The sequence below is a fragment of the Parapedobacter sp. 2B3 genome (assembly GCF_041925275.1).
Taxonomy (GTDB): domain Bacteria; phylum Bacteroidota; class Bacteroidia; order Sphingobacteriales; family Sphingobacteriaceae; genus Parapedobacter; species Parapedobacter pyrenivorans_A.
In genome coordinates, this window is the sequence record NZ_JBHEUZ010000004.1 from 172,337 (window position 1) to 287,679 (window position 115,343).

Consider the following 115,343-nt stretch of genomic DNA (forward strand, 5'->3'; position numbering starts at 1 on the left):
GACAATGGCATCTTCCACAGAAATCCTGATGCGTTGAAAATTGCCCGTAGGGTAATCGCTGAATGCACAACTATCGCTCATGCAAAAGGAATAGCAATTCAGCCTGATGACGTAGAGAGTGGTTTGGTTCAAATAAGCCGGTTTTCCGATGGGCAAGCGATATCGACCTTACAAGATATACGGCGTAATAAAAGAACCGAAATAGAAACATTAAACGCTGAAATAGTGAGGATAGCGGAACAGATAGATCAGCAGGATGCCGTTAGGGAGACAAGGTTATTAGGTGAACTCACGAAAATAAAATCTGAGCTATCGCTTAATTTGTTGTTAGAGCATAAAATACTGATATAGAATTTAAGAACAATAAAGTACTTATAATGAAAACAATGATAATAACAGGCGCCAGCCGGGGAATAGGTGCGGCAACAGCACTCCTTGCCGCGAAAAACGATTATGCAGTAGCAGTAAATTATAAAAAGAACAAAGCCGCGGCCGACGATGTAGTTAATCGGATTGTATCACAAGGAGGAAAAGCCGTCGCTATTCAAGCAGATGTTTCCAGGCAAGATGAGATTGTTCGTTTATTTTCCGAAGTGGATAGGCATTTTGGAAAGCTCCATTGCCTCATCAACAATGCCGGAATACTTGAGCATCAGAAGAAATTCGTTGATCTTGATTATGAAAGATTGCAACGGATGTTTAACGCCAATGTAATGGGACCATTTCTGTGCTGCCAAGAAGCCATTAAACGCATGTCGTCAACATATGGTGGTGAAGGCGGAACCATTGTCAATGTTTCCTCCATTGCTTCCAGGACCGGGGCACCTTTTGAATACACCGATTATGCTGCCACAAAAGGAGCGTTAGATACCTTAACGATCGGATTATCGAAAGAATTGGCGGACGAGTATATCCGGGTAAATGCTGTTCGTCCCGCATTCATCCATACCGACATCCATGCCGATGGCGGTGAGCCTGACAGGATTGATCGGATAAAAAGTACTATTCCGCTTAAACGCGGTGGTTTGGCGGATGAGGTTGCAGAAGCTATTTTGTGGCTCGCATCGGATAAATCATCCTATTCGACGGGAATTTTCATTGATGTGACAGGTGGACGTTAACTTTTCCGAATCAAGAAGTAAATAAAAAATTGCATGAAAAATAGAGTCGTAAATATTCCAAAACCGTTATGGAAGTTACATGGAAAGCAAACTTATAAACAGGATTTAGTAATGACTTACCTCATTGCCGTAATAGTAATGCTGGTGAACTTAAAAGCAAGCAATGAATTGGTATTATGGAAAGTGATCGTTGTGGCTATTCTGTCAATAGATATTGGTGGCGGAGTAGTCAGTAATTTTACGAGAGGTACGATAAATTACTATCGGGAATCGAAACTTTCTCCTTATCTTTTTGTATGGTTTCATTTATTACAAGCATTTGCTTTAGCTTGTATTTATCAGGTTTCTTTTTTTCCAATTTCATTAACCATGATAATAGCTATGATTGGCGCAAGTGTCGCGATAGCATTCCATAAAACAGCTATGCAACGGCAAATCAGTGTGTTTTTCTTTGCTTTAGTTGTGTTAATGTTAAGCCTCTTTACCGAAGTCCCTATCCCGGCTAAAACTTTGACTGTGTTGATGTCATTCAAATTGCTGGCGGGATTTTCAGCCCACTATGGTAAACCAATTGAGTAATAATTATATAGATAATATCAAATAAATGAACTGGTTATACAATGAATTTCAACAAATAGGCAAAGACTATTCTCTGGAAGAAGAGGTAAAAGTGTACGACGAAACACACTCCCGCTTTAGAGATATTCATCAGGAAAGCAATGAGCTACTTAAATTATTGAATGTGACAGATCGCGATGTTTTAGTAGACTTTGGCTCTGGTTCAGGTGTATTCGCTATCGAAGCGGCTAAAGTTTGTAAAAAGGTGTATGCGGTAGATATATCTCAGAATATGCTAAGCTTAGCCCGAAACAAAGCAATATGTTCCAATGTCGAAAATATTGAATTTGTTCATTCGGGATTTTTGAACTTTGCCCTTACACCCAAATCTGTGGATTATATCACGTCTACTTTTTCTTTCCATCATTTGCCGGATTTCTGGAAGAAAGTGGCTTTGGAAAAAATGAATTTTTTACTAAAAGACGATGGTATATTGTTCATTAAGGATGTTATTATTGAAGATAGTACGCCTTTTGAAAACATAAACCGTTTTATAGCAGAACAAGAAAAATTGGGCGGAGTCTTTTTGAAAGAAGATGCAGAGCAACATTTTCGTGAAGAATATTCCACATTCGATTGGGTCATTGATTCGCTTTTGGAGAGGTCTGGGTTTTCCATCCAATCAAAATCTATAGAAAAGGGTCTAATTGCTTCTTATCTGTGCGTCAAATCCAATGAGCATAATAAAACACGAGCGTTAAATGATTAATAATCAAAAATGTAAATGGAAGCAAGTTATATAAACAGTGTCATCAAGCAATTCGGATATTACAAGATGCTTGGGGAAAAGGCCATGCAACAGCTGGACGATGAAAGTCTGTTTTGGCAATATAATGGAGAAAGCAACAGTATCGCTATTATCGTAAATCACCTTTCGGGAAATATGCAATCCCGCTTTACCGACTTTCTGACATCAGACGGAGAAAAAACGTGGAGAAACAGAGATGCCGAATTTGATAACCAATTTCATGACAGGCCATCACTTATCGCACATTGGGAAAAGGGATGGGAATGCCTATTCAATGCCTTAAGCAGTTTGCGCACAGCTGATCTGGAAAGCATTGTCTATATCCGAAACGATGGACATACCGTTATGGAGGCTATAAACAGGCAGTTGGCCCATTATCCCTACCACATAGGACAAATCGTGTATATGGCGAAAATGATAAAAAACGAGGATTGGCAAACGCTCTCCATCGCCCGGAACAAGTCTGCACAATACAATGAACGAAAGTTTGAACAAGATAAAGAAAGAAGGCATTTCACCGACGATCTTTAGAATATAAACAATGAGATATGATTAAGATTCAGGAAAAACAAGCAATCGAAAAGTTGGGACAATCGGGGAAAGAATTTATCTCCTTGCTTGACGTAAACAATCTTTCAGTCGAAATTTACAAACCTCACCTTGTGGATAAGCAAAAGCCACACGATCGGGATGAATTTTATGTCATCATCTCCGGCTCAGGCATTTTTGAATTGGATGGCGAAACTACTCCTTTTCAACAAGGAGACTTCTTGTTTGTCCCGGCATTTGTAGCACATCGATTTGTCGAGTTTTCAGCAGACTTTATAACCTGGGTCTTTTTTATAAAGTAGTTATGCTTTGATTAAATGGCAATAAATTTAAAAACTTATTATATTGATTATCATCTCCAGTAACACTGATGAATCAGACGTTTACTCCCTAAAACTACCAGCTTAATAAACAGTGCATAGCACTTTGTTAAATTGTGGCTTATGAAGATTGAAACATCTGTCAAGTGGCTTTATGCATTAGAAGACAATTTACATCCGAGCGTTTTAGCCAATACTATTACTCAAAAATCCGATTTCGCGGATTTACTGCGCAAGCTAAAAAAGAATATACAGGAATTTCGTCCATATCTCCTAAACGCGGTCAGCCGATCTAAACTGGAAGCGAAAGCAGTTCTTCTGCAATTAATTGTCGTCAGCGATGCCATCCATAATTATAAGGTGGGGATGGCAGCTGCTTGGAAAGACAACGTGTTTTCTGATGATATGGATATGTTTTACCGTCAAGCATTAAGCCGACTGGAAAGGTTGTTTGAACTTTATAACAAACTCGATGAAGAATTGCTATCCGATGTGCCAATCACGGCGTTTGCCGTTTCTAATGTCCGTATGGAATTAAGAAAAGGCTTGAATTCTTTGAATACTACACTTTCGAAATCGCATGTTGACCCGGCCCTAAGAGAGCTTATATTGATTGGACTAAAACAAATAATCGAAAGGCAAGGAATCAGTCGAGCAAATGCAAAATATGCATCCATGATTATTTTGGAGCTCGAGAAGCTAAGCCCTCTTAATACCGTTGAAGTCGAAAACCTGTTGTATCAATATGATTTTAATGCACCCAGTTATTTCAACTATTGTGCAAAATGCAGTCATCGTTTACTCGAAGAAACCCCAAGCTTACATGCTCAATTAGAAATATTGTTCGGACTGGAAGACAGAATAAATGGTCTTCCGGCAAAAAGTTCATTGAGATGGATGCCGGTTAGTCTGTTCGTGACCAATTAAGAGATTTTTTCAGAGAAAAGAAACAGTACATACAACAACGCATCGAATTACGAAGATTGGAAATACAAGACATACGTGGAATCGTTCCGCTTTACCCAGCTTTCCAAGGTTTGTTTTCCTGCTTCCTCATTGGTGCGCGTCCATTCGCCGACGAGAAAGTCGAAAGTAGCTGCCTGTTGGCAGGAGGCAAATAGTACCATGGATAGGAGGGCGAGTTGTTTCATGCCAATCTTGTACCGCGTTGGTGTAAATATACGATTCCGCCGCGGGTTTGAATGGGCGGTGTGGAATTTAGTAAGTTTGTAAAGAAAGAATAGCTAGAACCAGCTATCTTTGATGATCGCTTATGGAAATAGGTGCCAACTGGAAGAAGATATGCTTACCATAAATCAAGACCATGTTTTTCCCTTCGATGGGGTCCTGTTCACTTTTGCATTGGCTTCTGAAGCTGCGGAGGTGTTTAAGGAATATAACCACCTAATCTGCGGCATCGGGAAGGTAAATGCAACCTACCATTTACTGAAGGCGATACAGCGCGAGAAACCGGCATTGATAGTTAATCTGGGCTCTGCGGGGAGCAATCATTTCCAACGGGGGGAAGTGGTTTGCTGTACGAAATTTATACAGCGGGATATGAACGTCATGGCGTTGGGGTTTGAGCAGTATGAAACCCCTTTATCGGGATTGCCTCCTATTCTTGGATACGGTTTATCCATGGATGGCCTGCAAGAAGGTATCTGCGGAACGGGCGATAACTTTGAAATGGCACATGCGGCAACATGCTACAATGTGGTGGATATGGAAGCTTACGCGTTGGCGATGGTGGCTATGAAAGAGGAGGTCCCTTTCCTTTGCCTCAAGTACATTTCTGATGGCGCAGACGGCAATGCAGCAGAAGAATGGATGGTCCAAGTACATAAAGCTGCCGTTGCATTCGGCGACGTATTGGGGTTTGATAGCAGCGATATCCCTGTGTGAATAAATAGAATCATATGTTGGAGTTTTTGAAACAACCTTGGCCTTGGTATGTCGCGGGGCCGCTTATCGGACTTACCGTGCCCGCACTATTGATATTGGGCAACAAATCGTTTGGCATTAGTTCTTCACTGCGGCATATTTGTGCGTTGTGTATACCCGCCGATATCCCTTTTTTCAAATACAATTGGAGAAAAGAAGTGTGGAACCTGTTCTTCGTTGCTGGTATCGTATTGGGAGGTTTGGTGGCGGCACGTTGGTTAACGGGTTTTGCGGCAGTGGAAGTGGACCCTGCGCTGGCAACCGAATTGGCGGGATACGGTATCACCGATTATAGTAACCTGGTGCCTATAGATATCATGAATTGGCAGAACCTGTTTACCCCGGAAGGATTTCTTTTGATGGTTGTAGGCGGCTTTCTGGTGGGATTTGGTACCCGGTATGCGGGCGGCTGCACCAGCGGACATGCCATCACCGGCCTGTCCAACCTGCAATGGCCATCATTGGTGGCTACCGTATGTTTTATGGCCGGCGGTTTTATCATGGCCAATTTGGTTTTGCCACACATCTTATCACGTTAACAGACATGCTACAGACGACGGATAATTCGGAAATGGGATTACAAGATGCCACATGCGCCAATGCAAGCCAGCTAGAACACCGGTGGTACCATAACCTTAAGTATTTGGCGGCGGGCTTGCTCTTCGGTATCGTGCTGGTGAAAGCTGAGGTGATCAGTTGGTTCCGCATACAGGAAATGTTCCGCTTGCAGTCTTTCCACATGTATGGCGTCATCGGAAGCGCTGTGGTGGTGGGCGCGATTTCCGTTTGGCTCATCAAGAAATTCCATATAAAAACCATCTATGGTGAACCGATAGCCATTGTACCTAGAAAATTCAGCAAGGGTCAAATCTATGGTGGACTGATATTCGGGTTCGGGTGGGCGATTACAGGTGCCTGCCCAGGCCCATTGTTCGCGCAAATCGGTACCGGTGCAACGGTAGTTGTGGTAACCCTGCTGAGCGCTGTGGCGGGCACTTGGGTGTACGGATATTTCAGGGAGAAGCTGCCCCATTAAAGTGTTGGCAAATAAGAATCTTTAATAATCCTTTTGAAACAACACAAAACTTTAATACCTTTGCAGTCCGAAATTTTCGTACGAAAGGAGGTATAAAAGGATATGATCATTGTAAATGTGAAAGAAGGCGAATCGTTGGACCGCGCGCTGAAACGCTTCAAGAAAAAGTTTGAGAAAACAGGTGTGTTGCGCGAGCTCCGTTCCCGCCAGGCTTATGAGAAAAAATCCGTTACCCGTCGTACACAACGTAAAAAGGCGATTTATAAACAGAGCCTCAACCAGGATATTGTCTAGCAGATTTTATCCCTTTTAATAAGGCGGTTTATTTGTAATACTGGAAAACTATCCGTATATTCAACCATTAGAATATAAGGGTAGTTTTTCTATGTTTATAGATAGCTTTATACGTTTCATCACCTACGAAAAGCGCTTTTCGAAGCATACGATTACTGCCTATGGCCACGAGTTGGCGGAGTATGTCCATTACCTGAAAACATTGGATACGGACGCCGTTCAAATGACCCACCGGCAAGCGCGGGCTTATTTGGCCGTGCGGCTGGAATCGGGCCTTAGCCCGGTATCGGTGAACCGGAGTTTGGCTGCCCTTCGTACCTATTACCGATTCCTGATGCGCGAAGGTGCGATTGCGCACAATCCCTTTACTTTGGTCAAAGCATTGAAAACACCGAAAAGACTGCCTGTTACCGTGGATAAGGAAAAGCTGTCGGAAATGCTGGATTCGGCGGGTTCGTTTCCCGATACGTTTGAGGGGATTCGAGACAAGGCCGTGCTGGAGCTGTTGTTCGGTACGGGAATCCGCCGTGCCGAATTACTGCAAATCCGTGAAGAGCATATCGATTTCTACAACGGCAACATCCGTATTTTCGGTAAACGCAACAAAGAGAGGCTTGTGCCGATGAACAAATCGCTCCATACGCTGCTTCGATATTACATCGATGAAAAAAATAAACAGTATGCCCACAACAATTCGACTAACCTTATCGTTACCAATAAAGGGAAGGATGCCCATCCCCGTTTGATCTATGACATCGTAACACGTTACCTAAGTACCATATCGTCTCAGCGGAAAAAAAGCCCCCATGTGCTCCGGCACACGTTTGCGACTGCACTGCTGGACAATGGTGCAGATTTGAATGCCATTAAGGAATTACTTGGGCATGCCGGGCTGGCTGCCACGCAAGTTTATACGCATAACTCGGTAGAACGACTTAAATCGATTTATAAACAAGCACATCCAAAAGCTTAAAAAAAGGAGGAATCATGAACATTATTGTGCAATCAATTCGTTTCGACGCAGACAAGAAGTTGATCCAGTTCATTCAGAAGCGGGTGAACAAACTAGACCAATTCTTTGACCAGATCATTGATGGAGAGTGTTATCTCAAGTTGGAAAATGTAGAAGACGAAGCCAACAAGGTTACCGAGTTTAAGCTGAATATTCCAGGAAGTCAGCTGTTTGCCAAGGCGCAGGCAAAATCTTTCGAGGAAGCCACAGACATAGCCGTGGAATCGTTGCGTAGGCAGATCAACAAACATAAAACCAAAACCAGAACCAAAGCAAGTAATCATAAGGAACTACTATCGATGACCGATGAGATGAGCGCATAGCGCGTAGATGAATCGTTGTTGATACCATCCAAGCCCGGCAAGAGATCCCAAGTGCTTGCCGGGCTTGATATTAAGTGGTTTTGACCAACAAACCGTAGACCAACCGTGCGAAAATGGCTTGCAATGTACTTCGGCTTTAGCCGCCGCGAACTCAATGGTGTTTGTGTACTGGCGGTTGTATTGCTGTTGTTAGGGGGCGTTCCGCATATCTTTCCTTTCCGTGGCGATGTGACTGAAAGTGACCTTTCCGTAAAGGTTGCCGAAATAGACAGCTTTCTCGCGGCCGTCAGCAAACGGCAACCGACACGCAGCAAGGGTTACCACGCCGCTGGCGAACCAGTCGTGCATGCCTCCGGAGCGACCTATTTTACGTTTGACCCCAATGGATTGCCCGTAGTGGACTGGAAGCGATTGGGGCTTTCTGAACGGCAGGTGCGGATGATAAAGAACTACGAGGCTAAAGGTGGGCGTTTCCGGAAAAAGGAAGATCTGCGTAAAATCTATGCCATCAATGATGCGGACTACGAGCGGCTTGAACCGTATATAGAAATAGAACGGGTTGAATCGGTTAAGCACGCAGCGGCTAGCTATGCTGATAGCGGCATGACGGTAGCAAGCGCGATTGTAACACCGCCGCCACAGGCGCTGCATATCGATTTAAACGGGGCGGATTCGCTCGAATTGCAATACCTCCCGGGTATCGGGCCGGTGTTCGCCTCGCGTATTGTCCGATTCAGGGAGCTACTAGGTGGCTTCCATCACGTATCGCAGTTGATGGACGTGTATGGGTTCGATTCGGTACGGTTTGCAGCGCTAAGAGCGCATGTATATGCGGATACGACCAAAGTACAGAAAATTGCGCTCAATACCGCTGATTACGAGCGTTTCCGTGACCATCCGTTTATCAACCATAAGCTGGCCAACGCAATTGTGCAATACCGCAAACAACACGGCCCGTACAGATCGATGAGCGATTTATTGCGTATCGCGATTATGGATGAGCAAATTTTTCTTAAAATTGCACCTTATTTGACGCTAGCTGATGATTGACCAACGATTGAGATCTGCCATCCGGGATGTGCCCGACTTCCCCAAGCCGGGTATCGTTTTCAAAGATATCACCCCCATCCTTAAAGATCCGCAGCTCTGCGAGGCGGTGGTCGACTGCATGGCCCAGCAGATTGATAGCGATACGATCGATGTTGTAGCGGGTATTGAAAGCCGGGGCTTTCTTTTCGGTCTTATGCTTGCCCTCCGGTTGGGAAAGCCGTTTATCCCTGTAAGGAAAGCAGGGAAGTTGCCCCATGATACCGTACAGCAGGAGTATGCGCTTGAGTATGGCAATGCAACCATCGAGATACATGCCGATGCTTTTGCGGAGGGGAGCCGAGTGCTTATACACGACGACCTGTTGGCAACCGGCGGAACGGTTGCGGCAACGAGCCAACTTATCCGGCGGTTGGGTGGCCATGTGGCCGGCTACACCTTTATCATCAGCCTGGACTTCCTCCACGGGAAGGATCGGCTAGCAAATTTCAGCCGGAATATCCATACGCTGGTAGGCTATGACTAACCATTGCGGGTTATAACTTTTTGCCAGTTGTGGTAATGTTAGACACGATGGACATCGGGATTTCCATGCCTTGAATGTTCATGCTCCCCCGGATGTCTTGTGTAAGTTTGGAGACGATCGGCAGGCCCGATTTGACGTCTACCTCAATGGTGCCACGTTGGGCTCCACTCATCTCGAATTCAGCTGCTTGTAGCATCGGATTGCCTCCTTCGCCGGTAAACTTCGAAAAAATCAATTGTGCGTCTACGTCGATCACGGCAATGTCGCCCTCCAACCCGGAAAGCGTAAAGTCGGAGTTGGCTTCTGAGTGCAACAGATTGGCGATGGAACCAGAAAATGTCTTTACCCAAGTGTCGCCAACTTCCACGGCTTTGCCCGGATAGATATTGCTAATCTGGTTCATGCTCTGGACTAGCGAAGAATCACCGAAGGATTGCTTTAATATTTCGGCTTCGGGACCATCCATGGTTCCGAAAATCTCGGCAAATCCTACCACTTTTTGTACGCTGCCATCTTCATTGATGTAAAGTTGGAACGACTTTCCGACAACGTTTGACATGACCTTCAGCTCGCTGGTACTTGCTTCCGGATTGTTCGAATCGAACGTAATCCGTTGCATGCCGCCCACGTCCGTGTCCATTTTTATGGCGTTCATTAATACGTCGATTTCCGTTACGCCGTTTTCTTTGTCTTTGATGGTGTAGATATATTCTGTAGAAATGTCTTGTGTGGTAGTGATTTGCTGTCCCATCGCTTCCTGCACAATCTCCTGCTTAACTACGGAAGAGAACAGGTACTTATCGCCCGGCTTAAGGTTGAATTTCAGTTGGACGGCTGCCTTCCCAGGTTGTGCCTCGCGGATCTCGCCACCGGGTTCGTGGGCAGCTACGGACGCGGCTAGAAGCAAACAGAAAGCCCAAAGCGTGGAAATGATTGTGCGATTCATCTAGTTCGTTTTTTGATTTAACTCCAAAGATACGCTTTGCGCCGATTACGCCGCTTTTTTTTAAATATATTTTGCGGTTACCGGATATGGGTGGCCCGGGCTAAACCGAATCGGCAAATCGGATTTCATACCCAAAACCGTTTTATTCTATATTATGCCGTATTTTCTTTGGTTTGCTTTCTTCGCGGTAATGTTTATTATTGCAGCAAACCAGTTAGTTATCGTTATGGAATCAATAGTAATGGGCGACGAAAATAGGGAGATGGTTCGGCAGATGGTGCGCGAATTTGCACATAAAAACATCCGCCCGCATGTGATGGAATGGGACGAGGAGCAACGATTTCCCATCGAGACGTTCAAAGCCATGGGGCAACTCGGCATTATGGGCGTATTGGTGCCCGAAGCATACGGCGGTGCCGGATTGGGGTATGACGAATATGTGGATATCATTGTTGAAGTGGCCAAGGTATGCGGCTCAGTAGGACTTTCATTGGCTGCACACAATTCACTGTGTACAGGGCACATGTTGGCATTCGGGAACGATAGCCAAAGGCAACGGTGGCTACCCAAACTTGCTACGGCCGAATGGATCGGGGCCTGGGCGCTTACAGAGGCGAATACCGGTTCGGACGCCTTACGCATGAGTACCACGGCCGAACTGGATGGCGATGAGTATGTGGTGAATGGTGCAAAAAACTGGATTACCCATGGCAAAAGCGGAGACATCGCCGTGGTGATGGTTCGTACGGGCGAGAAGAGCCGGTCGGCCGGCGTGTCGGCCTTGGTCATTGAGAAAGGCACACCCGGGTTTACACATGGAAAGAAGGAAAACAAGTTGGGCATGCGCGCATCGGAAACTACGGAGCTTATATTTGATAATTGCCGGGTGCCGCGTGAGAACTTGCTCGGTAAGGAAGGGGAGGGCTTCAAACAGGCGATGAAGGTACTGGACGGCGGCCGTATTTCCATTGCCGCATTGGCTTTGGGTATTGCAAAGGGCGCACTGGAGGCTGCCCTCAACTATGCTAAGGAGCGCCATCAGTTCGGGCAGCCAATTGCCAATTTCCAAGGGATTTCCTTTAAGCTTGCCGATATGGCTACGGAAATCGAGGCGGCAGAGCTGTTAATCAGGCAGGCGTGTGCACTGAAAAACAGCGGTGGTGACGTGACCAAAAATTCGGCCATGGCCAAGTACTATGCTTCTGAGATGGCCGTGCGGTGCGCCACGGAGGCTGTCCAAATTTTCGGTGGCTATGGCTACACCAAGGATTTCCCGGTGGAGAAATACTACCGGGATGCCAAACTCTGCACCATCGGTGAGGGTACATCCGAAATCCAGAAACTGGTTATCGCGCGGGAAGTATTGAAATAGGAGCGGCCTTTTGTTTTTTAGCAACGATTTTTGTCTTACGTTTGCGGTGACGAAAATCAAAGATAGCTATGACCCGGAGTGAACTCATCCACCAGATCAAAACCAAACGCTCGTTTCTATGTGTGGGACTCGATACCGACATTGACAAGATACCTCGTCATTTGCTCGACTACGAAGATCCGGTTTTTGAATTCAATAGGCAGATTATCGAGGCCACAGCCGACCTATGTGTAGCCTATAAACCCAATATCGCCTTTTATGAAAGTAGGGGCGTGGCCGGGTGGCAGAGCTTACAGAAAACATGGGCTGCATTGCCCCAGGATTGCCTGAGTATAGCCGATGCCAAGCGGGGCGATATCGGCAATACCTCTAAAATGTATGCGAAAGCCTTTTTTGAGCGCGAAGTATCGGGGCTTGGCTTCGATGCCATCACCATTGCGCCATACATGGGACATGATTCCGTGATGCCTTTTCTTGATTTTGACGATAAGTGGTCTATTGTGCTAGCACTTACTTCCAACGCCGGTGGTTTGGATTTCCAAACGCACCGCGATGCGGATGGGGTGCAGTTGTTTGAGCGTGTAATTGAAAAAACCAACGGTTGGGGAACGCCCGACAACTTGATGTATGTGGTGGGTGCTACGCGTGGCGACGCATTTGCCGTGATCCGGAAGTGTGCACCGGATCATTTTCTATTGGTGCCCGGAGTCGGCGCGCAGGGGGGAAGCCTGCAAGACGTTTGCCGATATGGCATGAATGCCGACTGTGGATTGCTCGTCAATGCCACCCGATCCATCATCTATGCATCCAACGGTAAAGATTTTGCCGAGCGCGCTAGGGAAGAGGCACTGGCATTGCAACAGCAGATGGAGAGAGAATTGGCAGCCCGCTCCCTATGAGTGTCCCCCTAGGTAGGTAACCAGCACTTTGTCTATCCGGTTGCCATCCATATCCACTACTTCAAATGCGTAATCTTTCCATTGTACCCGCTCACCGGCGGTAGGCATGTGACCCAACTTAAGCAATACCAGTCCGGCAATGGTACTGATGCTTCCCATACTGTCGTCTTCCTCTTCCGAGGGGTCAATATTTAGCGCTACAAACAGTTCATCCAATTGGTACTGCCCGTCTATCAGCAGACTACCGTCTTCACGGGCCACAATTTCAGGTTTCTCGATCGTATCCCCATCGGAGATATCACCCACAAGGCCGCTAAGGATATCGTTGATGGTTACAATGCCCTGCAGCGATCCATATTCATCGAGTACGACCGCTTGGTGTATCTTGGAAGCCTTAAATTTGTTCAATATACTATATGCCGAACTGTTTTCGTGTACATAGTTAAGTGGCTGTGTCAAACGGTCCAATTGGATGGGCTGGTCAATGAGGTATTGGTTGAGCAGTGATTTGATGTGGACAACGCCGGTGATATTGTCTAATCCACCCTGGCAAACCGGGTACACGGTATGGCCACTTTTCAGTATGGTCTCTCGGTGCACCTCGTACCCGTCATCGATATCCAACCATATAATATTGCTCCGGTGCGTCATCAAATTGATGGCCCGCTTATCGCCCAAGCTAAAAACCCGGTCGACGATTTCGTGTTCGATATGCTCAATGGCGCCGCTATCGGCCCCCTCATCAACAAGTGCTTTGATTTCTTCTTCGGTGACCGCATTGCGCGAAGTTTTGATGTTTAACATTTTGACAATGCCTTCGGTGGTAGCACTGAGCAACCATACGAAGGGAGCTACCACTTTGCTAAGTACCTGCATGGGGAAAGCAACCAGCATCGCATACCGCTCAGGGATAGCCAGCCCGATGCGCTTTGGTACCAGTTCGCCCAATACCAGGGTAAGGAACGTGATTGCTACCACGACGATAAGCACCGACAGCTGCGCACTATATTCTGCCAGCCAAGTGATTTCCGACAGGTAAATGCCTAGGCGCTGTGCAATGGTAGCCCCACCGAAAATACCCGTGAGGATACCGATGAGCGTGATGCCTATTTGGACGGTGGAGAGGAACTGATTGGGCGTGCTTTTGAGCTTGAGTACCTGCTTAGCAGCGGCATTCTTCTTATCGGAAAGTACCTGCAACCGCGCCTTCCTACTGGATACGATAGCAATCTCGGAAGCTGATAAAACGCCATTTAGGAGGATTAACGCTAAAATAATCAGCGATTCGGTAAGCATGTAGCTAAGGTAATAATTAATTTATACAAACAAAAGCTGCAAAAAAGCACAGTATTATAGCTCGTCCGTTAAAAGCCTTTTAGGGTTCTTTACCTGTTGTTTCAACAACGCAATATTCACCACCTCATGCATTTCCGCAACATAATGGAAAGTGAGGTCTTTGATATAATCTTCCTTGATCTCCAGAATGTCTTTTCGATTTGCTTTCGATAGGATTACCTGATTGATGTTTGCGCGTTTGGCGGCCAATATTTTCTCCTTGATTCCGCCAACCGGAAGCACTTTGCCCCGCAGCGTGATTTCGCCCGTCATGGCCAGTTTTTCTTTCACTTTGCGTTGCGTAAAGCTCGAAGCAAGGGCGGTAAGCATGGTGATGCCCGCCGAAGGACCGTCTTTGGGGGTGGCACCTGCAGGTACGTGAATGTGTACATCCCACTTGTCAAAGATGCGGTAGTCGATACCGAAGGCACTGGCATTTGCCCGGAGGTACGCCATGGCGATGGTTGCCGATTCTTTCATCACATCGCCCAGGTTGCCCGTTAGTGTCAATTTACCCTTGCCAGGGCTTAGGCTCGATTCGATATAGAGGATATCGCCGCCAACTTGGGTCCACGCCAAGCCGGTAACCACACCCGCCACATCGTTGTTTTCGTAATATTCCTTATCAAATATCGGAGCGCCGAGGGTTTTTTCCACCATATCGTTGCCGATAGGTGTCGGCAGCGGGTCTTCCATAACGATATGGGTGGCTACGCCACGGACGAGCGAACCGATTTTCTTTTCCAAGCCACGCACACCCGACTCGCGCGTGTACTCATCGATGATTTTTTCAATGACACTGGCACGGAGCGAAAAATCCTTTGCATTGAGACCGTGTAACTCCCGCTGCTTGGGGATTAGGTGCTTCTTGGCGATTTCGATTTTCTCTTCGATGGTATAGCCGTTGACCTCGATGACCTCCATACGGTCTAATAAGGCCGGTTGGATATTGCTCAGCGAGTTGGCAGTGGCGATGAACATGACATTAGACAGGTCATAGTCGAGCTCGACATAGTGATCGTAAAATGCATTGTTTTGCTCAGGGTCCAGCACTTCCAATAGGGCAGAAGAAGGGTCGCCGCGGAAGTCGCTTCCTACCTTATCGATTTCGTCGAGTACGAATACCGGATTGGATGTGCCGGCTTTTTTGAGCGATTGGATAATCCGCCCCGGCATGGCGCCGATGTAGGTTTTCCGGTGGCCCCTAACCTCGGCTTCATCGCGGATGCCACCCAATGCCATACGGGTATACTTGCGGCCTATGGCTTTGGCAATTGATTTGCCCAATGAGGTCTTGCCGACGCCCGGAGGGCCAACCAAGCACAGTATAGGTGCTTTCATATTGTGTTTAAGCTTCAATACCGCAAGGTATTCGATAATCCGGCGCTTCACCTTTTCCAATCCATAATGGTCGCGATCCAGTACCCGCTTTGCGCGTTTAAGGTCGAAATTGTCTTTGGAAAAGTCGTTCCATGGTAACTCAAGTAGCAGTTCCAGGTAGTTGAGCTGCACAGAATAGTCTGCCGCAGCGGGGTTGATGCGCGCGAGCTTGTCGAGCTCTTTATGGAAGTGCTCTGCAACTTCTTTGGACCATTTTTTTACCTTCGCACGTTTGCGTAGGTCTTCCATTTCCAAATCGGGCGTATTGCCGCCGAGTTCTTCTTGGATGGTCTTCAATTGCTGATTGAGGAAATAATCACGTTGCTGTTTGTCCAGATCGCCCTTTACCTTGTTCTGTATCTGGTTTTTCAGTTCCAATAGTTGAAGCTCCACATTGAGCTGTTCCAACACTCTGGAGGCCCGCTTTTCCAAGTTGGCAATTTCCAGCAGTTCCTGTTTGAAAGGCAGGTCGGCATTGAGATTTGATGAAATGAAGTTGATCAGGAACCCCGGGCTTTCGATGTTCTTGATGGCAATGCCCGCCTCACTGGGAATATGCGGGGAAAGCTGGATGATTTGCAGCGCCATCTCTTTGATGGACGAAATCAGTGCGTTGAACTCTTTGCCGGCTTTGTGTTTCTTTTCTTCGAAACGTTCAATGTGGGCTTTGATGTATGGCTCGCTTTGGATGAGGCCACGCAATTTAAAGCGTTGCTTGCCTTGGATGATCACGGTGGTGTTGCCATCAGGCATTTGCAATATTTTGATAATCATGGCTACCGTACCCACCGGGTGCAATTGCTCAAATGTGGGGTCTTCGATAGCCATGTTCTGCTGCGAGACCACTCCGATGATGCGGTCGCCTTTATAGGCTTCCTTTACCAGTTTGATGGATTTGTCGCGCCCTACCGTGATAGGGATGACCACGCCCGGAAACAGTACCGTATTGCGCAGGGGCAGGATGGAAAGCGACTCCGGTAGGTCGGCGTTGCTCATCTCATCTTCATCTTGCTGGCTTAACAAAGGGAAGAATTCCGTATCTTCATTTATAATGGGGATGGCTTGATTAAAATCAAATGGATCAAAATTGCTCATGAATAACTTTTCGTCTATGATGTGGCGCCATTTTGGCAGCTATGCACACGTATCGTATTAACTATATATCTTATGGACTTAGTTGCAATGCCTATGCCAAGAGTGCGCCTGCTTGATATTTCCATGTGATATGGCATCATTGAGGCGCAGTTGCTGAAAAAAAGTCAGCTACGGAGCAGGTGGCGGGGTTGCTTAGTATGCATCGGTTAAGATAATATAACATATGGATTAAGTTACTAATATAGGTATTTACATGATAAAATTGGATCGGTGCATAATAAAATTAAGCCGTTTGGAGTTTTAATTGGAAATTCGTCGAAGACAGGGGTTGTACGTAGCGAAGCTTATGGTTATGTTTGTAGCACGGAAATTGCAGTAAGGTTAAGTGGAAGGTGCGTTCTTTTAATAAGAATAGACACTGAGTAGATTTGTATAATATTTATAACGTGATGAAAATAAACGATTTGAACATTCTTTTGAGGCGACTGAACACAGGTGTAGTAATAGGGATGCTGTGCTTTACGGTACTGGTTGCACAAGGCCAAACCACGGAGACGGCACCCAGCAACCCGCACGTGCGTCTGGGGCAGAAAGCATTGATAGACGGTGATTTTAAAGCCGCGGCCGAACATTTGCAAAAAGCATTGCCCGCGGAAGCCAATGATCCGAATGTGATGTATATGTTGGCTTATTCGCAATACCAAGTCGGCGAGTACCGGAAAGCACTGGATGCGTTCAGTAAAGTGATCGAGTTGCGCCCGGATCATGAGTCGGCTTACTACTACCGGGGAAAAGCCAATAACATCCTGGCCGTGCAAACTGACACGCGGATCAGCTCGAGCAACCGGGAGAAGATGCTGAACCAGGCAATCGTAAATTATACCAAGGCCATTGAGCTGAATGGCGAAGATGTGAAGTATTACCAAAACAGGGGTATTGCCTACCGCGATCTGGGGATTTTACGGGGTACGGCCGGAACTGCCAACTATGACAAGACCGTCGCCACCGATGCATATAATAACAGTGTGATCGACTTTGAGCAGGTACTGGCTATGACGCCTGGAAAAAAAGACATTCAGACGGAACTCAAGAAGGCCAAGATCTATCGCGACAACTTGAAGTAAAATCCTAACTAAAAGATTACTTTTCTATTGCCACTCGCCGGTAACGGTGTAGTGGCTTTTTCCGATAATACGTACGTGCTGTTGTTTGGTAATCCGATATAGGGAATCGACGTAGTACTCCAGTAGTTCGTCGGTTTGATACAGCATGTTGTGTACGGCGTTGGTTACGCGGACATGTGTAATGGTACCCGCATCTGATTTCTCCACGCGGATTTCCTTTGTACGTAGGTTGGGGTCGGTGCTGGTGTAAGTTAGGGAAAAATCTGTGCTATCCACCCGGTAGCTACCTTGCCAAGCCGGCTTGTTGATGTCTGCATCGATAAACAAGCCAAATTCCGTGCGCCAATCGGTCACCCGTACCTTTTTCTGCTCCCCGTCGCCGTTTTTAGATACGGTCTTGATGATTTCCGGATCTGCTCGCTGTAACCGCGCTGCTTCCTCGGTGAAATAGTCTGCCAAGCTGAAGTAGGCGGACGCTACGTGCCGTGCAGTGGATGTACCTTCGGGGTTGCTGCATGACGGGATGGCCAGCAGTGCTGCCAAAGCTACGTGGGCAAAGAGCCCATGCCGCCGCATACGCATACCTACATCGTTACACCAATACATTGCCTGTCATCTCTGGGGGGATAGGTACACCCAAAATGGTCAGAATTGTCGGCGCGATATCGCCCAATTTGCCGTCTGCTATGTTGCTGTGGTCGTTGTCAATGAGTATGCATGGTACCAGGTTAGTGGTATGTGCCGTATTGACGGAGCCATCATCGTTGATCATAAATTCGGCATTTCCGTGGTCAGCAATGATGATGAAACTATAACCTTCCCGTCGCCCGCATTCAACCACTTGCCGGGTGCAACGGTCTACCGTTTCTACGGCGGTTATCACCGCGTCAAATACCCCGGTATGTCCTACCATATCTGGATTTGCGAAATTGAGGCAGATGAAATCGGGTTTGTTGGAGATCATGTCGTCGCAAATCGCATCGGCTATCCCTTGCGCGCTCATCGCTGGTTGCAGGTCGTACGTGGCCACCTTAGGAGAGGGGATCAGGATGCGGTTTTCTCCGCGGAATGCCTGTTCGCGCCCACCCGAGAAAAAGAAGGTAACATGGGGGTATTTTTCCGTTTCAGCGATGCGGGTCTGCGTTTTGTTGTTTGCCTCCAGCACCTGGCCAAGCGTGTTGGTGAGGTTATCTTTGAGAAATAGCACCTGCACATCTTTGAACGTCTCGTCATAGGTGGTCATGGTGAGGTAACGGAGGTGGAGCGGATACATGCCAAACTCCGGAAACGCTTGTTGCGTGAGGGCCATGGTGATTTCGCGCCCGCGGTCCGTACGGAAATTAAAGCATACAACGACGTCGCCCGCGGCAATCCTCGCCAGTGGATTGCCGTCGTCACCTGTTTTGACGATCGGTTTAACGAACTCGTCGGTAATGCCTTCGTTATACGATTGCTGGATAGCCTCACCTAGGTTTGCAGTAGGGACCCCGACGCCGTTTACCAGCAGATCGTAGGCTAGTTTCACACGTTCCCAACGGTTGTCGCGGTCCATCGCGTAGTACCGGCCGATCGCTGAAGCCAGCTGGCCCACGCTTGTGGTTAGGAATTGCTCTATATCCCTTACGTAGCCGATGCCCGAATTGGGGTCGGTATCGCGCCCATCAAGAAATGCGTGTATAAAAACCGCTTCATCCGTTAACCCGGCGTGCTTCGCCGCTTCACATAACCCTTTTAGGTGGCGGGTATGGGCGTGTACGCCACCATCGGATAGCAGACCGATGAAGTGTACGCGCTTGCCGTTTGCTTTCGCATAGCTGAATGCTTCCTGAAGGGTGGTATTCCGGTCAAATTCACCATCGGCAACCGCCTTATGTATCCGTCCCAGTTCCTGGTATACGATCCGGCCGGCACCCAGGTTCATATGGCCTACCTCAGAATTGCCCATCTGCCCGGCGGGCAGGCCGACCGCCTCGCCCGACGCCTCAAGCGTGGCGTTGGGATGATGGGCCAGGAGTTCATCTAAAAAAGGCGTGTTTGCCGCAAGAACAGCATTGGATGGGTCTTCTTTGCCATAACCTAAACCGTCTAAGATTATGAGCGCTACTTTTCTGTCGTTATTCACGGAGCAAACTTAGATAAACTTGCTTTCAGATGCAAGTTTATTCGCGGCTACAGGACAGACGGCACACAATCGGAAAAGATGGCATGTTTTTGGCTACACGTTATTCATCGGACGATAATCAGGGTAAATGCCTGCTTTTTGTAGAATTTAATCTACACTCAAGTTCGTGCCGTGGAGACAATAAAAAGGTTGAATGCCAAAAGTTATTGATATTTGAATAAACGATTACTGTGGACGTGATGGGAATCAGATTGATCAGAAAGATGGGGTTGACAGGGGTGATGTGCTTCGTGATGGCGGTAGGATTTGCTAATATCAACGATGTAATAGATGACATCGCTTCTTGCATAAGGGGAGGTAATACGAAAGAACTCTCCAAGTATTTTTCATCGACGGTGAGCATGACGTTGTTGAACGACGAAGGGATATATTCAAGGGTACAAGCAGAGATTATTTTACGCGATTTCTTCAGCAAGAACGCCCCCACCGGTGTTAAGATTGCCCATCGGCTGGATTCGAATCCTAATTTCAGGTATGTGGTGCTTAATCTTGAAACCTCCAAGGATACTTTTCGGGTTTCTTACAAGCTGACAAACAACGACAATGCGTTTCAGGTAACGGAATTTCGCATCGAACCCATTTATTGACAGACCTACCCGATTTTTACTTTTATTCTTTTTCTTTTGTTTTAAATAGCCATCTTAGCGCCGTTTAAACGAAGTTATTTTGTGCCTGTTCAAGCCGATGTGATATGCTTGGCGTGCACGGTATGCACACGAAACAATAACCAATGACGCAGCTAGAAAACGAACAGTTGCAGTGGTTTATCACTGCGGCACTTGCAGAGGATGTAGGCGATGGTGACCATACATCGTTGTCTACCATCCCGCCGGGTGCGGCGGGCGAGGCGCAATTGATTATCAAGGAGGCAGGAATATTAGCCGGTGTGGACGAGGCGTTGGCGGTATTCCGCCGGGTAACGGATGCCCTGTCGATAACCGTTTTCAAATCGGATGGGGATGCCGTTGAAGTAGGCGAAGTGGTACTCGCTGTAAGGGGGAGTATACATGGTATTTTGGTTGCAGAGCGATTGGTACTCAATATCATGCAGCGGATGAGTGGTATTGCCACTGCCACGCGTCGTATCGTTACGGCCATAGCAGGAACGGCAACGAAGGTGCTCGATACGCGCAAGACCACACCATTGCTTCGGTTTCTTGAAAAAAAAGCGGTGGTGATTGGGGGCGGGGTAAACCATCGGTTCGGGTTGTATGATATGATACTGATAAAAGATAACCACGTAGACTATGCCGGCGGGATAACGAATGCGATCAAGCGTGCCAACGAATACCGCGGCAACATGGATAGGCCCATCGCGATTGAAGTGGAAGTGCGTAACCTGGAAGAGATAGAGCAGGTGCTTGCCGTGGGCGGTGTGGAGCGGATTATGCTCGATAATTTCAGCCCGGAAGAACTACGGAAGGCCGTGGCGCTGATTAACGGGCGGATGGTTACCGAAGCATCGGGCGGCATTACTTTAGACAATATCCGCGCGTATGCGGCTGCTGGGGTAGATTTCATTTCCATTGGTGCGCTGACTCATTCGGTAAAAAGCTTGGATATGAGCCTGAAAGCAAAAGTGATCGATTAAACAAAGCAGGTGTTGGTTTTTGCTTCTTTTTCGTTAATTTGCAATTCATGATATCGATTTATCTCATCGGGGCTGTTACCCTAGCCTACCTGTTCGGATCCATCCCCACGGCCGTGTGGTTGGGGCAATCGTTCTACCGGGTGGATGTAAGGGAATATGGCAGCGGCAATGCGGGGGCTACCAACACATTCCGGGTACTGGGTACCAGGGCAGGCGTTGCCGTGATGTTGATTGATATTTTGAAGGGGTGGACAGCGACTAACCTGGCCTATTTCATCGGGCCCTCCGTAACCGGCCCACAGGCTGCCGCCCAATTCGTGAATTATCAGTTGGCACTGGGCGTCATCGCCGTGGTAGGGCACCTATTTCCGGTATTCGCCGGATTCCGGGGCGGAAAAGGTGTCGCAACCTTGTTTGGGATGATTCTGGCGGTTCATTTCCAAGCGGCACTGGTGTGCGTGTCTGTGTTTCTCATCATGCTGTTACTTACACATTACGTTTCGTTAAGCTCTATTAGCGCCGGGTTCGCTTTTCCGTTTAGTATCGTTTTCCTGTTTCACACGTCGGTCAAATCGGTGTTGTTGTATGGCATATGCATTTGTGTGTTGATTTTGATTACCCACCAGAAAAATATAGAACGTCTACTAAAAGGCAAAGAGTCAAAGGTGTATCTATTTAGGAAACGGTCAAAGGTGTAAAATCATAAATTCGGCATATATATTGCTTTCTTTGGAAAAAGCGTGGTTGTTGGCCATCTAAAAAGATCAGATCATGAGGCCATCATGATTTTTCAGACCACACAGGGGAATGAATAAATCTGATAGCTTCATCGCCATAAAAAAAGCAAATTATACACAGATGAAAAATATCGTAAAACCTACCTGCGTGCTATTGACCGCTATCATGATCGCTTCATGTGCCACCGTTCCACTGACGGGGAGGAGGCAATTGAGCCTGGTCAATGAAGCTGAAATCCAACAACAAGCCGCATTGGTCTACAAAGATTTTCTGGGTGATTCCAAAACCAAGGTGATCAAGAGTTCGAGCCAAGCCCAGCTAGTGCAGCGGGTGGGTAAGAATATTGCCAATGCGGTAAATCGTTTCCTGCAAGAAAATGGGTATGGCGACCAATACGATTTCCATTGGGAATTTAACCTGATTGAAGAAAACCAGATCAATGCTTGGTGTATGCCAGGTGGCAAGGTAGCCGTGTACAGCGGTATTTTGCCGGTAACCAAGAACGAGGCCGGGCTGGCAACCGTGATGGGACATGAGATTGCGCACGCCATTGCCAAACATTCGGCCGAACGGATGTCGCAGACCATATTGGCTCAAGCCGGTGGTGTCGCCGTAGATGTGGCTACGGCAGAAAAATCGAGCACCACGCGGGCTGTGCTCAATACAGCATACGGACTGGGGGGGCAATTGGCGTTGTTGAATTACTCGCGTAACCAAGAAAGTGAAGCAGACCGGCTGGGATTGGTGTTCATGGCCATGGCCGGTTACGATCCCAACGAGGCGATTGGCTTCTGGGAACGTATGGCCCAAGCAAAGGGTGCTCAGGGTGGAGCAGCGCCACCAGAGTTCCTGAGTACGCACCCAAGTGATGCCCGCCGCATCAATAACATCAAGAAGCTGATGCCCGAAGCATTAACCTATTATAACAAATAAGGGGTTTTCAGGTCTTTTTTTCGTATGTTTGTTTCCTCACATTAACATACGATGACGTTGAAGCAAACCGATATTGGGGCTATCCGGACGGCTTATAGGATGGGCGAATTGAGCGAAAGAGAGGCCGCCCCTGATGCTATCGTACAGTTCAGGAAGTGGTTCGAAGAAGCCCTTGAAAGGGGTATCATGGAGCCTAATGCCATGACACTGGCCACCGTTTCAGCCGATGGGCGGCCTTCGGCTCGGATCGTACTTCTTAAAGACCTTGACGATTCCGGTTTCGGTTTTTTTACCAACTATGATAGCCAGAAAGGGGAGGAGTTGGATGTGAATCCGGTTGCTGCCCTGCTGTTTTTCTGGCCTGAGCTACAGCGACAGGTACGGATAGTCGGTAGGGTAGCCAAAATGCCTGCAGCTAAGTCTGATGCTTATTTCCACTCCAGGCCAATCGGCAGCCAATTGGGTGCCGTAGTCTCCCCGCAGAGCCGGGAGATTGCAGACAGGGCCGTGCTTGAATCGCGATTGGCCGAGCTGGAGGAGCGTTATCATGATGGGGTGCCTGTTCCAAGACCACCGCATTGGGGTGGCTATTACCTGCAGCCCGATACCATTGAATTTTGGCAGGGCGGCGATAACAGGCTCCACGACCGCCTTCGCTATGCGCACGAGGGTGCAGGATGGAAAGTCGTGCGGTTGGCTCCTTAAAATACAACGACCTAGATGGAAATTATAACGCGCGTTCAGCAACTGTTGTCAGTTGAATTTGGTAACCAGGCAATCGCTGTGGTTGAGGAATCGGGCCTGCAACCGGCGCTGGTGATACACCGTGGAAAACTCGCCGAGGTCTGTCTGTTTCTCCGCGATCACGAAGAAACTTATTTCGATTTCCTTTCCTGCATCAGTGCGGTCGATAACGGAGTGGCGGACGGTTCGTTTTCGGTGGTGTACCATTTGGCGTCCATACCGCACCAACATCAGCTCACCATAAAGGTAACCGTAGACAACGATAGGCGATTGGATAACCTTCCCGTCGTACCTACGGTGACCGGTGTTTGGCGTACCGCCGATTGGCATGAACGGGAGGCGTTTGATCTCATGGGTGTTTATTTTGAAGGTCATCCGGACCTACGGCGGATATTGCTGCCGGAAGATTGGGAAGGGTATCCCCTGCGTAAAGATTACCAAGAAGCGGAAACATATCATGGTATTGCGATTAAATGAGCGTTGAAGTGAACAAACCCTATCAGGAAGCACAAGAGGCATACGAAGCACGGCTCGCTGCGATAGGTGCGGAAGAAATGGTTATCAACATGGGGCCGCAACACCCATCCACCCACGGTGTGTTACGGCTGCAGTTGGTTACCGATGGCGAAATCGTCAAGGAGGTCATCCCACACGTAGGTTACCTGCACCGCTGTTTCGAAAAGCATGCGGAATCCATGAACTACGGTAAAACCATTCCGTTTACCGACCGGATGGACTACCTCGCATCGATGAACAATAGCCACGCCTTTGTGATGGGGGTAGAGCGTATGCTCGGCATAGATCAGCGAATCCCCAAGCGGATAGAATACATCCGGGTGCTGGTCTGCGAGCTCAACCGCATCGCGTCGCATCTCATCGCTATTGGTACGTATGGTATCGACATCGGGGCCTTCACGCCGTTCATGTGGTGTTTTCGCGATCGGGAGCACATCATGAATATGCTCGAATGGGCATCCGGATCGCGGATGCTTTATAATTACATCTGGGTGGGTGGATTGTTCTATGACCTGCCCGTTGGCTTCGAAGCCCGATGCGGTGAATTTGTGCGGTATTTTAAGCCCAAGTTGCCCGAGCTCGATGAGCTGCTGACGGGAAACCAGATTTTTATATCGAGAACGGCAAACATCGGCGCGCTGCCGGCGGACGTAGCGATCAATTATGGTTGTTCCGGACCCATGCTGCGTGCTTCGGGCGTTAAATGGGATTTGCGGCGGGTAGATGAATACTCGGTATATCCGGAACTGGTATTTGACATTCCGGTAGGGAAAGGGGAGATGGGTAGTATCGGCGATTGCTGGGATCGGTTTAAGGTGCGGGTAGATGAAATCAAAGAATCCGTTCGGATTATCGAACAGTGCCTGGGGCGGTTGGAGGGACCGCTGAAACGTACGGCCGATTTTGATCCGCGGGCATTGGTGCCCAAAAAGGTGAATCTCAAATCACAGGATTACTATGTGCGGGCTGAGAACCCCAAAGGTGAACTGGGCTTCTACTTCGTAACACAGGAAAAGACCGATATTCCAAAGCGGGTAAAAGCCCGCGGACCAAGCTTCCACAATCTCTCTGTGCTCCCTGAATTGGCTAAAGGTGTATTAATCGCAGACCTGGTAGCGATTTTGGGCTCCATCGATATCGTGTTGGGCGAAGTGGATCGTTAATCGTAAGGTATTGTTTTCGTGTGTGTTGCAGTATTCTGAAAAATGTTTGTGACAGCTTGTTAAATAAAATTAGATAAAATTTGGAAAACTGAAAATAATGACTACCTTTGCAGCTTCATAATTTAGGTTTATAATTGGTTAGTAAAGGTTTCCATTCTCCCCGTTTGGAAACCTTTCTTGTTTTAGGCCTGTCATTATTTCCTTTGCTTTCTCGCTTGTCTCCATATTGGCGTTAGTTTGGGTTCGGACCATAAAAAAACGCCCCGGCGAATAGCCAGGGCGCTCTTTTTGTATAAGTGCCTATTTTTTAGAAATAGAACTGAAGTCCGATGCGTGGAGCAAATGAGCTAGCATCCAGGCCAAAAGAATTGCTGGTAACATCGCCGCCGCCTTCTGGCTTCCATGTGGCATTTTGGTAGTATAATCCCCTTACCGAAAACTCGATACCGATTTTTTCAGTCGGGAAGAAAGCGAAGCCAGGTGCTACTTCAACACCGTAGCGTGCGGAGCTTCCTGTTTTATCGCCGTCTGCTTTTGTAGTTCCCCAACCCATGGGTACAGAAACCTGACCGAAGAATTTGAAGTTACCGTCGCCTTTGTAAAGCCGGGCAAAAGGAGCGGCCGAAAATTCACCTGCTTGGGTTTTGGTTGTACCGTTGTCATCCTGTCCCCAGGCATAACCAATACCGAGGCCTACTGCCACATTGTCGTTTACAAATACGCCAACGCTAGGGATAATGGAAAAACTTTGGTCGTTGCCATCAACGTCTTTTACGTTTGAGTAATCGTATGACACGGTTCCACCCAAAATGGTCTTTCCTTTTTCGGTTTGTGCATTAGCTGCAAAAGTTAATGCTACGGCTGCTGATAAAGTTAAAAATAGTTTTTTCATTTTGTATTGAATTTTTAGTTAAACTTCAAGGTACTTTCATATAAACTTTACGATTATACTATTTGACCTTTGAAGTCAGTATTGCAATACCGATGCCAAACTTTGTCATGGGATGGTTTGGTTTGTCATGCGTTTGTCGCTTTTGGTCAAAAGCTGAAAATGGCTTTGTAACCCATTTATATGTAATTTTGGAAGCTTCGTGTGGCTTTGAACAACTAGGGATGGAAGAAAGGATTGACAGCCAAGAATTGGCAAATTATTAATTGACTTTTTGCCAAATATTGTCAATGTCGAATTGACAAGCGTGGGACAACCACCAAAACCGTATACTCACTCCCACGGATTGTGTGCTTGCTTTACAGGTTTTGTAGTCAAGGAAGACGGGTTATAGCACCGATGGTCTTATTCGAAGTATTCCTTTATCCGTTCGAAAAATGTTTTCTCGTTTCTGCCCGGTTGGGGCTTGAAGTTTGGTGAACTCCGTAAACGTTCGAGGAGTTCTTTCTCTTCCGATGACAGCGCTTTGGGAGTCCATACGTTCACGTAGACCAGTTGGTCGCCTTTGTGATAGGAGTTTACCTCGGGGACACCCTTTCCTTTCAGGCGCAATATCTTTCCACCCTGTGTGCCAGATTCAATTTTGATTTTCGCTTTGCCGTCGATGGTTGGGATTTCCACACTCGTGCCCATCGCAGCATCCACGAAATTGATGTACAAATCATAGATCACGTTGGTCCCGTCACGCTTCAGCGTTTCGTGCGGCACCTCTTCGATGAGGATGATCAGATCGCCAGGTATGCCTCCGCGTGGGGCCGCATTGCCTTTTCCACTCATGGATAATTGCATGCCTTCGCTTACACCGGCGGGGATATTGATGCTGATGGTCTCTTCGCCGCGCATCAGTCCTTCACCATGGCATGTGGTACATTTGGCAGATATCTCCACGCCTTCGCCATTACATGTGGGGCAGGTGCTGGTGGTCTGCATTTGGCCAAGGATGGTGTTGGTAACCCGCCTTACAGAACCAGTGCCACCACAAGTACGGCAAGTATTGAATGACGATTTGTCCTTGGCCCCGGTCCCGTCGCAAGTGGAACAAACCACTTTTTTATTGACCTTGATTTTCTTTTCTGCACCTTTCGCGATCTCGCTGAGCGTCAGCTTTACCTTAATGCGCAGGTTTGATCCTTTGGCAACGCGGCGGCCGCCACGCTGCCCGCCACCACCGAAAAAGCTTTCAAACGGACTGCCACCGCCACCGAAGATGTCGCCGAATTGGCTGAATATGTCTTCCATATTCATGCCGCCACCGCCAAACCCTCCGGATGCACCGCCGGCATGACCAAACTGATCGTAGCGCTGGCGTTTTTCGGCGTTGCTCAACACCTCGTACGCTTCGGCGGCTTCTTTAAACTTTTCCTCCGCCTCCTTATTATCCGGATTCTTGTCGGGGTGGTATTTGATGGCGAGTTTGCGATAAGCTGACTTTATTTCAGCTTGATCAGCATTCCGTGAAATACCTAATATATCGTAATAGTCTCGTTTTGCCATGCTTATTATCCGTTAACTTCCAACGACCACCTTGGCGTGGCGTAGCACCTTGTCGTGCAAAAAATAACCTTTTTCGATCTCGTCAATCACCTTCCCTTTGAGATCGTCCGTTGGAGCGGGCACGTTGGTAATCGCCTCCTGCAAGTCAGCATCGAAGGGTTTTCCAATAGACTCCATTTCTTTTAGCCCCTGGTTGGTCAAAATGGTCTTCAGTTTTTGGGCCACTAGCGATACGCCTTCCCGTACCGGAGCCACTTCTGTGGCGGTTTCAAATGCTTTCAGGGCACGGTCCAGATCGTCTATTACAGGGAGCAGGTTGGAAATAACCTCTTTTCCCGCAGTTTGCATAAGTTCAATACGTTCTTTTGCCACCCGGCGCTTGTAATTGTCAAATTCGGCATACAGGCGCAGGTACTTGTCATTGGCGGCATCGCGCTCGGTACGCAATTGCTCCATCGCTGCGGGTTCATCAGAAACCTGTGTTTTTTCGGTTGAGGCAGCATCCGTTTCCGTCACGGACGCTTCTGGATTTTCCATGGTGTTGTTATTGTCGTGGTGGTGTTTCTTCTTGTTTCTTGCCATAGCTGTCATCAAACATAGTTGTCAACTGCCGCTCGTAACCGCAATTTCGCTGCCAGCAGTGAAATCCGGTCACCCTGTCAGTATTTCGCGTATGTACATGCCCAAAATGGCGTGTTCAGATGGGTAGCTGTCGTAAGTGCAGGATTATATTGACACATTGTCCTGCAGCATGCCGTCGGTAGTTTTGATGATGCGTGACGGCATATTGCGGATGATTTGATAGTCGTGCGTAGCCATAAGGATCGAGGTGCCCCCTCGGCTGATTTCTTTCAATAGCAGGACAATCTCTTCGGAAGTTTCCGGGTCCAGGTTGCCCGTGGGCTCATCGGCCAGGATGATTTCCGGATTGTTCAGCAATGCCCGGGCAATGACTACGCGTTGCTGTTCGCCTCCGGATAGCTCATGTGGCATCTTCTTTAACTTGGAACGCAACCCCACCTTTTCGAGCACATCCAGCATCCGGTTATTGATGAGGTTTTTGTCTTTCCAGCCCGTAGCCCGTAGGGCAAAGGCGAGGTTCTTTTCCACCGTCCGGTCGGTAAGCAAGTGGAAATCCTGGAAAACAATCCCGAGCTTACGGCGTAGGAACGGTACCTCGCGTTCGCTGAGTTTTTTTAGGTCGAACCCGGCAACCATCCCTTCACCGCTGGCGATATGTAAATCGCCATAAATGATTTTGAGCAGACTGCTTTTGCCGCTTCCCGTTTGTCCGATAAGGAAGACAAATTCGCCTTTATCGATCGTCAGGTTTACGTTAGCAAGAACCAGGTGCTTGGGTTGGTAGATATCAACATTTTTGAGGGTGATTACCGTATCGCCGATCATATAGTTACAGTTCTAATTTCTTAATTTGTCCGAAGGGCATTTCGTTGACAATTTCCATGATGTCTGCTGTTTTCTCACCTAATCCCAGTTTTTCAAGGGATTTGTCTGGCCGGTCTACCCGGAAATAAGCAAGCAATGTAAATGCATCATCGCGTAGTTGGACATAGTCCGGTATTTTAGCCACGCCTTTGACTTTGATCACATACATAGTCCACAAAGTTAGCATTATTACGTGAAAGATAAAGGCTTCATCGGTGCGCCGCCAAAAAATCCAATGTATTGATGCCGTCTGCATAGTCGTGGAGGGCGGGTTGCTGGCTTCGTCCAAATGGAATCACCGGGGTGGCAATGGGCAATTGCGCGTTGCTCACCACGCACTGCAGCTGCGGGGCCAGTTCGTTCAATCTGTCGACAAGTTTTTCTTCGGACGGGTATTCTTCAAGATATACCACCCCCAGTGGCGATGCGGTCCGTGTATCGGGCTTCAGTAACAGAAAACCGTTGTCAGCGTGTCGATCGCCGTTGATGAGGTAAATGGACTTGTTGTAGTCGTAGTTGTTGGCATATTTATGGTGGTTGATGACGTCGGCGAATGGTGCAATGCCTTGAAAGAAATGCGAAGGGTCGTACCCCTCGGGTACAAACAATTTGGATACACTGCGGCAGCCGAGGCCGAAGTAGTCAAATACGTCGTTGCCGAGCAGGCTGAGCTCATCCATGCTTTCTGTGCCTGTCAATACAGCTATGCTATGGCGGTTTTTGCGTATGATATGGGGCTTGCCCCCAAAATAGTAGGTGAAATACCGCGAACTATTGTCGCTACCGGTGGCAATGACCAGGTCAAAATCGGCTAGTCGGTCGGTCACCTTAATTCTCGAAGTAAATACAGGTTCTATATCCTGTAGCTTTGCCAGCAGGTGGGCGGTTAGCACCGGATCCGCCGTTGCCGCCTTCACCTGTACATTAAAGCCTGCGACCAGTACACAAAGGATATCGTGGAAACCGACCAATGGGATGTTGCCCGCCAGCACCAGCCCAACGGTTTCGTCCATATCGCCGTCAAAAGGGTAAGGGGCTAGCCAGTCCTGGAGCGCCCTGCTTGTTAAATTGTGCGCAATTGCCGTGAGGGCCCGGCGCGTGTTTGCCGGCGTGAACCAAGGGTTGTTGCGATGGGCAGATTCAACCACCTGCTGCAACTGCGGGTGGTCCGACAGCAGGTAATCCCCTAGTTTAGTGAAAGCGTCTATGCGTTGTTTCTTTGTCAAAATCTGAATCTTAAGGCCGTTAATACACAAGATTTGTTATATATTTGCTGCTAAATTTGTTTGACAGCAAAAAGACGACTAATTTTGTAGTGAACTTTTTTCAATCAAGTTGCAAAAATAGTTTTTTTATTTTATCATATTCGTAAGCGTAAGAGTTAGATGGCAATTAAGATAACAGATGAATGCATAAATTGTGGGGCCTGTGAGCCCGAATGCCCAAACAACGCAATATACGACGCAGGGGTGAGCTGGCGGTTTTCTGAGGGGACCAGTCTGAGCGGCGTTATTGATTTTGGCGACGGTACCACTTTAGATGCTGATGAAGAACAAACAGCCATATCGGACGAGGTTTATTACATCGTTTCGGACAAGTGCACGGAGTGTGTAGGCTTTCACGATGAGCCGCAGTGTGCCGCGGTATGCCCGGTAGATTGCTGTGTGGACGATGAGGACATCCGCGAGACGGAAGAGGAGCTACTGGCCAAGAAGGCTTGGCTGCACGCTGAGTAATTCCGGCTCGGTTTAATTTCAACCCTAAGAGACCAGGCCCCCCATCAAGCGATGGGGGGCCTGGTTATTTTACAGTCGTTGGCTTTAGCATTTGCCGGGAACCACCAGCACGGGGCAGGGGGCTCTCCGCGTTACGCTTTCGGATACACTGCCCGATATGAAATGGTCAAAGCCGGTGCGGCCATGCGTGCCCATGATGATAAGGTCTGCGGCCCATTCGCTGGCCACCGAAAGTATTTCCTGTTTCGGGTTGCCTATCCGGCTGAAAGTAAACACTTCTTTGAGGTCTTCAAAACCCTTGCTTATTTCTTCCAGCATGGATTTGGAGTTTTCCTCCTGTATTTCGGTGGTTTCCGGAATGATGATGGGCTGCTGCCCCATTAAGGGGTCTGCGCCATAGTTGGTTGGTGCCGCAGGTTCGATAACGTGGATAAGCGCAACGGATGCCCCCATGGTCTTGGCAAGGCTATATCCGTGTTGCAATGCTTTCTTTGAACATTCGCTGTCATCCGTGGCGATGAGTATGCGATTATAAACCACTGGTTTCGTTTCCATAACTACTTGGGTTATTATTCCATTGCTTCCGTAAATATAACAACAATTTATGGGTTTTGGTTTTCCACCCGTAAGCCACCTACAGCATACGGCTATGACAGCTCCTGCATGAGTTTATCAAACTCCGCGCGCAAAGCGGCCAGTTCGGACTCTACCTTGGCCAGGCGGGCTGCTACGCCTTCCGCGTATCCGGTGTCTTCGCCCGTAGCATCATCTTCCTCGGGAATGGCTGTGCCACCCAGCAACTGCATGTAGCGGGCTTCTTTTTGCCCCGGACGCTTCGGCAATGACCTTACAAACGGCTGGTCAGCATGGGCCAGGTTGTCTAGGAACGACTGCACTTCTTCGAGCGACTCGAACTCATATAACCTTCCGGAATTGGTGTTGAGCTCTCCGGGCGTTTGGGGGCCGCGCAACAGCAATAGGCAGATGATAGCGACTTCAGCGGGAATGACAGGGTACACCACCGCAAAATTGTGCTTGTATTTGGTGACCCGGCTAGAGCCTCCCACCACAGTGGATACGAGCCCTTTTTTACGAAGGGAATCGAGCGTAGTAATTACCGTGTTATCGTCGTACTGGACAACGGGCTTCCGCGATGTTTTCTGGTTGCACGCCGCAACCAACGCGTTGAGGGTAAGCGGGTAGTATTCGGGGGTAGCTCTCGCTTTTTCCATTAAAGCACCCAAAACGCGCTGCTCTTCGGCAGATAGGGTGGGCAGTGGCGGTGTAGTATCCATGGTTCGGTTTCATTAATTTGTTACCTCCCAAAAATGGAACAATTATCCCAATTAAACAACTTTGTGTGAAAAAGCGCTCCAATTGTTATCTTCGTCGGGTTAAATCGTTACGCTGTTGTTGCGCATTGCATACCATCCTTGTTTTTCGCACCCGCTGCCCACCGGGCATCGTTTTCCAATGGAGAAGTATGAACTGATCCCGGCCCAATTGCTCCATAATGGAACGGTGCAGCCAGCTCAGTTTTTTGAACCTGCGTTGGCTGAGTTATCTATGATTGTGCAAGCCCACGCGCCCGATTATTGCCGCCAGTTGCTCGATGTGGCACTTCCATCGGCAATGGTGCGCCGTATCGGTTTTCCGCTGTCTGCGCAGTTGGTGCAGCGTGAGCTACGTATTGTGCAGGGCACGGTAGACGGTTGCCACTTTGCCATGGAACATGGCGTGGCTTTCAATGTGGCCGGCGGCACCCACCATGCTGGTTTTGACTGGGGAGAAGGGTTTTGCCTACTCAATGACCAGGGGGTGGCCGCTGCCTGGTTGATTGGCCAGGAGATTTGTCGGCAAGTGCTCATCATCGATCTGGACGTGCACCAGGGAAACGGTACTGCGCAACTGTTTGATGGCAACCCCGGCGTGTTTACGTTTTCGATGCATGGCGAACGTAATTTCCCCTTCCGGAAAGAACGGTCCGATGTAGATGTTGGCTTGCCGGATGGAACCGACGACGACACATACCTCGGATTGTTGCAACACCACCTCGAATTGATTTTCGATCGGGTGCGGCCCGATTTTGTGTTTTACCAGGCGGGCGTAGATGTATTGGATACAGACAAGCTGGGAAAACTGGCGCTAAGCAGGTCGGGGTGCCGGAAACGGGATGCACTGGTGTTCCAATACTGTAAATCGGCAGCGGTGCCCGTACAGGTGAGCATGGGTGGGGGGTATTCAACGCATATCCGTGATATTGTAGACGCGCACTGCCAAACGTTTGCGGAGGCCATCCGCGTGTATGAATGAATGTAACCACTTATCTTATAAGCAGATGTTTTATTATACCGATGCAACGATCGATCAATTAGCCATCCACCGCGTAGGCAATAAACTGCGCGATGAGTTTTATGCGCTCAGCGAAGCGCCCATCGTTTTGGAAGACGAACAGCTTACCACCTTGCTGATGCACTATTTCCTAAGTCCGTTTGCCAAGGTTCAAGAGGTATATCGATTGTGGCATTCCAGCGGCACGCTCGAACTGAATGAGGTATACCATTTTTCGAAGTCGTTTTTCGAGGGCAACCTCGATTTCCAGACATTGGGTGAGCAAATATGCAAACACCTCTTTGAAGCATCGGACCACCCCCATATAAAGGGCGGGGAGCTCTATGTGGTGTATCTCCGCAACGTACAGCTGGAAGGGCAGGAACACGATGCGATTGGGATATTCAAATCCGAAAACAAGGAGCCTTTTCTCAAAGTATCACCGCTACAAAGCTCCTTTGAACTGGGGTATGAGCAGGAGGCCATCAATATCAATAAACTGGATAAAGGCTGCATCATTTTGAATGCGGAGCATGAGGAGGGCTATAAAGTGCTGGCCGTCGACCAAACGAATCGGCAGCAGGAAGCCGTCTACTGGAAAGATAGCTTCCTAGGGGTACGCGTACGTAACGATTCATTTCATAAAACGGGCAATTTCCTCAAGGTGTATAAAGCGTTTGTTAACGAAGGGTTGGACGAGACCTTCGAGTTGGAGCGTGCCGATAAGATCGATTTGCTGAATCGTTCGATGGACTACTTTAAGGAGAAAGATACATTCAAAACGAAAGAATTTGAAGAGGAGGTGTTGGGCAATCCTCAAGCTGCCGCCCTCTTTAACGACTATCGCCAGCAATTTGAAAATGAATACGAGTCGCCTTTCGGTGAACAGTTTGATATTGCCCCCGGTGCGGTGAAGAAAGCAAATGCTACCTATAAAAGCGTATTGAAATTGGACAAGAATTTCCATATCTATGTGCACGGAAAAAGGGAATACATCGAGAAGGGATTTGACGAAGAAAAGGGTATGAACTATTACAAAGTGTACTTTAAGGAAGAGCATTAGTGGTGTTTCTCTGTCAATTATTTCCAGATTCTTTCCAGATTTCGCGGCTACTTTGGTCGCCATTCAAATGATATAGCCTAATAAACTGTATGACGAAAAAAAAGGACGAGGTATTTAACGAGGTGATCAAGAAGCCCTCGGATTTTAAGTTTGGCGCCACGGTTGCCAATGCGTTTGACGACATGGTGGAGCGCTCTGTTCCTTACTACAACGAAATCCAGCGGATGATTATCGAGCAGGTATGCGAGTTTGCCGTACCCAACACGAACGTGTACGATCTAGGCTGTTCAACAGGGACCACCTTCCTCCATTTGGACCCACTGGTCGATGATCGCATCCGTTTTGTGGGGGTTGACGATTCAAAGGACATGCTAGAAAAGTGCACCCAAAAATTAAAGGAGGCTAAGCTCAAACGCCCTTATGAATTGAAAAACGCTGATCTTCATCAGGATTTTACGATCGAAAACGCATCCGCCGTTGTCCTCTGCCTTACCTTGCAGTTTGTACGACCCATATACAGGGAGAAACTGCTCAGACGCATATATGAAGGGCTCAATCCCGGGGGCGTATTGGTTATCTCCGAGAAGATCTTGGCCGAAGACAGTCTGTTCAACCGCAACTTTATCAAATATTATTATGATTATAAGCGCCGCAATCAATATAGCGAGCTGGAAATCTCGCAGAAAAGGGAGGCGCTTGAAAATGTATTGATCCCCTACAAGTTAAGCGAAAATATAAAGATGTTGATGGAAGCGGGTTTCAGCCATACCGAAGTATTCTTCAAGTGGTATAATTTTTCTGGGTTTATTGCGATAAAAAATTAGTGGGATGGTACAGATTGGCAATTTCTTCTTTAAATACCGGAATTTTCTCTTCATTTTTCTTTACCTGGCATTATTTATTCCATCTACCCCTGTATTCAGCGAAGCGACCTTCGGTCCGCACTATTACCGCTATCCCCTCATTATCGGGTTGGCCATCACCATATTGGGGCAGCTCATCCGCGGAGCCACGATTGCGTTGGCCTATATCGTAAGAGGGGGCAAAGACAAGAAAGTATATGCCAATACGCTAGTGACCAATGGTATTTTTGCCCATTGCCGCAATCCGCTGTATGTTGGCAATATCCTGATGCTTGTTGGTGCGGGCATACTTGTTAATTCACTGCTTTACATGCTGGTCTTCATACCGCTTTTCCTGTTCATTTACCAGGCCATCGTTTTGGCTGAGGAACATTTTCTACGTAATAAATTCGGCACTCAATTCGATGCCTATACCAAACGCGTACACCGTTGGTTAATAAACCCCGTTGGGTTGAGGAAGACCGTTTCGGGCATGCATTTCTCCTGGAAACGTTGGTTGAAACGCGAGTACAACACGCAAGTGATATGGCTGCTCTTTATCGTTGTGATATTGGTGTTCAAGTACAGCAACAACTGGGCATGGGATGAAACCACACGGAACACTTGGTTTATCGTTGCCGTGTTGGTATTGGCTTGTTATTACTATACCATCCGCTACCTGAAGAAATCCGGCAAATGGGAAGAAGTGTAGCACCCCGGAGGGCGCTACACCACGTTAACTAAGATTCAGTTCCTGTTTGGTGCCCGTTGCACACGCACGGTAAATGGCATCAATGATTTTGAGATCTTTCAACCCCTCGTGGCCATCCACCGGTACCGGGGGCGTATTACCATCCAAGATGATACCCGCCATTGCATCCATTTGCAGCGTTTGGTGGGTTACATGCGGTTGTGTCAATTCGCCTTTGTTGGTGCGCCCTTTGATGGGGCCATAGCCGGTGGAGGGCTGCATCTCCGCAAAACCCTTTTCGCCGTTCAGGAAAAAGCGGTCTAGGTAACCCATGCTATAGGTGGATAGGCAGGATGCCACCGCTCCGCTTGGAAAGCCCAGCTGGAAAAGGATGGTTTCATCCACCCCCTCCTTAAATTTTACCGGATCTGTTTTGGTTTCCTGTGCCGTAACCCACACCGGTTCCTCGCCGATCATATAGCGTGAACCGTTAATCGCATAGACGCCGATATCCATCAGTGCACCACCGCCGGCGAGGTCTTTATCCAGCCGCCATTGGGTAGGGTCACCGATCCGGAAACCGCATTGCCCTTGGAAGAACTTGATGGCTCCAAATTCGCCCGCAGCGCGCATGCGCACCACTTCAACGGTCTTCGGTTCGAAGTGCATCCGGTAGCCCACCAACAATTTGACGCCTGCCTTGGTACAAGCATCCACCATTTCTTGTCCTTCAATGGCATTAAGCGCCATCGGCTTCTCACAAATGGCATGTTTTCCCGCTTTGGCTACCCGGATTACCTGGTCGTGGTGTAGCGCGTTGGGCGTAATCACATACACAGCATCGATGTTGGGATTATCCTTAATTCGATCGAAATTCTCGTAATTGTACCGGCTTGTTTCGGGAACGCCGAACCGGGTTCCCCAATCGGCTAATTTGGCGGGCGTTCCGCTGATCAGCCCGGTTATCTTAGTGCGCTTACAAGATTGTATGGCCTCCGCAACCCGCGACGCGTACCCTCCAAGCCCCATTAATGCTACACGGAGTGTAGGGTCCTGTGCTGTAGCGTGGGGGAGCTCGGTGTTGCCAAACGCGTGGTGTGCCGACAGGAAAGGTAGGGCGGCGGCTGAGGCAGCCAGCTTTTGTAGGAAATCGCGACGTGAATTCATTTTCATTGTGTTGTAATGGTCTATTTTTTTTATACGGTTAACAACTACTCCCATCGGATTGTTTATCAGCAGTTCGCTGGCCCGCAGCGGGAGTGGGCTAGTCAAAAATAGAAAAAAATAGCTGATAAGCACCCTCTGTCTTGCAAAATAAGCAAGCATATCAGTCCCACAAGCGATCACTTTCCTTCTGCAAATAAGCGCTGTCATAGGGCGTTTTTAACCACTTTATTGCTAACTCATATGCTTTTTCTGAGCTACATTCCACATCTGGATTCAAACCGCTGTTAATAATCTCTTTATCACGATTACATAAATACATGGTGGCCAAGAATAATTTAGCATTACTATTGAATTCCATCAATTCCAATGAAGAAGTCAATCCTTTAGTGGGGGTACTAAATGTCATTGTGTTCTTTTGAAATTTGAAAGAAGAAGCTAACATTTCTCCTGCACTGGCGGTTCTATCACTGATCAATACGGCTATTGGTTTATCTTTATTTAAAAGATTGAAATTTAGAGCTGAGTTTTTTTCTACCATCATATCTTCAATACGGTAGTATTCATTGGTGCAATATTCTGAAAAATATTCTCCTTTGTTATTCACATGATATCCGATTAGCGAGTCTCGAAACATAGGGGCCAGGCCTAATGGCATCATTGAAGCCATCCCGCCGTTATTTTCCCTCACGTCAATAATCCAGCCCGTAATAATTGATGACCGGTCCAGCTCATATAATGATTCCCTAATTCGCCTCGAATAAATTCTTGAGTTGTCAACATTTGCAATAAATCCGGTAAGTTTTATATAGCCAATATCGTCATCAATAATTTCCGTGACGATATCAGGAATTGGCAATGTGTCAGCTGTAAAAACATTCGGGGTTTGAGGGCTAAGAAAAATGCTATGTCCATCATTGATTAAGCTGACGGTGTAACCTATGGCACGGTAAACATCTTCGTTGTTTTGAAAATGGTTAATTGAATCCGTTACCGTGCGTTTCAAGACTTCCCAATCTATTTCATTTTTTTTGATAGAACGTTCTTCAATTAGGCTAAAAGCCTGTTCGAAGAAATCATTGTAAGTCCATTGCTTTTTATTTTGGCATGAAAGTACGAATAGGATTGAGATTGTTAATATAAGATATTTGCCCATTATTTATGTTTTGTTTTGATGCCCCGTAGCATTTTGTCTAAAAGACACAAGGCGTGTTTTCTCTGTAGCTTGTTTCGAGTACGATATCAAAACCATGCGCTCCTTTACGATGTACCTTCAGCTCGGTTTCGGATTTTCTGGTGAATTTATAATCGTATTGCTGTAATACGGTAATAATGGTATCAATCAGTTCCTTCGGTTCAACCATATTGGTAATTTCCCTTGCCTGTTGCAACGTACAAACAAGCCCTGCTGTAAAGCTAGTCAAAATTCCCATATGCCATTGTCAATTCTTGCGACGGTGTCGCAAGAATTTGACGGCCATGGTGACTCTTCACGCGATAGCCTCCTGAAATGATGACGTCGAGGTTGTAGAAGGTTGTAAGGTATTCCTTGCCATCCGAATCAGTATGTCGGAATTTCCGACATACTGATTTCTCTTTCAATTCACCCACTTCAAAAATATGTTGAAGGTGTTCGGTAATCGTTGTTCGCCCTTTTTGAAATAACTCCGCCATTTGTGCCTATGTAAGCCGAACCGTTTCATTCTCCAATCGCGTCTCAATGCGAGTTACGCAGTCGTTTGTAATGCAGCTGCGTCAATCCCGTTTCAAATGTTTTTGCGGTTAAGAATTCAAGGGTTTGTTCAGGTCTACCGTCTTTGAAAAGTCTTGTCCCATTCCCCAATAAAACTGGTATAACCGAAATTATAGACTCGTCTATTAGGTCTTCTTTCAATAGTTCATTGATTACTTCAGCACCACCGTCGCAATAAATATTCTTTCCTTTTGCGGATTTTAACCGTTTGACTAATTCGGTTATGTCCCCGGTATAGAAAGTCGTTCGGCCCACTTTAGGCCTTTCAGTTCTTGTTATGACATAAACATCCCGGTGTCCGTTGTCGTAATGAGCTGGGCCGATTTCTTTAATTACATAATCGTAGGTTCTTCTGCCAATAATTATGGTGTCAATTTCGGACGTAAATTCCGCATAACCATAGTCTTCGCCTTCTTTTTCAACTATTTTTAAGAAACTAAGGTCGTCGTTAGGTTTTGCAATGTAGCCGTCTAAACTGATTGCAATGAAAAGTGATATTTTTCGCATTTGTTTGAAATTTTAAAGTTTCTGCAAAATTACTTTTGGACCGCCACTCGCACTTTGTAAAAATGCGACAAATTAAAGTAGCGATGGTGAGCGTCCAGTATTTCGCTTAATTTCGTTGGTGAGATGCGAATGGTCATAATAGCCACACTCAAATGCAATATCTGATAAGCTCCTGCAAGTACCTGAATTTTTAATTATACTCAACGCATTTTGAAACCGGATAATATTTGAATACTCTTTTGGTGATAATCCAATGTACTTTTTAAAGTTTCGCTCCAGCTGTCTTACGGTTGTGAAATTTGCTTTTGCTAGTTCGTAAATGCTGATTTGCCCATTTGCTGCGTGGATATCATTGATAATTGATTGCAATTGGTTGTTTTTGCTTTTTAATCTTTCTGAAAAAAAATGATCAAAGTAATTGAATGGGTTTTCAAGTATTTCATCAACATTAAATGAATAGGATTTTTCAAGTTCAACAGTGTCGTTAGTCAACTCATTTTGTGAAGCATAATTGTAAAAATTAGCAAAAGTCGCCGGTTTTAGGCACACACCTAATAAATGTGTATCGCTGTCAATCAAGCTGTCTTTGAATGAAGTCATCGCGCCAACTACATAGGTTTTTCCAAATTCCATTGAAACCGAGCCGTTGTCTGTCAAACAAGTATCTCCCAAATTCATTAAAATACCGGCACAGCCATCTGGAAAAACCCGTTCCCATTGTCTTTCAAGTTCGTTTCCTTTCAATTCCCAATAGAAATGAATAAGAGGCTGTAATTCTTTGTAAGGTTTTATTTTTTTGTACTCCATAGATTTTGTGGTGTCGTTCGCTACCATGACCGCGAACGGTGCGGGTACTGCCAAAGTGGGGGTATTTAAAAACCGTCAGTACAAATATAGCACAAAGGCTGATAGAAGGCAATGCCTTGTTAGCGGTTCGTTGTTTGAGTGTACCCGTGTATAACCGCAATGGGCTTATCGTTCGGGCCCAGTAATCAAATATCTAGTTCCTATTTGGATTTCCGCCTCAACTCCACCTCATAATACCCCTGCAATTTTTTATGAAATTCCTCCGCGCGCTCCAGTGCGCGGTGCAAGTAGGCCAATGATTCCGCAATACCCGCCTCGGGAGAGCGAGCCATGTACCATGTGACATTACCCCACAAATGTGATGTTAAAAATATTGGTTTGTCAACATAATTAGGAAATTTTTCCCATAGCAACAATTTCGAAACTTATACGACTTTTTCCGCCCATTATTTGGAGGGTAGGGTAGAGGTGCCTATATTGCCGGCAGGTTTAGGTTGATAGCCCCTAACCCCATTGGGGCGGTCCCTGTTTCGATAAGAAACAGGGATTTTTTGTTTATACAACCTCAATCTCTGGATTCAGTTTTGTCAGTTCCGCAATAAGCCCGGCTTTATCCTCCGGCGATAGGCTGCGCCATTGGTTTCTGCTGCATATGAAGAGGATATTCATAGAATTCTGGAATCATTTATTTTATAAGCCATCAAGGAATTCCTTTGCTTTTCCCATAGGTCCACATTCATGATATTGCTCAATATCTTCCAGCGCCGTTCTGAGCTTATCTCCCAACAGGTCCTTTAGTTCCGATTTTCCCGAAAAATCCACCTACACTCTTACCAATCGCATAAGTGGTTCAAACGAATAGAGTGCGGGCCGCCTTCCAGCAGCGGCTTCCTTTTGTGCCAAATACCCTCTTTCCGTTAGTTTTTTGATGACACCCGCGGCTGTAGCCGCTGGAATTTGTGTTGTGTTTACAAATTTGTTGTTCCTGAAAACAGGATTAGTGAAAATAAAATCAAGGATGTTCAAGCTCCATTTTGAAGAAAGTAAATCCGTGAATTCTATTTTCAGGTCCTCGTCGCTCCGGAAATCTTATCATGGGTCACAGCCCAATCAAGGGCCTCCTGCTGGACTTCTTTCCGGTATCCCGGTTGCATCAAGGCTGTCAAGGATTTTCGGGATTTCTTATGAAACCGGAAAACATCCTGGAAATTGAGTTATATTACGCACAGTAAACTATTAAATTACACCAGCGTGATGATCGAGGTCATTTCTTCTTTTATAGCCGCTGCATTCGGCGGTTTCTTGTATTGGTACATTCGCAAAACAGCAAATGATGTGTCGTTCACTACAGACGGATTGGCCAAACTTGTCATGCACCCGTCCTACAAATACTTGTCTTTCATATGCCTATTGATTTGCTTGGTGTGTATTGCTGGGGCTATTTATGACCATGAACGTATGGATACGACCGGTTTTGCGTTTCTTTTATTAATTCTGTTTCTGTTTGGTTTTTTCGGAGTGTATGGGCTACTTGTGTATTACAACCATACCGTGCTATTCGACGAGCAGGTTATAATCTGTCGTGGTCCGCTTGGCCGTGTCAAACGTATCGCATGGGCTGATATAACAGATGTGGTTCATGATACAAATTTAGCTGTTGTCTACCTATACGCGGGTTCCCGAGAGCGGTTATCGATTCAGCAACATGTAAAAGGGTTTGATGAATTCCGAAGGACTTTAGTTCGACAAAGACCCGGGTTTGCATCGCGAATTAAAACCTAGCGTCTTCTAGTTGTCACTTGTGAAACGTATCCCTCCGACCACCGCGAGTTATCCCTGTTTTGTGAGCGAGGATATCGAGATTGTAACGCTCCAACGAAAAAAGCCCTGCCTGTCTGAATTGGAAGTCACAAATTGCGGCCTCAAAACTTTTTGTTTTATTCCTCCACTCCATATACAATACCAGTGCAGCCTATTTCACCGGCTCCCGCAGAATGGTCTTTAGCTTTTCCGGTGCGGTCCTTCGGAAGTCGGACAGGTAGATTTCATGGTGCACGCCGTTCCGCTTAAGCCCGTTCGATTCCGAGAATTCAGCAATTCGCGCCAGCGTTCCCGGCTCCGTGGAATAGGGCCCTACATGCAACACTTGGATACATTTGCCCTCCGCCATCCGGTAAAATTCAATGGCCCCAGCAAGGTCAGATTTTTTTTTCCGCAATACAATGTCAATCCCTTGCTGCACGTCCTTTTCGGTGATGTGCTCGGGTATCCGTATCAACAGCCGGTATTCCCATTCGCTTCGGGGTATTTTCGTTGGTGCATCGGCCATGGATGGGTTGCCGAAACGCTTTTCGTCATACCACCACAGCGCCTCGAGTTTAGCGACGGTAAAATCCCTTCCCGCCTGCTTGCTCCTGAATTTGATAGCGTAAGCCGTGGCATAAAGTGCCTGCAGCTTATTGGCAAAAGGAACACCCGACGGGTCGCCCTTACCAGTCAGCGAAAGGAAGTATGCAGGTTCGATGTCCACCAGCTCCGGCGTCGTCTTGGCGGTGTAATACGATTTGTATCGATTCATCAGGTCAAATTTTTTCATAGCGATTGTCCTATCTTTTTCGCAAAATACGATGGAATGGATGACAACCCTATGGCAGTTAAGCCCCGCGACTTCCAAATACCTTGTCTTGGTTTGATATCGAAATTTGCAACACAAGCTCAACGCCTATTAGGTATAACCCGAACTACTTTTCTGTTTTTCTGAAAAAAGATTCCGTGTTTTTAAGGACTTTTCGGAAAACAGGTGTCCTTACCATAGTATTGGCCCTGTATAGGGCCGTAAAGCAGATGCATTCAGCACGTATCAAGATTGAACATATGATTTCGGATAGAATATTGCAGCTATTGGCAAAGAAAATGGGGCAAGAAGCGTCTCCCGAAGAGGAAGCTGAGTTGCAGGACCTTCTGCAAAAACACCCTGATCATCAGGTGCTGATGGAAATTCTGCAATCCTTTGAAGGAGAAAGACTTCATAAAGAGCCACCGTTGGGAGAAGATCACCTGGTTCGTGAGGGTTGGCTCATGCTTCAGCAGGAATTGGGTGACTTCCAAACCACGGAGAGGATTGCGGAGAATAAGGAAGAGAAGCCAGCGAGGCGGTTCTTCTCGGCATGGATGAGCGGTATAGCCGTTGGTATCGGCCTTATTTTTCTTGGCTGTGGTTTTTATTTCATCATGAACTACGGCGAACCATCTTCAAGGACAGCTGGTACAAGTCAGGTAAACGTACCCAACGGAATGAAGGTCAAAAAAATACTTCCAGACAGTACGATAGTATGGTTGAACGCGGGAAGCCACATCCGTTATGACAGTAATTTTGTGCAGAAAACGCGTCATGTGTATCTCGAAGGCGAGGCTTATTTCAATGTGGCTCATGATAAAGACCATCCGTTTATCGTTCATGCAGGCAATATATCCGTTGAGGCGCTCGGAACCGAATTTAACGTGCAAGCTTATCAAAATACGAATAAAATAGAGGCCACGTTAATCAGCGGGAAAGTAGTGGTCAAGATCGACGGAAAACCCGATCATGACATTGTTCTATCGCCTAACGAGAAATTAACCGTCAACAACAAAGCGTTCCGTTTGCCCGATGCCCGAAACACCAAGGTCGTTACGGAAAACCCCACAGCGGTTAACTTCGAGGTGGAAGCGGTGTCTGAAATTCCTGCCATCGCCATGGTTCCCGAAGTTGCGTGGATACAGGACAAACTTGCTTTTGAAAATGAATCGTTTGATGAATTGGCGAAGCGAATGGAAAGACGGTACGATGTTCATATCATTTTCGAAGACGACCTATTGCGTAATGAGCGACTGTCCGGCGTTTTTGAAAATGAAAACATTCACAAAGCATTAAAACTACTACAAATGACCACCGGTTTTCAGTATCGCATAGAGGATGATACTGTTTACGTAAGACGCTAATTATAATCACTAAAAAATGACGATGTATTATATAAGAAACGGTTAATTAATTAAAAAAAGGAAGAGCAGCAACTCTTCCTTCGATCAGATCATCTGGAGCGACGAAAATCAGACCCATCGACTCCTAGTTATTAATCTTTCAAAACAAAAGTATGAAAAAAATACTCTTGTCAGTTCTTTTTAATGGCGATACGTTATTACCGAGACTGGTACGTTATATGAAGCTCATCTTTATTTTAACATTTGTTTGCAGTATCCAGGTTTCTGCAAATGTATTTTCGCAGACACGTTTTACGCTCGATATGAGGAATGTCAGCGTAGACAGGGTGCTCAGCCAAATACAGAAGGAAAGCGATTACCGCTTTTTCTATAACTACGGCCATCTGAAACACCTCGATAAGGTCAATATCCAGGTGAAGGACATGCCAGTTACCGAAATCCTGGACAGGTTGCTCGACAACAGCCTTTCCTACCGTCTGTTGCCGGATGAATTGGTCGTCATCGCTCCAAAAGGAGTCCAATCGGACGACTATAAGCTGGATGGCGTCGTAACGGACGATCAAGGCCGGCCATTGTCTGGCGTTTCCATACAGGTTAAAGGTTCGGCTACCGGTGCCACTACCGATGAATCCGGCAAGTTCTGGATCGTTGTTCCGCGCAGCGCCGTACTGGTATTTTCATATATCGGATTCCAAACCCAGGAAATTCCGGTAGATGGCAGGGCAAGCCTGCGCGTTCAACTTCAGGTTGCCGTATCGGGGCTCAACGAAGTTGTGGTGACAGCCCTGGGAATCACCCGCGAAAAGCGGGCAATCGGCTATGCAGTGCAATCCATAAAGGGCGAAGAAATTTCGACGTCTGCCAGCCCCAACCTGGTGCAGGCACTATCGGGCAAGGCCGCCGGATTGTTCATCACGGGTGGCACTACGGGGCTGGGCGGCTCTTCCAATATCATCGTCAGAGGGAATACGAACCTGAGCGGGAATAATCTGCCTTTATTTGTCATCGACGGTATTCCGTTCTTCAACGATGAAGTGGATAAGCAATCGTTCTGGGATAGTTTTGTCCTTTTTACTGCTCTTGAGAAAATAGAGCAGACTGAAACTTTGTTCCATGATTGTCCTATGTTTTTGGTTACAAAAATTAGGTCCAGACGCATTGTAAACAAGATGTAAATTAACTGAACAGGTTGATAGTCAAAAGTTTGTATGGTATTTCGTGGCAATTTTTAAAGGCGTGTCTATTGCCACGATTTTGCCACGAAAGTTTTGACTGTTTTTGCGAAATTTGTGCATAAATGTAAAATGCAAAGCCCCGCAAATACAGTATTTGCAGGGCTTTGCATTTTTTGTAATCCTCTTTAGCGGTGAGGGCGGGATTTGAACTGTTGCGTTTCCGTGTTGTTTTGCAATGATTTACATACTTGATTCCATCATTGCCACGATTTTGCCACAGACTTTCAAACTACCCACACATCATCTCTTGCGGTGAGGGAGGGATTCGAACCCTCGGTACCGTTTCCAGTACGACAGTTTAGCAAACTGTTCCTTTCGGCCACTCAGGCACCTCACCGTTTTGCGCCTGCAAACGTAACATAAAAAAACGAATTTCGGAAAAGTTGTGTGCCAAAAAATCAATTTCTTGACGGGCTAATCCGCAGCGTCTGTAGCTGGAGAATCCGTTTTGGAAACCGGCGTGTTTTTTTTGCTTGCATCGTAGTCGATACGCACGTGATAGATGCTTTTTAACATCTCCTTGAATATCTCGCTGACCGTGGTGATGTCTTTCAACGTGATGTTGCTATTGATAAACTGCTTCTGGTTCATCTTGGATTCGATGATTTTATCGACCACGTCATGGAGACCCTGCGCGGTAGGTTCTTTTAAGCTCCGTGATGCGGCTTCAACAGAGTCGGCCATCATCAAGACGGCAGTTTCCCGCGAAAAGGGGATAGGCCCCGGGTAGTGGAACATGTCTTCGTCCACCAGTTTTTCGGGGAAGGATTTGATGTACGATTGGTAGAAATAGTCTACCCGGGTGGTGCCGTGGTGGGTGCGGATGAAATCGATGATGACCTCGGGAAGTTGGTGCTTTTTAGCCAGCTCAACCCCTTTGGCCACGTGGGAGATGATGATCTGGGCACTTTGTTCAAACGAAAGGCTGTCGTGGGGATTGTACCCTTTCGTTTGGTTTTCGATGAAATACTGTGGATTCGACATCTTGCCGATATCATGGTATAGTGCACCCGCCCTTACCAACAACGTGTTGCCTCCGATTTGGTAAATGGCTGCCTCGGCGAGGTTGGCCACCTGCATGGAATGCTGGAATGTGCCGGGAGCCTTGTACGAAAGCTCGCGTAGCAGCTTGGAGTTGCTGTTGGTCAATTCCATCAAGGTAACGTCGGAAATGATGCCGAATACACGCTCGAATGCATAGATCAACGGATAGGCGAGCAGCGTAAGCAGCACACTGAAAATAAACGGGGTGAGGTCAGACCAATAGAGGTTGCTGAACGATCCGTTCCGCATCAACCCCATGCCGATATAGCCAACCAGGTAGGTGGCCAGGATGATGGCCGACGAAATCAGGAACTGTTCCCGCTTTATCAGCGTTTTGATACTGTATATAGCCACCATGCCCGTGGAAAACTGCAAGAAAACAAATTCGAAACTATTCGGAACAAAAAATGCAGCCAATAACACCATGAGCAGGTGGATGTTGAGCGCCAGCCGCGTATCGAAAAGCACGCGTACAATCACCGGGACAATGCAATAAGGGATGTAGTAAAGGCTTGGTATTTTGATGGTAATCGCCCATGATAAAACCGCCAACATGCCAGTAATGACAATCAGTATAAGGAAGATAAGCCGGTTGTTGTGGTAGATGTCCTTCCGGAAGAGGTACACGAATACGAAAAGGAGAGTTACCATCAAGGCAACCACGAGAAATTGACCTAATAGTAACAACGATCGGTTGCCGCCGATGCGGGCTTCTTCTTCGTAGGCCTTCCGCAATGATTCTATTTTTTGAAATATTTCGTTGTTTACGGTAGTCCCACCGGCCACAATGAGTTCGCCGCGCTGTACCATGCCTTTCGTAGTTGAAATGGTTGCCAACGCATCTTCTTCCAATTTCGTGGTGAGCGACTCGTTAAACAGGTAATTCACATTGATATAGTCGCCCAATACATCGACGAACCAGTCTTTTTGTTTTATGGCCGACCGGTTGCCGATCGTTCTCTTCAGGTACTCCAATGCAGTCTCAGTGGTCAATACACTGGCGGTATTCATCTGCTTGGCTACATTGTCGGTAAGTAGCGTGAAATTATAGTTCGTACGGTCTACCTGGAACTTGTTGTTGAGCGCGATGATTCCCCGCCTATATATCTCAGTAAGCAATTGCTCGCCTACCTGCTCATAAACGGCTTGGTTTTCGTTGAGCGTATCCAACCCCCCGGCTTGCCATTTCTCTGGCAGGTCTGTTTCGAACCTAGCGAGTTGCTGTTCGGCTACCTGCACGTGGTGATCGTAGACGGGATACACCGACTTGAGCACATTTTCGCGGTCTTTCTCAAGCTCTGCCTGTGTTTTCAATACAGCGAAGTTGTAAGGCGAAACCAAATCTTCGTGCATCCAAACCTTTCCCTTTTCGTATTCGTACCTGAATCGGGGTTGCTTTGGCAAAAGCATGGAAATCAGTATGATACTTAGTAGTATCATCCCATACTTCAGTAGATAGGAATAACTTCCCTTGGTGTCTGTCGACTTATATCTGATCTTTAATCTTGCCACATCCAGCGCATTAGGTAACAAACATACAGGTCCAACAACAGGGGATGGTACGTGGCAAAGGTAACAAAACGGCTCCAAAAGCCGCCAACGCCAAGTAGATAGTTTTTTTAATGATATGTTAAACCGACGGTAACGGTAAGTTATTGGTCGGGAGGTACCTTTCCAGTCGGAACACAAAAATTGTATCATGACAACATCGAACATTGAGATTACCGACAGTGCGTACCTGATTACCTTGGCCAAATCTGAGTTTGACTACCGGCAAGTAAGGCAATTGCTGAATATCCTATTCGCCGGGCGGCTGCCAGACAGCCAGTCGCCCCCCCGGGAGGAGGCAGCTGGTATACGCTCCCATGAGTTGGCTGAACGTTTTGACTCCCTTGCCGATAAGTAAATTTACGTTGCCTAAAAGTGCATTGTTTTGAATTTCAAAAATCAATCGGTATACTTGTGATGCGGTTATTCCGATTTATGCGCTTCCAATTAGAACGAAAATAGCATCACCCATATGGGTAAGGGCAAACCTGAAAATTCCAACCGAGCCGTACAGCACCTCCGAATAGGCAGTAAACTATTGGAACTGGCTATCATGTTGCTGTTGATTGCGGCTGCCGGATTTTCTCTCAGGGCACAGCAACCGGATATGTTACCCGTTTTACAGGAGCAGCTGGCGAACCATCAAGCAGCCCATCCAAACAGCAATCTCTACCTGCACTTAGACAAGACAACATACACACCCGAAGAGACGGTTTGGTTCAAGGCTTATTTACTGGGAGATACTTCGCTAAAAGCAGAGGTGCTGTATGTGCGAATCGTTGATGGCGAGCGGAATGAGGTTTCTAGTGCCCAATTTCCGATTTATGATATCCGGGCGCACGGGAACATTGCATTGTCCAAACCCGGAAAGGCCACGCGTTATGTGAACGGCAAGTATATTGTTGAGCCTACGCTTATAGATGGCCATTATATGCTATACGCTTACACGGATCGTATGGTAGCGGTGGGAGATACCAACGTATTCGCTCAACCCCTCCGGATCGGTCGTGTTACCGGCAGGCGGCTGGAAGCAACGGCGTCAGTAATCGATACCGCCATGCTGTATGGGGGAGGACAGGTGCAAGTGAAGGTAAACCTCACCGAGAATAGCAGCTTCGCCGAAGCTGTCAAAGGCGAATACCAGTTGCTGGCCGGCGGTGAAGAACTGAAGTACGGCAGACTGACCACCAATATATTCGGCGAAGCGTTCGTGAACTTTACCTATCCCAATCTGGCCGACCATGAATCGCTGAACGTGAAGCTGCTCTTCACGAAGGGCAATGATTACGCGGAGCTGGCGTTGAACCTGCCGCACCGGGGTAATCCTGTGACGGTGAATTGCCTTCCCGAAGGCGGCAGACCTGTGCCGGGCGGGCGTGTCGCCATCGAGGTGCTGGATATCGTCGGTAACCCGGTCCAGACCTCCGTGCGGGTGATGGATGGAGACAGCACCGTTGCCTGCGTTGCTACCGGTGCACAGGGCATGGCCACGGTTCAACTCCCGCATGTGGCAGGTGTACGGTATACGGTAAAGACATTGGATGGCCGCGGACAGACAACGCTTGACGTCCCACCAGCCGCTCGGCTTGAAGGCTTCAGCCTGAAGCTGAGCCAGGACAGCACGGGCAGCAGGGCCATGGTACGGAATTATGGACGGGACAGCACCGCCTTGTTGGTATTGCGCACCAACAGCGGAATCCTGTGGAGCACCCAACAGGAAATCCTTCCGGGCGATTCGGTGATGGTCATCGTTCCCGTGAGCAAATACCCAAAGGACGTGCTGAATTTGGCGGTGTTCGACAGGGATGGGACACCACAGGCCGAGCGGCTTTTTCTGAATAGGGCCGACGAACCCTATAGGGTTACGATGACGACCGATCGACAGGAATATGGAACGCACCAGAAAGTAACGGTCAGCATTCGTGCAACGGATGCATCAGGGAATCCGGTTGTTGCCAACTTTTCCGTGGCGGCAACCGACAGGAACCGAAATGATAGCCTCGTTTTTCGCAACATTTTGCAGCAGCGTTATCATAATGACTTTGTCCCGCAAGTTCAATATCGGTTGTTTTCAATGGAAAAAAAAATTGACTACGATCAGGTGCTGTTGGGGCGTAGCTGGTACGGGAAGCGTTGGGAAAGCATGCCTACGTATTCTCCAACCAGTATATCCAACCACTTTCCTGTAGCCGGAACCACGGGGATCATTGCCTCGCGCAATAAGAAAAAAATCCAGGAAATTAACATCCGCTCCTTAAAGCCCGCCAATGAAGTTCTTTTGTCGCTCGTCGGAAAGAATAAGAGAAACGACGCGAGAGAGGATAAATATAAGTATGTATCGGTAAACGTTGACGCTGACGGCACTTTCTTTATCCCGGCGTCGCAACTGCACGCTTTTCGGGATGCGCCTTGGGTTCTTGATATTTATAAGGGAGACTCGAAAGAAAATAACTACTTAGTCAGGTGGATAGATGATGATATTGGCTACGACAGTCTGGTCGCCTCCAAACCGTGGTTGTCACCGGAAGTCCATGTTGATGTAAGGGGCGAAAGTCCGAAAATCGCATCTGCTTTTAGTTTTAATGAGATCAATCTTCTGGAAGAAGTAGTTATCGGTGCACGGGAAGTTACCCCCAGACGACTGAAAGCAGATTGCAAGGATATGATCTGCGAACTTTGCAACTACCTCAATTGTCCGGCACGTCCTGCATATAGACCTACAAAAGGCAGGATTTATGATTATAGCCTGAATAAAGTTTCGGGTATTGATTTAGCGTCTGAGAATAAAGTCATCTACCTCGGCTGCGGCCGTTACCGAGACATCAACTATATCAAAAATATCACCATCCCGGAGGAATTCCCGTTGCCGGATTATGGAACCTATCCCACCACCGAGCTGGATATGCGCTCCACTGTTTACTGGAACCCGAATGTGTATACGGATGCTGACGGCACGGCCACGTTCAGCTTCTTCACATCGGATGTGACGGGCGAGTTCGAGATCGTTGTGCAGGGGCTGGTGGAATCGACGTTGAGACCACTGATGGGAACCGGAGGATTTAACGTGGTCAATCGATGAGTCGCGCGATAACTAATAGGACTCCGATGAGATTGGTCTTCATGATAGTTGCCGGTTTGCTTTCTTGGGCCAATCTGCTTTCGCAACCAGCGAAAAATAGGATTCAAGATGAGCCGCATGGCCGGCTATTACTTTACATCTCCACAGATAAGGTGCAGTACGTGCCAACAGAAACGATTTGGTTTGTAGGTTATGTTCTGGAAACCCAGTCCAACGACGATGGTTTAAAAGCAGATATCCTCTCCGTGGCGTTGGTCCGCGAAGATGATGGGTATGTGCAACTTCATAAAGACTATCTGATCGATAATGATATCTGTTCAGGGAGTCTCACATTGCCCGACACATTGGCTGACGGCGCCTACGTACTAATGGCCTATACCAATATTGTAGACAGCGATGAAAGACCTGTACATTTTTATCGTACACCGATAACGGTGTTGCGGAATGAGCCTACTGTCATCCACACCGATTTGCATCTGCTTGCTGATCGGTCTGATAAGGATACGCTTTATGTGCATGCCAAGGTTTTTTTCCCGGGGACGATTACTTTCAATGACCGGCATAAAGCGGTGATCGGTTACCACGTTCAGGGTAGTCAGCAGCGCAAGGTAGGCGTTGACGTCATCGGCGAAGCGGTACTTCCCGTCCCCGTACAGGATGTGCGTGGGTCAGACCACGTGTTGCAAAGGATGTGCTGAGCTTGGCGGTATTCGACAGGGACGGAGCTCCACTGGCTGAGCGGCTATTCCTGAATAGGACCGACGAAACCTATCAGGTTAAGATAACAACCGATCGACAGCAATACGGGACGCACCAGAGAGTGACCGTTAGCCTTAGTGCAACGGATGCATCGGGGAATCCCGTGGTGGCCAACTTTTCCGTGGCGGCGAGCGAGAAGAACCGAAAAGACAGCCTCGTTTTCCGTAACATCTTGCAGCAACGGTATTATGGACCATTTGCAAAGTCCGTTAGCGATTGGCTGATTTCTGCCAGGTCGGCAACTATTTTAGACCGTTTGTTGTTAAGTAATGAATGGCCGCGGAGCCGACGGAGAAGTGGCATGGTTTATCCACCTAGCGGATTATCCGCGCACTTATCGAACGCGGACGGGGTTGTTGGGATTGTGCCGTCAACAGTTAGAAAAATAGAGCTACGGTCTTTTCAAGGATTCAAGGTTGAAAAGAACAGCGTACGTCGAATAGTTAAGACGATGACTATCGAAGTGGATCGTAAGAGCCAAAGTTTCTTTGTGCCGGACAGTTTGTTGTTGTCACGAAGAGGACAGGAATGGGAACTCAAAATTCCAACGTCATCAGGTTGGAAATATGAGTATTTGGTTGACTGGGAGAATCCTGACATCGGCTTTGATCGTACGGTGGTAAGAGGTAAGCAGCTTTACATACCTGAGATTTTACATAGTTTCGCAATCGCAACGCTCCCAGTGGCTCCAGGATTTGATTTCAATGCAATGAATTTATTAGACGAAGTAGTGGTAGGCCGGAAGGAAAAAGCGATATCAAGAACATTGAGAAACACCAAGTGCGCACAATACGAGGATCGCATTCATGCGGAATATTTAAAAATGAGAGATCTATCTTACATGGCAGAATCGATGATAGTAAAGGGGAAAACATATACATGGGGTTATAATCCTTACGACGAACCTAAAACCATCATCTGCCTCGGCTGCGGCCGTTACCGCGATATCAACTACATCAAGAACATCACCATCCCGGAAGAGTTCCCGTTGCCGGATTATGAAACCTATCCCACCGCCGAGCTTGACATGCGCTCCACTGTTTACTGGAACCCCAATGTGTATACGGACGCGGATGGTACGGCCATGTTCAGCTTTTTCACATCGGATGTGACCGGCGAGTTCGAGATCGTGGCGCAGGGATTGGTGGAGTCTGATTTACGACCGCTGATAGGAACCGGTAGTTTTAACGTGACCAATCGATGAGGGGCAATAAAAAGGGATTGTTTTTTGGATGCCAGAAATCTATTTCGTTTCTTTGATTGATTCGGTTATTAATCAGGTCATTAACGGACGGCGAGGATGAATTCCAAGATCAGAATCTTTGTAAAACTCGAAAAGGACGGTACCGTTACCATCGAAACACCACGAAAGCTAAGAACATTCTCGGGAAGTTAGTTAACTAAAAACTGAGTTCGCTTATTATTTGTTGCTCAGAATGCCTTGAAAGGGGCATATTCAACTGAGAACGACGACGGAATAGCGGGCTATTTCGAGGAGTTTTCAGGAAGAAGATAGCGGTTTCAAAGTGAAAGACCGACAAAGCTAACCCAATAAACATGCTATGCGGCTTTGCCTTCGCTTGACTTATCCCGATAAGCCTGCACAAAGACGCCCCTTGCCTATCGCTGTTTATTGGATTTCTGAGCCGACAAAGAATAATCGAACTCAGGTTAAAAGCAAGCAACTCACTATAAAATCGTGGCCAACATTCGCTATCTTTGTCAAAAAAAGCGCAATGCCCAAACGTAAACACCTCGTAGCACCTTCCGTATTATCCGCAGACTTCGCCCATCTCTATGATGACATCGCGATGGTTAACCAAAGTGAGGCGGATTGGTTTCACATAGATATCATGGATGGAGTGTTCGTGCCCAATATTTCGTTTGGGTTCCCCGTACTCGCTTCCATTGCGCATTACGCCAAAAAGCCGCTCGATGTGCACCTCATGATCGTGGATCCCGATCGGTACATCGAACAATTCCATGCGATGGGGGCCGATAACATCACGGTACATGCCGAAGCATGCACCCACCTGAACCGCACGGTACAATCTATCCAGGAGCTGGGGTGTACCGCGGGCGTTGCCATCAATCCCGCCACGCCGGTATCGCAACTGCATGAAATCGTGGAAGATGTGGATATGATCTTGCTTATGTCGGTCAACCCCGGCTTCGGTGGCCAGAATTTCATCGAATCAACTTACCGGAAAATACGGGAATTGCGGGCGATGGCGGCAGGTCGGAATGATAGCTTGCTCATTGAGATAGATGGTGGCATAAGCAATCATAACGCATTGGCCCTACTCAAGGCAGGTGCCGATGTGCTGGTGGCAGGAAATTCCATTTTTTCCGATAAGAACCCTGCACATGCCATTTCCGAGCTGAAACGGATCACGCCGGATTTGATTTCGGCATGACGGCATGCCATCGTGACGTCCTGCAGTTTAGAACATTTCCAAATTAATTGGCCGTACTGCCAACCCTCCCAAAGCGATCTTTTTTTCGTAAATTCGCAGCAATTAAGGAATTAGGGTGCCTGATCATCCGTTATTGATTTCTTGCGTTTCTTTAATAACTGTTTTTTATACGATAGATGGCATTTGATATTGACATGATTAAAAAGGTCTACGCCCAGTACGGGGAGCGGATTGCCGCCGCCCGTAAGGTGGTAGATAGGCCTTTGACATTGACCGAGAAGATTTTATACACCCACCTATGGGATGGGAACGCTGTACAAGCGTATGAGCGCGGCGCTTCGTATGTGGATTTTGCGCCCGATCGGGTGGCCATGCAGGATGCTACAGCCCAGATGGCCTTGTTGCAGTTCATGCAGGCTGGTCGTCCACGGGTAGCCGTACCGTCTACAGTGCATTGCGATCACTTGATCCGTGCCAAAGAAGGCGCTGAGAAAGATTTGGCGGTAGCTACTACGGAAAGCAGGGAGGTGTTTGATTTCCTTGCATCGGTATCCAACAAATACGGCATCGGCTTCTGGAAGCCCGGTGCGGGCATCATCCACCAAGTGGTGCTTGAAAACTACGCATTCCCCGGTGGCATGATGATCGGTACCGATTCGCACACCGTTAATGCGGGCGGCTTGGGTATGCTCGCCATCGGCGTGGGCGGTGCGGATGCCTGCGACGTAATGGCGGGATTGCCGTGGGAGCTCAAGTTCCCCAAACTCATTGGCGTAAAGTTGACCGGTAAGCTCAACGGTTGGACCGCACCTAAGGACGTTATCCTAAAGGTAGCCGGTATCCTTACCGTGAAGGGCGGTACGGGGTGCATCGTGGAGTACTTCGGCGAAGGTGCCCAGTCGATGTCGTGTACTGGTAAAGGGACTATCTGCAATATGGGCGCGGAAATCGGTGCCACTACATCAACCTTCGGTTACGACGAGTCGATGGAACGTTACTTGCGGGCAACCAACCGCGCAGACGTGGCGGATGCCGCTAATGCCGTGAAGGAGCACCTTACCGCAGATCCCGAAGTATATGCCGATCCGGAACGCTATTTCGATCAGGTGATCGAGATCAACCTGTCTGATTTGGAACCCCACCTGAATGGCCCATTTACACCGGACCTGGCAACGCCGGTATCGAAGATGAAAGAAGAGGCCGCAAAAAATGGCTGGCCATTGAAAGTGGAGTGGGGGCTCATCGGGTCTTGCACCAACTCCTCATACGAGGACCTTTCGCGTGCAGCTTCCATTGCCAAACAGGCAGTAGACAAAGGATTGGCCACAAAAGCCGAATTTGGTATCAACCCGGGTTCGGAACAGGTACGGTATACCGCCGAGCGGGACGGCCTGCTAGATACATTTACCGACCTGGATGCCACGATATTCACCAATGCCTGCGGGCCGTGTATCGGTATGTGGGCCCGCGTGGGTGCGGAAAAGGCCGAGAAAAATACCATCGTGCACTCATTCAACCGTAATTTTGCGAAACGGGCCGATGGAAATCCCAATACGTATGCATTCGTGGCGTCACCCGAATTGGTGGCCGCCATTGCGATTTCGGGCGACCTGTCGTTCAACCCGATTACCGACACCCTGGTCAATAATCGGGGAGAGGCCGTGAAGTTGGATCCGCCGGTAGGTGATGAGCTCCCGCAGAAAGGATTTGATGTGGAGGATGCGGGCTACCAGGCCCCTGCAGCGGATGGAAGCGATGTGGTCGTGGCGGTTTCGCCAACTTCCGACCGTTTGCAATTGCTCGATCCGTTTGCGGCATGGGAAGGGACCGATCTTACGGGCTTGAAACTACTCATCAAAGCGAAAGGTAAGTGTACCACCGACCACATATCCATGGCGGGCCCCTGGCTTAAATACCGTGGCCACCTCGACAACATATCCAATAACCTGCTTATCGGTGCGGTTAACTTTTTCAATGAGCAGACGGATTCGGTAAAGAACCAGTTGACCGGCGAATACGGTGCCGTGCCAGCGACCCAACGAAGCTATAAAGCTGCGGGAATAGGCACGATTGTGGTTGGCGATGAAAATTACGGTGAAGGTTCATCGCGCGAGCATGCTGCCATGGAACCCCGCCACCTCGGCGTCCGTGCGGTGCTGGTCAAATCGTTTGCGCGTATCCACGAGACCAACCTGAAGAAGCAGGGGATGCTGGCCTTGACATTTGCCGACAAAGCAGATTACGACAAGATCCAAGAGGATGATACGTTTGATGTCGTCGGATTGACGGCCTTTGCACCGGATATGCCACTGACGCTAGTGGCGCGCCATGCAGACGGTACCGTTGACCACATCCAGGTGAACCACAGTTATAACGCCCAGCAGATTGGCTGGTTTAAGGCGGGCGGTGCACTGAACATCATTCGCCAGGGTCAGGCCACGGCGTAAGCAAGAGCTAACTAAACTAAGCAAAAGCCGTTTCCGGAATGACCCGGAACGGCTTTTTTAATGCCATCATGTGGGTTTTATTGCGAATGAGGGCAACTTTTGTTAAGTTTGTTGTTTGGCATGCCGATGTTGAATTTAAACAAAACACAACGGCGCAAACTGAGCATTTTTGCGAAGTGCGTTATCTTTTCCTTTTTGGCCTGGGCGCTTTTTGCCTTATCCAGCAATTACGTATATACCGTCAAAGCGGGTATGCAGTACGTAAATGCACCGGATAACCGGGCCTTCCACCCGCTGCAATCGGATACGGTAAGTGTACGGTTGGAAGCCAATGGCTGGCAGCTGCTGTTTTCGACCTTCCAATCGGCAACCGAAACAATACAGGTGGATCTGAGCGGCCTCCGCAGCCGCAATTGGGTGGTGTTTGCCAACCAATTGGGGTTCATTAACCGGCAGTTCCCGGCCAATAAGCAGGTGATTTCCGTATCGCCGGATACACTGTATTTTGATTTTTCGAAACAGACGGAGCGTAAAGTGCCGGTAAGGGCGTTACATCGCCTTCAATTCCAGAAGCAATATGATATTATTGATAAACTGCGTATATCGCCCGAATATGTGACGATAACCGGTCCGCTTGACGATGTTGTGCAAATTGAACAATGGGAAACCGATACCATCCGCGCAGCCAGCGTCAACGGCGACCTCCATACGGTTGTCCAGCTGAAACATAACCAGCGTGCCAATATCAGCGTATACCCTACATCCGTGACGGTGGACATCCCAGTGGGGGAAGTCACCGAGAAGACGCTGGATGTACCGCTGAAAGTCGAAAATGGCAGGCAGTTCAGTTCGGTGAAGCTGCTTCCCGGCAAGGTACGGCTTACCGTGATGGTTTCCTTGAAAGATTTCGCCAAGGTGACTGCGGGTACGTTCGAGGCGGTGGTAAACATGGATGATTGGGTAGAGAATGGCGTCAAGAACCTGCCGGTCATCGTTACACAGCTTCCGGATTATTGCAAGTTGGTGAAGGTGGAACCACAGAATGTCGATTTTTTTGTTCGCAAATAACGGTTTTAATGGGAGTACGGATGCCAGTAAAAGTAGGAGTTACCGGCGGGATCGGTAGCGGAAAGTCCATCGTTTGCAGGATATTCCAAACGTTGGGGATACCTGTTTTTGATGCGGATAGCGAAGCAAAGCGGCTCATGGCTACCGATGCGGGCCTTGTTGCCGCGATACGTGCCGAATTTGGCGATGGGGCCTATCACAACGACGGCACGGTAAACCGCGGATACCTGGCCGATCAGGTGTTCAACGATGCACCGCGCCTGCAAATATTGAATGGGTTGGTACACCCCGTAGCCATACGGGCCGGTGAAGAGTGGGCCGATAGCCAAGATGCTCCCTATACCATTAAGGAAGCAGCCTTGCTGTTCGAAAGCGGCTCGTTTAAGTTGAACGACTATACCGTTTTGGTGACCGCCCCCGAGGCGATACGGTTGGCACGGGTGGTGAAGCGGGATGGGATCAGCCCCGAGCAGGTACGGGCGCGTATGCAACGGCAATGGCCGGACGAGGAAAAGGCACGGCGCGCCGATTTCACCATCGTGAACGATGGCGTGCAGGCGATACTGCCGCAGGTGCTGGAACTTGACCGCCTTTTTCGCTCAAAGCAACTATAATGGGCGTTATCTTACCGGATTTCCTTGTTCAGCGTGCAGAGGGGTACTATTGCAAGTATGGCGATTTCTTCATCGATCCGATGCTACCCGTGCACCGCGCGGTGGTAACCCATGCCCACGCCGACCATGCAAGCCGCGATCAGGACACTGTATATTGTACGGCGCCCACGGCACGTTTCATGCAGTATCGGTATCGCCGGCAGGCTGCCCGCAATTTTGTCGAGCTGCTTTTTCATCAGCCTTTTTCCATTGGTGGCGTTACCCTCCGTTTCATCCCTGCCGGCCACATGTTGGGGTCGGCCCAAGTGGTGATGGTGCACCAGGGGGTTACTTATTTGTTTACGGGCGATTATAAACGGCAGGTGGATGATACCTGCGAACCGTTGGAGACCGTGGAAGCCGATGTGTTGATTACGGAAAGCACATTTGCCAATCCGCAGGTATCGCATCCCGACCCCGTAGCGGAGATATCGAAGATAAAGGATATACCCCACCACGTAATGATTGGCACCTACGCGTTGGGGAAGGCACAGCGGCTTACCGCGTTGCTGAATGCGTATTGCCCGGATAGGCGCGTGTGGGTACACCATGGGATATTGCCGTTTCACCGGCTATATGACGAAATGGGCGTGCCGAATTTGCGCTACGAACCCTATGATCGGCGGGTACTGAAGAATAGCGCCGGCCACCATGTATACCTGGTGCCACCCATCGCGTTCAACAGCTATTACCGCGCAATCCCCTTTGTCCGGATGTTTGCATCGGGATGGGAACGCCTACAACGGCGGAATGACCTATCGCTGTACATTTCCGACCATGTGGACTGGAACGATATTTTGCAGTACATCGCTGCCGTAAGGCCCCGCGAAATCTGGACCGTGCACGGCGATGGCAGGTACTTGGCCAGCCATTTTGCCGGTTCGATAGCTGTCAAGGCAATTGGCTGATATAAAAAAGGACGGGCGGCTTCCAAAGTTTAGAAGCCGCCCGTCCGCCCGGTTCAATCGCTTGCGTTTGCTATTTCTCCCACCATACCTTGGTCATCACGTCGTCGCCACCGATCCTTTCGGCCGCCGTCTGGTAATTTTGGGGGTTGAAACGCCGCACGTCATTATGGTACATAAAGCGGGTTGGCATCACGCCATCGTGTAGCATATATTCCGTGGTCGGTAAAACGGGGAACCCCGTCCGTCGGTACTCGAACCACTGTTGGTAATCGTTGAAGAAGAGCCCGAGGTATTTTTGTGTCATGATTTGCTCCAACGTGCCGTCGAATGCGGCAGCTTCGTTTTCAAAATAGTTTGCGGGCACTGCACCGCCGTTCCACTGCGTAATCGCTGCCGTAACCGCCCGTTCATAAGCCGACTTTGCAGCTTCCAAATCACCGAAATGCAACGCTACCTCGGCTTTGATAAATTCCACTTCTGCATAACCCATGATAACTTCCTTTATCGGCGTGCCGATATTATCGTAAATCATCACATTGCCGTTGGGTGTGCTGGGATTGTAATTGAATTGGGAGGCATCGCCGGAGTGGGCGCTCGGGATACCGACATAGCCGACCTGTTGTATCGTCCCATCTACCAACCGGGTGGCCTGCGTCATGAACAACGGGCGCCGGGGGTCGTTGAGGTCGTTCAATAAATCAACGAAGAACGAGGACATCGCTTCAAAATTGACGTAATCCTGCCGGCGTGCCCACGCATAATTGTAAGGCGGGTTGCCGGTGATTGTCACCAATGCTGCCTCTGCGTTGCTTGTGAATATGGGATAGCCGTCCGGATTATCGATGATCTGCTTGATCCGGTTATAGCTGTCGAACTCAGAGCGCTTGGAAAGCCTTAGCAGCAAGCGCATCAGCAACGAATTGTTGAACTTTCTCCATTTCGCTTTATCATTTGCATACAGCAGGTCTTCGCCTTCCATGATGCCCGTACCCGAGTAGATCGTGTTCGCCGCTTCGAGATTGGCTATCAGCTGGGTATAGATTTCCTCCTGAGTGTCAAATTTCGGCTGGTTAACGCCCTCTTCGGCGAGGAGGGCCTCACTGAATGGAACATCGCCGAAGCTGTCGGTGAGAATCCCCATGATGTAGGCCTGCAAGGTGAAAGCGACGGCCTGGTACATCGGTTGGTCATACGTCACCGCGGCTTCCTGCATTTCCCGGATGTTCCGTAGCCATCGGTAGCAGGTATTCCAGGTGCCATTTCCGGCTGTTTCGGTCACGTCGTACCGATGGGTGCCCAGCGCTACGCTCGGATTGGGCAAGCCTACCTGCATGATCTGCCAAGTGAAATCGTAGCTGCGCACGGTAAAATATGTGCTCATGCCATAGATGGTGGGCGTAAGCAAACTGCCCGGGGTGACTTTGTCAATCCGGTTGGGGTCGATATTCAGTTCTTCGAAGTTCTTGGTACATGAGAGGGTACTTAACATGATAAGCGCTCCAAGTACCTGATATAGTTTCTTTTTCATCGTATTCGATTTTACAGCTGTTCGATGGATTATAGGGTTAATCGGAGGTTCAACCCCCAGGTCCGGGTGGAGGGCATCTGTCCCATTTCCACACCGGGCATGATAGATGCGCCGTTGAGCGCTGCGGTTTCGGGGTCAAACATGGGGAAATCCGAAATCATGGCGAGATCCCTGCCGTAAACGGCCACGCTCGCTCCAGCTAACCTTATCTTTGTCGTTAGGCTTCGTGGCAACGTGTACTCCAGCCGGACCTCCCTTAGTTTTAGGAACGACGCGTCAAAGCTATTGGTCTCTACATTCGCCCTCCGATAATAATCGGCATACCAGGTTTGGATGGGTACTTCCTTCGTGTTTGGCGAATAACTGCCATCGGCATGCTGCACTACGCCGTCGCCCACGACGGTCATTGTTTCGCGTCCATGGAGAGTGTGGCTCAACTTGCCCTGTTCGGTCATTTTATGGTGGGTCTGGGAATATACCAGTCCACCGTACTGCCCGTCGATCAGTACGCTCATCCGCCAATTCCGATAGCGGAATTCATTTTGGAAGCCACCGCGCCAATCGGCATACGCATTGCCGATTTTCTGTATATCCGACGGTCGAACGGCCAAGCCTGTTCCTTCGTTAAACACCACTTGTCCATCGTCGTTGCGCACAAGGCCAAACCCATAGAGGTCGCCGGTGGTTCCACCCTTACGGGCGATGATAGAGACCGCTCCGGCCCCGCTCTGCGCCAGGATCTGCTCCTCATTTTCAATGTCGGCACTCAATTCGAGGATGCGATTATCATTTTTGGCCCACGTCACGGTGCTTGTCCACGTGAAATTGTCATTGGCAATGGGTTTCCCGCTTAGCATGACCTCGATACCTCGATTCCGTACTTTGCCGCCATTGATATAGGCATAGCTATAGCCCGTTGTGATATCCAAAGGTACGCGCAACACCTGGTTGACCGTAATATTGTTGTACAGGTTTACATCCGCATTGATGCGGTTTTTGAAGAGCGAAAAGTCCACTCCACCTTCCCAGGAGGTAGAGATCTCCGGTTTTAATTCGGCATTATGCAGGGTCGTCGGCGCGTTGGCCGATCCGGGGAAGTCGATGGATTCATAATATTTCTGCAGTCGATAAGGTTCGGTGTCGTTACCCACCATCGCCCACGAAAGGCGCGCTTTGGCAAACGATATGGCGGCAGGTAACTGGAAGATGTCGCTTAGCACAAAGCTGGAACTGACAGAAGGGTAGAAGTACGACCAGTTTTCGCGGGGCAGGGTAGAGGACCAGTCATTCCTTCCGGTAATATCTACGAAGACCTTATCCTGCCAGGAAAGGTTTACTAGCCCGTAGATACTATGGATCTGCTTTTGATAGATGTTGTTGTTTGCAATCGCAACGTCCAACGCGTTGCTCAACTTGTATATGCCGGGTAGGTTGAGTCCGCGGGCAACGGCGTTGTTGTTCTTTTCCTCTCTATTCATGATGTTCCCGCCGAGCGAGGCGTTGATGTTGAATTGCTGGCCCAATGCATCTTTATACGTCAGCAACAAGTCGCTGTTGGACTCGAAAAAATAAACGTCTTGTTGCTTGTAGTATCCCTTGGGGAAGTTGGCCGTGTCCCAGGGGCGACGGTTTTCGCGTTGGTCCTGACGCAGATTGAGGCCGGAACGGACCATGAGCTCCCATTTCGGGCTAAATGTATAGATACCCTGTAAATTGCCATCTATGTTCGTGTTTTTCAGGCTATTTGTCATCTCATGGGCAATCAGGAACGGATTTTCGATATAGGAGCTGAATGGATGTATTTGGGTAATCTGCTCCTGTCCCTTACGCCAACGCGGTTCATATACAGCCAAGTCGATATTGGGGTTCTGGAAAATCATGAAATACGAGATAGACTGGTTGTTGTAGCCCGTGCCGGGCAAGTTGTCACTGCGTTTGTTTGTATAGGCAAACTTTGCATTGACTTGCAGTTTGTCAGACAGCCGTGCGCTCGTATTGAGCGACGCTACCAGTCGCTCAAAGCCGGTGTTGGGCATGATCCATTCATTTTTGGTATGGGTGAACGAAGCCCTGGCCGAAAAATTATCGGTAGCCCCATCAAAAGCCACGCTGTTCGTAAGCGTCATGCCGTTCCGGAAAAACCCTTTGACATTGTCCTTATAGGGGCGCCATGGCAATCGTTCGGTCGATTGCCCTTCAATCGTCGGGTCATATTGGTAATAGTCCTGGCCATCGAACTTGGGGCCAAATGCACTGGAGGTAGAACCCGTGTTCGGTCCGTCTTCCGATAGTTGGTAAGAATAGTATAGCTCGCCGGCTGCATTCCGGTTGTTGTTTCCTTGCCCGTATTCATATTGCATGTCTGGCCAGCGAAGGATATCGTTGATACTACTGTTCGAATTGATGGTGATACCAACGCCGCCCGTGCGTTTGCTGCCTTTTTTCGTGGTGATGATCAATGCGCCATTTCCAGCACGGCTTCCGTACAGGGCAGTGGCGGCAGCGCCCTTCAGCACCGTTACGGATTCGATGTCGTCCGGATTGATATCTCCCAGCCCGTTGCCAAAATCGATGGGAATATCTTTGTCCCCTCCAACGACCCCCGCGCCGTAGGCGTCGTTCACACCCGAACTGGCTTTGCCATTGATCATCGGGATGCCATCAACCACGATCAGTGCTTCGTTGCCGCCGGCGTCGAACGAGCGATCCCCGCGCAGGTTTATGCGTGTCGTATTCAACGGACCCGACCCCGCCTGTATTAAATTCAAGCCCGCTACTTTGCCCTTCATGGCATCAGACCAGCTGCTCGGCATGGCTTCCGTGAGGTCGTCGCCCTTGACGGTGCTCACTGCATATCCCAACCCTTTGGCCTCCCTTTCGATACCCAATGCCGTGACGACCACTTCGGAGATTTCCGTACTGGATAATTGAAGCGCAACGACCAAATTACGTTCCGATGCTGTAATGGTGACGGTTTGCGTCTCATAGCCGATGAGTGAAAACGTTAAGGTTGTTCCCGATGCGGCGGTAAGTTCAAAACGACCTGCTGCATCGGTGGCGACCAGCGACCGACCGTTGGATCCGATGGATACACCACTGAGTGGCTGGTTGTCTTCCGCATCCTGTACAATGCCCCGCACGGTCAATTGTTGTAAAGCACGGTCGTGCGGAGTTTCATTGGCTTTCGTTTTTTCAATCCCAAGCAATGTGGTCAATGGGAAAATAAGCAGGCACAGTTTGATGCACCAATGCCCAGACAATAAATTGTAGTGTTTTTTCATTTCATTAGCGGGTTTTTATGCTATGTTATTTCACGGTGCAATGATGCCCTTCTATTGTTTAGTCATTGTTAATGGTGGATTACCATAGCATAAAGTTTATAAGCGATTTGTGTATGTTGTCGGATTTGTCTTTACCTCAATTGCCCAACCATAAGAATAGGACAGCTGCCAGTGCCGCCCCCAAAAGAGGACCAATGATAGGTACCCAGGCGTACGTGCCGTCGAATGGCGCTTTGTTTTTCAAGGGCAGCAAAGCATGTACGATACGCGGACCGAGGTCCCTTGCCGGATTGATGGCATAACCGGTAGTACCGCCTAGGGCCAAGCCGATGACCCAGACAACAAACGCCACGGGAAGAGCACCCAATGAACCCAAGCCGATTGGGATGGCTGCATCGGAATCACTGCTGAGCGCCGCATCGGTGAAATAGAAGATGGTGAAAAGAAGAACAAAGGTGCCCACCACCTCGCTGAGGAGGTTTACGGGAAGGTTACGGATGGCCGGTGCCGTACAGAACACGGCCTGCTTTGCTGCGGCATCAGCTGTCGCCCTGAAATGGTCTTGGTATAGCAGCCAGACCATAAATGCGCCTCCCATCGCTCCAATCAATTGGGCGAGTACATAAGATAATGCATCCGCACTGTCGATGTTTCCGGCGATGTACATGGCCAATGTGACCGCGGGGTTGAGGTGGGCACCGCTGTAGGGTCCGGCAATGACCACCCCCACGAATACGCCGAGGGCCCAAGCCGTGGTGATGACAATCCAGCCACTATTGTGGCCCTTCGTGCCTTGGAGTACAACGTTGGCCACTACCCCGCCCCCAAGTAGGATGAGGAAGGCTGTGCCGATGAGTTCTGCGATAAAAGGTGTCATAAGTTAGTCGTTAGTCATTAGTCATTGGTCGTTACACAACTATTTAAATGTTTTTGCGGTTTCCACGGCGCGGTGCCAGCGGCCTACGGCCGAATCGGCGTCATATGTCGGGTCCGGATCGAAAGTCTTATCAATCTGCCATTGGCTTTGGATTTCATCGGGATGCTTCCATAAGCCCACGGCCAAGCCGGCTAAATAGGCGGCACCGATGGCGGTGGTTTCTGTAATCCGCGGCCTCACAACGTTCGCTTGTAGGATGTCCGACTGGAACTGGAGCAGCAGGTTGTTGGCCGTGGCGCCACCGTCTACACGGAGTTCTTTGATGGCGGTTCCGGCATCGGCCTCCATGGCACGCAAGATATCGACGGTCTGGAAGGCAATCCCTTCAAGCGCCGCCCGGGCGATGTGCGCGGCGGTGCTGCCCCGGGTGAGCCCCACGATCGTACCCCGTGCGTAAGGATCCCAGTGGGGGGCTCCCAATCCCGCAAACGCGGGAACCAGATAAACTCCGTCGGTATCGGGCACTTTAGACGCCAGCTCCTCTACGTCGGCCGATTGGCGGATAATTCCCAATCCATCGCGCAACCACTGCACGATAGCCCCACCGATGAAGATGCTTCCTTCCAGGGCATAACTTACCTTGTCGCCAAGTTTCCAGGCGATGGTTGTCACGAGGTTATTGCTCGAAAGCACGGGCTTATCGCCGATATTCATCAGCATGAAGCAGCCGGTGCCGTAGGTGTTTTTGACCATGCCGGGCTTGGTACACAGCTGGCCGAAGAGGGCTGCTTGCTGGTCGCCCGCTATGCCGGCAATCGGGATACGGGCAGCGAGGATATTGGCAGCCGTTTCACCGTACACCTCAGACGAGCTCCGCACGTCGGGAAGTAAGCTGCGGGGTATGTCGAACAGGTCGAGCAGCTCTTCGTCCCAAGTGAGGGTATGGATATTGAACAGCATGGTACGTGAGGCATTGGTCGCGTCGGTAAGGTGCTTATCGCCACCGGTAAGGTTCCATACCAGCCAGGTGTCTATGGTGCCGAAAGCAAGTTCACCGCGTTCCGCTTTCTCACGGGCACCGGGAACATGGTCGAGCAACCAATTGATTTTACTGGCCGAGAAGTAAGCATCGACCAATAACCCTGTTTTATGCTGGATGGTCGCACCATGTCCCTGTTCTTTCAGCGCGTCGCAGTATGCCGCCGTGCGCCGGTCCTGCCATACGATGGCCGGGTGGATCGGCCGGCCGGTCGCCCGTTCCCAGATCACGGTGGTTTCCCGTTGGTTGGTGATGCCGATGGCTGCAATGGACGACGCTTTCAGGCCGGCTTGGGCCACCGCTTCGGTAGCTACCGATAACTGGCTCGACCATATTTCCTGGGCGTCGTGTTCCACCCACCCCGATTGGGGATAATATTGTTTGAACTCCTTTTGTGCAATCGCGACTGGCTGCCCTTCTTTGTTGAAGATAATGGCGCGCGAACTGGTTGTCCCTTGGTCTAATGCTAAGATATATTGGCTCATCATATTGGTTTTTTACAAATCTGCTAATTCGTTATGTTGGTTTTCCGTTTTCAGGGGTGATTTCAAGAGTTGGGAGGTATCCACTGGCAAGCTCCTTATATTGTGCTGTTTGTACGGCCACCCACCCTTCATCCTTTGTGAGCTGCACTGCCATGATGGCGGCGACCTTCGATGCCATTTCCATGGATTTGGCTGCATCTAAAAAGAGTGTCCGGAATCGCCTGGCCAGTACATCTTCCACCGTTCGCGCCATTTCATGCCGTACCGCCCAAACTACCTCTGCGGCTACATGATCGAAATCGGCATGCAGTTTCTCTGCCAGCCGCGGGTCTTCGTCGCAGAGCGCTTGGATAAGCGGTGCATCGCTGCCGTAGACGGCCCAATGGCCGTGTTGCTGCCAGGTCGCGTATCCATGTATCTTTACGGTCTTCGTACGGCATGGACGTGGTTCGAGCCCCGCAACGGTGATGGCTTTATCAACCGTCTCTTCGGCCATTTTGCGATAGGTGGTCCATTTGCCTCCGGTAATAGTGATTAGCCGCGACGTGCCAACGATCAATTTATGGTCGCGTGAGATTTCTTTCGTCGGGCCATCGGATTCCTTGGGTGCCGCAAGTGGTCTTAGTCCGGCGAAGACGCTGAGTACATCCTTGCGTTGAGGCGGGGTGGTGAGGTAATCGGCGGTGGTCTTCAAAATGAAGTCGATTTCTGTGTCCAGTGGCCGTGGTTCCAGGCTATGTGCATCGATCGGTGTATCGGTGGTGCCCAGTAAGACGTGGTTGTGCCACGGCACGCCAAAAAGGACCCGCCCATCGCTCGTTTTCGGAATCATCAGCGCTTCCTCGTTGCTGAGGAATGACCGGTCAACCACGATATGGGTGCCTTGGCTGGGTTTCACCAGCGGTTGATGTTGGGCCACATCTAATTGGAGGATGTCGTCTACGAAAACTCCCGTGGCGTTGATGACCGCCTTGGCGGCGACGTTGAAAAGCATGTTGGTTTCTGCATCGGTGAATGCAAGCCCGTCTACGTTGCCAACATTGTCTTTATGCAAAGCCGTTACTTTGCAATAATTAAGTACGGCGGCCCCGTTTGCCGCTGCGGTTTGTGCCAGGTTGATGGCCAACCGCGCATCATCGAATTGGCCGTCGAGGTAACGTACGCCGCCCTTGAGACCGGAGGTTCTTATCCCCGGGAAATGCCCGCTTATTTCTTTCTTCGATACGAAGGAAGATTTCCCGATACGGAATTTCCCGGCCAGCCAATCGTAGAGTTTCAGTCCGATGAGGTATTTCCATTTGCTGAAATAGGAATAACATGGGATAATGAATGATTGCGCCCGCGCAAGATGGGGGGCATTGCGGAAAATCAGCCCGCGTTCATGCAGGGCGCTATACACCAACTTCACGTCGCCCATGGCGAGGTAACGAACACCCCCGTGCACCAATTTGGTGCTTCGACTAGAGGTGCCTTTTGCGAAATCGTGTTGTTCAAGCAATAACGTTTTATACCCCCTTGAGGCGGCATCCACAGCGATTCCGAGTCCGGTCGCGCCACCACCGATGATGACGAGGTCCCACAAAGGCGTTATGCCGACTTGATGTAGCGCAGATGTGCGGTCTAATGGGAGGGTATGCATTTACAGGGTTAAAAAGAAATATATGGTAAGTATATGAAGTTAATTATTTCGATTACAAACCTAAATAAACCTTTATATAAAACAAAGTGAAATAATAAAATATTATTCGAAAGTAAATGAAATGGTTTAATCCTAATTAATTCTAGAAATATATGCCGCTAAATATGTATATTCGCCACCATACAACCGGGAATATGAATTACGTCGAGCGCCATCAATTTATTATGAGCAAGTTGCAACAGAATGGCTCGGTCAGTGTGTTGGATTTATGCAAGTTGTTGGACGTTTCGTCTGTTACAATACGAAAGGATTTGAAGCTCCTGGAGGATCGCCAATTGCTTTTCCGTACCCACGGAGGGGCCACGTTGATTAATCCATACACTGCCGATCGGACAGTGTTTGAAAAGGAGCGGATACAGGCCACCGAGAAGGTCATGATCGCGAAGGAAGCCGCTTCGATGATTGCCGATAACGATTCGATCATCATCGCCTCGGGAACGACCGTGCAAGCGATGGCCAAGGAAATCCAGCCGACAGGTAACCTGACCGTGGTAACATCTGCATTGAATGTGGCTGTGCAGCTAATCAAGCATCCCAATATTGAGATATTACAGTTAGGGGGGATTCTTCGGAAAAGTTCTACCTCGGTAGCTGGACTTTATGCAGAACAGATACTTTCAGATTTCTTCTGCAGCAAGCTTTTCTTGGGTGTAGACGGCATCGATCTTGAGTTTGGCCTTACAACCACCAATGCACAGGAAGCCCACCTCAACCGTAAGATGATGGAGGTCTCTCAGAAAGTGATTGTACTCGCCGATTCGACGAAATTCGGAAAGCGGGGGTTCGGCAAGATCTGCGGTATTGAGGAAGTTGATCGCATCATCACCGATCGAGGCATATCGCCGCACACGGTAAAGGCACTGGAGCGCATGGGGGTAAAGGTTACCGTGGTTTAGCGTACAGCCTGCCGATGTTGTATTGCAACGTGAATTGTTGTTGATTGTCTATCGCCCCCGGGGTAAAGTGGAGGCTGAGTGTGAGTTTGCTTTCCAACCCCTTGTATTGCAGTGGTTTCCATCCTAATTCGAGCCTGTCGTAGCGGTCGGCCGTATAGAACCGATCGCCGAATACGATGGCCATCGGTTCGCCGGAATAAAATGTATTGGCAATGAATATTTTCCGGTACTCCGCGTATACGTCACTGATGAAACCTTTGGGTATACGCCAGTCGTAGACACCCCGTAGCCGATCAAATGCGACCAAACCACCGGCACTGATATCCAGTGAATCAAGGAAAGAAACGGCCGAAAGGTCGATTCCCAGCTTGGCCATGGCTGCACCATTATCTCGTATCGGCATCGCATCTTCGGCGGTGCCATTCCTTGTCCCGGCGTTATGCCATAGCGTGGCGCCGTGCGAAAAGTAGGCCAGTCCCATACCCGCCCGGCCCGAAATACCGGCGATAAATTGCTCCCGATCCTTTTCCGTCTGCCTGCTGGTCCAGTCGATCCATATCTGCTGGTGGAATGTGTTGCCTCCGAAGCGGTACAGCAGGCCCTCTATATTGGGGTGGTAATAGGCAAGCGTATCATTCAATAGGGCACGGTGGTACCCCGAAAGCAATTCGTTGCGTGGAAACATGCCGATGTAGAAATCGTGGCCCGACCGTTTGTAATTGTAATAGACCGTGGGTAATAACTGCCTCGCATTCGCTTCTGTTGAGCCGAACTCGTGCAATAGATTGATGCCCCCATGCAGAAAATGGGTGCTATCCAAAATCAAGCGTACTTCTGGTGCGATACGTACGCCAAGGATGGTCTGCGAATACCCTCCGGATTTCGCATATTCGCGGTTATCAGCAAACCCGTGGAAGCGGACATTCCACCCAATATCCTGCGCAAGCGCGGACACAAAGGCCAGCAGCGCAAGGAATAGGGTAGGCAGGCAGCGGGCAGCAGTCATGATCAACGCTCAGGTGCCGCACCTTAGACTTCCAGCAGTAACCGGGCAGGGTCCTCAAGCAACTGTTTCACACGTACAAGGAAACTTACCGACTCGCGGCCATCGATGATGCGGTGATCGTATGATAGGGCGATATACATCATGGGGCGTATGACCACCTGTCCGTTTTCGGCAACCGGACGCTCAAGGATGTTGTGCATGCCGAGGATGGCCGATTGGGGTGCATTGATGATGGGTGTAGACATCATCGAACCGAATACGCCACCATTGGTGATGGTAAACGTGCCCCCGGTCATTTCTTCGATGGTCAGCTTGCTCTCGCGCGCTTTGGTGGCCAGTTCGATAACCGCTTTTTCGATCTCGTGGAGCGACAATGACTCGGCATTGCGGATGACGGGCACCACAAGTCCTTTGGGCGCCGATACGGCGATGGAAACATCCACGAAATCGCTGTATACGATTTCATCGTTCTCAATACGGGCATTTACGGCGGGCCATTCTTTCAAAGCGGTGCATACCGCTTTGGTGAAGAACGACATGAACCCTAACCCTACGCCGTGTTTCTCTTTGAAGGTTTCTTTATACTTGGCGCGGAGATCCATGATGGGTTTCATGTTCACTTCGTTGAAGGTAGTGAGCATGGCGGTTTCATTTTTTACCGTTACCAGTCGTTTAGCGATGGTTTTCCGCAGCGACGACATCTTTTCCCGACGCTCGTCGCGCGCACCGCGCACCGTGGTGATGGCCGCCGCAGGTGCCGCTGGCTTCACTTTTTCAACAGCGGGTTCCGCTTGTCGGACCTCCGCTTTCTCGGCATCCTCTTTCGTGATCCGTCCGTCTTTGCCGGTTCCGGTTACAGAGGAGGGGTCGAGGCCCTTTTCCCGAAGGATCTTGGCTGCGGCCGGTGAAGCCGTTCCACTGGCGTAGGTCGTTGCACCGCCCGCTTCCTGGGCCGCGGCCGGCTTGGCGCTGGCTGGGGGCGCAGCTGCGGCCTTATCAGCGTTGGTATCCTTGGTTTCGCCTCCGTTTGCGGGTGCTGTCCCTTCTTCAATGGTTGCCACCACGGCGCCGATTTCCAAGGTATCGCCTTCTTGGGCCACGGTGCGCAGAATCCCCGCCTTTTCGGCAGGTAATTCAAAGGTTGCCTTATCCGATTCCAGTTCGGCGATGGTCTCATCCATCTCCACGTAATCACCGTCTTGTTTAATCCATTGTGATAAAGTGACTTCCGAAATGGACTCACCTACGGTCGGTACTTTTATTTCTAAACTCATATACGACTGTTTTATTTCTCGGTTAATCTACTTTGGCCGCGGTTTTTACACTTCTTTTTACCTTTTCTTTCACTTCGGTACCTGCCTTGTCTTCAAATGCACGGCCCACCACGGCGAGTTGCTGGGCGATGTGCTGTTTGGCATATCCGGTAGCCGTACTGCTGCTTTCCTTGCGGGATACAACATCCAGCGTAATATTCCGGTTCCTGAACTTGCGGCAGATATAGGGCCAGGCACCCATGTTTTCCGGTTCTTCCTGCACCCACAGGAACTCATCGGCATTTTTGTATTTATTGCGTATGGTGCGAAGTTTGTCCATGGGGGTAGGGTAGAGCTGCTCTACCCGGACCACCGCCACCTCTTTTCGCTGGTCGACCTGTTGTTTTTCGAGCAGATCATAATAGATTTTGCCCGAGCAGAACAGCACGCGTTTCACGTCGGCAGATTTGACATAGCTATCGTCGATTACTTCCTGGAACTGCGATTTGCCGATAAACTCACTGAGGTTACTCACCACTTTGGGGTGGCGGAGCAGGCTCTTGGGTGTGAAGACAACCAACGGTTTGCGGTAGTCGCGTTTGAGCTGGCGGCGCAGTACATGGAAGAAATTGGCCGGCGTTGTGCAGTTGACGATTTGCATGTTGTTTTCGGCACATAGCTCCAGAAAACGCTCTATCCGTGCCGAAGAGTGCTCGGGTCCCTGACCTTCCAGGCCATGGGGGAGTAACATGACCAGGTTGTTGGAACGCCGCCACTTGGTTTCTGCACTCGAAATATATTGGTCTACGATAATCTGCGCACCGTTGTAAAAATCGCCGAACTGGGCTTCCCATATCGTCAACGATTGGGGATTCGCCAAGGCGTACCCGTATTCGAAGCCCAGTACGCCGTATTCGGACAGGTGTGAATTGTAGATGTTGAAACGTTCGCCACCCGGGATCTGCTGTAACGGGATATACTCTTCTTCGGAATCTTCCAAGGTAAGCACCGCATGGCGGTGTGAAAATGTGCCGCGCTCTACATCCTGGCCACTTACGCGCACCCGCGAACCCTCGTTGAGAAGGGTAGCATAGGCCATCAGTTCGCCCATTGCCCAGTCGAACGACTTGGTATCGATCATTTTGAGCCGCTCGTCAAAGAGGCGCGAAATCTTCCGGAAAAATTTCTTGTCCGTTGGTAACGTACTGATCTCTTTGGCAAGCGATAAGAAGACCTTTTCGGTGACACTGGTCTTGGCCGGTACGAAGATGTCTTCATACTTCGCTTTGCGCAGCCCTTTCCAGGCCCCGGAATACATGGGGTTGTCTTGCGTGAGGTTCTCGTCTTCCTTTGAATCGTCCAACCGCTCCTGGAGCAATTTGCGGAAGTCCTTTTCCATTTCTTTTGCCAGATTGGCGTCTACGCTGCCCTGCTCCAGGAGTTTCTTGTTGTAGATTTCGCGGGGATTGGCGTGTTTTTCAATGGCTTTGTAAAGGACAGGCTGGGTAAACTTCGGCTCGTCGGCCTCGTTGTGCCCGTACCGGCGGTAGCAGAGCAGGTCTATGAATACGTCCGTATGGTATTTTTGGCGGTATTCCACAGCGAGGTTGATGGCATAGACCAATGCTTCCACATCGTCGCCATTCACGTGGAATACCGGCGACAAGGTAACTTTCGCAATGTCTGTGCAATAGGTCGACGACCGACCGTCTTTGAAATTGGTCGTGAAGCCCACCTGGTTGTTTACGACGATGTGGATGGTGCCTCCCGTGCGGAAGCCTTCCAGCTTGGACATCTGGATGACTTCATACACGATGCCCTGCCCGGCCACGGCCGCGTCGCCATGTATCAGTATCGGGGCAATCTTTGTGGCATCGCCATCGTATTTCATGTCGATTTTCGAGCGCACCAAGCCTTCTACTACGGGGTCCACCGTTTCCAGGTGCGACGGATTCGGTACAAGGCTCAAGTGTACGTTTGCCTTGTTGTCCGTAACGATGTCGGTAGAATAGCCGAGGTGGTATTTAACATCACCGCCAAAATCCTGCTCGGCCTCTTCGGCGTATGTCTTGCCTTCAAATTCCGAGAAAATGCTTTCATAGGATTTTCCCAGGATGTTGGTCAACACATTGAGGCGGCCCCGATGTGCCATGCCGATCACAAACTCCTGGATACCGAGATCGGCACCTTTTTCGATGACCGAGTCGAGTGCAGGAATCAAACTTTCGGCCCCTTCGAGCGAGAAGCGCTTTTGGCCGAGGAATTTGGTGCCCAGGAAATTTTCGAAGACAACCGCTTCGTTGAGTTTCTGGAGGATTCTCTTTTTACGCTCCAACGGGAAATTGGGGGTATTGCGTTCACCTTCCATCCGATCCTGCAGCCACTTGATCTTTTCCGGGCTGCGGATATACTTGAACTCTGCGCCGATGGAGCGGCAATACGTATCTTCTATCAACTGGCGGATATCCCTTAGCTTGGCGGGGCCTAACCCCACTTCTACGCCGGCATTGAATACCGTATCCATATCGGCATCACTGAGGCCAAAGGTCTCCAGCTCCTTGCCGGGATAGTATTTCCTGCGCTGACGCACCGGGTTGGTTTCCGTGAATAGGTGTCCACGATCCCGGTAGCCGTTGATCATGTTCAAGACATTGATTTCTTTCAGTACATGGTCCGGGGTGGTCGCTGTGCCAGTGGCGGCCCCGTTTTGGCCGAAATCAAAACCTTCAAAAAATTTTTGCCATCCGAAGTCAACGGAGTCGGGGTCCTCTTTATAGGCTTCGTATAACGAGTCGATGTAGGCCGAATCTGCGTTACTTAGGTAAGAAAGCTTGTCCATTTAGTTGTTTATGCAATACTGCGTCAAAGTTATAATTATTAAATTGTTTGCCATAGCAATATACCACAATTTTATAGCCAAATTTTAGCGCCAGCGAGATTTTGGCATTTATTGCCGATGCCGCTCAACTACCCGATACCAAGGATTCCTTCGGGTAGAATCGGACCCCTAATTTCTTTATGTCGGTGGGCTTGTTGTCTTTGGTGCTGCTTCCTACGCCGGCGGCGTGGGCCCAACTGCCGTAATTGCTGGCCGGTCCGTAATCCAATAATTTTTCTTCGAACCACGCCGCGCCTTTGAGCCAGTTCACTTTCAATTGGTAAATCAAATAGGCTGCAACGATAAGGCGCTGGTGATGGGCAATGTATCCGGTTTCGTTGAGTTCTTTCATGCTGCTATCTACAATCGGGTGGCCGGTTCTTCCAGCCTTCCATTTGTCGAACGGTTGTTGGTCGTCCGCCAACGTCTCCGGAGGGTTTCCGGTCATGCCGCCTAGTTGGAAGAACTGGTTACCATGCTTCTTGAACATGAACCGGTAGTAATCGCGCCATAGCAATTTGAGTATGATTTGTTCGGTGCATTTTTTATCGAGCATGGCGTGGTCCGCCTCTTTGATGGCGTGATAGAACGTGTTGGGCGATAGGGCACCTATGGCGATGTAAGGCGAGATATGCGAATACCCGAAGGTGTCTTGGTTATCGTAAAGGAAGGCATTCATGTGCGCCAACGCTATTTGCTCACCGCCCCTGAAGCGGAGGCTGCCGGCCTGTTCGGCTGCAGCGTTACTGAAACCAAGTGCAGGAAGATCGGGCAGCTCACCGGTATCCATTCCTTCGGGTATCCGGATGGCCGTAGGACGGCCTAATTCGGGGCGGATGCTACTTTCGCGTTCGGTCTTTTTCCTGAATGTGGCAAAAGCATCGGGTATATCCTTGATCGGAAAGGGGAGGTCTTCTTTGTGGTATAGCGTATGGCCGATAAAATGGCGGAGATTGATCTGCATTTTCCACAACGCAGCTTCGACAAGCGCCGATATCTTTGTTTCTTCATAAGCTACCTCGCGGTGGTGGTATACCTCATCCACGTTGTATTTTTCGGCAATCTGGGGAAGTACTTCTTCGGGATATCCCCGCGTGATGAGCAGATCACCGCCCAATGCCCGTAGATCCCGTTGCAAAGCGGCCACGTTTTCGCGCAGGAATGCCGCCCGCAAGGCACCGGTTTTCAGCGTCCCAAAGGGCGTTTCAGCAAAATACCGGGGGTCGAAACAATAAACAGGGACAATCGTTTGGCTGCGTTCAGCGGCACGAAGCAATATCTCATTATCGTGGATACGCAAATCATTCCTGAACCAAACCAAAATCGTCTTCTTGTCCATACCTGAGCTGAGGGATTAAATTTTGCAAATATAACCTTTATTATTGATGAAATGTGCCCCCGCAGGCCGGGATGCGAATATTGACAATAAAACCACAAATGCGGCGGTATAGCTTTTTTTGCATATTTCATCAATTTGCCTAAGTTTGCAGCAAAAATTCCGTTCACCAGAAACATATTCTGTTTTCAATTGTAATAGCTTGTACGAAATAATTTACCAAGCCGCCCCATTAAGTGTGGCAGCAGTTGCATATGAGCCCGATATGATTAAAATGATTATTAAGCATACGGGGCGATGGTTGTTTTAATCATCAGAGGCTCCATCCCGCCATGGCAGGACAGGTACTGACAACTGAAAAGTAGAAAATAAGACACGGATGAAAGTTCAGATTACCGGCCTTAATAATTACTTAGCGAGAAATATAGCAGTCTGCTTGTCTGAGGAGGGGCATGAGGTGAGTTGCCTGATACGGAACAGGAAATTTTTCTATAAGCATGTGCCCGAAAAATTCGGCATAACAATCCTTGAAGGCGACTTGTTCCGGGGCGCGTTGCCTACCGGTTTTGATAAGGATACCCAGGTGGCGTTTTATTTTAACCAGTCGCCCGTAAATGAGATCGATATCCGTATGGAAATGGACCTGATTGCGTTGCAGCGATACGTGCGGGCACTTAAATTCACCGCGTGTGAGCACCTGATCTACGTGACCAAATTGGCAGACGATAATGTGGATACGGTAAGGGAATACCTTGGCCGCAGTGGTTTGGATTATACGGTGGTGCGCATCAGCAACATCATCGGGAAGGGGTCGGTGCTGATGAACATCCTATCGAGTTTGGCGAAATCGAAGCTGGTCGTTCTTCCGAAAGAGTTTGCCGTGAGCCGCTGCCAACCCATACACCTGCTCGATGTTTGCGCCTACCTCAACAAGATTCTATGCGATAGCGGCACATACGGGAAGGTCTTTGATGTGGGCGGCCCGGAGGTAATGACCTATAAGGAGGCCTTTGAGCGGTATATGGATATCGCGAAATTGAAGAAGAAAGTGCTGGCACTGCCGGGTCTGAGTAAACCGATGTCTTTTCTATTGGGGCGGTATATTTATAAGTTTGAGCAAGATGTAGCCGATGCATTCAACGTCTATATGCGGAAAGATCTGGTGACGGTAAATAAGGGGCTAAATACACTTTATCCTGCCGTTAGCCTGGCTTCTTACGGTACTTCCGTGAGCGATGCGTTGGCTGCGACCTAATCTATGCTGTACCTATTCCTTCGCTTTTACCGTGCTTTCCCCATCTTTACCCGGCGAACCGGAATACACCATTCCCTGAGACAGATTGCCCAAGGGCCTTCCTACAACGCCCCGGTTAATCATGCTGTAGATGTTGTGCAGATCGGTCTGTGGGTTCACCCGGTATCCGCCTGCGCGGGTATCAACGTGCAAGTAATGGGTAGCCTTTTTATCATCGGTCTGTGGGGCGATGCCATGCGTGTCGTACGCAAAGACCACATCCCCTCCATCACCATTGGGGTGGGTACGGGAGCCGTTGTTTTTTGCATCTTGGCCACCAGCCAACACGTATAATGTCCCCAGTTTTTCGAACCGCATGTCGATGTTGAAGTCGGTTCCGTTATTTTTGCCGTCGGTTCCGTAAATGTAGCCGCGCTTTTCGATGGTGGCGTGGCGAACATGAAGTTGCACATCCTTTTTGCCGAAAAATACCAGTTGGCTTTTATCTTTCATCACCAGCGTGTCTATATAGACTACCAGTGATGAATCTCTACCTCCCACGATCTCTTTTTTGTTTCGCTCGATTTCGAGCTTCGGGATATGGATAGTGCTGGTTTCCTGTGCAAAGGCGGCGCCGGCCGCCAGCATTGATATACAGGTGATGATCGTTTTCATGGAATGAAATCTCCTTTCTCTGTTGGCTTTTGCATAACCCAACTAGGTTTAGACCAGTTGCAACCCATAAAGTTTAATCCCAGCGGTAACGAGCGTGCAATTTGCGGATGGATTAGTGCCGTACGGGTATAATCAGTAAATTCGCCGGGCGATATACTTATTCATGAAACGTATTTTAACCTATATGCTTGCGTTGGTGCCATTGGGTGCATTTCCCAATATACAGCGCGATACCACGAATTACCTGGAAGAGGTGATGGTGAGTGCTTACTTCACCGAACAGCCCCTGTTGCGCCTTACGGTCTCGGCAGGCGTTGTCGGTCAGTCGGCATTGGCCAACCAGCCCGGCGCTACGTTGCTGCCGGCACTCAATGCGGTGCCGGGCGTACGCATGGAAGAACGATCGCCCGGGAGCTACCGGTTATCGCTCCGTGGCAGCTTGCTCCGGTCCCCTTTCGGCGTGCGCAACGTAAAGGTATACCTGGATGAAATACCGCTCACTGATGCGGGTGGAAACACCTACTTCAACCTGTTGGACGCGGGAAGCCTAGTTAGTATCGAAGTGTTGAAAGGGCCCGATGGCAGCCTCTTCGGTGCCAATTCGGGCGGTGTGGTGCTGCTTAGGCCACATGGCGGTTTGGCTGCGGATACTTCGCCTGCGGCGGCACTGCGATTGAGTGGCGGCACGTACGGACTGTTCCACCAGCAGGTGTCTGCATCGTTGCGCCCTGCCAGCAACTACGGATTCAGCATTAACCAGGCTTACCAACGTGCAGACGGCTATCGGCAGCACTCGGCGATGAATCGGAAATCCGTCCAAACCACACAGCGATGGAATTATCACGCAGACAACGAATTGCGGCTAATCGCGTTGTATTCCGACTTATATTACCTCACGCCGGGCGGTCTTACCGCTGCCCAATTTGCTGACGATCCGCGGCTGGCCCGCCCGGCCACTGCTACCATTCCCGGTGCGGTAGACCAACAGGCAAGCATCCGTAATGAGACATTGGTGGGCGGGTTGGTCCACGACGCGCGGCTAACTTCCAAGCTTCGGCACGTGGCCAGTGTATTCGGTATGCATACCGACTTCCGTAATCCGTTTATCACCAACTACGAGGTGCGCGATGAGGGCAACCTGGGATTCCGTACGTATGTAGACTACACAGACGGTGAGGCCGATGCGGTGCTGTGGAACATCAATGCGGGCATGGAATGGCAGTTCGGCCAGAATGATATCGCCAACTACGACAATAACGGTGGTATACGCGGTGATGAACAGGCCGTTGATGCTTTACGTAGCCGGCAACATTTTTATTTTGCGCGGCTACGTGCGGATATCCGGAGTCGGCTCGTTCTGGAAGCATCCGCAAGCCTGAATTATTACGGGTATGCGTTTAAATCCAGTTATCCCGAACCCGACCAAGCCTACACGAAAAAACGCTTCGACGCCGAGTGGATGCCACGTGTGGCGCTATCGTACCTGTTTACACCTACATTGGCTTTGCGCGCATCTGTATCACGGGGCTATTCGCCCCCGACCATCGCGGAAGTGCGCCCGTCAGACAATATCGTCAATACATCGTTGGCGGCCGAGACCGGATGGAACTACGAAGCCGGGATGCGCTGGCGGAGCGCCGACCGCCGATTCTGGATGGATGGATCGGTGTTTTACTACCGGATGGATGATGCCATTATCCGTCAACTGCGTGACAGTGGTGCGGAGTATTTCGGCAACGCCGGCGTGGTTGAGCAACAGGGTGCCGAGCTGTCCATGGTGGCCTGGCTGGTCGAGCCGCGTCAAATGGGATGGCTGCGTAGCATGCAGGTGGGTTCGAACCTGACAGTAAGTAAATTCCGCTTTGGCGATTACCGGGTGGGAGACGACGATTTCACGGGGAATAAACTGACCGGCGTGCCGGGTAGTGTGGTCGTGAGCAACGTGCTGATTCGGCTGCCGCTGAATATCGAGGCATATGCGATGCATAACTATACGGCATCCATCCCGCTAAACGATGCAAATACAGCCTTTGCCAATGCGTACCACTTACTGCAAGCGAAAATTAGCTGGGAGAAGCCGGCGGGTAATCGGCTATCCTTTCAGTTTTTCGTGGGGGGTGATAACTTATTGAACGAAGAATATAGCCTCGGTAATGATATCAACGCGTTCGGCGGGCGTTTCTTCAATGCGGCTGCGCCGCGAAATTTTTATGGAGGAATGGCGATTAGGTACTGAGGGAGCCCTATCACCCGCTTTTACATCCGGTGGCGGAAAAAGGCGAAGGAAAAGGCAAAGATAAAGGTGCCAAAGTGGAAGATGACCGCCGTATCGTTGGAATAAAATTAATTGCCAGAATATATACAAACCTGTATTTTTGGATAGGCATTGCGCACCTTAGCCAGGCAGGTATGGACCGGACAACGAATTTCCCGACAAATGGCGACGCGTTTGATAGCAACTACTACAAGCGCGAACGAGAGATTATCTTGCAGCTCAGTGAGGACATCACCCAGATCCGTGAGAAGTCGGACTTGATGACACTGCTGTCCATGCGGATAAAGCGCTTTTTTTATTACATCCACTCCATTGTAACGCTGATAGATGACGAAAACGGAGTGTTTACCCCTTTTATACTGGATCCGACCTCGTCGCCGTTGAAAGACCATGCCGATTATCCGCAACTGATCAAAACCGGATTCGACCTCGGTGGCCCTTTCATACAGGCCATACAGGCTGCCGACGGCCCGGTTTCGTTTATCATGGAAGATGTCATCTCGCATCCCGGCAACCCCTCGTTCCTTCGGGTGAACTACGAATGCGGCATCCGCGAAATCCTGATGATCCCACTTAAGCGCAATGACCGGATGATTGGTTTCTGGCACGTTTATTCCGACCGGACGGATAGCTTTACGCCCGCCTTCCGGAGCGTGCTGAACGGGATCGCGCCACAGATTTCGAACGCTGTTTCCAATATCCTCCGCAATGAGGTCATCGCCCAAAAGGAAGAAACCAACAGGACGCTGCTTGATTGCAGTTATGACCTGTCGGGTGTACGGAACCACGCCGACCTGGCCCGTGCCGTAAAGGATTGCCTGGGGAGGTTGAAAACGGTGCATGGTTACGCTATCCACCGGATCGATGGCGACCGGCAGACCACCAGCCTGTACCTCCACGATGGCGGCGGCACCCTGGGCGAAAACCGGTTTGCGATTGCCGATGGTTTGCAGGATCGCGTCCTCGCAGGGGTAGTGCCGCTGTTCATCAATGTGCACTCGGAGATGGATCATGGGGTCAGCGCCGATTACCTGGCACACTGGAAACAGCGGGGTTTCCGGAAATTGATAGGTGTGTCGCTGCGCACGGGCGATTTGGAGCTGGGTATTCTGTGGCTCGCCATCGACGATGTCAACCTGGCATTGCTCAAAGGTATCTGTGCGCAATTGTCCATCGCCATGGCGCACGTCATGGCAAACGAAGCCTTGGTGCAGAAACAGGATCAGCAGCAATTCCTCCTCGATTTCTGCGACGATATCGCCGGTGTCCGTACAAAGGCCGACCTGGAAGTGGCTATTTCGAGCGTACTCCAGAAGCTGCTGAATACGAAGCTGGCCATGCTCAACCTGCTGGAAGATGACGGCGTGACACTCAGGCACTACCTATGGGACGAGTCGCTTTTCGAACGGGCCATGACGCGTTTCGAGGAACGGCGGGACGCTGTGCTGGATATCCACGAAGCCTATACCGTGCGGGTGTTGAATAGCGACGATGTCGTGGTGTTTGATGTGGACGAAGAACTGCAACGCGACCCGGAGAACCTGTATGCGCAGCTGTGGAAAGAGGTGGGGTTCCCGTATGCGTATGCCACCGCATTGCGGGTGGGCAATGCCGATGTGGGCACGTTGTGGCTGCTTGGCGATTACGTGAACCCCGAGTTGGTAAAGGGTATCTGTGCACAGGTGTCGGTGGCGTGTGCCAACATCAGGGCAAACGAGCGTATCCTCGCCTACAAGCGGATACTGGAGACGGAAAACGAACTGCTTAAGGAGCAGATGCGTACCATCTATAATTTCGATGAGATCATCGGTACAGGCGAAGCGATGCAGCGCGTGTATGAGCTGATGCGGATGGTGGCCGACGCAGACTCGACGGTGCTGTTGACCGGCGAGACAGGAACGGGAAAGGAGCTGATCGCCCGGGCCATCCATCACGCCTCACCGCGCAAAAGTAAGGTGATGGTGAAAGTTAATTGCGCAGCCCTGCCGGCCAACCTGATTGAGAGCGAGCTTTTCGGCCACGAAAAAGGGGCGTTCACGGGCGCGCTGGAAAGGCGTATCGGCAAGTTCGAGCTGGCCCACCAGGGAACGCTGTTTCTCGATGAGATTGGCGAAATGCCGATAGAGGCCCAGGTGAAGCTGCTGCGCGTGCTCCAGGAGAAAGAGCTTGAGCGGATCGGGGGGACAGTCAGCATCAAGGTGAACGTGCGCATCATTGCGGCAACAAACCGGAACCTGGCTGCCGAAGTGGCCGAAGGCCGTTTCCGGTCGGACCTTTTCTATCGGCTGAACGTTTTCCCCATCCATTTGCCACCGCTGCGTGACCGGCGGGCGGATATCGAACAGCTGGCGCACTTTTTCGTGGATCGCTACCGTAAGAATACGGGGAAAAATATAAAAACACTTTCGGCGCGTGTGGTTAAGGAATTGAATGGCTATTCATGGCCGGGAAATGTACGTGAGCTCGAACACGTGATTGAACGCAGTGTACTGATGGCCACCGGTACGGTGATTGCCACGGTACACCTGCCCGATAAAGGTGGGCACGACGGCGCCGTGACCGGTATGCGGAGCGGCAGCCTGAAGGAAATGGAACGGGCATACATCATCGATACGCTCAAACGGTTTGGCGGCAAGCTCGCCGGCCCCGGCGGTGCCGCGGAATACCTCGGCATACCGCCCACCACACTCCACTCCAAACTCAAAAAGCTGCACATCGAAAAGAAAGACTACTTCACGAAGGCTTGAACCCGTCACGATATTTCGTGCCCGGTGCCGTGGAATGGCGATATATCGTGCTTTTTCCGGAGCTATTTTTTTGTAAATTTCTCATTTTGAATTTGTTATTGGTGTGGCATGGCACTTGTCTTTATACAGCCATTGTTCACTCAAAAATAACAAGTTTATGAAAATTGTAGTCATCGGAGGCTCCGGCCTCATTGGAAGCAAGGTAGTACATAACCTGCGGATGCTCGGCCACGAAGTGTTTGCGGCATCGCCGGCAACCGGCGTCAACACCATCACGGGCGAAGGGCTGGCACGTGCCCTGGAAAACGCCCAAATCGTGGTCGATGTGGCCAACTCCCCTTCATTTGAAGATGCGGCAGTACTGGAGTTTTTCGAAACCTCGGGGCGCAACCTGCTGGCCGCGGAACGGGCTACCGGTGTGGGCCATCATGTGGCGCTATCCGTTGTGGGAACCGAGTTGCTCGCGGAGAGCGGTTATTTCCGTGGTAAAATCGCACAGGAAAAACTTATCCGCGAATCGGGTATGCCCTACACCATTGTCCATTCAACCCAATTTTTCGAGTTTCTGGGCGGTATTGCCAAATCGGCCACCGACGGTGGCGCCGTGCGGTTGCCTACGGCTTTTATACAGCCCATCTCGTCGGACGACGTGGCTGCCGCACTGACCGAGGTAACGCTCGACAACCCGGTTAACGGTATCGTGGAAATCGCCGGCCCCGATCGCTTCCGCCTGTCGGAATTGATGGAGCAGTATTTTACTGCTACGGGCGACACCCGGGAAGTGCTGGGTGATCCGTGGGCCCGTTATTTCGGGGCCCTGCTTACCGAGGGGATGTTGCTTCCCGCAGGAGGGGCGCATATCGGTAGCCAGCGGATTGCGGACTGGCTGGAAGCGCAGGAGAAATTGGAAAAAGCGTCGTAAACGCAATGGCTTGACTTCGTAACGGAGATGACGGGTGTCAGCTCCCGGAGGAGGCTGTAAGGGACGTGCACTTTCCACCCGTTCGTGCACGGGACAGACCCACGTCGGCATGGTGTCCCCATGAAATACCGACCAGCTACACCGGGAAACGAAGACAGGGCATTTGGCACAATAACGTTAATGAATAAATGCGATGGAACGAACGAAGACAATACTACCCAAACCCCAGCTTACGGTGCTCTTTTACCGGGTGCTTGAAAGCACTACGAGGATGGGTAAAGACCATTCAGCCGACGAATGTGCCGCATACGGCGGTGAATTCCTCGACGACGGCCTCCGGATGGTGGAGCAGCCGATGAAGCAGAACCAATTCAAATTTTATGCACACACTCAAGGTTTCTAAGGTAATAAGCGCGCCCACGATGGGCAATATGGATTATTCGGTGGTAACCGTACGAGCCTCTTCATTTGAGGGCCTGATGGATCCGTTGCTCGGGTTCGAGCTGTTCCGTATGCGGGCAAGGACCTTCCGGCCGCGGCCATTTGCCGGTATCTCCATTCTCACCTACTTGTTTGACGGCTCGGCGGCGTGCCACCTCCTGGATACCACCGGGACGGATTGCCTGCTGCAGCCGGGCGGGTTTGTATGGGCCATAGCGGGGAAGGGATTGGTGCGGGCCGCATTTCCCGAAGAAACGGGGGCGGTTTCCGCCGGTGTCCAACTGTTGTTGAATGTGCATGCCGAAGGTAAGCAGTCGGAACCGCAGGTAGCGGTTAATAGCGCCGTTCCCCGCAATGCTGATGGCCGTGTGTATACCCGGACCGTGATGGATACAACAGCTGCTGCCTTTAGGCATATCCACATCGCCCGGAGTGACACAGCCACGTACCAGCTACCGGCGGGGTGGAATGCGACCATCCACCTGCTGGAAGGGGCCGTGCGGGTACAAACCAGCAGCGGCGGGACCGAGCTGCGCAGCGGCACGACGGTGGCCATGGGGCAGTCGTCCGTTGCCGAGCGGCTCCTGGTCGAAGCACACGAGCAAAGTGAGGTGCTGTTCTTCAGCGGCGCACCGATAGGGGAGCCGGCCTTTGGCTCCGAAACGATGTCCATGTCGTCAACCGAGGAACTGGGGAAAGTGCTGGCGGACTATGAAGAAGGTAAAATGGGGTTCATCACACTCACCGCCGGTAAATGGCAAATTATTCCACCGACAAAATAATCAGGTAAATGGCTATGAATTGGTTTATCTCCACACTGACAAGTTCCATCGGCAAGAAAATGACGATGGCGCTGACCGGCTTGTTTCTCATCAGCTTCCTCGTGGTGCACGCGGGGGTAAATGCGCTTATTTTTTACAACGACGGCGGCGATACGTTTACGAAAGGAGCCCACTTTATGGCCACAAATCCAATCATCCGCACCATCGAAGTGGTTTTGGTGGTGGGTATCCTGTGGCACATCGTGCAGGGGCTGCTGCTGTGGCGCGCCAACCGTGCGGCCAGGCCGATACGGTACGCCGTGGTGTCGCACCCACCGCAAAGCACATGGTACAGCCGCAGCATGACCTTGCTCGGCACCTTGATCCTGCTGTTTCTGGTGGTGCATACCTCCAATTTCTGGATACCCAACCGCACACACCAGTTCCTGTATGGGGAGGAACTGCCGCTTTATGAGATGATGCTCGAAAAATTCAGCAATCCCATCGAAGTGGCCATCTATTTGCTGGGTGCGTTTTCCCTGTACTGGCACTTGCTGCATGGTTTTTCCAGCGCCTTTACGAGCCTGGGCCTCACCCATAAGAAATATACGGGCCTGGTGCGGTTTGCCGGACGGATTTTTTCCCTGGTTATATTTTTAACATTTGCGATGATGCCGCTGTCGATCTTCCTGGGGTGGATTCGCTAGGCTGACGGAGCGGCTTCAAAAAATAACAAATAATTAACAATGAGCCTCATTAAACAGGCTCCATCACTAACACAACAAAAAAATGGAAACTAAAATCAATGTATTTGAAAAAGGCAAGAAAGCGCTAACGCCGTTGTTCGGCATCAGTGGCTACCTCAAGAAATCGAGTATCGAAAAGGAATTGCTGGAGCTGGTCGATTTCCGGGTGTCGCAGATCAACGGCTGCGCCTACTGCTTAGACATGCACGCGAAAGAGTTGCGGGCAATGGGCGAAACGGAGCAACGGCTTTATGGGCTGAGTGCGTGGCGGGAGGCACCCTATTATACCGCGCGAGAGCGGGCAGCACTGCAATGGGCCGAAGCCGTCACGAACGTAGAGGTTACCGACGATGTGCATCGCATCGCGAGGGCCGAGTTTTCCGACGAAGAACTGATCGACCTGACCCTCGGTGTCACCGCCATCAACACGTGGAACCGTTTCAACCTGGTATTTGAAAATACGCCGGGCACCTACCAGGTGGGGATGTTCGGGTAGTGGTTCTGCGGTAACCCCACGCATCATGGAAACAAAGTACATCGCAAAAAAGCACCTCGTCCTCGTGGGCGGGGGCTTTGCCGGTCTTAATTTTGCACGGCGCCTGTCGGGCAACAGGTTTTATAACGTAACCCTGGTCGACAGCAACAATTACAACTATTTCACCCCGTTGCTTTATCAGGTGGCCACCGGGTTTCTTGAGCCCGCTGCGATTAGTTACCCATTCCGGAAGCTGCTAAAAGATACGGGAATGGCGTTTCGCATGGCCACGGTGATAGGGGTAGATGCCGATAAACAAGCGGTCTACCTGAGCGACGGCGGTCAACTGGATTATGACGTATTGGTATTGGCTGCCGGTTCGAAGACCAACTTTTTCGGGAATGCCCAGATTGAACGGAATGCGTTTTACATTAAAACCATCGACGACGCCTTGTCGATGCGCAATGGATTGATTCAAACCATGGAAAAGGCTGCCGTTGAAAACAATCCGGAGGTCCGCCGTAAATTACTGACCATGGTGGTGGCAGGTGGTGGCCCCACCGGTGTGGAACTGGCCGGTATGCTGGCCGAATTCAAACAATGCTTACTGGGCATGGATTATCCCGAACTGAAAAACGAGACGCTGCGCGTGTTTTTGGTCGAAGGTTCGCCACACCTGCTTGCGCCCATGAGCACGGCCACACATAAGGAGGCCTACCGGGTGCTCAACCGGCTCGGCATCGCGATTAGGCTCAACACGCGGGTGACCCACTACGAGGACGACCGCGTGCACCTATCCAATGGTGAAGTCATCGAAGCCAAGACCCTGATCTGGGCCATCGGGGTAACCGCAAACACGGTTGCAGGCGTCGATGGTAAAAGCGTGGGGCGGGGCGGAAGGATGATGACCGACCCCTACGGCCGGGTAATGGGTTACGATAACATCTACGCTATCGGCGACATCAGCATCCAGCAGCACGACAAGGCTTACCCCGACGGGCACCCGCAGCTCGCGCAACCGGCCATTCAGCAGGGAAAAAGGCTGGCCAGCAACCTGTTGCTGCTCGCCGGCAACAAACCCATGAAGCCATTCAGTTATGCCGATAGAGGCGATATGGCCATCATCGGCCGCCGCTGGGCAGTGGCCGATCTTTTCAAGCACCGCCTGCACCTCGGGGGCGTCCTCGGCCTGCTCGGCTGGTTGTTTATACACCTTATCTCGCTCGTGAACTACAACAACAAAATCAAAACATTTTACAACTGGCTGGTTGCTTACCTGACACATGACCAGGTATTGCGAATGATTTTCCGTGGCGGAAACGGCGACACCGGCCGGGCTAGCGGACCGGTTGCCACCGTGCCGACGGAAACAGTGGCCGTTAACAAATAGCATCAGATTTTTATTTACCGTCAACAAGCAATTATAATTATTATCTTTAAACCCAGTTATATGGTATAGCCTTTCAAGCATCCGTTGGATTACCCTTCATCAATCAGTGCGCAACGACATCTTACTTTCCCTTTCCAAACGCTATGCTTCCAAACAAGGCCCGTACCTAACCGCCTTACGGTTTAGCAAATAATGGAGATGGAAATTACCCCGAATGAAACGGCCAGGCAAAGGGAGTCGGACAAATCGTTCCTGCTCGACTTCAGTAATGGCATCGCCGCTGTGCGGACCAAAGACGACCTCGCCGATGTGGTCTACCGTTCGCTGAAGAAACTGACCCAGGTAAGGGCTTATTTTATCCGGACGATAAACGAAGACGGCGAGACATTAAGCCCCTTTCTGCACGATAAAGATGCGTTCTATATGGCAAGTCCGCTATTCAAGGAGCTGCTCGGTAAAAAGATAAGTGTTACGGAGGGCATTACCGGCCGCGTGATGAGCGGGAATATGCCTGTGGTAATCGACTTTGCCGCGGAGGTGGGCCATGGAACCGTCGACCCGTATGTTGAATTCTGGGAACAGGTAGGGCATAAGAGAAAAGGCTTTGAGCAGATGGTCGGTACGCCGCTCCGCGTGGGTGAGAAAGAACTGGGCGTACTGTGGGTGATTACCGAGAAGATAAACGCTGCGCTCCTGGAAGGGATATGTGCACAGGTGTCGATTGCCATCTCCAATATCCTGGCCAATGAGGAAATCGTAAGGCGGCAAGAAGAAAAATCCAAGTTGCTGGAACTGAGCGATGGGATTGCCGCGATGCGCAACCGTGATGACCTGCTGCGCCTGGTCAGTGCGAAGCTGAAGGTACTGTTTTCCATAGACGAGTTCGGGATTTCACAGGTCAACGAAGACGGTACAACCTATGGGGCGTTTGTGATGGATCTCGGCGAAGCCATCGAAGGCCACGCGCAGTTTAGCGAAGTAACCGGGGCCAATTATGCGGTGAGCGATCCGGTCTTCAGTCGGCTGGCAGCGGCTGAAGACCCTGTTTTTCTCGACGTGGCGGAACTCGCCACCGAACCCGGCGTGCCGGCATACGTCGATTTCTGGAAACGCGTAGGGCTCCGGCATGTATTGGGTATGGCATTGCGCGTGGGTGGCACCACGGTCGGGTCGGCTTTCTTCCACATCGACCCAAACGAGCAGCTCAGCGGCAAGCTTAACCTCATCCGGGCCATCTGCGCCCAGCTGGCGGTGGCGGTTTCGAATATTCTGGCCAACGAGCAGCTGCTGCATTACAAGCAGCTGCTTGAAATCGAAAACGACCATCTCCGCGAGCAGCTAGATACCATCTACAATTTTTCGGAAATCATCGGCAGCGGCGACGAAATGCAACAGGTATACCGTTTGATGTCCATGGTGGCACCGACCAACTCCACAGTGTTGCTGCTGGGCGAAACCGGTACGGGAAAGGAACTGATAGCACGGGCCATCCATAATGCCTCGCCGCGGAAAGATAAACTCATGGTCAAAATCAATTGCGCGGCATTGCCGGCAAACCTGATTGAGAGTGAGTTGTTTGGCCATGAGCGCGGTGCCTTTACCGGTGCCCTTGACCGCCGGCTTGGGAAATTTGAACTGGCGGACAATGGCACCCTGTTCCTCGACGAGATTGGCGAGATGCCGTTGGAAACGCAGGTGAAATTGCTACGCGTCATCCAGGAGCGGGAGTTTGAGCGCATAGGCGGAAAGGCCACGATAAAGGTAAACCTGCGGATTATCGCGGCGACCAACCGGAAGCTGGATGAAGAGGTCAGTGCCGGCCGTTTCCGCCCCGACCTTTACTACCGGTTAAACGTGTTTCCCATTGTATTGCCCCCCTTGCGCGACCGTTTACAGGATATCGAACCCTTGGCCCAGTTTTTTACCGACCGCTACAGCCGGACTTCCGGAAGGAAAATCGCCGCCATATCGCCGCAGGTCATCGATGCATTGAAGCGCTATCCGTGGCCCGGCAATGTGCGTGAGTTGGAGCATCTGATTGAACGGAGTGTGCTGCTGGCAAGGGGAAATACCTTGACGGATGTGCAGCTTCCCATCGTTGCGGGAGCCGAGGCCGATCAGCCGGAGGGTTTCCCGCAGGCGCTACAGGAAATGGAATCCGCCTATATCATCAAGGTGCTGAAAAGATGCAACGGCAGGATATCCGGGGCCGGGGGTGCCGCCGACATATTGGGAATTCCCGCTACGACCCTTCATTCCAAAATGAAAAAACTGGGCGTTTCGAAAGCGAACTACTTTTGATGCATAAAAAATGGCGGCCCCGATACCGGAGCCGCCAGGCTGTTGGCCATTGCATGCCACTTTTTCAATGGGTAGCCAGCTGCAGCGTAGCTTTTACGATGAAGTCGGCTACCTTTTCGGGCTGCGATACCATGGGCACATGGCTTGATTCCAGCTCGATGGTCGTGGCGTTGATCATCTTTGCCGTGGCCCGTTCCTGTCCGGGGTCTATCATCCGGTCTTCCGTAGCCACAATGGCCCAGGAAGGTTTGTTCTTCCAGGCTACGTTATACACCTTTTGCGTGGTAGCCGAAGCCGCCCACGGTGTCTGTGTTGCCACCAGCTCATTCCGCTTTGCCGCGGGTAGGTCCTGGGCAAAAGCCTCATGGATACCTTTCGGGGTTAACGACAGGTAGCCCTTGGCATCGGGGCGGAACTCGGCGGCACCCGGTCCGGCGGGGTAGGGCGCATTCACATCGACCACCGATTGCCCCTCATCGGGAATGAGCGCGGCCACGTAAAGGAGACCGGCCACCTTCGGGTCGTTGCCGGCGGCGCTGATGACCATCCCTGCCCACGAGTGGCCAACCAATAGCACCGGGCCGTCCATTAAGGCGATGGCCCGTTTGGTGGCTGCCACGTCATCTTCCAGGGAGGTTAACGGGTTTTGGACGGCCGTGACCTGGTAGCCCCGGGCTTGCAACAGGGAAATGACGCTGGCCCAACTCGACCCGTCGGCAAAAGCACCGTGTACCAGAACCACATTTTTTATCCCCGCGGTGGCCGGCTTGTGCTGGGGATAAACGGACGATGAAAACATCGTGATTGGCGCGAGAATCGCGCATAGCGTAAATTGCTGAAACGTAAACATAAAGTTGAATGTTAAGTGAAAAAATAATTGAATTATCGTTAGCTCAGGTGGTCTTTCAGGGCTGCGGCAGCCTGGATGAATAACGACCGTACGGCGGGAAGTTCCGCTAATCCGTTCAGTAGCCCAAAATCATGGATCATGCCGTTGTAGCGGATGGTTGTGGCCGGTACACCTGCTTCGTTGAGCTTCCTGCCGAAGGCTTCGCCCTCGTCGCGGAGGATATCGTTTTCGGCGACAACGATTAAGGTGGACGGGAGCCCCTTCAGCTGGTCTACCGTGGCCTGCAACGGTGAGGCGTAAATTTCTTTGCGCTGGGCCGGATCGGTCGTGTATTGGTCATACATCCATTTCATCATCGTCGTGGTCAGGAAGCGGTCTTCTCCGAATTGGCGGTACGAACCGGTTTCGAAACCGGCATCCATGATAGGCCATAGCATAAACAGCAGGTTGATTTTCGGGCCGCCTTTTTCGAGTGCCTTCAGGCCGGTGACAGCCGTCATGTTGCCACCCACGCTGTTTCCCACCACGGCAAGTTTGCTTCCATCTACGCCAATCTCGTCACCATTAGCGGCCACCCATTTCGTTACGGCGTAGATTTCGTTTATGGCCTGCGGGTATTGGGCTTCGGGCGAGGGGGTATAGTTTACGAATACCGCGGCAAAGCCCGAATGGACAACAAGGTCGCGGACCATACGCTTATGGGTGGAGAAATCGCCCAATATCCATCCACCGCCGTGGATGAACAGGAATACCGGCAGTTTGCCCGCCACCCCTGCGGGCCTGACCACGTGGATTTTTACCTTATACCCATCACTGATAATGACTTTTTCTGTTACGTCAATACCGGAAATATCGACCTTCACCGCAGCCTGCGCTTCGGCGAGCACTCGGCGGGCATCTTCTTTGGAAAGGGATTCAATGGGGTCACCTCCGGCGGTATTCAGGGCCGTTAGGAAATCCCTGACTTCCGGACTTAACCGTGCATCGGTCGCATAGTCGGCAATGGCCGGACCAGCTGAAATTGAAGTGTTCATTTTTTGTTTTTTTTAAATTTTCGATTCGCTTTGAAACGTTCACCGCGCATGCCGAAGTTGCCGGATTGCGCAGTGAACGCCTGTGCCTTCTTGACGGTTATTGGGCAGGTGGGATAGCCATGCGGACTTCCACAACGGCGCCATATTGGATAATTGGGCATGCTTTTGCAAGCTCGACGGCCTCCTCGTAGTTATCGGCCCTTACCAGAAAGAGTCCGCCGATGGAAAGGTCACCTGTGGCCAGGGGGCCTTCGCTGATGGTCTGTCCGGCACCATTTGCCCGGACAACCCGGCCCCCGACATCCCACCGTTTGGGTGGGGCCACCAGTTTGTCCTGGTCGGCGATAGTGGCCACCCAATGTTGGTAAGGTTTCAAGGCGGCCTGTAATTGCTCCGCTGTTGGTTGCGGGTTCGTGCTGGTGAGATCCCTGTGGATCACGAATAGATACTCGTTCATTGTTATGTTATTTAATGTTAAAAAATTAGTGAATTCGTTTCCTGAGCTTGATGAACTTTTCGTTTGTTATGTCAATGCCGTTAGCTATTGACAAGGGATGTGCCAATAGATTAAGTGTTTGATAAACAGAATTTTGTATTTATTCTATCGATTAGAATTCCACGATATATCGCTTTTTAACGTAGCGAACTACTAAATATCGTAAGTCAGGCCGTGAAAATCAGATACATCGGTAAGTGACAAAAAAATTCAACATTTTCTTGCATTTTAAAATCGAACCATTACTTTTGTAGTGTACTATTTAACTAATACACTAGATTATGATTCAATTGACGGATTTGTCATTTGGTTACCGAAAGCAGCCGCCGCTGTTCAATGGCCTCAACCTATCGCTAGGGGCGGGGCATATCTACGGTTTGCTCGGCAAGAATGGTTCGGGCAAGACCACGTTATTGAAGAACATGGTAGGGTTGCGCTATCCAACGGCCGGTCGGGCCATGATGGGTGGGTTAGACACGGCCAAACGGTACCCCGATGTACTGAGCCAGGTGTTTTTCCTACCTGAGGAACCTTACATTCCGGATCACACAGCAAAGACGTTTTTGGAAACAACAAGCCCATTTTATCCGGCGTTCGACCGGGAACTGTTCAATGGTTACCTAGCCGCTTTTGAAGTGCCGGAGCAGCAGGTGCTCACCAAACTTTCGCTGGGGCAGCAAAAGAAGTTTATGATTGCGTTCGCATTGGCTTGCCGCACCAAGTTGCTGGTGATGGATGAGCCGACCAACGGGCTGGATATTCCTTCCAAGGCGCAGTTCCGCAAGGTGCTAGCATCGGCTGTCGATGAAGATTGCTGCATCGTGTTATCTACGCATCAGGTGCGAGATCTCGATCACCTGATTGATTCGGTCATTATATTGCATGACGGCACGATAAAGCTCCAAGTCCAACTGGATCAACTGACGGAGCGCATCCGTTTTGGCCGCGTGTCGGGGGGCGCAACCTCGATCTTGTACGGTGAGGAAACGTTTGACGGTACACATGCCATCTTGCCCAATCCGGAAGGCATATCGAGCAAGCCCGATCTAGAGCTGTTATTCAATGCCACGGTCAACGATTCGGGCATGTTGTTAAACTACCTAGCGGAGGAGGGAAAGTTATGAAACAAGCGTTTAATTGGAGCCGTTTTATGCGGTTAGCCGGCGGTCATTTCAGAAAAGACGCCAAGGGCTATTTGATCAGTTGTCTGGTGTTCGCCGGTATTAGCGTTGGTCTGTTTGTGCTGGTCGCATCATCATCAAATGACGAATCGGTTAGCATCGGTAACCAGTTCTTCGTGTACCTTGTCGTCATTTATGGTGCCCTATTTATCTTCACGGCCGGTGTTTTTCAAGCGTACCAGCGACCGCGGGAAGGGATGTTCCAGCTGTTGCTACCCGCCTCACGATTCGAGAAATTCCTTTGGGGTTGGTTGGTGTCTTTCGCCGGCTACGCGGTTGTTGCGAATGCCGTGTTTTTTGTGGTGCGTTACCTGTTGATGCAGTATTATTCGGCCCGGGGCTATGCTATTGCAGGCCTGTCGAATTATGCACAGCTATTGGAAGACCAGAAGGATACTATTCCCGTGATGTTGGTGCTGGTGTTGGTTTACCTGTTTTTGCATGCGTTTGCCCTGTACGGTTCATTGGCGTTCCGTAAAATGGCGGTATTGAAGACGGCGTTGGCGCTGCTTTTAGTTGTGGTGTCTTATTTGATGGTTAACAGAATGCTATATGCTGCATTGTTCCAATCGGAAATCCAACAAGCCCCCCTGTTGCCGTTCATGCCGTTGTTTCTTAAGGACGGCGGCATTACCTATCAGGTAGATATCCCAAATTGGCACTATTGGTTAGTAACGCTTTCGATCGTCGTCACGGTTTTGCTTTGGGTGGTATCCTATCATAAATTACGCGAAAAGGAAGGTTGATATGGAGTTTAAAAGCAAAGATGCCATTTACCTACAGATCGCGGACTACGTGAATGAGCACATCTTGTTGGGACGGTGGGCCGTCAATGAAAAGATTCCTTCCGTGCGGGAGCTAGCCGCGGATCTCCAGGTAAACCCCAATACGGTAATGCGCACGTATGAACACCTCCAGCAGTCGGGTATCATTTTCAACAAACGGGGCATTGGGTTTTTCGTCTCCGAGCAAGCGAAGCGACATATTAAGAAACAGCAACGTGAACGCTTTTTGGAGCGAGACCTACCCTCATTTTTCAGAAATATGTACCTATTAGGCATTTCGCCGGATGAAATTACAGAAAGATACCAAGTATACCTAAAAGAGAGTCATGAAGACGAGTAACAAATTATTAGTCGCGGCGGTACTGTTATTGGTTACGGTAGCCATCGTTAATGCGCTAACGCTGAAAAGCCGGTTTACGGTCGTCCTTGCCCACGACCGCCCCGAGGTGCGTTCTTTTCCTGCAGAGCGTTTCAATATCATTGAAATTACCGGCACGGCACCACGAGGTAACACTGGTTATCAACCGTTGTTGGTGACGGTGAAACGCGCCGACAGTATGTACGTTACGTATAGTAAAATGGATTTCATCCGTGTGGAACAGGTGGACGATACGCTTAAAGTCACGGTTGAGCATCCAAAGGGGTATGACGGAAATGTCCTGGTTCGCCCGCTAATCGTAATCGAATGTCCGGAACTGATAGCAATAAACGCGATAGGCACCCCCTTAGATAGTTTGAATTTACCAGAAGATACACACGTGCTTACGCGTCTCCACTACCAGAAAAGTGAAGTAACGGTTGCTGGTTTCGATGGTATGGCAATGGATGTCTTTGCTGCAGAAGGAATGGAGATAACCCTGGACAGCCTGGCCGTCGATTCGTTGTCAGCGCGAGCGGAACGTGCCGGCACGGTGCAGATTCGGCGCAATACGTTAGGACACGCCGACTTGACCGTGGGCGATGGGGCTACGATCACACTCCTCCATACGCAAATCGGTACGGTGGCTACGGCGGTGGCCGAAAAAGGCCAGTTCATTGTAAAAGGCACCCAACTCAAGGCGCTTGGTGCGCGTTCCGTCCATTAGCTCATTTTAAACAAAACACATGGTCATGAAACACGTGATTCTTCTTTTCACCGGACTTATCGCAGTCCTGTTCGCTTTTGGCCAACAAGGCGATCCGAAACCAGCTTTTAACTTCGATTTCGAGCGGGTGGCGGACACGATGCCGGTAGGCTGGAGCAATTTCGGGGCGGGTGACTACATCCTTGCTGTCGACAGCGCTGTCGTGAAAAGTGGCCGGTATGCCGCATCCATCGCTTCTCAAGGGGATGGACCGGGCTACCGGGCATGGGCATTTGCTATCCCCGGCAGCTATCCGGGCAAAGAAATCAAACTCTCGGGTTACATCAAAACCGAAAATGTGGATGGCTTTGCCGGCCTTTGGATGCGCATCGATCCGCAGGTCGCCTTCAACAACATGCAGCAGGCGGGACTGAAAGGCACCACGGAATGGACCCACTATGAATTTACGTTGCCGATGGACCCCGACAAAACCGAACAGACGGTAGTCGGCGGCTTGTTGGTGGGTAAAGGCAAGGTGTGGTTCGACAGTTTGTCGGTAACGATAGATGGCCGCGACATCGCTACGCTGAAGCCTGTGGAGCGAAAAAAACTAGCCGCCCAACTAGATACTGCATTCGATGCGGGTTCGGCCGTCGAAATACCTGCGCTGGACGATTCCTCGTCGGAAAGCCTGCACGTGCTAGGCCTCGTTTGGGGTTTCGTTAAATATTACCATCCGGCCGTAGCCGCCGGCGAGGTGAATTGGGATTATGAATTGTTCCGGGTGCTGCCTGCAATATTGGAAGCTGGCGGGAGACGCCAACGGGATTCGGTGCTAAGGGAATGGGTAGCCAAGCTGGGCCCGGTAACAAGGGCTGAAGGGGCTACGCCACTTGAGGGAACGGTGAAGCTTGAGCCGGATCTGGAATGGATCAATACGTCCGGTTTCTCGACAGAATTGGCAGAATTGCTGTTGGAGATCAGGCAGGCCACGCGGACCGGCAAGCATTTTTATGTGGGCGTATATCCCGGTGTAGGCAACCCCGATTTCAGCAGTGAACATCCTTACCCGCAGATGAAGGCTGGTGATGACGGGTTCCGGTTGCTAGCCTTATATCGGTATTGGAATATGATCCAATATTTCTTTCCTTACCGACACCTCATCGGCGAAGACTGGAAAGCGATATTGCGCGAATTCATACCGAAGTTCATGGAAGCTGCGGATACACAGGCTTACGTGTTGGCCACGTTGGAACTCATTGGCCGGATACACGACTCCCACGCCAACGTATGGGGCAATAACTCAGTGTTAAACAACTTTTTCGGTACGAGATATGCACCCGTGGAAGTAAGATTCTTCGGGGAACAACTGGTCATCACCGGATACCGGCACGCTGGATGGGGCCCGTCAACAGGCCTGGAAGTAGGCGATGTGATTACGGCAGTGAACGGGGAGGGTGTAATGGATATCGTTGACCGGATGCTGAGGTACACACCGGCGTCCAATTACCCCACACAGTTGCGCGACATGGGCCCCAAGTTGTTACGGACCAATGATCCGACCCTGCGGATCGCGGTTGTCCGCGATGGTGAACCCCACACAGTCGCAATCGATACCTATGAACCGGGGGCATTGAAAATGCGCAATCTTTTCGTGAGTACCGACACCAGCTTCCGGATGCTGGCCGATGATATCGCCTACTTGAACAACGGCACGCTGGATGCGGATAACCTTGGCGCGTACTGGGATCAAATCCAAGGCACGAAGGGCCTGATCATCGATAACCGCAATTACCCTCGTAAGCCGGGGGCCAACCGGGTAGGGGAGTTTCTCCTATCGGATGAGACGCCTTTTGCACAATTCACGTTTTGCAGCATACAAGAACCGGGTCGGGTCTTTTTCGGAGGCACACCGATGAACACGGGCAAGAAGAACGCGGCGTATTATCGGGGCAAGGTGGTGATCCTGGTGAATGAGGTAACCCAAAGTTCCGCCGAGTTCCATGCGATGGCCTACCGTGTGCATCCCAACGCCACGGTAATGGGCTCCACCACGGCCGGCGCCGATGGCAACGTGTCGCCAATCGTGTTGCCGGGCGGCATCTCGACCGCCATCAGTGGGATTGGTGTGTACTACCCCGATGGCAGGGAAACCCAGCGTGTGGGGATCGTGCCTGATGTGGTGGTGGTGCCAACGGTGGCCGGTGTGAAAACGGGGCGCGACGACGTGCTCGAACGGGCGGTGCAGTTTATTAACGATAGCGCTAGATGAGGGGGCAACAGTTTGTTTTTGGGTTGTTTTGCTATACCCCAATACCGCTTTGCCATATCTACTTGGCGCTACGCCATATGACAAAGGCGTGGCACCACATGCGGATGCCCTGGAAGCGTATAGCAACAACGTGTTGTGGTAATACCATACGCTAGAAGCATATAACAATAAGCTGATGCCATATGCAGGTGGCGGGAAATCATATAGCAACGCCGCGTTGCCATATAGCAATGGGCTCTTGCTATGTGGTATCGGCCGCTTGCCATATAGCAACCGGGTAGATGCATACCTCAACGGGATGAAGGGGTACACTGGCGGGGCGTTACGGTACGGCAGTGGCCAGTTGCGATATACCAGTAGCTTCCCACCATACGGCAATACCTTTTCGGCATATACATGAGCACTTTCCGTATACCGCAACAACCGCTTGCTATATATCGGCGGGCTATCGACACATAACAACGCATTTTTGCCATATGCATATGCGCTGTCAGCGTATGTTTTGAGCACGTTGCTTTATGGCGAACGCGTAATAAATATATACTTGAGGCCGTTGCCGTATGGCAAGCGTGTATTGTATTACTACAATAGGCTGAAAGCATATAGCAATAGGCTAAGTATATATAGCAAACGTGCAGGTATATATCACAAAACCGTTAAAATAGGGATAGAAACCGTTGATTGAGAGCCTTTAAGCCGATGGCTTATTAGAATTATCCCCGAGTTTAGAAATATTTGACAGAAACCGCTATATTAGCCAATATTTGTCAAGTCAAATTTCAAACAAACAACGATGATTGGTGAGAAGATCCGGGAGTTGCGAGAAGCGAACAATATCCTGATCCGGCAGCTTGCTGCTCAATTGGATATCGATACGGCTCTATTAAGCAAAATGGAGCGCGGTGACCGCTTTTTTCGGAAAGAAGACCTAACGAAAATAGCCACCATTTTCCAGATTTCGGAAGATGAGTTGTTGACGCTATGGCTGGCGGATAAAGTCATCAAAACCATTGAACCGGAATCTTTCCAAAAGGAAGCATTGGAGTTAGCATTGAAGACCATTAAATAACCTATACAACAAAAAAGCATGAGCGTAGAAAAACTGGATATGCAGTCGCCGGATTTGGTAAACCAAAATATAGAAATGTTGGCGGAGTTGTTTCCGAATTGTGTAACGGAGAGTGAAAATGGCAAGGCAATTGATTTTGATCTGTTGCGGCAGGAGCTTAACGGCGCGGTGGTGGAAGGTACCAAGGAAAGGTACCGACTGGAATGGCCGGGAAAGAAAGAGGCTATCGTAACGGCCAATCTGCCTACCACCAAAACACTGCGTCCGGTGCGTGATGATTCCGTAGACTTCGACAACACCGAAAATCTTTATATCGAGGGCGATAATCTCGAAGTGCTCAAACTTTTGCAGGAAAGTTACCTGGGCAAGGTCAAGATGATTTATATCGATCCGCCTTACAATACCGGAAAAGACTTTGTGTATAAAGACAATTTTTCGAAAAACACGCAGGACGAACTTTTTGAAAGTGGTCAAAAGGATGAATACAACCAACGTTTGGTCGTCAATCCCGAAACCGCTGGTCGGTATCATTCTGATTGGTTAAGTATGATGTATCCGAGATTGAAGTTGGCGAGGAATCTTTTAAAAGACGATGGGGTGATTTTTATTTCTATCGGGGAACAAGAAGTCCACAATCTAAAAAAAATAGCCGATGAGGTTTTTGGAGAAGTAAATTTTATTGGTGCTGCTGGCAGAATATCTAAAAAAGCAAATAATCAAGGTGATTATTGGGCACCAAATTTTGATAACGTATTAACATATTCTAAAAGTAGAGAATTTGCTGTTCCGTTTTTCGGAGGAATCAATTACGATAATTATACAGAGGTAGAAGCCGAGGGACCTCGAAAAGGAGAAAAATATCAATTGGTCAGGCTGTATATGACGAGTTTGGACCCAATGCGAGGCTGTAACAACCAACGTTATTATATAGAATGCCCTGATGGGTCCTTCGTTATCCCTCCAGGCGAAGTTTTCCCAAATGAAATTAAAGATGGGGCGAATGTATCACCTAAAAGTGGAAAAGATAAAGTATGGAGATGGTCATATAATTCATATTTAGAAAAAAAAGATCAAATAGTTGTCAAACAAGTTCGTTCTTCAAATCTTGTTAATGAGCGAGGTGAAAAAACATTTTGGAATGTTTACACCAAAACATATTTACAAGATGTAATCGATAAATCTACAGCAACCCCAAATAATTTTATAGAAGATCATATTAATCAAAAAGCTTCCCATGAGTTAAAGGCTCTTGATATACCATTTGACTTTGCAAAGCCAAGTTCGTTAGTGGAATTTTTAGCGCAAACGTGTCGAGTTGAAAAAGATGATATTGTTTTAGATTTCTTTTCGGGTTCTGCTTCCTCGGCCCATGCTGTTATCAACTTAAATTCAAAAGATTTGGGTAGTAGAAGGTTTATCATGGTTCAATTACCAGAAGATACAGATAAAAACAGTGATGAATTTAAAGCCGGCTACAAAAATATCTGCGAAATCGGCAAAGAACGTATCCGTCGAGCTGCCAAGAAAATCAAGGAAGAAACCGGAGCGGATATCGATTATGGGTTCCGCGTATACCGTTTGGACGAAAGTAATATGCAGGATGTGTATTACAAACCGCAGGATTACCTGCAAACCAATCTCGATTTATTTGCGGATAATGTGAGACCCGATCGCACGGCCGATGATTTACTGGCCCAGGTCATGCTGGATTGGGGGCTGCCGTTGAGTTTGAAGATTGAGCGATTGGAAATAGCCGGTAAAGATGTTTTCCGTGTCGCCGAAAATTCCTTATATGCTTGTTTTGACAAAGGCATTGACGAGGCTTTTGCCAAGGAAATTGCTGAAGACCAGCCTTTACGTGTCGTTTTCCGGGATAGCGGTTTTAAGGATGATACGGCTAAGGTAAATGTTAAGCAATTACTGAAACAATTGAGTCCGGAAACCGAAATGAAAGTGATCTAATGAAAGGTGCTAGAGAGTTAATACAACAGCTCAATCATACGGACGAGTGCAATTGGATAGAGGCCAAACGAGGGAGTGCCGTCGACCGATCCATATTGGAGACGGTGTGTGCGTTTTCAAATGAGCCTGGATTGGGTGGAGGGTATATTTTATTAGGTGTAGAGCAGGAAAGTATTTCGCTGTTCCCCTCTTACGAGATTACCGGGGTAGAACAGACCGACAAGGTTCAACTGGATTTGGGTACCCAAAGTGCTTCCATGTTCAATCAACCGATTCGCCCGAGTATCCAGGTGGAAAAAATCGGTGATAGAAATGTGATTGTCATACATGTCCCCGAATTGCCCGATGGACAGAAGCCGGTTTACTTCAAAAATGAAGGGTTGCCGCAGGGCGCTTTTCGTCGTATCGGTTCTTCTGATCAGCGCTGTACGGATGATGACCTATTTGTCTTTTTCAACAAAGAAGACTCTTTGGATAGCAGTGTGGTCAATGATTCGTCGTTGGATGATATCAGCGAAGAAGCGATTGAAATCTATCGAAGTCTGCGGTCTAAGGTCAACCCCTATGCAGAAGAATTGCAATATGATGATTTGGATTTGCTTCATTCCTTAGGTTGTGTAAAGAAGGAAAAAGACAATATGCGTTTGACCTACGCCGGGTTATTGCTATTCGGTAAACGTATTGCTCATCGTAGACTGCTTCCGATGGTCCGTGTTGATTATATTCGGGTGCCAGGTAATGAATGGATCGAAGATCCTGAGAATCGATTTACAACGATTGACATGCGAGGTGCATTGATTGAAATGGTACAACGTGTTTTTAGCCAGATTACGGACGACCTCCCGAAAGGATTTTTGCTGCCGGAGGGTGAGTTGCAGGCGGAAAGTATTGGCTTGCCAAGCCGGGTGCTTCGTGAAGCCATCGTAAATGCGCTGATTCATAGGACTTATCGGGTGAATCAACCGATTCAGATTATTCGTTACGGCAATCGGATTGAAATAAAAAATCCCGGCTTTTCGCTTAAACCAGAAGATCATTTGGGTGAGCCTGGCTCCCAAAATAGGAATCCATATATCGCTGCTGTATTCCATGAAACAAACCTCGCGGAGACGAAAGGTTCTGGCATACGGACCATGCGTTCCTTAATGGAAAAGGCAAATATGCTGCCTCCAACGTTTGAAAGTGATCATGGTCGAAATCAATTTACCGTACGTTTGCTTCTGCACCATTTCCTTGGTGTGGACGACGTAAAATGGCTGTCTACTTTTGATGGGTATGGTCTGAATGAAGACCAAAAACGGGCATTAATCTTCACCCGGGAAGTTGGTGCTGTGGATAATTCATCCTATCGTCAATTGAATGGTGTGGATATATTGAAAGCGAGTGCCGACCTCCGGGATATGCGTAATAAAGAGATATTGGTACAGAAAGGGAAGAGTCGCGCTACCTATTATGTGGGCGGTAAGAATTTTGTTGTAGAAAATGGTGTTGCTTCAGCTGATGGCCTTAAAACACCACCTCAAGCTACTAACACACCAGCCGATGGTCTTAAAACACCACTTCAAGACGTTAGTGCACCAGTTCAAGTGCTTAGTACGCCACCTCAAGGCGTTAGTGCACCAGTTCGTGAAGACCATACAGCTACACTCGATAAAATTGGTACCCAAATTCTTGATAAGATAGCAAAACTGCCGGCCAGGACAGCTGATGCCCGTATTATAGAAGATATTATAGCAGAGGTATGTTTACATGGTTATTTTAAAGCATCTGAAATAGCATGGCTTCTAAAGCGTAGTGAGGATTATGTAAAACGTAAGTTTTTAACTCCTATGATAAATCAAAAGAAACTCATGTACAGATTTCCGGATATGATTAATCATCCTGAACAAGCCTATATAACTGCTAAGACCGATAAACAATGAAATTACAATTCAAGGAACAAGATTTTCAGGTCCAAGCGGTAAAGGCGATAATCGATTGTTTTGAAGGGCAACCGTTGAAAACCAATCGTTTTACGCTGGAACGGAGCAAAGAGCTGATCCGGAAAGCCAAGCAGGCTGCTAGCGGCGGTATACAAGCTTCAGTCTTTGACAATGACGTATTAGAAGATATCGGTTATCGCAATAGCCCCTTGCAGCTTACAGACACCCAGGTGCTGAAGAATATCCAAACGGTGCAGCAGCAAAATGGATTGAACGAGAGTGCCGGCATCGAACGCCCTAAAGGAATCAAACTGGGGTATAACCTGACCGTCGAAATGGAGACCGGTACCGGCAAGACCTACACCTACATCCGCACCATGTATGAATTGCATAAGCACTACGGGTGGAGCAAGTTTATTGTTATCGTTCCCAGCATCGCAATCCGTGAGGGTGTGTACAAGTCTTTTCAGGTCACACAGGATCACTTCCAGGAGTTATATGGTCATAAGATCAATCCGTTTATTTATAACTCGGGCAGGCCGCAGGATATTGAGAATTTTGCCACGGACAGCCGTATAAGCGTGATGATTATCAATACGCAGGCATTCAATGCCAGCGGTGCGGATGCGAGGCGGATTTACATGGAGTTGGATCAGTTCGGAACCCGGAAACCAATCGATATTATCGCGCAGACCAATCCCATATTAATCATTGATGAGCCGCAGTCGGTGGATGGTGAAAAGACGTTGAAAAGCATGCAGGACTTCAAACCGCTCTTTACCCTTCGGTATTCGGCGACGCACAAGGTAGAATACAATAAAGTGTATCGACTGGATGCATTGGATGCTTATAACAGAAAATTGGTCAAGAAAATACAAGTCAAGGGGATTAACCTCAAGGGGTCAACGGGTACGACAGGGTATCTGTACCTTGAGCAGATTAGCCTTAGTACCACAAAGCCGCCCTTCGCTATTGTGGAGTACGAGGAGCGATCCGGCGAAGGCGTAAAAAAGACTCGAAAAAAGCTTGCCGAGGGAGCTAATCTTTATGAGTTGTCCGGCAACTTGCCTGTTTACAAGAACCATGTGATTACGGAAGTCAATGGATACCTGAATAAAATCGTGGTTAACGGTGAGGATATTTATCCAGGCGACATCGTCAATGACAAGGATGAACATGCATTTCGGAGGGTTCAAATCCGTGAGACGATCCTATCGCACCTCCAAAAAGAAAAGCAATTATTTGGTAAGGGGATTAAGGTATTGAGCCTGTTCTTTATTGATTCGGTAGACAAGTACCGCGTATATGATGAAACGGGAGAAAAGGTGCTCGGCGAATATGCCAAGATCTTCGAGGAAGAATATAATAAAGTACGCAACGACTTTTTGGACTTATTCCAGCAGGATTATAATGATTATCTGAAAGATACCGATCCAAGTCAAGTGCATAAGGGCTATATGCCTACTAGCTATGTTGATTACCTGCAGCGGGATGGCGCGGACAAGATCCATGAAGGTTATTTTTCGATTGACAAAAAGGGTAAAAGTGTGGACCCATCGGTGAAGCGGGGCAAGGAAGATTCTGACGATATATCGGCGTATGACCTGATCATGAAAGACAAAGAGCGCTTATTGAGTTTTGACGAACCGACACGCTTTATTTTTTCCCATTCGGCATTGAAAGAAGGCTGGGACAATCCGAATGTCTTTCAAATCTGTGCATTGAAAAGTGCGGAATCAGGCAGCCAGACAAGAAGAAGACAGGAGGTGGGCCGTGGCATGCGCCTTTGTGTGGACAGTCGGGGTGTCCGCCAGGATTTTGAACTCATTGGGGAGCAGGTACATGAAGTAAATAAATTGACGGTCATTGCCTCGGAAAGCTATGAAGCTTTCGCGAAAGGGTTACAAGCTGAGATTGCAGCGACTTTGGCTGACCGGCCTCAAAAAGCCGAGATTGCTTACTTTGTTGGGAAAGTCGTGTCTGACGCACCGGATAAGCGTTATCGCCTTACGGAGGATGATGCCCGGAAAATCCAGTTCCAACTCATTATCGGCCAAATCATTGACCAAGATTACCGGATTACGCCAGCTGGTCGTGAAATCATCGAAAAGGGTGCCACACCATTGCCGGAACACCTCGAACCATATCGGGAATCGATAAATCAGCTGTTGGTCTCCATCTATTCCGGCAAGGCGATCAAACCGGAGGATGAACGGCAGACGGTTGTATTGAATACAAATGCGAACTTCAAAAAGAAGGAATTCCAGGCACTTTGGGATAGAATCAGCTTGAAAACCATCTATGAGGTACAATTTGATACGGAGAAGCTGATCGGTGAAAGCAAGCGCCAGATCAATGCGAAGCTACATATCAGCGACCGCGTCTATGAAGTGAAATCCGGAGAGCTTGAAGACGGCACGAAAGAGCAAATGCAACAGGGTGCGTTACTGCGCGAATCCAAGAGGGAATACTTGAAACTCAATAACGATTTGTATTCGGATACACTATATGACATTGTCGGTGAGATCGAGGAGAAAACGAACCTTACCAGGCGTACCATCGTCGAAATATTGAAAGCTATCCGGGAGGAAAAGTTTGCCATGATCCGGAAGAACCCGGAAGAGTTTATTGCCAGGTGTTGTAAGCTGATCAATGAGGCGAAAGCCAGCTTGATCATCAATAATATCGTTTATCACAAAACCGATGAGCGGTATGATGCCAAAACCATTTTCACGAACGATAAATCGGCATTGCGTCATTCGGATCTGCTGAAGAAGCACGTCTATGACTATTTGACTTCCGATTCCAAAATTGAGGCGGATTTCGCACACGCCCTGGAAAACAGTGTCGAAGTGGTTGTGTATGCTAAGTTGCCGCGGAGTTTTTACATTTCGACTCCGGTGGCAAAATATAGTCCCGACTGGGCCATTGTTTTCGACAAGGACAAAGTCCGCCATATTTATTTTGTCGCTGAAACCAAGGGCTCCGACTCCGATATGGAGTTGCGGGAAATTGAAAAACTGAAGATACATTGTGCTGAAGAACATTTTGATACTATCAGTGGTGGAATAGTTAAATTCTCGAAAGTAAGTGGCTACGACAAAATGATGGATATCATACGGAGCAATTGATATTAATCAACACGGACATATGGAGCTCATTGATAACGTAAATAGTCGCTTGGGGGATGATCTCAAGGTAAGCATTAAAAAAGGCAGTAAGATCAGCATTGCCGCTTCTTCCTTTTCTATTTACGCCTATGAAGTGCTTAAAAAGGGACTCGAGAAAATAGATGAGTTACGTTTCATTTTTAGTTCCCCAACGTTCGTTGAAGAGCACTTTAAGAAAGAAGTGCCGAAGTTTTTTATCCCACATCTCTATAAGGAGGCGGACCTGTGTGGTGGAGAATTTGAACTAAGGCTTAAAAACCAGCTTAATCAGCGCGCTATCGCGCGGGAATGTTCGAAATGGGTAAAGGCGAAGGTAACATTCAAGTCCAACAAACATTTTCACCAGCCTCTACATGGTATGATCCATGTCGAAAATAGTCCGACTGATTCTGTTAATTATTCAAATATCGGCAGTTTCACCACGGCAGACCTTGGATTCACCCATAAAAAAGGTTTTCCCACACTCATTCAAAAGACAAGTTTTCCTAATAGCCAGGCATACCTGGATTGGTTTGATCAGGTGTGGAGCAATGAGGATGACTTGAAAGAGGTTACGGCGCAGGTTCAAAGTTATTTTGAAAGCGCTTACCGTGAAAATAGCCCGGAATTCATCTATTTCATCACGTTGTATAACATTTTCAATGATTTTCTGGATGACCTTTCGTTGGATGCTATACCCAATGATCAAATCGGATTTAAGGATACATTGATTTGGAGCAAATTGTATAATTTCCAGAAAGATGCAGTGATTGGAGCTATTAATAAATTGGAAAAATTTAGTGGCTGCATCATCGCGGACAGTGTTGGTCTTGGCAAGACCTTTTCTGCATTGGGCGTGATTAAATATTACGAGATGCGGAATAAGGATGTCCTGGTTTTATGTCCTAAAAAACTTGAAGCGAACTGGAATACTTACCGGCAAAACGACAAGAATAATTTTCTTGCTGCGGATCGATTCCGGTATGACGTGTTATTCCACACCGATTTGAGCCGTGATCGGGGCATGAGCAATGGCAGGATTCTGGAAAATGTGAATTGGGGAAATTACGGATTGGTGGTAATTGATGAATCCCATAATTTCAGAAATAACAATCCCTATTCAGATCGCGAAAACCGCTATCAGAAACTGCTGCGAAAGGTAGTCAAAGAAGGGATAGAAACCAAAGTACTGATGTTGTCCGCTACACCAGTGAACAATCGTTTCAACGACCTTAAGAACCAACTCGCACTGGCCTATGAAGGGCAACCTCATCTGATCGATCAGAAGTTAGCGACAAAAAGTGGTGTTGAACAGATATTCCGCAAGGCACAGCAAGCATTCAATGTTTGGAGCAAATATGATGCATCGCGTCGCACGACGGAAAATTTGCTTGACATGCTGGACTATGACTTCTTCGAAATATTGGATTCGCTCACCATTGCCCGTTCCAGAAAGCATATTACGACCTACTACGATACAACTGCGATCGGAAAGTTTCCCAAACGGAATGAACCTTTATCCATTCAGAGCGCACTGACAAAAGATGGCCAAGTCACCTATGTGGAAATTGCCGAAAAGCTTATCCTGTTAAATCTTTCGGTCTATACACCATTGAACTATATTTTGCCAAGTAAGGTTGAATTCTATCGGGGCCTGTATGAGAAAGATGTCCGGTCGGGTGCTGGAAAGTTGTCTCAAATTGACCGCGATAATAGTTTACGGATTTTGATGCGAATTAATTTGCTGAAACGCCTGGAAAGTTCGGTGGATTCTTTCCGGATTACGCTGGAGGGGATCATCGCGCAAATTGAGCGCGCCATACATACGGTGGAAGAAGGAGGAAAAGCAGATTATGAGGGCATCCAAGCTAAGATCGAGGATGAAAATTTCGATTGGGAGTCAGACTGGGGTGAAGAGGAATTTTTCATTGGCAAAAAGATTAAGGTCCATGTCGCGGACATGGATGCTGTGCGATGGCGTGAAGACTTAGCTGAAGATCTATATTTACTTAAAAGCCTGTGGAGTAGCATTGAAACCATACGTGGCACGGAAGATTATAAACTGAATCATTTGATTGGCTTACTGGAGGGAAAAATCAACCAGCCGTTTAACACGGATAATAAAAAGGTGATCATCTTCACCGCATTTGCCGATACCGCCAATTATCTGTACAGTAATATCCAAGAGCAGTTTAAGACGAAATACGGCTTACATACAGCATTGATCACCGGATCCAGGAAGATTAGTAATGCCACAAAAATCCCGTCTGATCTCAATGCTTTATTGACTTGTTTTTCTCCGGTTTCCAAGGGCAAAGGGCTTGTGTACCCCGAGTTGAAGGAATCGATTGACATATTAATTGCAACGGATTGTATTTCAGAAGGTCAGAATCTCCAAGATTGTGATTTTTTAGTGAATTATGACATCCATTGGAATCCGGTACGTATCATTCAGCGCTTTGGTCGGATAGATCGAATTGGCTCGAAAAATGAAACCATTACCATGGTTAATTTTTGGCCGGATGTTACCCTTGATGCTTACATCAACTTAAAGCAAAAGGTTGAAAGCAAGATGCTGATAACTAACATGGCTGGTACCGGAGACGATAATATTTTGAATGAAAATGACCCGGATCTCGAATACCGAAAGATTCAATTGCAGAAGCTGAAAGACGAGGTCATAGATTTGGAAGATCTGCGCGAAGGGGTTGATATCACGGACCTGGGCTTAAATGATTTTAGGGTTGATTTAGCCAATTTAATCAAACAGTATGGTCCGTTAAACAATATTCCGGAGGGATTGCACGCGGTGGTGAAATCGTCAACGGTGCTTCCGCCCGGTGTGATATTCGTGCTAAAAAACCTAAATTCTTCCGTTAACATCAATAAGGTAAATCGTCTGCATCCGTTTTACCTGGTGTATATGAACAGTTTAGGTGGTGTGCAGTTGCGGCACGTGGATTCGAAAAAGATTCTTGATGCCATGCGGATGTTATCCAACGGGCATAAGGAACCGCTTATTGATTTGTGCAAGGCGTTAAGCAAGGAAACCGATGAATATCATGATATGAGTAGGTACTCTCAATTGTTAAAGCAGAGTATCGGATCCATCATTGAAACGGAGGAAGAGAAAGAAGTACAAAGCCTCTTCCGGTCGGGAGGCACCACGGCATTGACGGAAAAACTCAAGGGGTTAGAGGATTTCCAATTAATTTCATTTTTAATTGTTCGCTGATGGTGGATGTCTTTCAGTTACCGAAGACCACATTCGTCAACCGTATCGTTCCGAAAAATGCCTTTGATGAGTATACAGATACCAAGCAAAAAAAACTTTTTACGGACTTAGTGTCCAAAATTACATGGACAAACAAATTGGCTGCGGATACAATCAACCTATCGGGGAAAACGCTTGACGAGATCCAAATCATCCAAATTGAGCTAAAAAGCAAACAGGAGATACCGGAGGTATTGGCCGTCATTGACAAGGCTAGTCCGTATGCTATTATTTTCATCGTCTATTTTGGCAGGGAATACTACCTGTCAGCATCCAGCAAACATGCTCATCCTGTAAAGACCGATATATCAGTAATTGACTGGACGTTTAAGTCTGAATGGTGGTCAGACCAAGGTTTACCTTACCGCCTAACCCTGAAAGAAACCCTGGATTTTGTTTTCTTCGATTTCTGCAAGCAATTGTCGGGTTTCGTTGATAGTGACCTTCGAACCATCGCTGCCTTGGTAGAAAAGAGCCGCCTTTTGGACCAGCTTCAGCGGGAAGGTAAGAAACTGAAATCAGAAATTTCCAGAAGTAGACAGTTTAACAAAAAGGTTGAATTGAATCTTCGTTTAAGCGAGGTTTTAAAGCGCATTGAACGACTCCATTAATGCTATAGAACGTCCACTGGATAATTTCATGGCACTTTAGACTTGATTACTTTTGAAACAACGCTGATTAATTCTGTACACCCCGAGGATTTTCATCGCGTCGGTTTGGTTTACAAAAAAACAGTAGTTTTACCCATTCGTACTGCGTAAACAGACATGGAAGAAAAGCAACCCATCATCAGCATCACCGGCCTTGAAAAATGGTATGGTAGCAAGCATATCCTAAAGGGCATTGACCTCGATATCTATCCCGGCCAGATTATCGGTTACATCGGGCCGAACGGCGCGGGTAAGTCGACCACCGTGAAAATACTTTGTGGACTGATCACCGATTTCAAGGGCACGGTGACCGTCGATGGCATCGACCTGCGGGGCGATGCACTCGCGGTGAAAGCCAAAATCGGATACGTGCCCGAAAATGCAGAACTTTATGATGTGCTCACCCCGCTGGAATACCTCGATTTCGTGGGTAAGCTCTACGGTATGGAAGCACCGGTCATTCGCAGCCGGGCAGAACGGCTGCTGGCAAGCTTCGGGCTCGGCGAACAACTCAACACGCGCATGGACACGTTCTCGAAGGGCATGCGGCAGAAGGTACTGCTCATCGCGGGGATCATCCACAATCCACGCATTATCATGCTTGATGAACCGCTGTCGGGCCTGGATGCCAATGCCGTGATTACCGTGAAGGAAATGATATCCCTGCTGGCAAAGGAAGGGAAAACCATCTTCTACTGCTCGCACATGATGGATGTGGTAGAGAAAATTTCCGACCGTATCCTGCTCATTAACGATGGCGCTATCGTGGCCGATGGTACGTTCGACTCCCTGAAGCACGGGCATGGCGAAACGTTGGAACACGTTTTCGCACGGCTTACGGGCCGGGCGGGTGATAGCAATGATGCCGCCCGGATCATTTCAGCCCTCGACGAACAATAGTAGGATGACCTCATGAATAAACTGATCCTCGAAATGCTGCTGCTGCCTGCGTTCCTATGGAAGCGCCTGGGCGTTGATTTAGCCAAACTCCGGTTAATCCTGACGGTCAAACTGGTCATCGATAACCGTCGCCCGATGATGTCGTGGGCAACCGGGTCGAAGAAAAAATCATCGAACACGAGCATTATCCAGACCATCGTGATGGCGGTGATGGGGGCGATGTTCTTATTGTATTATTTCCTCCTGGACGACTCTTTCGTCGCTGATTCCTTCTACTTTTTCTCCCTGATGTGCGTGTTGGCATTGATGCTGATCAGCGAGTTCTCAACCATCTTATTGGATACGCGCGACCAGTTCATCGTCTTGCCGCGGCCGGTAGACGACCGGACATTTTCGGTAAGCCGTATCCTGCATATTGGCATCCTCCTGCTTGGTTTATTGGTGGGTCTTGCCTTGCCGGGATTGATTTATGCCCTAGTGGCGAACGGCATCGTCGGAGGTGCCATTTTCCTCCTGCAAACCGTCATTGCCGGTATACTCACCTTGCTCATTGTCAATCTTTTCTACTTGATGATGGTGAAATGGCTCTCCGCACAGCGGTTGAAAGATACGGTGTCGATATTTCAGGTCGTATTTTCGGTAGCTATATTCTCATCCTATTATCTGGGACCGACATTGTTGCGTAGTGAATGGGTACAGCAATTGACCATCGCTTCTACACCGGCAGCGTGGTTATTGCCTCCCGTGTGGGTCGCTTCCATCCAACAGCTCGTCGTACCACCCTTTTCGGGGTTGGTGGTGGCGCTTAGCGTATTGGGTCTGCTAACCCCGTTGGTGGCGTTGTGGTTGGTGGTACGGATGTTTGCCACCGGATTCAATGACAAAATTGCGGCAATAGCCGGTGGGAGCGGTGGCGATACGGCACCTAAGGTAGCGCTTGGTCCCACCACGGCAAAGCGTACCCTTGGGGATCGGCTTGGCTCACTGGTTAGCCGTACACCGCTGGAAAGCGCGGGGTTTGCCATCGTGTGGCTCATCACCGGCCGGTCGCGGGAGTTTAAACAGAAAGTCTATCCGTCGCTGGGTTTCATACCGGTATATTTCGTGTTTCTCTTTTTCGTGGGTTTCGGTGGTGATGCGGAGGGGACAGGGAGTTCGCTGATGGCCAAATTGGAACGGATGCGCGAACAAGGCACATTCATTGTCTTGTTTTACCTGTCGATATTCACGCTGATGACGGTTTTCCAGTCCATTTCGCAGAGTGAGCGCTTTAAAGCGGCATGGGTGTATCATGCCGCACCACTACGCGCCCCCGGCGAATTGATGGCAGGTGTCCTCATGGCCGTGCTTGTCAAGTTCTTCTATCCCTATATTTTTATATTGGTCGTGATCGGCATCCCTGCGATGGGAGTTGGGATTGTTAACGATGCCCTGCTTGCTGCCGGTATTGGCAGTATCGAAGCCCTGTTGATTGCCCTGTTTTTGACCAAAGCATACCCATTTTCACGGCCTATCAAACAGCAGGGGGGACAGATTGTCGTGACGCTGCTATTGACGGGATTTGTGGGGCTGCTTGGATACGTCCATTATTTCTTTGCCGCAAATGACGCACTCATTTGGGGGATAGCTACCGCGGCGTGGATTGTTTTCATCATCCTAATGAAGTATTTCCGCAAAGAATTTCATCACCTTGTCGCTGTACCTACTACCTAACTGCTGCATCATCGTTAGCTCATCCCACCAACCAGTCTGGGAATACCCCGAGTAGCCATACCGCAACGGTGAGGAGCACAGCCAACCATAGGATGGAATGCCGCAACGGTTTTATTTCGGATTGGCTTTCCGCTGTTTTTAAGAAGGCATGCAACGGAATCTTGAAGTAAAAGAACAAGGAAATAACGGTGGTGAGTGCCCCCACGATCAACAGCACGACCATGCCGATATCACCTGTGGTCTGCCAGTCGTGGAAGACCGCAGTGAATACGAGCAACTTGGCCACGAAGCCCGAGGTAGGGGGGATGCCCGTAAGCGATATCATGATGAGGGTAAAACAAACCAGCGCCAGCGGCATGGCCCTGCCCAGACCGTGATATTGCCTCACGTCCACAGCTCCGGTGCGTGACTCGATGTAGCCGGTAAGCATGAATACGCCCATATTCATCAAGGAGTAGACCGCCAAATAGTATAATAAGATCGTATGGTCTTGGGCGGAATACGCCAGCACAGCCATCATGAGGAAACCGGTGTGGCCGATGGATGAATAGGCCATCATGCGCTTCACATCGGTCTGCCGCAGGGCAGCCAGGTTGCCCCAAAGCATCGTCACCGCAGCCGCAGCCACCAGCAGCAACCGAAGGTGCTGGTAGGCGAAACTATCCGGCGGCCATGCATACAGGATATTGGCCAACAGGGCAATACCGGCAATTTTAGGAGCGGTGGAAAGGAAGGCCGTAACCGGCGTGGGCGCCCCTTGGTACACGTCGGGCGTCCAGAAATGGAAGGGCACGAAGGTGAGTTTGAACCCGATGCCCGTGAAGACGAACAGGAGGGCGATGGTGACGAGCAAAGGCGATGCACCAGTAAGCCCCTGGATATGCTGGGCTGAGGTGTAGTCGAGGTTGCCCGTGAAGCCGTAGAGCAACGACATCCCGTAAAGCATCACCGCGGAGCACACGGCACCGAACAGCACGTACTTCATCGCCGCTTCGGTCTGCCGGGAATCCTTGGCGAGATAGCCGACCATCAGATAGGAGCCAATGGATACCATTTCAATGGCGATAAAGGTGAGAAGCCAATTGGAGGCGAGCGCCATGAGGTTCAGGCCGATCTGCACGGCCAGCAAAATAGGGTATAGATCGCCCGTTTTTTTGCGGTGCGCGCCGAAGTCGGGACTGGCATGCACGAAGCAGGCAAACAGCAGGCCGACGATGGCAATCAATATACGCATGTATTGGCTGACTACATCGGTGGCCACCATGCCGAATAATACGCCGTCGGCATCGGGCGCGGCAAGTTGGAAGCCACTGCATACGGCGGAGAGGGCGATCCCGATCAGCGCAACAGTGAACGTGGCGTGTCGCCACAGCCGGTCGACGAACAATCCGGTGAGGATGCTTGCCACGAATGCCGCGATCAGCACCAGTTCCGGTGCCAGTGCGGGCAATCCGCCGACGATGTGGTCCAGTCTTTCGCTTATATCGGGTAGTTGGGAAGTCATTTCGTTACTAATTCAACCAGCGCCAGTACCGACGCATTGATTTTGTCCAGTGCTAAGGCAGGGTATACGCCCAGCGCCAGCGCTAGCACCAGCATGGGCACCATAATCACCGTTTCGCGCGGCGATGCGTCCGTAAGCGCTTCAGACCATACCGCTCCTCCCTTGAGACGGGGCTGCCCGAAAAACATCCGCTGCAGCGTCCAGAGGAAATAGGCCGCACTCAGCAGGATACCAACGGAACCCGCGATGGCCATCCACCGGGGCAGCAAACCGTTTGCGCTTTCCGCATTGAACGCGCCGATGATAACGAATACCTCGCCGATGAATGCCGAGAACCCCGGCAACCCCAGTGATGCGAAAAAAGCGATTGCGACGAATACCGTATACCGGGGCATCAGCGTGGCCAATCCACGGAAATGGTAGATACCGCGGTCGTGCACCCGGTCGTAGAGCATGCCAACGAGGAAAAATAGGGCGGCCGACAGGAATCCGTGGCTAATCATCTGGAATAGTGCACCGGCCGTACCTTCCGTGGTGAATGAAGCCACGCCCAGCAGCACAAACCCCATGTGCGACACCGATGAATAAGCTATCATACGCTTCAGGTCGCGCTGTGCCAGGGCCACCAGCGCACCGTAGATAATGGACACCACGCCGATTAGGCCGAGCCACCAAGCAGATTGCATGGCCGCATCGGGGAATATGCTAAAGCAGATGCGCAGGATACCATATCCCCCCACCTTCAGCAGTACGCCCGCCAAAATGATGGAAATTGGGGTGGGCGCTTCCACGTGCGCATCGGGCAGCCAGGTGTGCAGCGGTACAATGGGCACTTTGATGGCGAATGCGATAAATAATACGATAAAACCGAGTAGCCGTGCCGGTATGCCGAAGAGTTCCTGGTTGGCCAATGCCGAGAAGAACGATCCGGGCACGTAGTTGGCCGGGTCCATCATGTGCAGCATGTTGAAGGTGTGTGCGCCCGTTTCGGGATTGGTCACCGAGAAATACAGTCCTACGATGACGAGTAGCATGAACACAGAGCCAAACAAGGTGTACAAAAAGAACTTGATGGCTGCATATTCGCGCCGTGCACCGCCCCATATCCCGATAAGGAAATACAGCGGCAGCAGCATCAACTCATAGAAGATGTAAAACAGGAAGAAGTCGAGCGCCGAGAATACACCCATCACGGCCATATCGAGGATCATCAGCAATACAAAATAGCCCTTCGCACTTTTCTGCACATTCCACGAGGCACCGATAGCAATGACCATCACCAATGCCGAAAGGAAAAGCAGCGGCATGGAAAGACCATCCACCCCGATGAAATAATCGATTTCCAAGCGGCCCAGCCCCCCCATGTCGAGCCGTATCCAAGGGATGTGGTCCACGAATTGGTACAAACGTTCCTGGGAGATGCCAGCACCTTTGGGATGAAAGAGGTAATACATGCCGCCGCTCAATACCAGCTGCAATACGCCAGTAGCGAGTGCGATGTATTTATAGGCATTCCGCTTGCCTGTAGGTACAGCAAACATCACCGTGGCGGCGACGAGCGGCAAGAAAATAAGTATGGTTAATAGATGCGGGTTCATGCTTGCACGATCATATGGTATAGCAAAATCACCAAAATTAATAAAAACAGGGTGGAAAAATAACCTTGCAGCCGGCCGGTCTGCGTGCGCCGTACCACGTTGCCCAATCCCCAGGCCAATTTCCCGATGAGCCGGACCAAGCCGTCCACGATACGCTGATCTACCCATCCTGCTGCTGCCGCGAGGCTACGCCCCAA

The 115,343-nt window shown here is 49.3% G+C and carries 107 protein-coding genes and 1 tRNA gene (2 of these 108 running past the window's edge); 68 read left to right on the forward strand and 40 right to left on the reverse strand.

Going from position 1 to position 115,343, the window contains the following annotated elements; translation table 11 throughout:
* The 7 genes from ACEVG1_RS06635 to ACEVG1_RS06665 form a co-directional block, all read left to right on the forward strand.
* Nucleotides 1–351 carry the end of a ketopantoate reductase family protein gene (locus tag ACEVG1_RS06635; protein ID WP_374742801.1) on the forward strand. 609 nt of this gene lie to the left of the window's left edge, so 351 of the gene's 960 nt are visible here — the last part of the coding sequence; its start codon lies beyond the left edge, outside the window; the stop codon is at nucleotides 349–351.
* A 23-nt stretch (nucleotides 352–374) separates the two neighbouring features.
* Nucleotides 375–1,121 (forward strand): SDR family oxidoreductase, encoded by a 747-nt coding sequence (locus ACEVG1_RS06640; RefSeq protein WP_374742946.1) that lies wholly within the window; start codon nucleotides 375–377, stop codon nucleotides 1,119–1,121.
* A gap of 33 nt (nucleotides 1,122–1,154) precedes the next feature.
* Complete coding sequence (locus ACEVG1_RS06645) at nucleotides 1,155–1,700, forward strand: hypothetical protein (protein ID WP_374742802.1); 546 nt, start codon at nucleotides 1,155–1,157, stop codon at nucleotides 1,698–1,700.
* Between the two features lie 25 nt (nucleotides 1,701–1,725).
* Nucleotides 1,726–2,448, forward strand: a complete 723-nt coding sequence (locus ACEVG1_RS06650) for a class I SAM-dependent methyltransferase (RefSeq protein ID WP_374742803.1) — start codon at nucleotides 1,726–1,728, stop codon at nucleotides 2,446–2,448.
* A gap of 15 nt (nucleotides 2,449–2,463) precedes the next feature.
* A complete protein-coding gene (locus ACEVG1_RS06655; protein WP_374742804.1) occupies nucleotides 2,464–3,018 on the forward strand; it encodes a DUF1572 family protein in 555 nt (184 codons plus the stop codon).
* 17 nt (nucleotides 3,019–3,035) lie between these two features.
* Nucleotides 3,036–3,338, forward strand: a complete 303-nt coding sequence (locus ACEVG1_RS06660; RefSeq protein WP_374742805.1) for a cupin domain-containing protein — start codon at nucleotides 3,036–3,038, stop codon at nucleotides 3,336–3,338.
* A 141-nt stretch (nucleotides 3,339–3,479) separates the two neighbouring features.
* Entirely contained in the window at nucleotides 3,480–4,283 is an 804-nt protein-coding gene (locus ACEVG1_RS06665; RefSeq protein WP_374742806.1) for a hypothetical protein, read from the forward strand.
* A gap of 47 nt (nucleotides 4,284–4,330) precedes the next feature.
* Here the strand turns inward: ACEVG1_RS06665 and ACEVG1_RS06670 are convergent, their stop codons facing one another.
* The gene (locus tag ACEVG1_RS06670) at nucleotides 4,331–4,507 is read right to left on the reverse strand and encodes a hypothetical protein (protein ID WP_374742807.1); all 177 of its coding nucleotides are present in this window, start codon (nucleotides 4,505–4,507) and stop codon (nucleotides 4,331–4,333) included.
* Between the two features lie 151 nt (nucleotides 4,508–4,658).
* On the opposite strand from ACEVG1_RS06670, the gene ACEVG1_RS06675 reads away from it, so the two are divergent.
* The 8 genes from ACEVG1_RS06675 to ACEVG1_RS06710 all read left to right on the forward strand — a co-directional run bounded on the left by ACEVG1_RS06675 (nucleotide 4,659) and on the right by ACEVG1_RS06710 (nucleotide 9,538).
* Nucleotides 4,659–5,261, forward strand: a complete 603-nt coding sequence (locus ACEVG1_RS06675; protein WP_374742808.1) for a nucleosidase — start codon at nucleotides 4,659–4,661, stop codon at nucleotides 5,259–5,261.
* A gap of 14 nt (nucleotides 5,262–5,275) precedes the next feature.
* A complete protein-coding gene (locus tag ACEVG1_RS06680; RefSeq protein WP_374742809.1) occupies nucleotides 5,276–5,839 on the forward strand; it encodes a YeeE/YedE family protein in 564 nt (187 codons plus the stop codon).
* Between the two features lie 5 nt (nucleotides 5,840–5,844).
* Nucleotides 5,845–6,336 carry a YeeE/YedE family protein gene (locus ACEVG1_RS06685; protein ID WP_374742810.1) on the forward strand — a complete coding sequence of 164 codons (492 nt, stop codon included), beginning with the start codon at nucleotides 5,845–5,847 and terminating at the stop codon, nucleotides 6,334–6,336.
* A gap of 102 nt (nucleotides 6,337–6,438) precedes the next feature.
* Nucleotides 6,439–6,630, forward strand: a complete 192-nt coding sequence (gene rpsU, locus ACEVG1_RS06690) for a 30S ribosomal protein S21 (RefSeq protein ID WP_325639415.1) — start codon at nucleotides 6,439–6,441, stop codon at nucleotides 6,628–6,630.
* Between the two features lie 91 nt (nucleotides 6,631–6,721).
* Complete coding sequence (locus ACEVG1_RS06695; protein WP_374742811.1) at nucleotides 6,722–7,603, forward strand: tyrosine-type recombinase/integrase; 882 nt, start codon at nucleotides 6,722–6,724, stop codon at nucleotides 7,601–7,603.
* Nucleotides 7,604–7,617: 14 nt separating this feature from the next.
* Nucleotides 7,618–7,965: a ribosome hibernation-promoting factor, HPF/YfiA family gene (gene hpf / locus ACEVG1_RS06700; protein WP_374742812.1), complete on the forward strand. Its 348-nt coding sequence runs from the start codon at nucleotides 7,618–7,620 to the stop codon at nucleotides 7,963–7,965.
* Between the two features lie 123 nt (nucleotides 7,966–8,088).
* Nucleotides 8,089–9,015, forward strand: coding sequence for a ComEA family DNA-binding protein (locus ACEVG1_RS06705; protein ID WP_374742813.1), 927 nt, complete (start codon nucleotides 8,089–8,091; stop codon nucleotides 9,013–9,015).
* The gene (locus tag ACEVG1_RS06710) at nucleotides 9,008–9,538 is read left to right on the forward strand and encodes an adenine phosphoribosyltransferase (RefSeq protein ID WP_374742814.1); all 531 of its coding nucleotides are present in this window, start codon (nucleotides 9,008–9,010) and stop codon (nucleotides 9,536–9,538) included. The genes ACEVG1_RS06705 and ACEVG1_RS06710 overlap by 8 nt, the downstream gene beginning before the upstream one ends.
* Before the next feature lie 10 nt (nucleotides 9,539–9,548).
* On the opposite strand, the gene ACEVG1_RS06715 is transcribed toward ACEVG1_RS06710, so the two are convergent.
* Nucleotides 9,549–10,484, reverse strand: a complete 936-nt coding sequence (locus ACEVG1_RS06715; RefSeq protein ID WP_374742815.1) for a DUF6263 family protein — start codon at nucleotides 10,482–10,484, stop codon at nucleotides 9,549–9,551.
* 226 nt (nucleotides 10,485–10,710) lie between these two features.
* On the opposite strand from ACEVG1_RS06715, the gene ACEVG1_RS06720 reads away from it, so the two are divergent.
* A complete protein-coding gene (locus tag ACEVG1_RS06720) occupies nucleotides 10,711–11,856 on the forward strand; it encodes an acyl-CoA dehydrogenase family protein (RefSeq protein WP_374742816.1) in 1,146 nt (381 codons plus the stop codon).
* A 68-nt stretch (nucleotides 11,857–11,924) separates the two neighbouring features.
* Nucleotides 11,925–12,755 carry an orotidine-5'-phosphate decarboxylase gene (gene pyrF, locus ACEVG1_RS06725; protein WP_374742817.1) on the forward strand — a complete coding sequence of 277 codons (831 nt, stop codon included), beginning with the start codon at nucleotides 11,925–11,927 and terminating at the stop codon, nucleotides 12,753–12,755.
* Here pyrF and ACEVG1_RS06730 read toward each other — a convergent pair.
* Together ACEVG1_RS06730 and lon are read right to left on the reverse strand one after the other, a co-directional pair.
* Nucleotides 12,750–14,051 (reverse strand): hemolysin family protein, encoded by a 1,302-nt coding sequence (locus ACEVG1_RS06730; RefSeq protein ID WP_374742818.1) that lies wholly within the window; start codon nucleotides 14,049–14,051, stop codon nucleotides 12,750–12,752. The genes pyrF and ACEVG1_RS06730 overlap by 6 nt on opposite strands.
* 54 nt (nucleotides 14,052–14,105) lie before the next feature.
* On the reverse strand, nucleotides 14,106–16,565 hold the full coding sequence (gene lon / locus ACEVG1_RS06735; RefSeq protein ID WP_374742819.1) for an endopeptidase La: 2,460 nt from the start codon (nucleotides 16,563–16,565) through the stop codon (nucleotides 14,106–14,108).
* A gap of 449 nt (nucleotides 16,566–17,014) precedes the next feature.
* Here lon and ACEVG1_RS06740 point away from each other — a divergent pair, with 449 nt between their 5' ends.
* Nucleotides 17,015–17,689 carry a tetratricopeptide repeat protein gene (locus ACEVG1_RS06740; protein ID WP_374742820.1) on the forward strand — a complete coding sequence of 225 codons (675 nt, stop codon included), beginning with the start codon at nucleotides 17,015–17,017 and terminating at the stop codon, nucleotides 17,687–17,689.
* 24 nt (nucleotides 17,690–17,713) lie between these two features.
* Here the strand turns inward: ACEVG1_RS06740 and ACEVG1_RS06745 are convergent, their stop codons facing one another.
* Together ACEVG1_RS06745 and gpmI are read right to left on the reverse strand one after the other, a co-directional pair.
* The gene (locus ACEVG1_RS06745; protein WP_374742821.1) at nucleotides 17,714–18,271 is read right to left on the reverse strand and encodes a hypothetical protein; all 558 of its coding nucleotides are present in this window, start codon (nucleotides 18,269–18,271) and stop codon (nucleotides 17,714–17,716) included.
* Nucleotides 18,272–18,281: 10 nt separating this feature from the next.
* A complete protein-coding gene (gene gpmI, locus ACEVG1_RS06750; RefSeq protein WP_374742822.1) occupies nucleotides 18,282–19,811 on the reverse strand; it encodes a 2,3-bisphosphoglycerate-independent phosphoglycerate mutase in 1,530 nt (509 codons plus the stop codon).
* Nucleotides 19,812–20,050: 239 nt separating this feature from the next.
* Here gpmI and ACEVG1_RS06755 point away from each other — a divergent pair, with 239 nt between their 5' ends.
* The 7 genes from ACEVG1_RS06755 to ACEVG1_RS06785 all read left to right on the forward strand — a co-directional run bounded on the left by ACEVG1_RS06755 (nucleotide 20,051) and on the right by ACEVG1_RS06785 (nucleotide 25,556).
* Entirely contained in the window at nucleotides 20,051–20,458 is a 408-nt protein-coding gene (locus ACEVG1_RS06755; RefSeq protein ID WP_374742823.1) for a DUF4783 domain-containing protein, read from the forward strand.
* Nucleotides 20,459–20,601: 143 nt separating this feature from the next.
* Nucleotides 20,602–21,462 (forward strand): carboxylating nicotinate-nucleotide diphosphorylase, encoded by an 861-nt coding sequence (gene nadC / locus ACEVG1_RS06760; protein ID WP_374742824.1) that lies wholly within the window; start codon nucleotides 20,602–20,604, stop codon nucleotides 21,460–21,462.
* A gap of 47 nt (nucleotides 21,463–21,509) precedes the next feature.
* Nucleotides 21,510–22,160, forward strand: coding sequence for a glycerol-3-phosphate 1-O-acyltransferase PlsY (plsY, locus tag ACEVG1_RS06765; protein WP_374742825.1), 651 nt, complete (start codon nucleotides 21,510–21,512; stop codon nucleotides 22,158–22,160).
* A 160-nt stretch (nucleotides 22,161–22,320) separates the two neighbouring features.
* On the forward strand, nucleotides 22,321–23,133 hold the full coding sequence (locus ACEVG1_RS06770; RefSeq protein ID WP_374742826.1) for a M48 family metallopeptidase: 813 nt from the start codon (nucleotides 22,321–22,323) through the stop codon (nucleotides 23,131–23,133).
* A 51-nt stretch (nucleotides 23,134–23,184) separates the two neighbouring features.
* Nucleotides 23,185–23,838 carry a pyridoxamine 5'-phosphate oxidase gene (gene pdxH / locus ACEVG1_RS06775; protein ID WP_374742827.1) on the forward strand — a complete coding sequence of 218 codons (654 nt, stop codon included), beginning with the start codon at nucleotides 23,185–23,187 and terminating at the stop codon, nucleotides 23,836–23,838.
* Nucleotides 23,839–23,853: 15 nt separating this feature from the next.
* A complete protein-coding gene (locus tag ACEVG1_RS06780) occupies nucleotides 23,854–24,354 on the forward strand; it encodes an NADH-quinone oxidoreductase subunit C (protein WP_374742828.1) in 501 nt (166 codons plus the stop codon).
* Between the two features lie 77 nt (nucleotides 24,355–24,431).
* Nucleotides 24,432–25,556, forward strand: a complete 1,125-nt coding sequence (locus tag ACEVG1_RS06785; RefSeq protein WP_374742947.1) for an NADH-quinone oxidoreductase subunit D — start codon at nucleotides 24,432–24,434, stop codon at nucleotides 25,554–25,556.
* Between the two features lie 307 nt (nucleotides 25,557–25,863).
* Here ACEVG1_RS06785 and ACEVG1_RS06790 read toward each other — a convergent pair whose 3' ends face one another.
* The 6 genes from ACEVG1_RS06790 to ACEVG1_RS06815 all read right to left on the reverse strand — a co-directional run bounded on the left by ACEVG1_RS06790 (nucleotide 25,864) and on the right by ACEVG1_RS06815 (nucleotide 30,671).
* Entirely contained in the window at nucleotides 25,864–26,448 is a 585-nt protein-coding gene (locus ACEVG1_RS06790; protein WP_374742829.1) for an outer membrane beta-barrel protein, read from the reverse strand.
* A gap of 402 nt (nucleotides 26,449–26,850) precedes the next feature.
* Nucleotides 26,851–27,999: a molecular chaperone DnaJ gene (gene dnaJ, locus ACEVG1_RS06795; protein ID WP_374742830.1), complete on the reverse strand. Its 1,149-nt coding sequence runs from the start codon at nucleotides 27,997–27,999 to the stop codon at nucleotides 26,851–26,853.
* A gap of 12 nt (nucleotides 28,000–28,011) precedes the next feature.
* Nucleotides 28,012–28,581: a nucleotide exchange factor GrpE gene (locus tag ACEVG1_RS06800; protein ID WP_374742831.1), complete on the reverse strand. Its 570-nt coding sequence runs from the start codon at nucleotides 28,579–28,581 to the stop codon at nucleotides 28,012–28,014.
* 144 nt (nucleotides 28,582–28,725) lie between these two features.
* Nucleotides 28,726–29,406 carry a cell division ATP-binding protein FtsE gene (locus tag ACEVG1_RS06805; RefSeq protein ID WP_374742832.1) on the reverse strand — a complete coding sequence of 227 codons (681 nt, stop codon included), beginning with the start codon at nucleotides 29,404–29,406 and terminating at the stop codon, nucleotides 28,726–28,728.
* Between the two features lie 4 nt (nucleotides 29,407–29,410).
* A complete protein-coding gene (locus tag ACEVG1_RS06810; RefSeq protein ID WP_374742833.1) occupies nucleotides 29,411–29,614 on the reverse strand; it encodes a fructose-6-phosphate aldolase in 204 nt (67 codons plus the stop codon).
* Between the two features lie 40 nt (nucleotides 29,615–29,654).
* The gene (locus ACEVG1_RS06815; protein WP_374742834.1) at nucleotides 29,655–30,671 is read right to left on the reverse strand and encodes an acyl-CoA reductase; all 1,017 of its coding nucleotides are present in this window, start codon (nucleotides 30,669–30,671) and stop codon (nucleotides 29,655–29,657) included.
* 159 nt (nucleotides 30,672–30,830) lie between these two features.
* Here ACEVG1_RS06815 and ACEVG1_RS06820 point away from each other — a divergent pair, with 159 nt between their 5' ends.
* The gene (locus ACEVG1_RS06820; protein ID WP_374742835.1) at nucleotides 30,831–31,181 is read left to right on the forward strand and encodes a 4Fe-4S dicluster domain-containing protein; all 351 of its coding nucleotides are present in this window, start codon (nucleotides 30,831–30,833) and stop codon (nucleotides 31,179–31,181) included.
* A gap of 84 nt (nucleotides 31,182–31,265) precedes the next feature.
* On the opposite strand, the gene ACEVG1_RS06825 is transcribed toward ACEVG1_RS06820, so the two are convergent.
* On the reverse strand, nucleotides 31,266–31,736 hold the full coding sequence (locus ACEVG1_RS06825) for a universal stress protein (protein ID WP_374742836.1): 471 nt from the start codon (nucleotides 31,734–31,736) through the stop codon (nucleotides 31,266–31,268).
* A 92-nt stretch (nucleotides 31,737–31,828) separates the two neighbouring features.
* Nucleotides 31,829–32,476, reverse strand: a complete 648-nt coding sequence (locus ACEVG1_RS06830) for a YceH family protein (protein WP_374742837.1) — start codon at nucleotides 32,474–32,476, stop codon at nucleotides 31,829–31,831.
* 178 nt (nucleotides 32,477–32,654) lie between these two features.
* Between ACEVG1_RS06830 and ACEVG1_RS06835 the strand changes: the two genes are divergently transcribed.
* The 4 genes from ACEVG1_RS06835 (at nucleotide 32,655) to ACEVG1_RS06850 (ending at nucleotide 36,129) form a co-directional block, all read left to right on the forward strand.
* Entirely contained in the window at nucleotides 32,655–33,494 is an 840-nt protein-coding gene (locus ACEVG1_RS06835; protein ID WP_374742838.1) for a histone deacetylase, read from the forward strand.
* A gap of 25 nt (nucleotides 33,495–33,519) precedes the next feature.
* A complete protein-coding gene (locus tag ACEVG1_RS06840; protein ID WP_374742839.1) occupies nucleotides 33,520–34,575 on the forward strand; it encodes a nucleoid-associated protein in 1,056 nt (351 codons plus the stop codon).
* 89 nt (nucleotides 34,576–34,664) lie between these two features.
* The gene (gene cmoA, locus ACEVG1_RS06845) at nucleotides 34,665–35,399 is read left to right on the forward strand and encodes a carboxy-S-adenosyl-L-methionine synthase CmoA (protein WP_374742840.1); all 735 of its coding nucleotides are present in this window, start codon (nucleotides 34,665–34,667) and stop codon (nucleotides 35,397–35,399) included.
* Nucleotides 35,400–35,403: 4 nt separating this feature from the next.
* The gene (locus ACEVG1_RS06850; protein WP_374742841.1) at nucleotides 35,404–36,129 is read left to right on the forward strand and encodes an isoprenylcysteine carboxylmethyltransferase family protein; all 726 of its coding nucleotides are present in this window, start codon (nucleotides 35,404–35,406) and stop codon (nucleotides 36,127–36,129) included.
* 24 nt (nucleotides 36,130–36,153) lie between these two features.
* Here ACEVG1_RS06850 and ACEVG1_RS06855 read toward each other — a convergent pair whose 3' ends face one another.
* The 7 genes from ACEVG1_RS06855 to ACEVG1_RS06885 form a co-directional block, all read right to left on the reverse strand.
* Complete coding sequence (locus ACEVG1_RS06855) at nucleotides 36,154–37,275, reverse strand: Gfo/Idh/MocA family protein (RefSeq protein WP_374742842.1); 1,122 nt, start codon at nucleotides 37,273–37,275, stop codon at nucleotides 36,154–36,156.
* Between the two features lie 160 nt (nucleotides 37,276–37,435).
* Nucleotides 37,436–38,428: a S41 family peptidase gene (locus tag ACEVG1_RS06860; RefSeq protein ID WP_374742843.1), complete on the reverse strand. Its 993-nt coding sequence runs from the start codon at nucleotides 38,426–38,428 to the stop codon at nucleotides 37,436–37,438.
* Between the two features lie 37 nt (nucleotides 38,429–38,465).
* Nucleotides 38,466–38,705 carry a hypothetical protein gene (locus tag ACEVG1_RS06865; protein ID WP_374742844.1) on the reverse strand — a complete coding sequence of 80 codons (240 nt, stop codon included), beginning with the start codon at nucleotides 38,703–38,705 and terminating at the stop codon, nucleotides 38,466–38,468.
* Nucleotides 38,689–38,946, reverse strand: a complete 258-nt coding sequence (gene rhuM, locus ACEVG1_RS06870; RefSeq protein ID WP_374742845.1) for a RhuM family protein — start codon at nucleotides 38,944–38,946, stop codon at nucleotides 38,689–38,691. Before rhuM ends, ACEVG1_RS06865 begins: the two co-directional genes overlap by 17 nt.
* Before the next feature lie 43 nt (nucleotides 38,947–38,989).
* Complete coding sequence (locus tag ACEVG1_RS06875; protein WP_374742846.1) at nucleotides 38,990–39,532, reverse strand: dihydrofolate reductase family protein; 543 nt, start codon at nucleotides 39,530–39,532, stop codon at nucleotides 38,990–38,992.
* Nucleotides 39,533–39,604: 72 nt separating this feature from the next.
* Complete coding sequence (locus tag ACEVG1_RS06880) at nucleotides 39,605–40,366, reverse strand: DUF6597 domain-containing transcriptional factor (RefSeq protein WP_374742847.1); 762 nt, start codon at nucleotides 40,364–40,366, stop codon at nucleotides 39,605–39,607.
* 173 nt (nucleotides 40,367–40,539) lie between these two features.
* Nucleotides 40,540–40,671: a hypothetical protein gene (locus ACEVG1_RS06885; RefSeq protein ID WP_374742848.1), complete on the reverse strand. Its 132-nt coding sequence runs from the start codon at nucleotides 40,669–40,671 to the stop codon at nucleotides 40,540–40,542.
* A gap of 919 nt (nucleotides 40,672–41,590) precedes the next feature.
* Between ACEVG1_RS06885 and ACEVG1_RS06890 the strand changes: the two genes are divergently transcribed.
* Entirely contained in the window at nucleotides 41,591–42,121 is a 531-nt protein-coding gene (locus ACEVG1_RS06890; RefSeq protein ID WP_374742850.1) for a hypothetical protein, read from the forward strand.
* A gap of 190 nt (nucleotides 42,122–42,311) precedes the next feature.
* Here the strand turns inward: ACEVG1_RS06890 and ACEVG1_RS06895 are convergent, their stop codons facing one another.
* Nucleotides 42,312–42,935 carry a GyrI-like domain-containing protein gene (locus ACEVG1_RS06895; RefSeq protein ID WP_374742852.1) on the reverse strand — a complete coding sequence of 208 codons (624 nt, stop codon included), beginning with the start codon at nucleotides 42,933–42,935 and terminating at the stop codon, nucleotides 42,312–42,314.
* A gap of 248 nt (nucleotides 42,936–43,183) precedes the next feature.
* Here ACEVG1_RS06895 and ACEVG1_RS06900 point away from each other — a divergent pair, with 248 nt between their 5' ends.
* Complete coding sequence (locus tag ACEVG1_RS06900) at nucleotides 43,184–44,320, forward strand: FecR family protein (protein ID WP_374742854.1); 1,137 nt, start codon at nucleotides 43,184–43,186, stop codon at nucleotides 44,318–44,320.
* A gap of 302 nt (nucleotides 44,321–44,622) precedes the next feature.
* Nucleotides 44,623–45,495 carry a carboxypeptidase-like regulatory domain-containing protein gene (locus ACEVG1_RS06905; protein ID WP_374742856.1) on the forward strand — a complete coding sequence of 291 codons (873 nt, stop codon included), beginning with the start codon at nucleotides 44,623–44,625 and terminating at the stop codon, nucleotides 45,493–45,495.
* A gap of 310 nt (nucleotides 45,496–45,805) precedes the next feature.
* Here ACEVG1_RS06905 and ACEVG1_RS06910 read toward each other — a convergent pair.
* Nucleotides 45,806–45,892, reverse strand: a tRNA-Ser gene (locus tag ACEVG1_RS06910).
* Between the two features lie 77 nt (nucleotides 45,893–45,969).
* The gene (locus tag ACEVG1_RS06915; protein WP_374742858.1) at nucleotides 45,970–48,111 is read right to left on the reverse strand and encodes an HD family phosphohydrolase; all 2,142 of its coding nucleotides are present in this window, start codon (nucleotides 48,109–48,111) and stop codon (nucleotides 45,970–45,972) included.
* A 187-nt stretch (nucleotides 48,112–48,298) separates the two neighbouring features.
* Between ACEVG1_RS06915 and ACEVG1_RS06920 the strand changes: the two genes are divergently transcribed.
* The 10 genes from ACEVG1_RS06920 to ACEVG1_RS06965 all read left to right on the forward strand — a co-directional run bounded on the left by ACEVG1_RS06920 (nucleotide 48,299) and on the right by ACEVG1_RS06965 (nucleotide 59,478).
* A complete protein-coding gene (locus ACEVG1_RS06920) occupies nucleotides 48,299–48,505 on the forward strand; it encodes a hypothetical protein (RefSeq protein WP_374742860.1) in 207 nt (68 codons plus the stop codon).
* A gap of 114 nt (nucleotides 48,506–48,619) precedes the next feature.
* Nucleotides 48,620–51,226 (forward strand): hypothetical protein, encoded by a 2,607-nt coding sequence (locus ACEVG1_RS06925; RefSeq protein WP_374742862.1) that lies wholly within the window; start codon nucleotides 48,620–48,622, stop codon nucleotides 51,224–51,226.
* Nucleotides 51,227–51,252: 26 nt separating this feature from the next.
* Nucleotides 51,253–51,924: a hypothetical protein gene (locus tag ACEVG1_RS06930; protein WP_374742864.1), complete on the forward strand. Its 672-nt coding sequence runs from the start codon at nucleotides 51,253–51,255 to the stop codon at nucleotides 51,922–51,924.
* Complete coding sequence (locus ACEVG1_RS06935) at nucleotides 51,918–53,189, forward strand: hypothetical protein (RefSeq protein ID WP_374742866.1); 1,272 nt, start codon at nucleotides 51,918–51,920, stop codon at nucleotides 53,187–53,189. The genes ACEVG1_RS06930 and ACEVG1_RS06935 overlap by 7 nt, the downstream gene beginning before the upstream one ends.
* A gap of 532 nt (nucleotides 53,190–53,721) precedes the next feature.
* The gene (rpe, locus tag ACEVG1_RS06940) at nucleotides 53,722–54,402 is read left to right on the forward strand and encodes a ribulose-phosphate 3-epimerase (protein WP_374742868.1); all 681 of its coding nucleotides are present in this window, start codon (nucleotides 53,722–53,724) and stop codon (nucleotides 54,400–54,402) included.
* Between the two features lie 176 nt (nucleotides 54,403–54,578).
* A complete protein-coding gene (locus ACEVG1_RS06945; protein ID WP_374742871.1) occupies nucleotides 54,579–56,849 on the forward strand; it encodes an aconitate hydratase in 2,271 nt (756 codons plus the stop codon).
* Nucleotides 56,850–56,887: 38 nt separating this feature from the next.
* Nucleotides 56,888–57,127, forward strand: coding sequence for a hypothetical protein (locus tag ACEVG1_RS06950; RefSeq protein ID WP_374742873.1), 240 nt, complete (start codon nucleotides 56,888–56,890; stop codon nucleotides 57,125–57,127).
* Nucleotides 57,102–57,917: a hypothetical protein gene (locus ACEVG1_RS06955; RefSeq protein WP_374742875.1), complete on the forward strand. Its 816-nt coding sequence runs from the start codon at nucleotides 57,102–57,104 to the stop codon at nucleotides 57,915–57,917. Before ACEVG1_RS06950 ends, ACEVG1_RS06955 begins: the two co-directional genes overlap by 26 nt.
* A 20-nt stretch (nucleotides 57,918–57,937) precedes the next feature.
* Complete coding sequence (gene coaE, locus ACEVG1_RS06960) at nucleotides 57,938–58,531, forward strand: dephospho-CoA kinase (protein ID WP_374742877.1); 594 nt, start codon at nucleotides 57,938–57,940, stop codon at nucleotides 58,529–58,531.
* Nucleotides 58,531–59,478, forward strand: a complete 948-nt coding sequence (locus ACEVG1_RS06965; RefSeq protein WP_374742879.1) for an MBL fold metallo-hydrolase — start codon at nucleotides 58,531–58,533, stop codon at nucleotides 59,476–59,478. The genes coaE and ACEVG1_RS06965 overlap by 1 nt, the downstream gene beginning before the upstream one ends.
* 70 nt (nucleotides 59,479–59,548) lie before the next feature.
* Here ACEVG1_RS06965 and ACEVG1_RS06970 read toward each other — a convergent pair whose 3' ends face one another.
* The 5 genes from ACEVG1_RS06970 to ACEVG1_RS06990 all read right to left on the reverse strand — a co-directional run bounded on the left by ACEVG1_RS06970 (nucleotide 59,549) and on the right by ACEVG1_RS06990 (nucleotide 68,327).
* The gene (locus tag ACEVG1_RS06970) at nucleotides 59,549–61,006 is read right to left on the reverse strand and encodes a SusD/RagB family nutrient-binding outer membrane lipoprotein (protein ID WP_374742881.1); all 1,458 of its coding nucleotides are present in this window, start codon (nucleotides 61,004–61,006) and stop codon (nucleotides 59,549–59,551) included.
* Between the two features lie 29 nt (nucleotides 61,007–61,035).
* The gene (locus ACEVG1_RS06975) at nucleotides 61,036–64,287 is read right to left on the reverse strand and encodes a SusC/RagA family TonB-linked outer membrane protein (protein WP_374742883.1); all 3,252 of its coding nucleotides are present in this window, start codon (nucleotides 64,285–64,287) and stop codon (nucleotides 61,036–61,038) included.
* A gap of 136 nt (nucleotides 64,288–64,423) precedes the next feature.
* Nucleotides 64,424–65,164, reverse strand: coding sequence for an MIP/aquaporin family protein (locus tag ACEVG1_RS06980; RefSeq protein ID WP_374742884.1), 741 nt, complete (start codon nucleotides 65,162–65,164; stop codon nucleotides 64,424–64,426).
* A 39-nt stretch (nucleotides 65,165–65,203) separates the two neighbouring features.
* Complete coding sequence (gene glpK, locus ACEVG1_RS06985) at nucleotides 65,204–66,688, reverse strand: glycerol kinase GlpK (protein ID WP_374742948.1); 1,485 nt, start codon at nucleotides 66,686–66,688, stop codon at nucleotides 65,204–65,206.
* Between the two features lie 31 nt (nucleotides 66,689–66,719).
* The gene (locus ACEVG1_RS06990; RefSeq protein ID WP_374742885.1) at nucleotides 66,720–68,327 is read right to left on the reverse strand and encodes an FAD-dependent oxidoreductase; all 1,608 of its coding nucleotides are present in this window, start codon (nucleotides 68,325–68,327) and stop codon (nucleotides 66,720–66,722) included.
* 194 nt (nucleotides 68,328–68,521) lie between these two features.
* Between ACEVG1_RS06990 and ACEVG1_RS06995 the strand changes: the two genes are divergently transcribed.
* On the forward strand, nucleotides 68,522–69,283 hold the full coding sequence (locus ACEVG1_RS06995; protein WP_374742886.1) for a DeoR/GlpR family DNA-binding transcription regulator: 762 nt from the start codon (nucleotides 68,522–68,524) through the stop codon (nucleotides 69,281–69,283).
* On the opposite strand, the gene ACEVG1_RS07000 is transcribed toward ACEVG1_RS06995, so the two are convergent.
* The 4 genes from ACEVG1_RS07000 to ACEVG1_RS07015 form a co-directional block, all read right to left on the reverse strand.
* A complete protein-coding gene (locus ACEVG1_RS07000) occupies nucleotides 69,270–70,289 on the reverse strand; it encodes a hypothetical protein (protein ID WP_374742887.1) in 1,020 nt (339 codons plus the stop codon). The two genes, ACEVG1_RS06995 and ACEVG1_RS07000, sit on opposite strands and share 14 nt — an antisense overlap.
* A 23-nt stretch (nucleotides 70,290–70,312) precedes the next feature.
* Nucleotides 70,313–71,563, reverse strand: coding sequence for a 2-oxoglutarate dehydrogenase complex dihydrolipoyllysine-residue succinyltransferase (odhB, locus tag ACEVG1_RS07005; RefSeq protein WP_374742889.1), 1,251 nt, complete (start codon nucleotides 71,561–71,563; stop codon nucleotides 70,313–70,315).
* Between the two features lie 22 nt (nucleotides 71,564–71,585).
* A complete protein-coding gene (locus ACEVG1_RS07010) occupies nucleotides 71,586–74,381 on the reverse strand; it encodes a 2-oxoglutarate dehydrogenase E1 component (RefSeq protein WP_374742890.1) in 2,796 nt (931 codons plus the stop codon).
* Between the two features lie 124 nt (nucleotides 74,382–74,505).
* Nucleotides 74,506–75,759, reverse strand: a complete 1,254-nt coding sequence (locus ACEVG1_RS07015; protein WP_374742892.1) for a DASH family cryptochrome — start codon at nucleotides 75,757–75,759, stop codon at nucleotides 74,506–74,508.
* 376 nt (nucleotides 75,760–76,135) lie between these two features.
* Here ACEVG1_RS07015 and ACEVG1_RS07020 point away from each other — a divergent pair, with 376 nt between their 5' ends.
* On the forward strand, nucleotides 76,136–77,011 hold the full coding sequence (locus ACEVG1_RS07020; protein WP_374742894.1) for a hypothetical protein: 876 nt from the start codon (nucleotides 76,136–76,138) through the stop codon (nucleotides 77,009–77,011).
* Between the two features lie 12 nt (nucleotides 77,012–77,023).
* Here the strand turns inward: ACEVG1_RS07020 and ACEVG1_RS07025 are convergent, their stop codons facing one another.
* Nucleotides 77,024–77,665 (reverse strand): hypothetical protein, encoded by a 642-nt coding sequence (locus tag ACEVG1_RS07025; RefSeq protein WP_374742895.1) that lies wholly within the window; start codon nucleotides 77,663–77,665, stop codon nucleotides 77,024–77,026.
* Between the two features lie 163 nt (nucleotides 77,666–77,828).
* Between ACEVG1_RS07025 and ACEVG1_RS07030 the strand changes: the two genes are divergently transcribed.
* From ACEVG1_RS07030 to ACEVG1_RS07070, 9 genes are all read left to right on the forward strand, one after another.
* On the forward strand, nucleotides 77,829–79,901 hold the full coding sequence (locus ACEVG1_RS07030) for a TonB-dependent receptor (protein WP_374742897.1): 2,073 nt from the start codon (nucleotides 77,829–77,831) through the stop codon (nucleotides 79,899–79,901).
* 29 nt (nucleotides 79,902–79,930) lie between these two features.
* The gene (locus ACEVG1_RS07035; RefSeq protein WP_374742899.1) at nucleotides 79,931–82,687 is read left to right on the forward strand and encodes a sigma 54-interacting transcriptional regulator; all 2,757 of its coding nucleotides are present in this window, start codon (nucleotides 79,931–79,933) and stop codon (nucleotides 82,685–82,687) included.
* Between the two features lie 157 nt (nucleotides 82,688–82,844).
* Entirely contained in the window at nucleotides 82,845–83,609 is a 765-nt protein-coding gene (locus ACEVG1_RS07040) for an SDR family oxidoreductase (protein ID WP_374742901.1), read from the forward strand.
* Between the two features lie 193 nt (nucleotides 83,610–83,802).
* Entirely contained in the window at nucleotides 83,803–84,012 is a 210-nt protein-coding gene (locus ACEVG1_RS07045; protein ID WP_374742903.1) for a hypothetical protein, read from the forward strand.
* Nucleotides 83,990–84,832, forward strand: coding sequence for a pirin-like C-terminal cupin domain-containing protein (locus ACEVG1_RS07050; RefSeq protein WP_374742906.1), 843 nt, complete (start codon nucleotides 83,990–83,992; stop codon nucleotides 84,830–84,832). Before ACEVG1_RS07045 ends, ACEVG1_RS07050 begins: the two co-directional genes overlap by 23 nt.
* Before the next feature lie 8 nt (nucleotides 84,833–84,840).
* Nucleotides 84,841–85,518, forward strand: a complete 678-nt coding sequence (locus ACEVG1_RS07055; RefSeq protein ID WP_374742908.1) for a succinate dehydrogenase cytochrome b subunit — start codon at nucleotides 84,841–84,843, stop codon at nucleotides 85,516–85,518.
* An 82-nt stretch (nucleotides 85,519–85,600) separates the two neighbouring features.
* Nucleotides 85,601–86,053: a carboxymuconolactone decarboxylase family protein gene (locus ACEVG1_RS07060; protein ID WP_374742909.1), complete on the forward strand. Its 453-nt coding sequence runs from the start codon at nucleotides 85,601–85,603 to the stop codon at nucleotides 86,051–86,053.
* A 25-nt stretch (nucleotides 86,054–86,078) separates the two neighbouring features.
* Nucleotides 86,079–87,422: an NAD(P)/FAD-dependent oxidoreductase gene (locus ACEVG1_RS07065; RefSeq protein ID WP_374742910.1), complete on the forward strand. Its 1,344-nt coding sequence runs from the start codon at nucleotides 86,079–86,081 to the stop codon at nucleotides 87,420–87,422.
* A gap of 198 nt (nucleotides 87,423–87,620) precedes the next feature.
* Nucleotides 87,621–89,723 carry a sigma 54-interacting transcriptional regulator gene (locus tag ACEVG1_RS07070; RefSeq protein WP_374742911.1) on the forward strand — a complete coding sequence of 701 codons (2,103 nt, stop codon included), beginning with the start codon at nucleotides 87,621–87,623 and terminating at the stop codon, nucleotides 89,721–89,723.
* Nucleotides 89,724–89,787: 64 nt separating this feature from the next.
* On the opposite strand, the gene ACEVG1_RS07075 is transcribed toward ACEVG1_RS07070, so the two are convergent.
* The 3 genes from ACEVG1_RS07075 to ACEVG1_RS07085 form a co-directional block, all read right to left on the reverse strand.
* A complete protein-coding gene (locus ACEVG1_RS07075) occupies nucleotides 89,788–90,573 on the reverse strand; it encodes an alpha/beta fold hydrolase (RefSeq protein ID WP_374742912.1) in 786 nt (261 codons plus the stop codon).
* 38 nt (nucleotides 90,574–90,611) lie between these two features.
* On the reverse strand, nucleotides 90,612–91,607 hold the full coding sequence (locus tag ACEVG1_RS07080; protein ID WP_374742913.1) for an alpha/beta hydrolase: 996 nt from the start codon (nucleotides 91,605–91,607) through the stop codon (nucleotides 90,612–90,614).
* A 97-nt stretch (nucleotides 91,608–91,704) separates the two neighbouring features.
* Nucleotides 91,705–92,064, reverse strand: coding sequence for a YciI family protein (locus ACEVG1_RS07085; RefSeq protein WP_374742914.1), 360 nt, complete (start codon nucleotides 92,062–92,064; stop codon nucleotides 91,705–91,707).
* A 320-nt stretch (nucleotides 92,065–92,384) separates the two neighbouring features.
* Here ACEVG1_RS07085 and ACEVG1_RS07090 point away from each other — a divergent pair, with 320 nt between their 5' ends.
* The 14 genes from ACEVG1_RS07090 (at nucleotide 92,385) to ACEVG1_RS07155 (ending at nucleotide 112,044) form a co-directional block, all read left to right on the forward strand.
* Nucleotides 92,385–93,227 (forward strand): ATP-binding cassette domain-containing protein, encoded by an 843-nt coding sequence (locus tag ACEVG1_RS07090; RefSeq protein WP_374742915.1) that lies wholly within the window; start codon nucleotides 92,385–92,387, stop codon nucleotides 93,225–93,227.
* The gene (locus ACEVG1_RS07095; RefSeq protein ID WP_374742916.1) at nucleotides 93,224–94,030 is read left to right on the forward strand and encodes a hypothetical protein; all 807 of its coding nucleotides are present in this window, start codon (nucleotides 93,224–93,226) and stop codon (nucleotides 94,028–94,030) included. Before ACEVG1_RS07090 ends, ACEVG1_RS07095 begins: the two co-directional genes overlap by 4 nt.
* Before the next feature lies 1 nt (nucleotide 94,031).
* The gene (locus ACEVG1_RS07100; RefSeq protein WP_374742917.1) at nucleotides 94,032–94,409 is read left to right on the forward strand and encodes a GntR family transcriptional regulator; all 378 of its coding nucleotides are present in this window, start codon (nucleotides 94,032–94,034) and stop codon (nucleotides 94,407–94,409) included.
* Nucleotides 94,396–95,154, forward strand: coding sequence for a hypothetical protein (locus ACEVG1_RS07105; RefSeq protein WP_374742918.1), 759 nt, complete (start codon nucleotides 94,396–94,398; stop codon nucleotides 95,152–95,154). The genes ACEVG1_RS07100 and ACEVG1_RS07105 overlap by 14 nt, the downstream gene beginning before the upstream one ends.
* Nucleotides 95,155–95,179: 25 nt before the next feature.
* Nucleotides 95,180–97,405 carry a S41 family peptidase gene (locus ACEVG1_RS07110; RefSeq protein WP_374742919.1) on the forward strand — a complete coding sequence of 742 codons (2,226 nt, stop codon included), beginning with the start codon at nucleotides 95,180–95,182 and terminating at the stop codon, nucleotides 97,403–97,405.
* A gap of 175 nt (nucleotides 97,406–97,580) precedes the next feature.
* Nucleotides 97,581–97,805, forward strand: a complete 225-nt coding sequence (locus ACEVG1_RS07115) for a hypothetical protein (protein ID WP_374742920.1) — start codon at nucleotides 97,581–97,583, stop codon at nucleotides 97,803–97,805.
* Nucleotides 97,806–98,198: 393 nt separating this feature from the next.
* Nucleotides 98,199–98,474, forward strand: coding sequence for a helix-turn-helix domain-containing protein (locus tag ACEVG1_RS07120; RefSeq protein WP_374742921.1), 276 nt, complete (start codon nucleotides 98,199–98,201; stop codon nucleotides 98,472–98,474).
* A gap of 18 nt (nucleotides 98,475–98,492) precedes the next feature.
* A complete protein-coding gene (locus ACEVG1_RS07125) occupies nucleotides 98,493–100,436 on the forward strand; it encodes a site-specific DNA-methyltransferase (protein WP_374742923.1) in 1,944 nt (647 codons plus the stop codon).
* Entirely contained in the window at nucleotides 100,436–102,358 is a 1,923-nt protein-coding gene (locus tag ACEVG1_RS07130) for an ATP-binding protein (RefSeq protein ID WP_374742924.1), read from the forward strand. The genes ACEVG1_RS07125 and ACEVG1_RS07130 overlap by 1 nt, the downstream gene beginning before the upstream one ends.
* Nucleotides 102,355–105,489: a type III restriction-modification system endonuclease gene (locus ACEVG1_RS07135; RefSeq protein ID WP_374742925.1), complete on the forward strand. Its 3,135-nt coding sequence runs from the start codon at nucleotides 102,355–102,357 to the stop codon at nucleotides 105,487–105,489. The genes ACEVG1_RS07130 and ACEVG1_RS07135 overlap by 4 nt, the downstream gene beginning before the upstream one ends.
* A 19-nt stretch (nucleotides 105,490–105,508) precedes the next feature.
* Nucleotides 105,509–108,742, forward strand: a complete 3,234-nt coding sequence (locus tag ACEVG1_RS07140; RefSeq protein ID WP_374742926.1) for a helicase-related protein — start codon at nucleotides 105,509–105,511, stop codon at nucleotides 108,740–108,742.
* A complete protein-coding gene (locus ACEVG1_RS07145; protein ID WP_374742927.1) occupies nucleotides 108,742–109,392 on the forward strand; it encodes a DUF4391 domain-containing protein in 651 nt (216 codons plus the stop codon). Before ACEVG1_RS07140 ends, ACEVG1_RS07145 begins: the two co-directional genes overlap by 1 nt.
* Before the next feature lie 156 nt (nucleotides 109,393–109,548).
* Nucleotides 109,549–110,331 carry an ABC transporter ATP-binding protein gene (locus ACEVG1_RS07150; RefSeq protein WP_374742928.1) on the forward strand — a complete coding sequence of 261 codons (783 nt, stop codon included), beginning with the start codon at nucleotides 109,549–109,551 and terminating at the stop codon, nucleotides 110,329–110,331.
* 12 nt (nucleotides 110,332–110,343) lie between these two features.
* Nucleotides 110,344–112,044 (forward strand): hypothetical protein, encoded by a 1,701-nt coding sequence (locus tag ACEVG1_RS07155; RefSeq protein WP_374742929.1) that lies wholly within the window; start codon nucleotides 110,344–110,346, stop codon nucleotides 112,042–112,044.
* Nucleotides 112,045–112,063: 19 nt separating this feature from the next.
* Here ACEVG1_RS07155 and ACEVG1_RS07160 read toward each other — a convergent pair whose 3' ends face one another.
* The 3 genes in view from ACEVG1_RS07160 to ACEVG1_RS07170 are tightly spaced (each overlapping or abutting the next) and all read right to left on the reverse strand, a layout consistent with a single transcriptional unit that may run on beyond the window.
* Complete coding sequence (locus ACEVG1_RS07160; RefSeq protein WP_374742930.1) at nucleotides 112,064–113,548, reverse strand: NADH-quinone oxidoreductase subunit N; 1,485 nt, start codon at nucleotides 113,546–113,548, stop codon at nucleotides 112,064–112,066.
* Nucleotides 113,545–115,146, reverse strand: coding sequence for a NuoM family protein (locus ACEVG1_RS07165; RefSeq protein WP_374742931.1), 1,602 nt, complete (start codon nucleotides 115,144–115,146; stop codon nucleotides 113,545–113,547). Before ACEVG1_RS07165 ends, ACEVG1_RS07160 begins: the two co-directional genes overlap by 4 nt.
* Nucleotides 115,143–115,343 carry the final stretch of an NADH-quinone oxidoreductase subunit L gene (locus ACEVG1_RS07170; RefSeq protein ID WP_374742932.1) on the reverse strand. The gene runs 1,848 nt beyond the window's last position, so the window shows 201 of its 2,049 coding nt (coding positions 1,849–2,049); its start codon lies off the right edge, out of view; it ends in the stop codon at nucleotides 115,143–115,145. Before ACEVG1_RS07170 ends, ACEVG1_RS07165 begins: the two co-directional genes overlap by 4 nt.

Coding starts and splice junctions, on each gene's coding strand:
- ACEVG1_RS07145 (WP_374742927.1), top strand. CDS start 108,742: ATGGTGGATGTCTTTCAGTTACCGAAGACCACATTCGTCAACCGTATC.
- ACEVG1_RS06660 (WP_374742805.1), top strand. CDS start 3,036: ATGATTAAGATTCAGGAAAAACAAGCAATCGAAAAGTTGGGACAATCG.
- ACEVG1_RS06830 (WP_374742837.1), bottom strand. CDS start 32,476: ATGGATACTACACCGCCACTGCCCACCCTATCTGCCGAAGAGCAGCGC.
- ACEVG1_RS07020 (WP_374742894.1), top strand. CDS start 76,136: ATGAAAGTTCAGATTACCGGCCTTAATAATTACTTAGCGAGAAATATA.
- ACEVG1_RS06860 (WP_374742843.1), bottom strand. CDS start 38,428: ATGGGCAAATATCTTATATTAACAATCTCAATCCTATTCGTACTTTCA.
- lon (WP_374742819.1), bottom strand. CDS start 16,565: ATGAGCAATTTTGATCCATTTGATTTTAATCAAGCCATCCCCATTATA.
- ACEVG1_RS06665 (WP_374742806.1), top strand. CDS start 3,480: ATGAAGATTGAAACATCTGTCAAGTGGCTTTATGCATTAGAAGACAAT.
- ACEVG1_RS07055 (WP_374742908.1), top strand. CDS start 84,841: ATGGCTATGAATTGGTTTATCTCCACACTGACAAGTTCCATCGGCAAG.
- ACEVG1_RS06835 (WP_374742838.1), top strand. CDS start 32,655: ATGGAGAAGTATGAACTGATCCCGGCCCAATTGCTCCATAATGGAACG.
- ACEVG1_RS06675 (WP_374742808.1), top strand. CDS start 4,659: ATGCTTACCATAAATCAAGACCATGTTTTTCCCTTCGATGGGGTCCTG.
- ACEVG1_RS06790 (WP_374742829.1), bottom strand. CDS start 26,448: ATGAAAAAACTATTTTTAACTTTATCAGCAGCCGTAGCATTAACTTTT.
- plsY (WP_374742825.1), top strand. CDS start 21,510: ATGATATCGATTTATCTCATCGGGGCTGTTACCCTAGCCTACCTGTTC.
- ACEVG1_RS07135 (WP_374742925.1), top strand. CDS start 102,355: ATGAAATTACAATTCAAGGAACAAGATTTTCAGGTCCAAGCGGTAAAG.
- ACEVG1_RS06650 (WP_374742803.1), top strand. CDS start 1,726: ATGAACTGGTTATACAATGAATTTCAACAAATAGGCAAAGACTATTCT.
- ACEVG1_RS07075 (WP_374742912.1), bottom strand. CDS start 90,573: ATGTTTACGTTTCAGCAATTTACGCTATGCGCGATTCTCGCGCCAATC.
- ACEVG1_RS06865 (WP_374742844.1), bottom strand. CDS start 38,705: ATGGGAATTTTGACTAGCTTTACAGCAGGGCTTGTTTGTACGTTGCAA.
- ACEVG1_RS07080 (WP_374742913.1), bottom strand. CDS start 91,607: ATGAACACTTCAATTTCAGCTGGTCCGGCCATTGCCGACTATGCGACC.
- ACEVG1_RS07160 (WP_374742930.1), bottom strand. CDS start 113,548: ATGACTTCCCAACTACCCGATATAAGCGAAAGACTGGACCACATCGTC.
- ACEVG1_RS07025 (WP_374742895.1), bottom strand. CDS start 77,665: ATGAAAACGATCATCACCTGTATATCAATGCTGGCGGCCGGCGCCGCC.
- ACEVG1_RS07030 (WP_374742897.1), top strand. CDS start 77,829: ATGAAACGTATTTTAACCTATATGCTTGCGTTGGTGCCATTGGGTGCA.
- ACEVG1_RS06730 (WP_374742818.1), bottom strand. CDS start 14,051: ATGCTTACCGAATCGCTGATTATTTTAGCGTTAATCCTCCTAAATGGC.
- ACEVG1_RS06955 (WP_374742875.1), top strand. CDS start 57,102: ATGCAGTACGTAAATGCACCGGATAACCGGGCCTTCCACCCGCTGCAA.
- ACEVG1_RS06710 (WP_374742814.1), top strand. CDS start 9,008: ATGATTGACCAACGATTGAGATCTGCCATCCGGGATGTGCCCGACTTC.
- ACEVG1_RS06855 (WP_374742842.1), bottom strand. CDS start 37,275: ATGAATTCACGTCGCGATTTCCTACAAAAGCTGGCTGCCTCAGCCGCC.
- ACEVG1_RS06880 (WP_374742847.1), bottom strand. CDS start 40,366: ATGGTAGCGAACGACACCACAAAATCTATGGAGTACAAAAAAATAAAA.
- rpsU (WP_325639415.1), top strand. CDS start 6,439: ATGATCATTGTAAATGTGAAAGAAGGCGAATCGTTGGACCGCGCGCTG.
- dnaJ (WP_374742830.1), bottom strand. CDS start 27,999: ATGGCAAAACGAGACTATTACGATATATTAGGTATTTCACGGAATGCT.
- ACEVG1_RS07105 (WP_374742918.1), top strand. CDS start 94,396: ATGAAGACGAGTAACAAATTATTAGTCGCGGCGGTACTGTTATTGGTT.
- ACEVG1_RS06755 (WP_374742823.1), top strand. CDS start 20,051: ATGGGAATCAGATTGATCAGAAAGATGGGGTTGACAGGGGTGATGTGC.
- ACEVG1_RS06995 (WP_374742886.1), top strand. CDS start 68,522: ATGAATTACGTCGAGCGCCATCAATTTATTATGAGCAAGTTGCAACAG.
- ACEVG1_RS06950 (WP_374742873.1), top strand. CDS start 56,888: ATGACCCGGAACGGCTTTTTTAATGCCATCATGTGGGTTTTATTGCGA.
- ACEVG1_RS06770 (WP_374742826.1), top strand. CDS start 22,321: ATGAAAAATATCGTAAAACCTACCTGCGTGCTATTGACCGCTATCATG.
- rpe (WP_374742868.1), top strand. CDS start 53,722: ATGCCCAAACGTAAACACCTCGTAGCACCTTCCGTATTATCCGCAGAC.
- ACEVG1_RS06720 (WP_374742816.1), top strand. CDS start 10,711: ATGGAATCAATAGTAATGGGCGACGAAAATAGGGAGATGGTTCGGCAG.
- ACEVG1_RS07115 (WP_374742920.1), top strand. CDS start 97,581: ATGCCATATGCAGGTGGCGGGAAATCATATAGCAACGCCGCGTTGCCA.
- ACEVG1_RS06680 (WP_374742809.1), top strand. CDS start 5,276: ATGTTGGAGTTTTTGAAACAACCTTGGCCTTGGTATGTCGCGGGGCCG.
- ACEVG1_RS06930 (WP_374742864.1), top strand. CDS start 51,253: ATGAGATTGGTCTTCATGATAGTTGCCGGTTTGCTTTCTTGGGCCAAT.
- ACEVG1_RS06850 (WP_374742841.1), top strand. CDS start 35,404: ATGGTACAGATTGGCAATTTCTTCTTTAAATACCGGAATTTTCTCTTC.
- ACEVG1_RS06740 (WP_374742820.1), top strand. CDS start 17,015: ATGAAAATAAACGATTTGAACATTCTTTTGAGGCGACTGAACACAGGT.
- ACEVG1_RS07095 (WP_374742916.1), top strand. CDS start 93,224: ATGAAACAAGCGTTTAATTGGAGCCGTTTTATGCGGTTAGCCGGCGGT.
- ACEVG1_RS06840 (WP_374742839.1), top strand. CDS start 33,520: ATGTTTTATTATACCGATGCAACGATCGATCAATTAGCCATCCACCGC.
- coaE (WP_374742877.1), top strand. CDS start 57,938: ATGCCAGTAAAAGTAGGAGTTACCGGCGGGATCGGTAGCGGAAAGTCC.
- ACEVG1_RS07150 (WP_374742928.1), top strand. CDS start 109,549: ATGGAAGAAAAGCAACCCATCATCAGCATCACCGGCCTTGAAAAATGG.
- ACEVG1_RS07040 (WP_374742901.1), top strand. CDS start 82,845: ATGAAAATTGTAGTCATCGGAGGCTCCGGCCTCATTGGAAGCAAGGTA.
- odhB (WP_374742889.1), bottom strand. CDS start 71,563: ATGAGTTTAGAAATAAAAGTACCGACCGTAGGTGAGTCCATTTCGGAA.
- ACEVG1_RS07090 (WP_374742915.1), top strand. CDS start 92,385: ATGATTCAATTGACGGATTTGTCATTTGGTTACCGAAAGCAGCCGCCG.
- nadC (WP_374742824.1), top strand. CDS start 20,602: ATGACGCAGCTAGAAAACGAACAGTTGCAGTGGTTTATCACTGCGGCA.
- pdxH (WP_374742827.1), top strand. CDS start 23,185: ATGACGTTGAAGCAAACCGATATTGGGGCTATCCGGACGGCTTATAGG.
- ACEVG1_RS07070 (WP_374742911.1), top strand. CDS start 87,621: ATGGAAATTACCCCGAATGAAACGGCCAGGCAAAGGGAGTCGGACAAA.
- ACEVG1_RS07045 (WP_374742903.1), top strand. CDS start 83,803: ATGGAACGAACGAAGACAATACTACCCAAACCCCAGCTTACGGTGCTC.
- ACEVG1_RS07165 (WP_374742931.1), bottom strand. CDS start 115,146: ATGAACCCGCATCTATTAACCATACTTATTTTCTTGCCGCTCGTCGCC.
- ACEVG1_RS07010 (WP_374742890.1), bottom strand. CDS start 74,381: ATGGACAAGCTTTCTTACCTAAGTAACGCAGATTCGGCCTACATCGAC.
- ACEVG1_RS06875 (WP_374742846.1), bottom strand. CDS start 39,532: ATGCGAAAAATATCACTTTTCATTGCAATCAGTTTAGACGGCTACATT.
- ACEVG1_RS06965 (WP_374742879.1), top strand. CDS start 58,531: ATGGGCGTTATCTTACCGGATTTCCTTGTTCAGCGTGCAGAGGGGTAC.
- ACEVG1_RS06695 (WP_374742811.1), top strand. CDS start 6,722: ATGTTTATAGATAGCTTTATACGTTTCATCACCTACGAAAAGCGCTTT.
- pyrF (WP_374742817.1), top strand. CDS start 11,925: ATGACCCGGAGTGAACTCATCCACCAGATCAAAACCAAACGCTCGTTT.
- ACEVG1_RS06970 (WP_374742881.1), bottom strand. CDS start 61,006: ATGAAAAAGAAACTATATCAGGTACTTGGAGCGCTTATCATGTTAAGT.
- ACEVG1_RS06810 (WP_374742833.1), bottom strand. CDS start 29,614: ATGTATGTGATCAAAGTCAAAGGCGTGGCTAAAATACCGGACTATGTC.
- rhuM (WP_374742845.1), bottom strand. CDS start 38,946: ATGGCGGAGTTATTTCAAAAAGGGCGAACAACGATTACCGAACACCTT.
- ACEVG1_RS06945 (WP_374742871.1), top strand. CDS start 54,579: ATGGCATTTGATATTGACATGATTAAAAAGGTCTACGCCCAGTACGGG.
- ACEVG1_RS07140 (WP_374742926.1), top strand. CDS start 105,509: ATGGAGCTCATTGATAACGTAAATAGTCGCTTGGGGGATGATCTCAAG.
- ACEVG1_RS07110 (WP_374742919.1), top strand. CDS start 95,180: ATGAAACACGTGATTCTTCTTTTCACCGGACTTATCGCAGTCCTGTTC.
- ACEVG1_RS06895 (WP_374742852.1), bottom strand. CDS start 42,935: ATGAAAAAATTTGACCTGATGAATCGATACAAATCGTATTACACCGCC.
- ACEVG1_RS06820 (WP_374742835.1), top strand. CDS start 30,831: ATGGCAATTAAGATAACAGATGAATGCATAAATTGTGGGGCCTGTGAG.
- ACEVG1_RS07120 (WP_374742921.1), top strand. CDS start 98,199: ATGATTGGTGAGAAGATCCGGGAGTTGCGAGAAGCGAACAATATCCTG.
- ACEVG1_RS06785 (WP_374742947.1), top strand. CDS start 24,432: ATGGTTATCAACATGGGGCCGCAACACCCATCCACCCACGGTGTGTTA.
- ACEVG1_RS06975 (WP_374742883.1), bottom strand. CDS start 64,287: ATGAAAAAACACTACAATTTATTGTCTGGGCATTGGTGCATCAAACTG.
- ACEVG1_RS06645 (WP_374742802.1), top strand. CDS start 1,155: ATGAAAAATAGAGTCGTAAATATTCCAAAACCGTTATGGAAGTTACAT.
- ACEVG1_RS06805 (WP_374742832.1), bottom strand. CDS start 29,406: ATGATCGGCGATACGGTAATCACCCTCAAAAATGTTGATATCTACCAA.
- ACEVG1_RS07155 (WP_374742929.1), top strand. CDS start 110,344: ATGAATAAACTGATCCTCGAAATGCTGCTGCTGCCTGCGTTCCTATGG.
- ACEVG1_RS06900 (WP_374742854.1), top strand. CDS start 43,184: ATGCATTCAGCACGTATCAAGATTGAACATATGATTTCGGATAGAATA.
- ACEVG1_RS06885 (WP_374742848.1), bottom strand. CDS start 40,671: ATGGCTCGCTCTCCCGAGGCGGGTATTGCGGAATCATTGGCCTACTTG.
- hpf (WP_374742812.1), top strand. CDS start 7,618: ATGAACATTATTGTGCAATCAATTCGTTTCGACGCAGACAAGAAGTTG.
- ACEVG1_RS06925 (WP_374742862.1), top strand. CDS start 48,620: ATGGGTAAGGGCAAACCTGAAAATTCCAACCGAGCCGTACAGCACCTC.
- ACEVG1_RS06980 (WP_374742884.1), bottom strand. CDS start 65,164: ATGACACCTTTTATCGCAGAACTCATCGGCACAGCCTTCCTCATCCTA.
- ACEVG1_RS07125 (WP_374742923.1), top strand. CDS start 98,493: ATGAGCGTAGAAAAACTGGATATGCAGTCGCCGGATTTGGTAAACCAA.
- ACEVG1_RS06745 (WP_374742821.1), bottom strand. CDS start 18,271: ATGCGTATGCGGCGGCATGGGCTCTTTGCCCACGTAGCTTTGGCAGCA.
- ACEVG1_RS07065 (WP_374742910.1), top strand. CDS start 86,079: ATGGAAACAAAGTACATCGCAAAAAAGCACCTCGTCCTCGTGGGCGGG.
- ACEVG1_RS06670 (WP_374742807.1), bottom strand. CDS start 4,507: ATGAAACAACTCGCCCTCCTATCCATGGTACTATTTGCCTCCTGCCAA.
- ACEVG1_RS07015 (WP_374742892.1), bottom strand. CDS start 75,759: ATGGACAAGAAGACGATTTTGGTTTGGTTCAGGAATGATTTGCGTATC.
- ACEVG1_RS06905 (WP_374742856.1), top strand. CDS start 44,623: ATGAGGAATGTCAGCGTAGACAGGGTGCTCAGCCAAATACAGAAGGAA.
- ACEVG1_RS06780 (WP_374742828.1), top strand. CDS start 23,854: ATGGAAATTATAACGCGCGTTCAGCAACTGTTGTCAGTTGAATTTGGT.
- ACEVG1_RS07000 (WP_374742887.1), bottom strand. CDS start 70,289: ATGACTGCTGCCCGCTGCCTGCCTACCCTATTCCTTGCGCTGCTGGCC.
- ACEVG1_RS07100 (WP_374742917.1), top strand. CDS start 94,032: ATGGAGTTTAAAAGCAAAGATGCCATTTACCTACAGATCGCGGACTAC.
- ACEVG1_RS07085 (WP_374742914.1), bottom strand. CDS start 92,064: ATGAACGAGTATCTATTCGTGATCCACAGGGATCTCACCAGCACGAAC.
- ACEVG1_RS07060 (WP_374742909.1), top strand. CDS start 85,601: ATGGAAACTAAAATCAATGTATTTGAAAAAGGCAAGAAAGCGCTAACG.
- cmoA (WP_374742840.1), top strand. CDS start 34,665: ATGACGAAAAAAAAGGACGAGGTATTTAACGAGGTGATCAAGAAGCCC.
- ACEVG1_RS06800 (WP_374742831.1), bottom strand. CDS start 28,581: ATGGCAAGAAACAAGAAGAAACACCACCACGACAATAACAACACCATG.
- ACEVG1_RS06715 (WP_374742815.1), bottom strand. CDS start 10,484: ATGAATCGCACAATCATTTCCACGCTTTGGGCTTTCTGTTTGCTTCTA.
- ACEVG1_RS06655 (WP_374742804.1), top strand. CDS start 2,464: ATGGAAGCAAGTTATATAAACAGTGTCATCAAGCAATTCGGATATTAC.
- ACEVG1_RS06920 (WP_374742860.1), top strand. CDS start 48,299: ATGACAACATCGAACATTGAGATTACCGACAGTGCGTACCTGATTACC.
- ACEVG1_RS06825 (WP_374742836.1), bottom strand. CDS start 31,736: ATGGAAACGAAACCAGTGGTTTATAATCGCATACTCATCGCCACGGAT.
- glpK (WP_374742948.1), bottom strand. CDS start 66,688: ATGAGCCAATATATCTTAGCATTAGACCAAGGGACAACCAGTTCGCGC.
- ACEVG1_RS07050 (WP_374742906.1), top strand. CDS start 83,990: ATGCACACACTCAAGGTTTCTAAGGTAATAAGCGCGCCCACGATGGGC.
- ACEVG1_RS06685 (WP_374742810.1), top strand. CDS start 5,845: ATGCTACAGACGACGGATAATTCGGAAATGGGATTACAAGATGCCACA.
- ACEVG1_RS07130 (WP_374742924.1), top strand. CDS start 100,436: ATGAAAGGTGCTAGAGAGTTAATACAACAGCTCAATCATACGGACGAG.
- ACEVG1_RS06705 (WP_374742813.1), top strand. CDS start 8,089: ATGTACTTCGGCTTTAGCCGCCGCGAACTCAATGGTGTTTGTGTACTG.
- ACEVG1_RS06990 (WP_374742885.1), bottom strand. CDS start 68,327: ATGCATACCCTCCCATTAGACCGCACATCTGCGCTACATCAAGTCGGC.